The organism is Streptococcus sp. 32226D021BW (assembly GCF_053545015.1).
This window is the reverse complement of sequence record NZ_JBPPVC010000007.1, coordinates 1-114,822: the sequence shown is the minus strand read 5'-3', so window position 1 is coordinate 114,822 and position 114,822 is coordinate 1. Positions and strand designations below refer to the sequence as shown.

Sequence of the window (114,822 nt, the reverse complement as noted above, 5' to 3'; positions counted from 1 at the left end):
TATTTAATCAAATCAGGAGAAGACTCAAATGTTTTTCCATTGATACTCACAACAGTGTCGGCAATATTAAGAACTTTTTTAAAGGTCGAATCATCCGCCAAGGCAAGTACATAGACACCAAAGAAATCCATGCTAACTTCTTTACCTGCCAGGGTCAAACCTTGGTACTTGGCCATATTTTGCGAAGTTTCCATGTAGAACTGGGCAATGCGGAAGTATTCCTCGCTGTCTGCCCCACCTGTCATCTCCTCTGCTGAACTAACACTTGTGTAAGGATCAAACTGGGCTGCCAAGAGTTGCAAGGCCGTTGCCTGCTGGACTGAAACGTAGGTAAAATTGTAAGAACCAGTTTCCTTGTCTTCTTGGTCGTTGACCGTCAATACCTGACGAACATCCATGGCACCGCCCGGCTTTTCCAGATAATATGGTAGGGGGACAAAAACCGTAAACCAGATCAATAGGGTACCTAAAACAATAGAGCTAATCAGTAGTAATTTCTTATTTTTCTTCATTCTTTTTTATCTCCTTACTGACAACTTGGGGGACATAGGGGCTAATATCTTGCTGATAGTGAATCAATTCTCTGATTTGACTAGAAGATATATTCCGATACTCCGGTTTAGATATGAGATAAACCGTTTCAAGTTCCGGAGCTAGTTGGCGATTAAAATAGTCAAAATTTGCCTCATATTCCAGGTCAATTCCATTACGCAGACCTCGAACGATATGACTAACCCGTCGCTCACGGGCCACATTAACCACCAATTCCTGACCAGCTAAAAAGACCTCAATCTTCTCATTTCCCTCAAAAACTTTTTGTAGGAGGGCTAGACGCTCCTGCCCTGTAAACAAACCTATTTTATTGGGATTGAAAAAAATACCCACATATAGCTTATCAAACAGGCCACTTGCTCGCTCGATGATATCCAGATGCCCATTGGTAATGGGGTCAAAGGATCCTGTGAACATTCCTATCTTATCTGACATAAACGGTTACCTTACTAATTCCATAGATTTTTTCCTTCCAGATGCCCAGCTCTGCAATTTCCTCCGGAAGAGAAACTGCCTTATCTGTCTCGCAAACAACCATGACCTCTTGGGACAAAAGCTGGCGCTGACACAGCTCAGTGATATCTGCTACGATATCCTCGGCTGCATAGGGAGGGTCCAGAAAGACCAGGTCGAAGGATCCGCTCAAGTGAGCCAAAGCCTGCTTGGCTTCCATGGTCAAAAGCTGAAACTTGCTGTCCTCCTTGGTCATGCGGATATTGTCGCGGATAATGGCTTGCGCTCTCCGATCTCGCTCGACCAGAACTGCTGACTCCATGCCGCGAGAAACAGCCTCGATAGACAAACCGCCACTTCCTGCATAGAGGTCCAAGACTCGACCACCGTCAAAATACGGACCAATCATATTGAACATGGCCCCACGGACCTTGTCCGATGTGGGCCGAGTTGTCTTGCCTTCCAAAGTTTTTAGCGGACGTCCGCCATAAATTCCTGATACAATTCTCATAAAGAATATTATAACAAAAAAACGACTGGACGGCTCAATCAAACTAAAAAAGGAGATTGCTCTCCTTTAATCTATGGATTATCTGTAGATGATGTTGCTGGCGTTTCACTTGCAATTGGACTTTCTGCGCTAGTTTCAGTAGCAGTTGATGCTTCCGTCACTGGTGTTTCCGTAACGGGCGCTTCACTGACCTCGGACACAGGAGGTGTGCTTGTGTCTGCTTGGCTAGCAGGTGGAGTATAAGTCGTCGTAGCATTTGGGCTACTATAGGTATTTTGTGCCGGAGCTATATAGGTATTGGTTTCTGCCTGATAAGTCGTTTCTTCTTGATAGGTTGCTTCCTCTTGATAAACTTCCTCTTCAGATACCGTGCTTGTTGCTGTTTCAACCTCTTCTGTCACTTCACTGCTAGTCGAACTTGCAGAGGAACCATTCCTTTCAGCTTCTAATTTCTTAGCTGCCTCAGCCCTAATCAATTCAGCCTGTAATCGAGCTTTAGTCTGGGCATCCGTCAAATTATCTGCTGCAACCTTTACCTTATCAATTCTGGTCTGTAGCTCTTGCTTTTTAATAGCCGATTTCAATTTATCAACTGCAGCTTGAGCTACTTCTAATTTCTCCTTGCTAGGATTTCCTTCAAGCGCAATCACAGCATTTTCTGCCGCCTTATAGGTAGGATCTTCGCTAACAAGTTCTTGTCTAGCTACCGAAGTTTCCGTTTTTGTCTGAGTTCCTTTATACCAGCTTGCAACTAAACTAATCAGCAAGACAAGTACCATAAAGGCAACAATGCCCACTTCTGCTGGTGACAATTTTTCAAATTTTCTATTCATCATTCGTTCCTTATGCTATCTGATTGGTCAGAAAAATTAAGCTATTCTACCACTAAATGTGCTGTACTGACCTATTTGGCAGTCTTTACTTTTCCATTCCAGCCATTTAAACCGTAGCTTAAAATATAGATCTCCTTAAAACCTTGTTTCTTTAAGTAAAGAGCTGCTGGCGTAACCAACTGACCACGATCATTTTCATACATCAAAACAGGCTTGTCCTTGCGTAAAGCTGCTGTTGATTGGCGTAATTGCTGGTAGGGAATATTTCTAGCACCCAGAATATGCTTGCGACCGAACTCACTTGGATCACGCAAGTCAATCAACTGTCCACCATGAATTTTCTCTGCAAATTCTGCATTATCAATCACAGTCGCTGCACGACGCAATCTCCAGTAATTAAAGCCCATCCATGAACCTAAAATAATAACAAATACGAGAAATACCCACAAGGTTTCCACTATCTACTCTCCTTCAACTTCTGATACTCTAATTCCAAACGATGTTCCCGTCTCAAAACCAGCTCGGCTTCCATGTAGTCCAACCTATCCAGAAGACCTGCCTGATAGACACGATTTAGCTCTATCTGCATCATCTCAATGTCATACAAGCGATTGCCCATATAGATGATTATACCAAAACGTTTTAGCAACTGTTGCACATCGTATAGTCGTTTCATATATAAAATTTTAGCAGAATATCCGAAGATTTTCAATACAAAAACGCAATCGGTCTTGTCATTTTTTAAGCCAAAAAAGATTGGGTTCTTGCCCAATCTCATTCGTTATGCTATCCAGCCCTTTTCCTGTGCCACCTTAACAGCAGCGGTGCGGTTTTCAGCACCCAGCTTGGACAGGATAGAGGTCATGTAGTTGCGGACCGTTCCGTCAGATAGGTAGAGATGGCTGGCGATTTCCTTATTGGACAAACCATCTGCCACCAGCTTAAGTAGCTGACTTTCTTGGGCTGTCAAGGGACTGCGTTGGGTTAGGAGAATGTCCATCAACTCTGGCGAATATTCCTTCCGCCCCGCCAAGACCGTTTCAATGGTCCGCATGAGGTCTGCGATGGAGCGTTCCTTGAGCACATAGGCATCCACATCTGCCTTGACCGCCCGCTCAAAATAGCCCGGTCGCTTGAAGGTGGTCATGATAACAACCTTGACAGGCAAGGCTTGCCCCCGCACCCATTCCAAGACATCTAGGCCCGTCTTTTCAGGCATTTCTATATCTAGTAGCACCACATCTACTGGCTCTTTTTCCAAAAGAGCAATGGCCTGACTGCCGTTTTCTGCCTGTAAAACAGCCTCAACCGCATTTTGAAAGCCCAAGAGTTGACAGAGGGCGTCCCGCAGCATTGCTTGGTCTTCTGCGACTAAGATTCTCATTCTACCACCTCCTCAAACGGAATTCGGATGGACAGGCGGGTGGGCTTGGCTAGAGAAAGAAACTCCAAACTTCCTTTCACCGTCACCAACCTGTCTTTTATGGTATGCAATTCCTGGCCAGTCAACTGGGCAAAGCCCACTCCGTTGTCTTCGTAGTGCAAAACCAATTCTTTCTGATCTTTTTCAAAAACCAAACGACATTCGCTAGCCTGGCTATGTTTGAGCAGGTTATTAGCCAACTCTCTCAGCACCATAGCCAGCTTATTCTGGACGGGCAAGCTGAGCTGCTCTGCTATTTCCCCACCCAAGACAACTAAGTCCACTCCTGCCAAGTCCAACATCTGCTGTAAAATCTGAAGCTCCTCTGCCACAGTGTGCTGCTTGAGGGACTGGACAATCTGGCGGACCTCCTGCATGGAGTCCTTGGCCAAGGTCTGAAGGTCTGCCACCTCCTTCTTGGCCTGGTCGATCTGATCGTGGTCTAAAAGTGTCTGGACCAGCTCGGCCTTGACAGACAGCATGGCAAAGACATGACCCAGTGTGTCGTGCAAGTCCTGACCGATACGGTTGCGTTCATTCTCAGCCAGCAGGAGATTGATGGACGCATTCTGCTCCTGTAGGCGTTGCTGAAGAGCTTCCCGCTTGGTCTCAATCCAACTGAAAATCAGCAAGGCCAAGCCGAAAAAGTGAATAATAAGTGCAAAAGCTCGCATCTCAAAGGGGACAGGACCAAAGAGAGCCCATAGGATAATAGCCAGCAACAAAATCCCGTAAGACACCGTCCGATAGGTCGGTCGATTCTCTTTATAATACCAGCCCAACATATTGGATAGGTTGAAGATAAAGAGGGAAAATTGCAGATTGCCCCAAAAACTCATGACGGCGATATAGCCAATCAGGTAAAACCAAGCCAGCAGGGAATAGAGCTTGTGGTCGGTATAAAAGAGGGAGCAATAGACCAAGGCAAAGAGAATGGTCGCTAGGACAACTGCCGTCGGATTAGGACTATACTGGGCGTAATAAAAGGGAAAATAGAGAAAGACCATGCCCACGAAGAACATGAGTGGTACCTTTCTTTTTTCAAATATCATGGCTTACCTCACTGTTGCTCCGATTTTCTATTCAGAACTAGAGCAATTCCTAAGAAAATTATCGCATAGCCTAGGACAATTAGCAAGGATTTCCAGAGAAAATCTCCCTCTTGAGCGTAAGTGGTCACCAGCTGGTTGACATGGTAGCTGGGCAGGAGTTTGCAAATCCGCTGCACCCAGTCTGGAAAGAGGGAAACAGGCATCCAAGAGCCACCCATGATGGCCAGAACAAAGTAGAGCAAGTTTGCCACAACCGACATGGCCTGTTCAGACTGAATTTGCACCAAAAGCAAGCCAATGGCTAGAAATACGATAGAGGTTACAAGGAGTATGAGTGCGGACACGACCCATTCCTGAGCTGACAAGTCTACTCCCTTGACCAAGCCACCCACCGCAAAGACAATGGCAATGGAAGATACAAAGCAGAGCAAGACCCGCACTAGTTTGGACAGGTAATAGTGCCAGATTGGCAGGGGCGAATGCTGGATAAAGGTCAACCAGCTATTCTTTCTGTCCTCTGCCAGCATCATGGGAAAGGTGAAAAGGGCAAAGCCCGACATGGAAAAACCTGTCATAGTCAGCATATAGGACTGGATAAAGGCCTTTTGCATGACTGCATCATCAAACTGGACGGTTGATGAAAAGATCAGGAAAAAGATGACGGGCATACCGATAGACAGGAGAAATACTCCCAAACTTCTGGATAATTTTACCGCCTCTACTTGAACTAATGCTTTCATGATTCTTCCTCCCTTGTCTTGTCAAATAGGCTATTGAGCAGAGTTTTGTTCTGAACCTCTAGGTCTGAAATCCGACAACCTGCCTCCTGCAAACTAGCCCAAACCTGCTCAATAGCTCGGGTTTTGAAGCTGACCGTATCTTGTTTGTAGCTGATTTCATCAACCATAGCCAACCGCTCCACCGCCGCCGCAAAGGCAATCGGCAGAGTTACTTCCTTCTCCTGCTCCTCGCTCCGCATGGCAAATGGCGTGGTATCTCTTAGTAACCGCCCCTGGTGCAAGACCAAAATCCGCTCCGCCGTATGCTCCACTTCCTCGATATAGTGGCTGGTATAAAAAATAGTCACACCCTGAGCCTTAAGTTCCTGGACAATCTCCCAAAAACGCTGGCGGGTCGAAGTATCCATGCCCGCCGTCGGCTCGTCCAAGAAGAGCAGCTTGGGCTTGCCAATCAGGCAGATGACGAAAGCCAAGAGCCGCTTCTGACCGCCCGATAGCTTGCCGGCCAGTTGATTTTTTTGCTCTGGGGAAAAGCAGAGCAGGCTGTCGATTTCCACATCTGTCAAACTATCCTTGTAGATGGCTTGGAAAAAGCGGAGCAATTCCTTGACCTTCAGGTCTGTCGGGATAGCATTTTCTTGAGGTAAAACTGCTACTGTTTCTTTATTGGACCGAGCCTGTGGAGCCAGACCATCCAACAAAACCTGGCCTTTCGTCACCTTCCTATCTCCCAACAAACAGGACATGAGCGTTGTTTTCCCGGCCCCGTTTGGACCGATTAAAGCCACACATTCCCCAGACTTGATTTCAAAGGAAATATTGGACAAGATTGTCCGACCTTTGATGACTTTTTCTAGTGCTTGTACTTCTATCATTTTTCTACCTCCTACTTCTTGATCATCTTACATACATAGTATATCTCGAAAATGAAGCCCGCACTAGAAGCCTTTGTCATTAACTCATGTGACAAATGTCATTATCAGCAGACCATAATCCAAGCAAATTTCTTGCCTTTTGCTGGATTTTATCTTAGTATAGATATATCAACATGTTCTACATAGTAGAATAACTTGGTGGGCGACCACCCTTGACGCAGAAAAAAGAGGTTTCTTATGTCAGAAGATAAATTGAATGCAAAACTCGACCAATTGGCAGGTTCTGTCAAAGAAGGCTTGGGCAAATTAACAGGCGATAAAGGCCTTGAAGTCGAAGGACTTGTGGAAAAAGGTCTAGGTAAGGCTAAAGAATTAGTTGAAGATGCAAAAGATGGCATTGAAGGTGCTGTTGACGGTATCAAGAAAGCCTTTGATAAGGAATAAGCACAAGGCTATGGAAAAGCCTTGTGTCACTGAACCACACCCCAAAAGGTAGATAGAAAAATCTAACTTCTGGGGTGTTATTTTTGTTCAGTCGAAATCTATTTCGCTCACTATTTAATCATGATATATTCGCTTCAAGGCATGATCACTTTCAACTTGCTACACTATTCATTAGTGTCTTGCTTTACATGGGTTTTCCATCCCTGTTTAATTGCAAATTCATTCGACTATAGTCTATTCATCAAAAAAGGGTCCTTCTGGACCCTTCATCTATTTACAATTTCGGAGCTTGTCCTAGTTCTGCCTGCAGCATCCAAATATGTTTTTCAATACTAGCCTTAGCCACATTGAAAATGTCGTTGGTTACGCTGTCACCTTCTTCGTCACTGACATCAAATCCCTTTTGGAAAAGAGCAGCCAGATAACGGAACACCGCTACTACACGCGCCAATTGCTCTTCAATCGTTACAGTATAATCACCAGGAACTTCCCTGAGCTGACTATTTTCACTAAACTCTTTAAGGGTAGAAAATGGTGTCCCACCTAAGGTGATTAAACGTTCACTCATCTCATCCAAATAGCCATCAATTTCTTCCATATATTCATCCATCTTTGGATGCCAAATCATAAAGCCACGACCACGCATATACCAATGAACTTGATGGAGGATAGAATGGGCTACTGATAGATCTGCTACTGCCTGATTCAAAACTGCCTTGGTATCAGCCAATGCTACTGATTGACGTGGGCTGAAGGAAGCAATTTCTGCGGGTGTTTGGAAATACTTTTGTTTCATAGTGTTCACCTTTTTGTTTTTTATTTATAATTATTATAAATAAAAATATCATAAAAATCAAGAAATATACCTTATATTAGAAAAGTTCTAATTTTGTAACATATCTAAGAGAGTTACACCACATAAATGATATAATAAAAGAAAAAAGGAGTTCTATATGAAAAAAATCGTTTTTGTTTGCTTAGGCAATATCTGCCGTAGCCCCATGGCTGAATTTGTCATGAAAGATTTAACTGATAGCCTGCACATTGAAAGTCGGGCAACATCCAGTTGGGAACACGGCAATCCCATCTACCCAGGTACACAAAAGATTTTCAAGCAACACAATATTCCCTACGACCAAACCAAAACTTCTCAACAGATCTCGCAAATAGATTTTGAAGAATTTGATGTCATCATTGGAATGGATAGCAACAATGTCCGTGATTTACGAAAAATGGCCCCTGCCCATGCCCAAGATAAGATTTTCCAGTTCGCCGAAAAATCAGTCCCAGACCCTTGGTACACAGGTGATTTTGACGAAACCTATCGTCTAGTCAAACAGGGTTGTCAGGATTGGTTAGAAAAATTATAATATCTCCCGTGTAATATTTTTGTAATATTTGTAAGAAAATGGTAAACTATTTCTGACTGGATTGATACGCTTTTGTTTTATGCTAGAAAGAAGGGTTAAAAAAATCCAGTAGATTATTTCGAAAGGGTTTATCTATGAAAGAGTTAACAAACAAACGCTTAACATTGGAAGATGTTTCCCGTTTCTTCACACGTAGAAAAGTAGAAGTACTTTCTCTTCTACTGATTTTGATTTGTGCCTTATCTGTTTTTACAGGTCGGATTGGAAGCAAGCAGGCCTTGACCTTAGACAATGGTAAATTACAATACAATGGCTATGTGGTCGCTTCCAAAATGAATGGTCAGGGTCAACTGACTTTTGAAAATGGTGACAGCTACCAGGGACAATTCAAAAATGGCATTTTTCACGGTCAAGGAACCTATAAGTCTGCTAGTGGCTGGGTTTACGTTGGCGAATTCAAAAATGGTTATGCTGATGGCAAAGGTAAATTAACAACAGAAGGACAGGCCATTTACGAAGGCAGATTTAAACAGGGGATTTATCAAAATGAAAATTAAATGGTTATCTACAATTCGTGTCATCGGTCTATCTTTTGTTCTCCTCTACCATTTCTTCATCAAGATTTTTCCAGGTGGATTTGTTGGGGTGGACCTTTTCTTCACCCTATCTGGCTATCTAACGACAGCCCTCTTGATTGATGAGTTTTCAAAGCATAAAAAAATTGATCTTATCTCCTTTTTCCGAAGAAGATTGTATCGGATCCTACCACCTTTGGTTTTGACCGTTCTGTTGGTGCTACCTTTGGCCCTCCTTATTCGGAATGATTTCCTTGCCAACATTGGTGGTCAGGTCACTGCTGCTCTGGGCTTTATGACCAATTTCTTTGAAATCCTGTCTGGTGGTAGCTACGAAAATCAATTTACGCCACATCTATTTGTTCACACCTGGACACTGGCTATTGAAGTCCAATTCTACATCTTCTGGGCCGGATTGGTTTGGCTTCTAGCTCGGATATCCAAAAGTGTTGGGCAACTGCGTGGAACGATTTTCTTAACCTCCCTCAGCCTATTTGTCCTCACCTTCCTTGGAATGTTTATATCCAGTTTCTTCGTGGACAACTTCTCATCTATCTATTATTCGACTTTTACCCATACCTTCCCCTTCTTTTTGGGTGCTATCCTAGCAACTATAGCAGGTATTGGTCATACAACCGCTGCCTTCCAGCAAACTATTCAGACACTTAGCTTACAGAAGGTTCTCGGACTGTTTGTAGGCGGATTGGCAATCGAACTGATCCTACTGTTTACCCTGCAATTTAGTTCTATTTGGACCTACCTGATTGGTTTCCTCTTATCTAGCCTGGCAACTGTTGCCATGATTTTCGCGGCGCGTGTTCTTCATGAAAAAACAGAAAGCATTAAAGAACCTGGCTTCATTCAATTCTTAGCAGCAATTTCCTACGGTATTTATCTCTTCCATTGGCCACTATTGATTATCTTTACTCAACTAAGCAACGCTACGACTGCTGCTCTCTTGTCTTTTATCTTCTCCGTCATTCTAGCAACTATTTCAACCTATCTCCTCGAACCCTTTGTCGCAGGAAGAGTAGGGAAATTGTTTGGTCTTGCAATTGACCTCAAACCCTATAAAAAATGGTTGGTTGGTAGTTTCGGCTTCCTCACCGTACTTAGTCTAGCAATCTGCCTCTTTGCACCACGACTTGGAAGCTTTGAGCAAGAGAATATGATTAGTAGCCTCTACCAAGCCCAAACCCAGCTGGCAACCACTCGTTCAGCAGCTGAAAACTCAAAGGTATCTAGCTTCGATATTCAAAAGGGTGTAACCATGTTTGGAGATTCTGTTACTGTTCGAGCAAGTACGGCACTTCAAGAAGCTATCCCAGGAATCCAAATAGATGGAACAGTCAGTCGAAATCTAACAGAGATTGAAAAATTGATTAAGCTCTACCAACAGAATAATAGTTTGAAAGAAACGGTTATCGTCGCCCTGGGTACCAATACAAGCGATAATTACCAAGAGATTTTGGACAAATTAGTCAAGGACTTTCCTAAAGGACGTCGCCTCATTTTCGTGACACCATACGATGGTAACTTTAGTCCAAGTAATTCTATTTCTTACCAAACAGGTCAATATGAAAAAGAGTTGGCTGATACATACGATTATATTTCAATTGCAGATTGGTACCAGGCCTCTCTGGACAATCCACCCATTTGGTATAACTCCGACTTGGTTCATTTCAACATCGATAATAACGGTGCAGAAATTTTTGCCCAAACTATCAGTCAAGCTATCAAAGCTGTAGAAAATGGACCCATTAAAAACTAAAATAAAAAATTCTTCTGTAACTTTGGATTACAGGAGAATTTTTTATTGTTCGAGATAATCTAATACTCTAATCAATATCTTTGACTTTAAGGCACTATACAAACCATGCTAGACTTTTCCTACACCACTTCACAGAATAAAGGCCAATAGAGCAAAAATCCCCCATCCAGCGGATAGGGGATACATGGTACAGCTATTTCTGCTTACTTTGGAAACGCCATTCAAAGCGCTTCTGGTCATAAAATGGATACATGATTTGCAAGAGAGTAAGAGCTAAAAGCCAACCTCCGATAATATCCGTCGGATAATGGACACCTATATAGATACGAGAGAGAGCCACTAGAACCGCTAGGACAATCAAGCCAACTTGTAAACTAAGTTTGAAAACTCTTTGCTTCATACGTTGTTGGATAACAATCACTACTGCTCCTGCAATCATCATGGTTGAGGCAGTATGCCAGCTTGGGAATGAATAACCGATGGTATCGATGAGCCATTCGATGCTAGGTCGCGGGCGTTGATAGACATATTTCAGGGCTGTTGATGCCACCCCCATTGCCGCAAAACTAGCAAGTAAGAAATAGGCTTCTATCTTCCACCTTTTGTAATAATAGAAGATAGCAGACAAGAGCAGGGTAATCGCTAAAATAATAACGGTATTCCCTATGACAGTAATAGAAGTCCAAAACTGGGTCGCTCCACTAGGAAGATTTCCGCGAATGGCGGATTGGATAGCTGAGTCAAAACCAGTTAAGCTACTTGGGTAAAACTTGGCTACATAGCCTAAAAATACAAAGGCTAGAGCAAAGAATGACGCGTTTCGTAAATGGATTTGTTTATTTTTCATATAGGTAGTTTACCCCAAAAAGGTTAAACTTTCTTTAAAATAGGCTGAGCTGCCTTGTAGCAAATATAGAAAATAACGGAAAGGACAACTCCTTGCAAGAGATTAAATGGCAAGACCATAAAGAGTAGGTAATTGGTCAATCCTAAGATTTCCTTAATATCAAAGTTTGCAAAGGCCGCGTACAGTGGCACTGCATAGACATAGTTCAAGACAAGCATGGCAAGGGTTGAACCAAGTGTAGCTATCCCTGCTGTTTTTAGATAATTTTTCACAGTCTGGTCATTTTTCCATAAATAAGCTACTGCCAAGATAAAAACCGACATGGCTGCAATATTCATCGGCAGGCCAATAATGGTTGACGGTCCCTGGTTATTTAAAATCAATTTAAGAAGGGTCCGTAGAAAGAGAATAGCAAAGCTAGACTTTAGATCTAATATAAATAAACCAAACAATATCGGTACCAGTGAAAAATCTACTTCCAAGAAACTTGCCGTTGGAATCAAGGGAAATTTCAAGTACATGAGTAGAAATGAAAGGGTTGAAAGAATGGCGATAATCGTCATTTTTCGTGTGTTTGTCATAAAGGTTCCTCCAATTGTGAAAATTGAAGAAGCTTAGAAGGACAGTACAAACTGCACTTCGTCTTCTCCCATCCAGACTTTACTGTCGGTTGTGGAATCGCACCACATCAGCTTTCGCTCGCAGACTACCAACGGTCTATTTTGTTCTAATACTGCGTTAACTCATCTCGACATACATTCAGTATAGTATTCGATTCGCTGCCTAGTCTTAAAACAAAATAGCCACGTTTTACACTGCCGGTCGGGAATCTCACCCTGCCCTGAAGACTCTTTCATCATACCAAAAAAGCCCTGCAAGTGCAAGGCTTTGGTATTTGAAGACCGTGGGACTTGATAGTTAATACTCTACACCAAATAAAACAGATTGTCTTATCCAACAAATGAAGAAGGTATTGACTGGTACAACTACGATAGACTGAACATAACATTCTAAGGTTCTCTCCCTTAAGAATATACACAATCCAACCATACTTTATAACGATCTAATTTTTTACTTTACATCACTGATTTTAATAAAGGTTTTAATTTCTATATCTCAATCAATAGTCTCTAGTTGACACTGTTAATTGTTTAACCACCTATCTACAATAGAAAACACTGAACTTCCTACATTACCTTTCAGCTCTTTATTTGTTTGAGCATAAGCCATGTTATTTGCAAGACCAACTTCAAATTGGTCAATGAAGAAATGAGGATTATAGGATTTTTTTGAAAAATTCTCCCCCAGTTTCCCCATTTCTTCACGTAATAACCTCTCCGCCAAGGTTCTGTTTTCCTCTTTAGCATTTTCCAACAAATCGTCAAGACTAACTAAACTTAAGTCTGATAGATGCATTAACAGATAAACTTCAAAACAAGGATTGCTAATCCCCAGCTCAAACCCCTCCTTTTGGCAGAGTTTTATTAGTTGGTCATACTGCTGTTCTGTAAAGCTTTCCTTATCTCGATCCACAATCAAACAAATGGTATCTACTTCCTTGTCATATTTAGAAAGTGCAATAATGACAGATAATTGCTGAAGGGTATTCTCCTCTGGATTGATTAGCTTCTGTCCCTTGTATTTTTCAGAAATTTTGCTAATTCTTTTGTATATATCTGGAGCTGTTTGAAGAGGTGAATCATTTCGTAAACTTTTTTGATAGCCTTCAAGTAGTTTGAGATCACTCTCCTCAACCTGTTCAATAACTTGAAAAAAATCGCAAATACTTTGTCCTATTTGCAACGGATTTGACCTGCCTGTATCTTGCCTCAAACGATTCAAAAACATTACTTCACGATTTTTAATACGAGGGTGATTGTAAAAAGCCTCGAAGTAGATAGGTTCTGTCTCGGCTCCTTCGGCCAATACGAATACATAACTGTTCTCTTGTCGGGTATTTGATTTTCTAGGTGTATAACGTGGTGTACCTTCACCCATACGGAAAGAGGTCGTCTTATATCCCATATCCTACTTCCTTCCTTTATCCTCAATTGCCTTTTTCAACTTAGGGATAGCTCCATACCGTCCTCCCAAGTAGGCTCGCAAAATATCCCGATCCTTCCGCTCTTTAAATTCCTCCAAAGAATACAACTGACTACTACCTGTCTCATCCTTTTCCATGAACCAAATCTCATCTCGGCGTAGCAGGCTTTGATCTAATAAACGGTCTTCATGGGTTGTTGCTATAACCTGACTATTTTTAGGCTCTTTTGCCAAAAAGCGCTCAACAAAATCAAAAGCTAATATAGGGTGCAAACTTCGATCAATTTCATCAACAATATAGACCTTCTCTTCTTGGTTATGGATGATATTGAAAAGCTCAACTAGGCGACGTGTTCCATCGGATTCATCCTCAAGCGACATTGGATACTTTAATCCTTCATGCTGGAATCTTAATTCGTAAATATCTAACTGGTCCTGACCTTTTGGCAGTTCAAAGAGGTATATAGCTTGCTTCTGCTGAAACGGTAATTTAGCGATTTTTGTTTGTCTGTAATCTCTCAAATCCTCATCTTGGGATATATACGAGTTAGCTACATCATCCGAAATAGAAGTTAGCCTCTCTATCACACTACTAAATAAATCATGTCTATCGTTCAATAATTGTTCAATTCCGACCATTGCTTCATTCGAAATTCTCTCCGGCTGACCGTCAAGCTTGATTTTTTCAAGGTTTATGATTCCTGTTCCATTCTCATTTAGAAACTGAATAATTTCTTTCTGGTAGGATTCATGCACCCAGGAATTCTTGCCAAAGTACTCTGGAGGAACTGCATCATTAACAGAGACAATTTGCAAAGTATTGCGAAACCAAGAATAAACATCCGAAAAAACACTTGCTCCTGTATCCGAAATTAGCTTGTCCTTGTCATTAGACAGATAGTTAAGTAGTAACCGTGAGGGTAGCTTAGAGCCATCCTCAATATAGATGTCTAAACGCTTCTTATCCTCTTCTTTAAGGGACAAATAGTGCATGTTTACTTCAATTACATACTGTGGTCTAGAGTTGACAAGCTCTGAAATATTTTGATCTATAGACCATTCTGCTTCTTCCCCTTGCTTAAGCTGGCGAGAGTAAATAAGTTCCTCTTTTTTATCTGTGATGTCATATAGCCATTCCTCTGTAATTCTTCGTTTGCTTAATATCATTGCAAAACCATAGCTATACAACCTTTCACCGATCTTGATATCATACTCAAATCTAGTACGCCTCTCCTTATTTTTGATATTTCCTGCATGGGCAAAATTCTGGATACCTATAAATTCATCAATTCCAAAAATGATCATTTTCCAAGAACATTCAATTGCTTTAAATAAACCAGTTTTCCCCGAAGCATTGGCTCCGTAAATCGCAGTAAAACGTTGTAGATTAATGACATCATTTTCATAAATATTTTCTGGATGTTGACGACTAGTCCCTGTTTTCATTGTTAAACTGACTATTTTATCAAAGGTTAAAAAATTTTCAACCGAGAAATTGATAAGCATATTCATCCTCCTATAGTAAAATAAGTTACGATTTTTTCGTATTACTCTCCTGTATTATACCATTTTTCCCAGAATATTTACATCAAACCATGATTTATACGTGAAAAAATCGATTTTATCGACTTTCTTATAAGAATAAATTTGCAAAACAACAGTATATCCTTGCAAGTGATTATATATATTTCCAATACATTGCACCTTAAATAAAAATGGATCCCCTCTGAGTGTTCCATTAAAAAAGACACTTTAAAATATAAAATTGACGAAAGCCTATAATACAAATCTTTCTTCAATACTGTTTTATTATCTTTAGTTTTACCACTAATACTAATTATGGTTTCTGACGACTCTACTCTACAATTAGTAAATTAATCAGCTACTTGGAATACATCAGCAAAGCTCCCTCTAAAATATAAGCCAACCCCTGAAATCATCCAGGCCAACTTCCTTATATCCGTCTCATCACTTACTAGACTACATCTATATTAAGAGAGGTCGAAAGCAACCGATAGACAGGAACTACTAGCTCTTCAATTTATCCTCTTCATAGGTATGGACCAACTCCAAGCCCACAAAGTTTTGCTGACGAAGGGCTTCGTAGACAATCATACATACCGTATTTGAGACATTGAGACTACGAACATGCTCATCATTCATGGGGATGCGAATGGCTTTTTTGGGATGAATTCGCATAAATTCTTCCGGTAAGCCCTTATCTTCACGACCAAAGAGAAAAAAGTGAATACCATCTTGATAGCTTTCTTCCGAATAAATTTTATCCGCAAATTTTGACACCAAATGAACTTTTCCATGCTGACTTGCATAGTCCATAAATTCTGTCAAGTTTTCATAAAAACGGACATCCAATTTATCCCAATAATCCAAACCTGCACGCTTCATCTTACGGTCATCAATCGGAAACCCCATTGGCTTGATGATGTGGAGGGGGCTATTGGTCGCGGCACAGGTCCGAGCAATATTTCCAGTATTTTGCGGAATCTGCGGTTCAAACAGGACAATGTGATTTTTAGCAGTTTCTTCTTTGTAGTGTAATTCTTCAATATTCATAATCATCGTTTCCTCAAACTAGAGCCTTGGCTATTCAGACAAAAAAATAGCCACACTGCCCGGAGTCAAGCTCAGCAAACAGCATGGTGAATGATGATTCATTCACTTAACTCACAACAGGTTTGAGTTAAATCAATGAAATCGTATTTCTATTGTAACTTAAAAAAGGCTGAAAATCAAGACTTTTGCCTTATTTTTTTAAAAATAAGGCAAAAGTAACTCAAGCTTCCGTCCAATACAAAAATAGATCGACAGCTTTACTAATCCGCTCCCATCCCCTAATCAAGTCAAGAAAGTTTAAACTTCCTACCAGACTAGAAGAAAAAGCAGGTTGCCCTACTTTTCACGATTTCTCTTTAAACTAAATTTCTCTGACACAGGATCCAAGCCTCCATCTACAAAGGGATGACAGCGACCAATACGAGCCAAGCCCATCAAAAAGCCCTTGAGCCCATGTTTTTGCAAGGCCTCTATCATATAAGTGGAACAAGTCGGCTGGTAGCGACAGGAAGGTGGAAAGAGGGGAGAAATGCATTTCTGGTAAAACCTGACTAAGCCTATAAGGAGCTTGATCATTTTTTCTTCACCGGCTTAGTGACTGCCAAGGTATGCAGTTTACTGATGTCTTTCTTGTTTAGTTTGCGGTACTCTCCTGGACGCAAACCAGTCAGATCCAAATTCCCAAAGCGGGTACGAGAAAGTTTGTCCACCTGCAGACCAACGGCTTCAAACATCTTCTTAACCTGATGATTGCGCCCTTCATGGATGGTCAACTCGACCACAGAGCGATTTTCAACAGGGTCTACCTTGATAATCTCATAAACAGCTGGCTTGGTTTTCTTGCCATCAATGACGACACCTCGGGTCAAGGGACGGAGTACTTCCTTATTGGCAATACCCTTGACACGCGCCAAATAAACCTTGTCAATCTCATTTCGAGGGTGAATCATCTCATCCGTAAAATCACCGTCATTGGTCAAAATCAAGACCCCTGACGTATCCCAGTCCAAACGACCAACAGGATAAATCCGTTCTTTTACAGTCGGCAACAAGTCCACAACGGTCTTTCTGCCCTTGTCATCTGACACGCTGGAAATAACTCCACGTGGTTTATTAAGGAGGTAGTAAACCTTCTCTTCATTGTAGATTGGTTGCCCTTCTACTTCTACAATATCTCCAGACTTAATAGTCGTTGCCAACTCACGGACAACTTGACCATTGACAGTAACACGACCTTGCTTAATCAATTCTTCTGCCTTACGACGACTGGCTACACCAGCGTGGGCAATGTATTTGTTAATTCTCATCTTCTAACTCATTTCTTTCTAGGAATAGCTCGGTTTCTTGCTCCACCAAGTCAAGTTCTGATACATCAGGCAATTCTTCTAGACTGTTAATCCCCATATAATCCAGAAAATAATCCGTTGTCACATAGAGATTGGGCCTGCCAAGTACCTCTTTCTTCCCATTCTCACGAATGAGGTCAAAGGCCTGCAATTTACTGATGGCACCGCTGGAATTAACTCCGCGAATATCATCAACTTCAATCCGTGTGATGGGTTGCTTGTAGGCTACGATTGACAAAGTTTCTAAAAGGGCCCGTGACATGGTCTGATTGATTGGTGTTTTGGCATAAATCCGCAACAAGTCGGCATACTCCTTTTTCGTCACCAACTTGTAGCGGTTGGAAGATTCTAACAGAGCCAGGCCTGATTCATGGTCGGCCATGTATTTTTCACTGAGTTTCTCTAATTGCTGGCTGACAGCTGTGGGCTGCAATTCCAACATTTCAGCCAAATGGCGCAAACTCAAGCCATCCTCACCTGCCACAAAAAGCAGGACTTCGATTTCAGCTAAGCGATTCATCTTCACTCCTTACTAGATAAATATCTCCAAAGGTTTCCTTTTGTTCCAAGATAATCTCATGAACCTTGACCAACTCCAAGGTGGCAAGGAAAATGGTAATCACTTCATTGATGTCCTGGCTCTCCTGAAAAAGCTGACGCAGTTCAATACGGGGAGAAACTTGGAAACGACTACGGACAAGGTCCATCATGTCTTCAATTTTATACTCATCCCGAGCAATGGTTGCATGGGACTGACGGAGACTGGCCTGTTTTTCAGCCATGACCTTAGAAAAGGCAAGGAAAATATCGATGACAGTCTTATCTTTAGCCAGCTGGACATCCTCATAAATCAAATCTAATTTGGGTTTTGAAAAATAATTGGCCCTTTCATCATGCTGCTCCCCCAGTTTTTCGCTGAGTAGCTTGAACTTGCGGTATTCTTCCAATTGATCCAAGAGGTACATTTCTGGGTCGTCTTCTGGGGCTGTCTGTTCAACAACTTTTGGCAAGAGCCTCCGGCTTTTAATGACCATCAATTGACTGGCCATGACCATATACTCTCCTGCCACCTCCAAGCGCATGGCCTGTAAGGTCGCAATATAGGCCAGGTACTGTTCAATGACTTCCGTAATCGGAACCTCATAGATATCCATTTGGTACTTGGACACCAGATGCAGTAAGAGATCCAAGGGTCCTTCAAAATCTTTTAATTTTATATCCATTATCTAAATTTTTCCAAACTCATGCTTGTTTTTAGTCCCAACTGCTTGGCGATTTGGTCCAGGGATTTTCCTTCTCTGATTTGAGCTAGAATGTACTGCTCTCGTAATTTTTGGGCAGTCCAATCCGACTTCCCAATGGATTGAACAAATTCGGTCAAGCGATTGAAAAACCATTGGCGAGAATAGGTCAGGCCTTTCTTATCAAAGACATAGTGCCCTGTCAGATGTCCTTCAAGATAGCCAACTAATTCCTTGGGAATAGACAGAACACGCTTGGTCACACCTTTCTCTACTGTCAAGACTTGAAAATCCAAATTGACCTGCTGGCTAGTCAGCTCTGCTATTTCACTAGGCGTCAAGCCTAAATATGCTATCAAAAGTGCGATGAGCTGACCTTCTAGCCAAGGACTTTCTTGAAAGAGAGGGGACAAGTCTTCACTTTCCAACTTCTTTTTGACACGAGCCGGTCCTGTCATAGCCTGTAGCTTGTAAAACCTGTCCAAGTGACCTCTTTCATAAAGAAAATAGAGAAATTGATTGACCGCCGACAGCTTTCTTCTCTGAGCAGCAGGTTTCAAGTCTAGCAGGGACTGCTGATAGAGCAAGAGGGACTGCTGATCTATGTCGCCCTTGGTCAACTCCACAAATTGCTGTAGATCATAAGTATAGGATTTTTGACTGTTGATACTAACCTTTTTAGTCTGGATAAACTCTCCTATAGCCTGCTTCATTTCTTGCCTTCTTTTGATGCCAAGGGAAAATTATGCAAAAGCGCATTGATAGCTTTCAGAATAGATTTACGGGTAATAATACCAAGGAATTCCCTGTTTTCTCCAAGAACTGGCAGGAAGGACTGATCAACTAGCTTGCGCATGACCTCTGTCAAATCATAATCCAGACCTACCGTTTCTACATCCGTCTTTGCAATCAGGGAAATGTCCGTGTTCAATTCATCGTCTGACAACTCATGCTCAGCCTGGTATTTAATGATTTCCGTCAAGCCAATGGTTCCAAAGAATCGGCCGTCTTCTGTTACCACAGGCACACGAGAATAGGTCATGTGACTGAGCAACAATTTAGCATGATCAATATTATGGGTATCGATAATAACAGCCAATTTATCTGCTGGTGTCAAGAAGGTTTCTTCTTGGTCCAATAAAAAGGCCTCAAATTCTCGTGCAATCATCTTGAAATATCCTTTGTCAATGCTGGGTAAAGTTGGTGCTGTCGGTTGTAGTATTCCACATGGAAATGGTCTTCAGTGATGGTCACAAGGGCATAAAGGCACTCTCTGACCAAACCACGAGGTTGACTGACTGAACCAGGATTGAGAAAGAGGGTCTTGCCACGCACTTCGGCATCAGGTACATGCAGATGCCCATACAAACAAATATCCGCATCCACTTCCTGTGCCCAATAATCCAAGCGTTGCCAGCCGTAATTAATGCCATAAAGATGACCATGAGTCTGAGCGATAGTCACACCATCCAATTGAGTAATGAGCTGGTCAGGGTAACCACCAAAATAGTCGCAGTTGCCATTGACCACTTGAATACCATCCCACAGACTATCTTGACTGTCTAGCTCCGAATCACCATTGTGAAAGATAGCATCGACCTTGCCAAGATAGTGGTTTTTAATCTCTTCTACAATCTGTCTGTCCCCATGAGAATCACTCATGACTAGGATTGTTTTGCTTGCTCCTGCCATACTGGAAATGCCTCCACTAATTTTTCTAGTGCTTGTGCACGGTGGGAAATCTGATTTTTTTCTTCTAAGGTCAATTCTGCCGAGGTCTTACCTGTTTCACCTACGAGGAAGAGCGGGTCATAACCAAAACCATTTTCCCCACGGAGGTCCATACCGATAAAGCCTTCCCAGTCAGCTTCGACAACCAAACTATCACGATTTGGAGCAGCCATGACTAGGGTGCAATGGAACTGAGCAGAACGATTTTTCAAGTCGAAGACCATAGCTAACTCATGCAAAAGTTTGGCATTATTGAGCTCATCTGTAGAATCTGGGCCTGAAAAACGTGCAGACCAGACCCCTGGCAGGCCTCCTAAAGCATCAACCTTCAAACCTGAATCATCTGCCAAGACCATCTTGCCTGTCAGCTCTGCTATGGTTTCAGCCTTAAGCCGTGCATTTTCTTCAAAAGTCATCCCTGTTTCTGCCACATCTGGCAGGTCGGGGTAGTTGTTGAGGTTCTCAACTTGGTAACCAAATCGTTCAAAAAACTTACGGAATTCCTTGGTCTTGCCTTCATTTTTGGTGGCAATCAAGATGGTATCTCCCACGCTTGCCAATCCCTTGTCTTGACCAAAGAAATCTGCCATGCTAACTCCTGCTTGGGGCAGATGGACTAAGAGAAGTTTGTCATTCTCTGTTACCAGAATAGCACCTTGGTGTTGGAGAGCCTTGAACTGGCGATTGTTTAACTCATTCAAAGTATCACAGGCAAATTGGAAGAGGGCAAAGTCCGACTGGAGTTTGATCACTTCAATGTTGACACACTGGTTAAAATTCTCATCTTCAACATTTCCAGCAATCAGTTTGTCAAACAATTGACCAATCTGGTAAATTTCCTGCTCTCTCCCATTTTCACCAAATGAACCAAATAGATTGGCAAAGCTGGCTTTTCCGATAAACCAATTGTGTTCATCTCTGTATTCGTATATCTTGTCTGTCATAGTTCTACATGCTCCACATGAATATCAATGCCCATCCAACTTTCAGCTATTTCTTTAAAAGCTGCCGGACTGGCTGTTGTGTAAAATTGGTGCTGAATATCCTTTTCGGTCCGGCTGCGATTGATTTGAAAATAATTTAATAAAACAGAAATATCTCGCGCACATTCTGCCCCACTATCAATCAATTTGACATCCTTGCCCATGGCATTCTGGATGATGGGGCGAAGCAGAGGGTAATGGGTGCAGCCTAAAACCAAGGTGTCCACTTTTCCAACAAGTGGTCGAAGTGTCTCGTAAACAACTTTTTTGGCAAGACTGGATTGGTGGCTATTGGACTCAACTAGTGGTGCAAATTTGGGACAGGCTAGGCTGTCTACCTGCGTTTCTGGAGAAAGGGCCTGAATCTTTTGTCGATAAATATCTGATTGAATGGTCATAGCCGTTCCTAAGACACCAACCTTACCAGTTTGCGTTGCCTTAATAGCTGCCGAAGCACCTGGTAAAATAACACCCAAAACAGGAATATCCAACTTTTCCTTGACTTCTTCCCAGGCTACCGCTGTTGCCGTATTGCAGGCAAAGACAATCATTTTCACATTTTTTGTCAAAAGGAAATTGACCAGCTGCCAAGTATATTCTCTGATTTGTTCCGCTGGACGTGGTCCATAAGGTGCCCGTGCCGAATCTCCGATATAAACGATTTCTTCATGGGGAAGCTGGCGCATTAACTCACGCGCAACCGTTAATCCCCCAACACCTGAATCTAAAAAACCTATTGGTCGATTATCCATAACATTGAGAATAGCCAGAAAATCTGACTAGCCTTTCTTTTCTACTCAAAAAATGGGAGCTGGGAATGAATATCCCAGTCCCAGTTTGATTATTTTTTCTTGCTTGCCACTTTTTGCTGGCTCTTGATTTGGCGAAGTACTTGTTGTACTTTTGCCTCGCTTGGCTTTTGACCCATTTGGCTCATCATCAAACGCAAAGCATTTTCATCCAAAACTGGCTTGTCAGCAATGTAGTTTTCCACTTGTTTGCGTGACAAGTAAATCCCCAAGGCTACACCACCTGCAAATGCCACAAGCACCAAAACAATTACTAAACCGATACCTAATTGCATATCAATCTCCTCAAATCTTTATTTCTACATAACTACTTCTATTATACCAAATTCCCCAAGCTTTTCCAAGACTTACCTGTCAAATTCAAAACCGTAAATGGTTGCGAAATAATCCTCAGGAGTTTCAGCACGGCGAATCATACGAGCTGTGCCATCTTCCTGTAAAAGAATTTCAGAAGAACGCAAACGACCGTTGTAATTGTAACCCATGGAGAAGCCGTGAGCCCCACTGTCATGAATGACCATGGTGTCTCCTACTTCTGCCCGTGGTAATTCACGATTAACTGCAAACTTGTCGTTGTTTTCACAGAGGGAACCTGCCACATCCACCACTTCGATTGGCGCATCTGGGCGGGTGATGTTGGTGATATGGTGGTAGGCGCCATAGAAGGCAGGACGCATGAGGTTGGCAGCCGAAGCATCCACACCGATATAGGTTCGATAGGTTTCTTTACGATGAAGCACTTTGGTAATCAAGTGACCATGTGGTGCCAACATAAAGCGACCCAATTCTGTAAAGATTTTAATATGTCCCATACCAGCTGGCGTGAGAATTTCCTCATAAACCTTACGGACACCCTCACCAATGACAGCAATGTCGTTCGGTTCTTGCTCAGGACGGTAGTTGACTCCAATCCCACCTGATAGGTTGATGAAGTCCAAGGTCACACCTGTTTCCTCACGAATTTCCAAGGCCAATTCAAAGAGTTGACGAGCTAAGACAGGGTAGTAGTCATTTGTTACTGTATTCGAAGCCAGAAAGGCATGGATACCAAATTCCTTGACACCAAGTTCTTTTAACTCCTTGTAGCCCTTCATGAGCTGGTCCTTGGTCATCCCAAATTTAGACTCTTCTGGGTGGTCCATAATATCCGTTCCAAGCGAGAAGACTCCTCCAGGATTGTACCGGAGGCAGACCGTTTCTGGGATACCAGCAACACTTTTCAAAAACTCAATGTGTTCGTAAGCATCCAAGTTGATTGTTGCACCAACTTTACGAGCGTATACAAACTCTTGGGCTTGCGTATCATTGGATGTGAACATGATGTCCTTGAAACCCATTTTTTCACTCATGAGCACTTCTACATCTGTCGCACAGTCCACTCCACAACCTTCTTCTTTAAGAATTTTTAAAATAGCTGGAGTTGGAGTCGCCTTGACCGCAAAATATTCCTTAAAACCCTTATTCCACGCAAAAGCTGCATTCAAAGCACGAGCCTGGTCACGAATGCCTTTTTCATCGTACAAATGAAAAGGAGTCGGAAATTGCTCCGTAATGGTTTCTAAAACTTCTTTACTAACAAATGGTGTCTTGGTCATATCTCTACCTCATCAAATATTTTTCCTATTATACCACAGAACATCCTTTTCAGAAAATGAAAAAACCACTCTTACGAGTGGGTAATGACTAATCTCTATTCATCATTCCAAAAATGCGAAGCAAGTTGAGGAAGAGGTTAACAAAGTCAAGGTAGAGTTGAAGAGCCATAGACACTACCCAACCATTCTGGACATTGCCACCCGTCTGCTCAAAGACATTGCGGATACGTTGGTTGTCATAAGCAATCAAGCCTGAGAAAACAAGAACTGACACGATAGACATGGCAAAGCTAATACCTGAACTTCTAAGGAAGATATTTATCACGCTGGCAATTAGAATTCCCCAGAGGGCAGCACGCAAGGCTTGGGCCATACCTGAAAGGTTTTTCTTGGTCGTCATACCAATCACTGCCATAATGGCAAACATAAGAGCAGCAGATAGGAAGGCCAAGGCAACTGTTTCGGTCGTATAGAACATCAAGACCATGCTGATAGTCAAGCCATTGGTAACAGAATAAGCCAAAAACATTGGTAGAGCCATTGGACTATTTTTGGCAGCCATGGTAGAAGCTGCAACCACCAGGGCAATCTGTCCCAACATGACCAACACCATGACAATAGAGCCAGCACTAAGCAAACTATAAAGCAATTGCTGGAAGACGGTAACCGCCAAGAAGGAAACAAGGGCTGACAAGCCAATCCCCATAGCAACAACACCGTAAATTTTCCCAAAGAAACGGTTAAGAGCGGTGTTATCCACCTGATTGATAATAATTGATTCGTTATTCATATAGTTCTCCTTTTAGATCTTACTGAAAGCGCAGGACCTTTCGATTTTTCCATTTATATTGCAAGGGCAGGGTAAACTCACGAACTGCCCAATATTTATCCACACAGGTCACAATCCATGATTCCTTATAGCGGGGCGGAGCCAGGGTTGCACCAAACATATGCTTGACAATAATATCTTCTTCTACCTTGTTGAGCTTAGTTAATTTTTGGGCATTGCGCTTGGCAATCCGTGGATGAACCCAAGCATGACTCTTGTTAAATTTAGTGTCACGCCAGTCATAGAAGAAGAGATCATGCAGAAGCCCCCCTCGTGCAGTCGACTTGGCATCCCAGCCAAATTTCTTAGCGATTTTGTAACTGGTATAGGAAACATTGATAGAATGTTCCAAGCGGGTCGAATGATAATGGTGTGGAATATCTGCTAACTTTTGCACCTTTTTAGTGTCAATCAAGTGACCGACATAGGCCATATATTCTTTATCTTTTTTATAAGCACCCATAGATGTAAACCTCGTTTTGTTATTATAACACAGTTTAGACTTCTTGGCTTAAATAAAGCTAAAGACTAAAATACCAGCTGCAATAGCCACATTTAAACTCTCTGCCTGACCAGGCATGGTAATATGAACCAATTGATCTGCCTCTGCGGACACAAAATCAGAAATGCCCTGACCTTCATTGCCCATAACAAGCGCAAAGCAAGCTCCTGGCGAAACCTCCCTATAGTCCACAGACCTACTGGACAAGGTTGTCGCCAAGACTTCCACTTGATTATTTTTTAAAGTAGAGAAAACATCCTCAATTGGCATGCGATAAATAGGTAGATGAAAATGACTCCCTTGCATAGAACGAAGGACCTTCATATTGTAAATATCAGCCGACTTATCTGTCAAAAATACGCCATCAAAACCAGCCGCATCAGCCGTACGTATAATCGTGCCGACATTCCCCGGATCTTGCACATCTTCCAAGACCAGATATTTTCCTGCTAGCTGGTCAGATAGTTTCTGACTAGGAAGAGCCAACTGGGCGACTACTCCTTGCGGTGACTTAGAATCAGTCAAATCTTGCATGATTTCTGGACTGACCACTGTCACTTTTTCTAGCTGGGAAACCCTGTCCACATGCTCTTCCACGACCAAAACATGTTCAATACTTGCTCCTGCCTTCACAGCTTCTTCTAATAAATGCCAGCCCTCAATTAAGTAGGAAGACCTACGGTATTTTTTCTGTTGTAATTTCTTAATTTGTTTGACTAGATTATTGGATTTCGAACGGATAATTTCCATAGTTTCCTCATTTTCTTTCTTACCCAACAATGATATAATAAAGTAAAGTTCTTGTCAAAAGGAGAAGCTTATGAGAAAGGTTAAAATGATTGCATCTGGTCGGGTGCAAGGAGTTGGTTTTCGTTGGGCTGTCCAATTTTTAGCAGTGGAAATTGGTGATATTTACGGCAGGGTATGGAACAATGATGATGGAACAGTCACCATCTTGGCTCAGTCGGAAGATGCTGACAAGCTCAGCCATTTTATCCACGAAATCCGAAAAGGTCCTTCCCGTATGGCCAAAGTGAGCTATCTGGATGTGACCCTTGCAAATTTTGCAGATTTTCATGATTTTCAGGTCAGTCATGGATAAAACTTGAAGTTTAATAATAAAAAAAGTAAAATAGAATGTATCATGTAAAAAAGGAATGTAACAATTTGAAAAAGAATAAACGTCTACTCTTAGCCAGCATGGCTCTTGCCAGCCTTGTATTTTTGGCTGGATGTGTCAAAACTGATAAAAAAGGTGTTCCAACCGGTGAAGGCTGGGTTTATAACTATCTGGTAGAACCAATGGGAAACCTGATTACCTTCTTTGCTGAAAACCAAGGACTTGGTTTTGGTCTTGCCATTATCGTGGTAACCCTCATCGTTCGCTTCGTGATTATGCCGCTCGGTATCTATCAGTCTTGGAAAGCAACCTACCAATCGGAAAAGATGAACTACCTCAAGCCAATCTTGGGTCCTATCCAAGAGCGCATGAAAAATGCAAGCTCTCAAGAGGAACAATTAGCTGCCCAGCAAGAATTCTTTGCGGCTCAAAAGCAGTATGGAGTAAGTGTATTTGGCGGTATGGGCTGTCTTCCACTCCTTATCCAAATGCCTTTCTTCACGGCTCTCTTCTATGCAGCTCGTCACACACCAGGTATCTCTGAAGCCTCATTCTTAGGCATTCCTCTTGGTCAGCCAAGTATGATTCTGACTGCTGTAGCAGGTATTCTCTACTATGCCCAATCACTATTGATGCAGGTCGGCATGGATGAAGAACAGAAAAAGCAAATGCAAACCGTGACCTACATGAACCCCATCATGATTGTCATTTTCTCTTGGACTTCACCAGCTGGTGTCACTCTCTACTGGGTAGTCGGCGGTATTGTCGGGCTCATTCAACAAGCCTTAACCAACTTCATCCTCAAACCAAAAGTTCGCGCCAAGGTAGAGGAAGAATTTAAAAACAATCCACCAAAACCCTACAAATCTACCGTAAAAGATGTCACTCCCAAAGCATCTGCTATCATCGAAGAAAAGATTTCTAAAAAGTCAAATCGAAATGCAGGCAAGCAACGGTCTAGATAAAACATAACAAACAACCATCTCCTAGAATGGTTGTTTTCTTATGCAAAAAATGCTAGGCCCAAGCCCAGCATCTCCACATCTTATTTTGTTTTTTCTACTTTTAAGATTTTTACTTCGTAGCTTCCAGCAGGGGTTTCAATGATAGCAACATCTCCTGTTTTCTTACCAATCAAAGCATGACCGATTGGACTTTCATTAGAAATCTTACTTGCAAAAGCATCTGCGCCTGCAGCGCCAACGATATGGTAAACTTCTTCTTCCGTTTCGCCCACTTCTTGAACTGTAACAGTCTTACCAATTGCTACTTCATCTGCAGCTACTGCGTCGCTGTTGACAATCTCAGCATAACGAATTTTTGTTTCAATTGTTGAGATTTGACCTTCTACAAAGGCTTGTTCATCCTTTGCCGCCTCATACTCAGAGTTTTCTGAAAGGTCCCCGTAAGAGCGTGCAATCTTAATACGCTCTACAATTTCTGGACGACGGACTAGTTTTAACTCTTCCAATTCTCTTTCTAATTTTTCCTTCTCTTCCAAGGTCATTGGATAGGTTTTTTCTGCCATGATATTTCCTTTTCTTTCTATATTTTCATGAAAACAAAATTATGTGGAAAACCACATAATTTTGTTATAAATTACTAATTTACTCTAAGTGAGCATTGACATACTTGGCAACGTTTTGATCGTGTTCCTCAATAGTTTTAGCATAGTAAACCGTACCTGTTGTAACATCTGCTACAAAGTAGAGATAATCTGTTGTATTAGCATTGATGACGGCTTCAATCGCTGAAACACTTGGGCTATCCACTGGCCCAGGCATTAACCCTGGCGTCCAATAGATATTGTATGGTGACTCAATATTTGTATCAATTCCAGCATCCTCTGCCAAGGTTGTTTCTTGACCAAGCTTGCCTTGAGCATAAAGAATAGCGATATTAGACTGCAAAGGCATTCCGCTATTGATACGATTGAAGAATACACTTGCAATATTACGACGGTCCTCATCTGTAGAACCTTCTTTTTCAACAAGTGAAGCCAAGGTCAGTACTTCGTTAACCGTCAAGTTTTTGCTAGCAATCGTTTCATAGTATGGCTGCAAGCGAGCATCCATGGCTGCAATCATTTGTTCAACCAACTCTTCCATGGTGGTTTCTTCTGTATATTCATACACAGCTGGGAAGAGATAGCCTTCCAATTGGTAAATAACGCCACTATCTGTCGCTGGTAGGCTAGCAAATAATTGTGGATAAGCAGTAACCATACGATTGATGAAATCTGTATTGGTCACTGTAGCCATAAAGGCTTCCGATGTAAACGGAGTCTTGTCATTCTTATCTTCCGTCTGAGTATTGTTAGTGATTGCCTGAGAAATCTGAGTCAGTGTATAACCTTCTACAATGAGAATCTTACCTGCCGGTTCCTTTTGGGCAGTTGGAGTGCCACTCTCCTGAAGCGCCTTAGCAATATCATCTACTGACATGGTCTGCTTCAAATTATAAAAACCGCTTTGGAAGTTGTTATAACTCTTAATCTTAGAATAATAGTTAAAGACAGTTGCGTTTTTAATCAACTTATTCTCAACCAAAATCTTACCAATATCAAGGGTTGTTGAACCCTCAGGGATTTCGACCTGAACAGCTTCGGTCGCCTTTGTATCAACTGGGGCCAAGCTAGATTTAATCCAAACAAAGCCGGTAATCCCTGTAATCAATACAGCCAAGACAACAATAGACATGACGACTGAAACAATTCGTTTCGCAGCCTTATCTTGTTCCTGACGGCGTTGCTTGCTTGTTTTCTGGAGTGAAGTCTTTCTAGATTGGACAGGTTGTACACTCTCTTCCTCCCCAGCCTCAGCTGTAGTTGGCAGAGCCGCAGACACAAGAACTGCTTCATCCAATGTAAGAATTTCTGTATCCCCAGTTACTGCTGATACATCTTCTGTCGGAAAATCTAGGAAAGTATCTTCCAAAGAAGTTGCTTCTTCCGTTGAGAATTGTTCCTCCTGGACGGTCCTAGTTGTTTCTTCTTTGAAATCCACCGTGTTAGCTGCAACTAAGTTTCTCAGTTCTTCAAGATTACGTTCTACAGTATCTTGTGGAACGGTTGTAACAGTTTCTTCAACTTCTCCAACCAGGCTTGAAGTTACTTCCTCAACCTTTGTGTCCTCTTGCTGTTCAGTTTCTTCTACAAGATAGGAATTTGGAAAGACAACTCCACCAATCTTCACCGTTTCATGCTTATCATCCACGGTCTGACTATCTTGTACAAGAGTCTGAAGTTCCTCAACGACTTCTTCGTGCTTATCAAGCTCAACTTCTTCTGTTTGGGCTGCCAATCGCTTGGTCTTTAGCTCTTCGAGTTCCCGCAAAATCTGATCGCGAAAACTTGAAGACTGCGTGTTGTTTTCGTTCGTATCCTTTGTCACGCTATTGCTCCTTTCACACAGTTACTATACATTATATCTCAAAGAACTAGGAAATGCAAGAAATTCCCTTTATATCAAGCTTTCCAATACATGTCATACCACTCTTTTCCTCCAAACTGAGATTGGGAAGGGCCTGCATCCTCAAATTGATTGAGTTGGTAATACCTAATCAAACTCTCCTTACATGTCAGGGCAATCCCTTGATAGTTTCCTTGAGCAGCTACTTCTTTTAGACCTGCAAGCAAGAGGGTGCCTACTCCCTGTCCTTGATAACTGGGAGCTACCGACAAACTAGCGATGGCTAGATAGTTACCTTCAGGGACTACTGGCTCTTCCAGATAAAAGATATCATCTGTAACCCTATTGGCTAGCGACGGACAAGCTAATATAAAACCTGCCAGTTCACTTTCATTTTCCATCACTAAGCAAGTTTGTGAGAAATGCTGCACATACCTTTCCAAAACAGTTTTTGAAATCTGTTCATCTTCAGAAAAATTTGCCCTCTCAAGAGTAGCTACAGCCTCCAAATCTTCCTGCCTGATATTGCGAATTTCCATAATTTTCTCCCTATATAGCTGAAAAACAGGGGCCAGAGGCCTCCGTCTTTCTGCATTTATTGAACGTTATTTGTTAAATTAGATAGCAATCTCTCGAAGGAATATTCATAAGACTGAATATCTCCAGCACCCATAAATACATAGACTGCATTGTCGTGGTTCAAGAGCGGTGAAGTATTTTCAACTGTGACCAGACCACCTTTTTTGTTGATTTTAGCGGCCAAGTCTTCCACCTTAACCTGACCATTGTCTGTTTCACGCGCAGAACCATAAATTTGCGCCAAGTAAACGGCATCTGCTCCATTCAAGGCTTCCGCAAACTCATCCAAAAGGGCGATGGTACGCGTAAAGGTATGTGGTTGGAAAATAGCTACCAACTCCTTGCTTGGATACTTCTGACGAGCAGCATCAATCGTTGCAATGATTTCTGTTGGATGGTGGGCAAAATCGTCAATGATGACTGTATCGTTAACAACCTTCTCTGTAAAGCGGCGTTTGACACCTGCAAAAGTCTTCAAGTGTTCAGCAACCAAGCTCAAATCAAAGCCAGCAATGTAAAGATTTGCAATCACTGCCGTAGCATTCATGACATTGTGTTTACCAAATGTTGGAATTTGGAATTCTCCCAATTCTTGTTCCTTGTAGCGCACCTTAAACTGTGATCCAGTTGTCGATGGTTTCAAGTCATAGGCTACAAAGTCATTATCTGAACCTGTACCATAGTAGTAGATTGGGGCATTGGCCGTAATACGACGCAACTGCTCATCTTCACCATAGACGAAGAGGCCTTTTTTGACTTGTTTGGCATAATCATTGAAGGCGTTAAAAACATCTTCTAGGCTAGTAAAATAATCTGGGTGATCAAAGTCAATGTTGGTGATAATGCTGTACTCAGGATAATAAGGAGCAAAATGGCGCTCATACTCATCAGACTCAAAGACAAAATACTGGGCATTAGCTGAGCCACGACCTGTTCCATCCCCAATCAAGAAAGAGGTGTCTGTAATATTGCGCATCACATGAGCCAAAAGACCTGTCGTTGATGTCTTACCATGAGCTCCTGCTACACCAAGGCTAGTAAAACCTTTCATGAATTCACCCAAGAACTCATGGTAGCGTTTGTAACTAAACCCTTGTGCATCAGCAAATGCAATCTCCACATTATTATCTGGACGAAAAGCATTCCCTGCAATCAATTCCACATCAGCAGTAATATTTTTCTCATCGAAAGGCAAGATGTCAATACCAGCTTGCTCCAAGCCACGTTGGGTGAAGTAGTACTTCTCTACATCACTTCCTTGAACCTTATAGCCCATTTGGTGTAGCATGAGAGCCAATGCACTCATGCCTGACCCTTTAATTCCGATAAAATGATAGGTTTTTGTCATGTTATTCCTCTTCTATATTTGTTAAATTTAATTCCTGGGCAACCTGACGCTCTCGGTGTTGCTGGCGCTCAGGATAATTATAGACCTGACTTCTCTTCAAGAAGTCATACGAATTTTTCTTAATCGGTTGCTCTTGCTCCCTATCTTCTTTCTTCAAAGAATAGACAGCTGGAACGTCGGCCAAAATATAATCTGTCTGACGCAGTCTGTCGGCCAACCGCGTGAGATTTCCCACTTTTTCCTCAGGACTTGGCGTGACTGGCGGTTTGACAAAAACTTTGGCTGGTGCAGGCTTATCATCTCTCAGGTAAGGCGCTGTCCGTTTCTTCTTCAAATCCTCACGGGCCTGTTCACGAGCTACTTGACCCTGAGTTTTATGAGAAGAAGGTTTGGTTTGAGCCAGGTGTTGATGACGTTCTCTACGAGAATAAGAGCTAGATTTAGCCTCAAAGAGAGGAGGCAAGAGGTCGTCGTCCATCACTACACGGCCGGTCCCGCTTACCGCTTGCTGACTAGCAGATGCCCCAGCAAATTCTTTTTCTTTATACGGCCCCTTGATATTGCTAATCAAGTCACTTTCGTCATATAAACTCATAATTGGATTTTCTCCTACTAGTACCTCATTATCAGCTACTAGCGGAAATATTTTTTCTTGTCTAATCATAAGTCATCCTTTCGAACCCTTATTATACCATACTTGGCTTAGATTTGCCTAATACCACGCTAAGACCTTGTCTAGACTAACTATTCTATCCCCAAAATAGCACGAATATCTTCAACCGTCAAGTTTGCACGACTTTCACTACCGTCAAGAACCGTTTTAACCAGATTTTTCTTATTTTCCTGAAGGGCTTGGATTTTTTCTTCAATGGTCCCTCTGGTAATCAGGCGGTAGCATTCTACTTTTTCAGTCTGCCCCATTCGGTGGGCACGGCTAATGGCCTGGGCTTCCACCGCTGGATTCCACCAAAGGTCTACCAGGATAACCGTGTCTGCACCTGTCAAATTCAGACCAACCCCTCCTGCTTTCAAGGAAATGAGAAAGGCATCCCGACTACCCGCATTAAAGGCCTGGGTCATTTCCTGGCGTTGATTAGCAGGAGTCGACCCCGTCAAAGTATAGGAAGTCAACCCAAGCTCATTTAATTGGCCTTCGATTTGCTCCAGCATGTTTCTAAATTGGGAGAAAATCAAGACCCTGTGTTCTCCCTCTTTCAGTTGCTCCAAGAGTTCTTTCAGGCTATTGAGCTTGCCACTCTCTCCCCTGAAATCATCCATGAAGAGACTTGGTGTGTCACATATTTGGCGCAAACGAGTAATTCCAGACAGAATTTCAATCTTGCTTCGGTTGATTTGGGTATCGTCTACACCGATAATTTTGGACTGCATTTGCTGGAGCTGGGCCAGATAGATAGTCTTTTGCTCATCTGTCAGTTCATTGAGTACATTGACCTCTGACAAGTCAGGCAATTCCTGCAGAACATCTTCCTTATGCCGTCTGAGGACAAAAGGTTGGATAGTTCGAGCAATCTCTTTGGTACTTAACTTGCTAAAGGCTTGTTTTCCGGGCAATAAACCTGGGAGGACTATTTGAAAAATAGACCACAACTCTGTCAAATGATTTTCAATCGGTGTACCTGAAAGAGCGAAACAATTCCCAACCTCAAATTCTCTCAGTAGCTGAGCTATTTTAGATTGGGCATTTTTCATAACCTGAGCCTCATCTAAAATCAGGTAATCAAACTTTTCTTGTTTGTAGAGATCAATATCCTGCCTAAAGGATGGGTAGGAGGTCACCAAAATCTGACGTTTCTGACCAATCAAATCTACTCGCTGCTCCTTACTTCCGTGAACAACCCCTACGTCTAAATCCGGAGCAAAGCGCTGACATTCATCTGACCAGTTATAAATCAAACTTGAGGGAGCCAAAATCAAAACCCGGCTATCCTCGGTCATCCGACTGGATAGAAAGGCGATGGTTTGCAGGGTCTTTCCTAGTCCCATATCATCCGCCAAAATCCCACCAAAGCCATAATGGTCCAACATAGACAGCCATTTGATACCAGTTTGTTGGTAATCTCTCAATTCAGTTTTCACATCCACATCAGGCAAGGGAAAGCTGTCAGGCTTGGCAAGATAACCAGCCATTTCTTGAAAATCCTTTGAAAAACGAACCTGATCAAAGCCTGACAAGGACTGGGCTAATTGAAAACCTGCCAAGGCATGAACCTGCACCTGCCCACCTTTGCCATGCTTGGCTCTCAGTTGAAGCAGGGTCTGGCTAATTTTCTTAGTTTCCTCATCAAAGACTAGGACCTTACCACTCGGACTGGTATAGTGGTCTTCTTGATTGAGTAAGGCTTCCAGTGCCTGATCTATTTCGGATTGACCAATGCCTGTCAGATCAAATGAAATATCCAAAAGCGAGCCATTTCTGACAATTTCCAGCTGGGGTTTGGATTCAACTAAGAGAGATTGAAGGTTTTCAGATAAACGGACCTGCCCCATTCTCTCCAAAAGTGGCAACTGCTGGCTGAAAAAAGGATAGACTTCCTGTTGGCCTAGAGCAGGTCTATGCGCCAAATATTTTCCGCGAAAACCAGCCAGACCAATTGCCTGATAGACAGCTTCTAGATGCTGAAAATGATTGGCAAATGGAAGGAGACTCAATTCTTCCTCACTTCTGACCAAGCGACCATCAAAATCTAAAACCAACTGCAAGGACAGACTTCCATTTCCCTCCATCTCCATATGGAAATGAGGGATGAAATCGTGAATTTTAAAGCGTTTGGGTGCCTTGACCGTCCCAATGGTCTGCAGATCTAGCAAAGTCAGAGCCAAACGATCCTGGTCCTGAAAATCGACCTGAACCTTTCTCAGACCAGACTCAGTAGGCACTAGATTAGAAATATGTCCGATCAGCTGTTCCTGCATCCGATTGACGCCATAAATAACCCCATCAAGCAAGATATAACGACCTTGAAGTAGGGGACGAACAACTTTTTCATGAATAACCAGCTCAATCATATGCGTATGGACGGTCACATCAAAGTGATAAAGTCCAGTTTCCTCTGTCAAAGGCAGTACCATCAAAGATGAGTAGGAACGTTGTTCATAGGTAAAGACAAAATCATCCAGCTGGTTCAACAAGTCAAGCCCTTCTTCAAAATAGGCTTGAGGCAAACGGAAATGACGGCCAAAATGGATGAGAATATCCGAATCTAAACCTACCTTCTCCGGAATTAAGGTCCAAAGGAAATCCAAAAGAGCCTGGCTAACTTCATCAAAGTTTTCATAGGCCAGCTGCTCATAGTAATTTTTCCCGATTTGGTAATGCCCATTGGTCTTGAGTAAGCGCAAAAAAGCACCAATGTCCCTTACAATATAGGAACGGGTGTCTGGTAAACGGCTTATTTTCAAGGTCCAGTCTATCTGCCGATCATAAGGCAACAAGCTCCCCTCAACAGAGAGGCGATACTTGATGCCCATTTCTGGTTTGGGACGCAAAATCTCATCTAAAAAGAGGCCACCAAAATAAGTCCGCCGGACCGTTTCCTTATGCTGATCTCCCTCTTCTTTCCGAGACTGCTCCAGATTTTTACCAACCCCATCATTTTTTAAATAATACTCCGTAGCTGCCAAATGCTGACAGTAGCCCTTGCTTTGAAACAAGTAACAACTACACTGCAAATCACTGTCATCATCACTATAAACAAAACGTTCCCCAGCAATATCCAGCTCCAACTTCCCATTCTCGCTCTGAAGAACAGTCAGTTGCCCAGCCTCATACAAATCAATTCCTTCTTGGCGAACCCGCCCCGGCATCATGCGACCCATAGCAATACCTCTTTTGACCTAGCATAATCTCTAAAATATTATCTTTTCATTATAGCATATATCATGTGATAATTCTTTGCCTAGGCATCAAAAAAAACACCCGTCAATCAACTGATGTTCCTAGAAATCATTTTATAATATGTTGTCACTTGCCACATTTTCTTAACAAAACCAAGTGTTTTTAAGAGCCAAAATAGGAGAATTGGTATGAAAAGGATTACTAAAACGAGGTTAACCCAACCCTTTCCATCCAGAAACATTAGGAGAAATACTGTCGGTACAAATGTAAGCAGACCAAGCATCAAGAAATTGATTAGAAGCCACAACCAGCCCAGCCAGTAGCGAAGTCCAAAAGGAGGATACTTTCTTTCATCGAAATCTGCCAAACCCGCCAAAAATTCAAATACTAGTTCTCCTAAAAATTCCATACTAGCCGACCTTTCTGACCTGCCGGTAATACTTGGTTCGTCGGACGAGGGTTTTCATCGCATGTAGAGATAGGAAGCTTAGGCCAATTGCACATAACAAAAAGAAGATGAAAAGCAAAACCATAGGCTGTTCAAATCGATGATAGACCATGGTTGAACCACCTGTAAAAGCGATAAAATAGGATGCCAAGGTTAGCAAATTGAGCCAGATGCAAGCCACCAGCCCTAGCCAATACCGAAAGCAGAAAGGTTTATACTGACTGTCTTCATAAAATACAAGAAAAAATGATGAAAAAGAAAGCAATATCAAAAAAGAACGCCAAATCGGAACCGCTACCATACCAACACCTCCTAGTCCCATTCTAGCATATTTGTGAACGTCTGCAAAGAAAAAAGAGGTTTGACCTCTCTTTCTTATTTCCGTTTTCGTGCAATCAGATGAATCGGTGTTCCTTCGAAGACAAAGGCCTTGCGGATTTGATTTTCCAAGAAACGCATATAGGAGAAGTGCATGAGCTCTTCTTCGTTGACAAAGACCACAAATGTCGGTGGCTTGGTCGCAACCTGGGTCGCGTAGAAAATTTTCAAGCGTTTGCCCTTGTCGGTCGGTGTTGGGTTAATGGCAATGGCATCCATGATAACATCGTTGAGAACAGCCGACGGAATACGGGTATTCTGGCTCTCACTGATGGCCTTAATCATCTCAGGCAACTTGTGCAAGCGTTGCTTGGTCAAGGCTGATACAAAGATAATCGGTGCGTAAGACAAGTATTGGAACTGGTCGCGGATATCATCTTCCCATTTCTTCATGGTGTGGTTGTCTTTTTCAAGCGTGTCCCACTTGTTGACCACGATAATCATTCCCTTACCAGCTTCATGGGCAAAACCTGCAATGCGTTTGTCATACTCACGGATACCTTCTTCTGCATTGATAACCATCAATATGACATCTGAGCGTTCAATGGCACGCATGGCACGCATAACGGAGTATTTCTCCGTATTTTCATAAACCTTACCAGACTTGCGCATGCCTGCGGTATCAATCATGGTAAATTCTTGACCTTCTGGGTCTGTAAAGTGCGTATCGATGGCATCACGAGTCGTTCCAGCAACAGGCGACGCAATCACGCGCTCTTCACCCAAAATAGCGTTAATCAAACTTGATTTACCAACGTTTGGACGACCAATCAAGCTGAACTTGATAATATCTGGATTTTCTTCTGCTTCCTGAGCTGGTAGGTTTTCAATGATAGCGTCCAAGACATCCCCTGTTCCGATACCGTGTACAGAAGATACTGGATAAGGATCGCCAAGACCGAGTGAATAGAAATCGTAGATGTCATTACGCATTTCAGGGTTATCGACCTTGTTGACAACCAAAATAACTGGTTTGTTTGTCTTATAAAGGATACGCGATACATACTCGTCAGCATCCGTCACACCTTCCTTGCCTGATACGACAAAGACGATAACGTCCGCTTCATCCATGGCAATCTCAGCCTGGTGCTTGATTTGGTCCATGAAAGGTGCATCCACATCATCAATACCGCCTGTATCAATCAAGGAAAACTTGCGGTTGAGCCACTCACCAGTAGCATAAATACGGTCACGGGTCACACCTTCTACGTCTTCTACGATAGAAATGCGTTCCCCCGCAATACGGTTAAATAGTGTTGATTTACCAACGTTGGGACGGCCAACGATGGCGATAGTTGGTAGAGCCATAGCTCCTCCTCTTCTAGTTTACAATAATTTATTTTTTTCTAATACAGCCCTCGTTTCAGGCTGCTCTGGCTGACCAAACTGGGCAACCATACGCTCCGACCAGGTTTCTGTCTGACGGGCACCTGCATAGTCTGTCTGAACTTGGTCGTAGGCTTGGATTACTTCCACGCCTTGCTCCACATATTCTTCCTGAAAGACAATGGTTTCACTTGCCAAACGTGGTTTGACAGGATGGTTTTGGGCTGGTCGACCCAGGGCAATGCAGAAAATTGGATAGGTATAATCTGGCAAGTTGAACAGCTCTGCTATTGCCAAGGCCTTATGGCGAATCATACCGATAAAGACCCCACCGTAACCCAAGCTTTCCGCTGCCAAAAGGGCGTTTTGCCCTGCTAGGCTCGCATCAACAGAAGAAATCAGGAGATTCTCTGTTCCTTTGGCATCAAAGTCTGAACCATGGAGTTGAGCCGCCTTGCTGGCACGATTATGGTCGCCCACAAAAACCAGAATGGCCTGAGCCTGTAAAATAGCTGGCTGGGGCACCAAATCATAGAGAGCCTGTTTTTTCTCCTACGACTGCACCACAATGATGGAATAAGACTGGAAATTCTTCCAGCTAGACGCAGCTCGCCCAGCTGATACAATGGCTTGCAAATGTTCCGCCTCAATAGGCTCCTCCGTAAAACGACGGACGGAAGTATGGTTCAGCATCAAATCAATGGTTTCATTCATCGGCGGTTATTTCCTTTCAAATGCAAATCGCGAGCCAGATAGCGAATCCGCTCCATAACCCGTTTGGCCTGCCAGGTCTCATCACCAGACTTGCCAGAGGCGAAATGACGCTCCAAATCATCAAAGGAGAAATTGGAGGTAAAGAAGGTCGGCAGATTTTCCTGCATGCGGTATTGAAGAATGACTTGCAGGACATCGTCACGTACCCACGGACTGTGTTGCTCCGCTCCGATGTCATCTAGCACCAAGACCTGAGCCAGCTTGATTTCATCAATTCGCTCCTTGACAGCGCCATCTTTGATGGCATTTTTTATATCAACAACAAAGGTTGGATAATGGAGCATGGTGGTCGAGAGGTGGCGATTGGTTGATAAGCGATGGGCCATATAAGCCATCAAAAAACTCTTCCCAATTCCAAAATCACCGTATAGATACAAGCCTTTGCAGTATTCGCCCACCTGTTCTACAAATGCATCAATAGCCTCATAAACCTCAACACGATTGCTGTCTGTGAAATCCAAATCTGCAATAGTAACTTTTTTGAGTGCTTGGGGCATATTGATAAGCTGGATACGGTTCTTGATAGCTTCCAGACGACGGTATTCGACCAATTCCTCTGTTTCAAGATAAGAAACATCCGCATAGCCCTCATTCATGACCAAAACTGGTTGATAGCCCTTAGCAATATAGGCTTCATCCTGCTTGACAAAGAGGTCACGCTGACTGATATATTCCAAAAACTTAGAAATGGAGAGGGTGATTTCCTGCTGGGTCAAACCTTCTTTTTTGATAAAAGCAGCAACTTCAGTATCGCTGACAATCTCTTGAAAGAGTTGCTGATAAGATTTAGGGCTTGGGTTGGTTGCCTGCGACAACCTATCTTGAACTGATTTCATCAACTACCTCCCTTGCTTTCATTTTCTAACATTCGTTTTCTGAGCGCTTCCATTCTAGCCTGAGCTTCTGGGCTTGTGTCCATAACCACTTCTTCCTTACTCCAGTCAGGTACGTTGGTCTTAGGTGTTTGATTTGATTTGATAGGAGCCGAACCTGCCTTCAATTCTCTTAGGTAAAGAACAGCCGCCTCAGCACTACCAATTCCCTTGTAGGAAAAATCATTCCCCAGCTTCATGGCATATTTTTCATTTAGATTGGCCGAATCCACCTTGTTAAAAGCGTAGAGGACCAAGACATTGATAACTTCGTCAAGTAGGCCCAAGTTTGCCAAATCTTTCAAGCACTTCTTCTCTGCCGCAGTGACAACCGCCTTGAGGCGATCCTTGATAAACTGCAAATAATCCTTACTGGATATAGCCTTGGCTTCACGAACAATTGCCTCTTCCTGAGGAGTTAAATGACCTGAAGCTAATGGTCTTGCCTGGCGTGACTGCTGCAAGCGTTTAGTCGAGATGGTCTGTCCAATGGCTGTTGCTTTAGCCTGACGATAGGTTTCCAACCAGGTCCAGCCGGCCTGCTCTGCTATGTGACTAAGGGCAATAATATCCTCAGCTTCATCTTGAAAAAGAAGCTTGTCCTTAGCCATCAAGGCTTTAAAGGCCGACCAATCAAAATCATGCTTGGGTTCAAAAGCTACTGGAACTTGACCATCAATGGTAAAGACTTGGGAGAAGGTTTTGGATACCTTCTTCTCCTTATTTGGTCCAGATACTTGTAAACTTTCTACACTGGCTTCGCCAATTCTTTGGGCCAATAAATTCTTATAAAGCGGTTTGCCCAAAAATTGTTTGACCGTCAGTGGTGGCAACAAGACCAAGCCTGTCAACTCATCTGCCCGATAAACTTGTAGCAATTCCATGGCAGATAAGAGATCCAAGGCCTGCTCCAAGCGCTTCATACCGAAATCCATATGATTGAGGATTGTCGCCCACTTGTAACGCCCCTGGCCCTGATCCGAGAAACTATAGAGGTAGTAGTAAAGGGCTAAGGCATCAAAACTAATGATAGGTTGATAGCACTGGCTTAAACTGATAATGTCTGGTGTAAAAGGACTGGTCTTGATGTAGGTAAATAAATCACTTGGTTTCATTGGCAGCACCTGACTTTACTTTACTACCCTTAGAAATCATCTGCTTGAGCAGATTTTCCAACTCTTCCACATCCTTAAAAGAACGATAGACAGAGGCAAAACGCACATAGGTGATTTCATCCAACTCCACCAATTCATCCATGACAAAGTTACCAATGACATCACTTTCGACCTCGCCATCACTCTGAGAACGAACCTTCTGCTCAATCCGGTTAACAACTTCGTCTATATCACTAGTTGAAACTGGACGTTTTTGAGCTGAACGAATAATGCCATTGAAAATCTTTTCACGGGAAAATTGCTCCCTAGTCCCATCCTTCTTCACAACGACGAGGGTTTTTTCTTCAACACGTTCATAGGTGGTAAAACGTTGACCACATTGATCGCAAGAACGACGGCGACGGATGGTGTTGCCATCTTCAGCCTGACGACTATCAATAACACTTGATTTCAAACTTTGACACTTTGGACAACGCATACTCTCACTCCTACATAATCTTTATCACTTCAGTATAGCATAAAAACAGCAAAAATAAAAGAAAGCGAGAACACCCACTTTCTATTTTTACCATTGTTAACCGACTGTTGCATCCTCTTGCTTTTTCAATCGACTGGCAACCCATTCACGAACCAAGCGATAGACAACCGCAAAAATTGGGGTAAAGAAGACCATTCCAAGAAGTCCAAATAAATTTCCACCAATAAGAGCTGCAGCAAGGGTAAACAAGGTCGGAAGACCAACTGATTGACCAACCACGCGCGGGTAAATCACATTCCCCTCAATCAACTGGATAATCTGGAAGAGAGCAATAGACCAAAGTGCCAAGAGCGGATTTTGCACCGCCACAAACAAGGCACTAATCAGACAGGCGGTAAAGGGACCAATGTAAGGCACAAAGGATAGAACACCTGCCAAAATTCCTGCCATGCTGGCATAAGGAATTCCTGAGAGAGAATAACTCACAAATACGAGAGTACCGATAATACAGGCTTCTACGATTTGGCTCATTAGGAACTTATCGTATGTATCAATAATAACCTCTCCAATATAACTAATCACTCGAACAGTTTTTGTCGGCAATGTCGCTTGTAGGAATTTACCAGTCATAGATTGCAAGTGTTCCTTGCTTCCAAGTATTGCCAATGTAAAGAAGAAGGCCATAACAAGCGTCATAGTATTTGAAAAAATTCCTGTGACATTTGAAACTAAGCCCGATAGGACAGGCGTTACCAAATTTGAAATAAAGGTCAAATTTTTCAATTGGTCCAGCATTCCAGCAATTTGGTCACCCAACTGACCAGCCAAAAGTCCATTTTTTTCCAGGAAGCTTGTGAGGGCATTGACCGATTTAGGAATAGCTGTGCTGCTTACTGTCACTAATTGCGACACCGTTGACATCAAGGTAGGAAGAACAATCAACACCAACCCAGTAACAATTAAAGCAAAACCAATCAACACTCCAACAATAGCCAAGGAACGTTTAGATCTATTCAAAAAAGAAATCTTCTCTATCTGATCCTCTATTTTTTTCATAGGCACATTTAAAATAAAGGCAATGATACTCCCTATAAAGAGAGAATTCATGCTTCCCAACAAAATCTGAACTGCCTTGTATATCGTATCCCAATTCAATACAGCTAAGAGGGTAGCTCCAGCTAATAAAATCAATAAAGCTTTTTCTTTAAACGACGAATTCATAATATCTCCAATTTTGTATGATTAGCATTCAGTTTATCATAGGAAGCAAAAAAAAGAAAGAGTTTCCCCTTTCTTAATCTCGCATGGCATAGCCAACGCCACGAACAGTCTTGATGTAAGATGGTTTACCAGTAACATCTAATTTTCCACGTAAATAACGAATGTAGACATCTACTACATTAGTTTCCGATGTCGTTTCATATTTCCAAACTCGCTCTAGCAATTGTTCTCGGCTGACAGGTTCGGGGCTGTTCATCAGAGTTGCAAGCAAATCATATTCACGTCTGGTCAGGTTAATCAACTCATCCCCACGAGTAACGGTTCGATTTTGAAAATCGACCTTTAGGTCACGATAGGCTGCTTGCAAAGGAACGTGCTTACAATTCTTATCAATAAAATCTCGCCCACGGAAGATGGCTGCAATTTGCTCAACCAAATCACTGATGACAAAGGGCTTGACGACATAAGAAACAGCGTAAGAAAGTACTTCTTCTCCATGCTGTGCAACATCTGCTGAATCAATAGCAACAATAATAACACTTGCAGGCTTTATAGCCAGTAATTCCCTAGACAAAGCCTTGCTAGACATGTCCGAAAGCTGAAAACTCATTAATATTAAATCAAAATCTGTTTCATGAGCCAACTGCAAGGCTTCTTTCCCTGTTGAAGCGTAGTCTACCAAATACTCCTTCTTCTGTAATTCCATGGAAACAAAGTGCGATAGATTGCGCTCTCTTCCTGCAATCAAAATTTTCTTAGCCATTATCTCTTTCATTGTTCTCTCTATCAATCAAATCAGCTAGCGATAAATTAGAAAGAAGGGCGCTCACACGCCCATTCTTTTTATTTTGATTCGCTATACCAATCGTAGTGGAAGACACCTTCTTTGTCTTTACGGTTGTATGTGTGAGCACCGAAGTAGTCACGTTGGGCTTGGATCAAGTTAGCTGGCAAGTTTTCTGCACGGTAGCTGTCAAAGTAAGTAATGGCAGCTGAGAAGGTTGGCACGGGTACACCTGCTTGAACAGCCAAGGTTACCACATCACGAACAGCCTGTTGGTATTTAGCCGTTACATCAAGGAAATACTCATCCAAGAGCAAGTTTGCCAAATCTTCGTCACGTCCGTATGCATCTGTAATCTTTTGCAAGAAACGAGCACGGATGATACAACCTGCACGCCAGATTTTTGCGATTTCACCGAATGGCAAGTTCCAGTTGTTTTCTTTTGATGCTACGCGCAACTGTGCAAAACCTTGTGCATAAGACATAATTTTTGAAAAGTAGAGGGCTTGACGGATTTTTTCTACCAATTCAGCCTTGTCGCCTTCGTATGCAAACGGAGCTGGTTTTGGAAGAACCTTGCTTGCTGCCACACGCTCATCCTTATAAGTTGAAATGTAACGAGCAAAGACAGATTCTGTAATCAATGACAATGGCACACCCAAATCAAGTGATGATTGGCTAGTCCATTTACCAGTACCCTTGTTACCAGCAGCGTCCATGATATAGTCAACGATTGGACCATCTTGACCTTGGTCATCCTTACGCTTCAAGATGTCAGCTGTGATTTCAATCAAGTAGCTATCCAATTCGCCTTTGTTCCACTCAGTAAAGATGTCAGCCATTTCATCAACAGACAAGCCGAGCAAATGTTGCATGAGGTCATAAGACTCCGCAATCAATTGCATGTCGCCATACTCGATACCGTTGTGTACCATTTTTACGTAGTGACCAGCACCATCTGGACCGATGTAAGTCACACATGGAGCGCCGTCTTCTGGAGCTTTTGCTGAAATTTCTTCCAAGACATCTGCTACCAATTCATAGGCTTCTTTTTGACCACCAGGCATGATAGATGGACCTTCAAGGGCTCCTTTTTCACCACCAGATACACCTGTACCGATGAAGTTAATACCTGAGTTTGCCAATTCTTTTGAACGACGGATAGTGTCTTCGTAGAAAGTATTTCCACCGTCAATCAAGATGTCTCCTTCATCCAAGTGTGGCAAAAGGGCTTGAATAGTCGCATCTGTACCAGGACCAGCTTGAACCATAAGCATGATGCGACGTGGTTTTTCGATTGATGCCACAAAGCTTTCCACATCGTAACTTGGTACCAAGTTTTTATCTGGGTTGCTTGCAACAACGTCTTCTGTCTTATCAGCAGAGCGGTTGTAAATGGCTACTGAATAACCACGTGATTCAACGTTAAGTGCCAGGTTGCGGCCCATAACAGCCATCCCTACCACACCAAAATTTGCTTTTGTCATTTGTTTACTCCTCTAATTTGTATCCCTTTCATTATACACCGAAAGGGGAAAGTTGACAAGAATTTTCAGATAATTTAACCATCCAAACTATTCTTCACTATCAAACAAGCCCTGCAATTGAGCAAAAGGACTATTGGCTTCTTTTTTCTCCTGGACATCTTGCTGAAAGGCTTCTTCTGTCATCAAGGTCCAGGCTTGACCAGATGGTAGGTCGGTTCCTGCCTCTTCCTCAGGTGTCAAAACCTTGATAGGAATAGCTAGGAGAATATTATCCGCCACACTTTCTTCTAAGACGATGTGGTCATCTTCCACCACCAAGACCATATCCTCATCAATCAAATCTTGTTCTTTAAGAACTGCTTCATTGGCGACAAAGAGTTCATTGACGTCTTGCACTTCATGTAACAGGACAGGTTGCAAAGAACGGCTGGAAGCCAAGGTAATATCGTAAGTCATCTGATAGTCCAAGAAAAAGAAACCTGACTCAAAGCGAACATTTCCACTTACTTGTACAGGAGACAAGCCTAAAACTTCACTATTTCGAGCCTGCAATTCTTCCTGCAAGTCCAAGGTTTTCTCAAAGGAAATTCCATCTGGATTTTTCTGAATGTCGTAAATATGAAACATTGTATTCCCCTATTCAGCTAGTTCTGTGATGTAGTTATAGACTTCCTGACCAGCAACTGCCCCATTTCCAACAGCGGTCGCAATCTGACGCAGTTGGTTTTGGCGAATATCACCAATAGCGTAAATACCAGATTTGCTGGTTGCCATCTTTTCATCCGTGATAATCCAACCAGCCTCGTCCGTAATACCCAAATCGGCAACCGAATCCGTCATCGGATCCAAACCGACATAGATAAAGACACCACCGAAGTCCAGTTCACTAACTTCTTCCGTTTTCACATTTTTGATACGGACACTTTGAACCCGAAGATTATCACCCTTGATTTCTTCCACTACGCTATCCCAGATGAAGTTGATTTTTTCATTGGCAAAGGCACGGTCTTGGATGACTTTTTGGGCACGGAGCTGGTCACGTCGGTGAACGATAGTGACAGATTCCGCAAACTGTGTTAAGAAGAGGGCTTCTTCGACCGCAGAATCTCCACCACCGACAACCAAGAGTTTTTGTCCACGGAAGAAGGCACCGTCACAGACTGCACAATATGAGACACCACGGCTATTGTAAGCATCCTCACCTGGCACACCAAGCAAACGGTGTTTAGCCCCCATGGCTAAAATGACAGTTTTGGTTTCCAAAACACCATCTTCTGTAATGACTTTCTTGATTGGTCCATCTTCTTCGATACGCACCAAGGTGCCAAAAATGTGATCTACTCCGAATTTTTCCAGAGGTTCAAACATTTTCTCTGCCAAGGCTGGACCAGAAATATGGTCATAGCCTGGATAGTTTTCGATTTCAGCAGTATTGTTCATCTGGCCGCCGTAAATACCACGTTCCAGAAGAGCTACTTTTAAATTGCTTCGTCCTGCGTAGAGGGCAGCAGTCATCCCTGCAGGACCTGCTCCAACAACAATTGTATCGTACATATCTTTTCCTTCTATGCTTTAAACATTAACAAAATCCCCATGACCCCAAAAGCAAGAATTGGGATGGTCATGACGTTGATCATCAACAAATCAAATATAAAATCTTGGCGCTCTTGTGGCGTTCGATCAACTTTTTTACCTGCTCTTACAGCAAAATAAATCAAGCTAGATAGAATAGCCAGCAGGGCTGCGACCAAAAGCCCCTGCAAATAAAAACTGAGAATATTTTGTAACATGGTCTTTTCCACCCCTCCTAGAAGGTTTGGCGTTTGGCCTTGCGCTCTGCACGTCCCTTGGCACGCGCTTCCACACGTTTAGTCTTGCGACGTTTCTCATCAACAGCCCATTGGATTTTCTTCTTGTAGCCTGGCTTGACTTTTTTCTTTTTCTTCTTGACCAAGCCAATCATTTCCAAGTCCAGTTTTTCACGAGATTTTTCTCGGTTGACACGGCGGTCACGGTCGTAGGTATCGACAAACTCCCCATTCTTCATTTCTTTTGGCAAGAATTTGATATTGAGTTTTTCTAGCTCTCGAATATCTGCATCATCACTCGGCTGATAGAGGGTAATGGCAATACCCGACAAGCCATTTCGACCTGTCCGACCCACACGGTGGACAAAGAAAGAAAGGTCCTGTGGAATGGCATCGTTAATGACATGGCTGACACCTTCGATATCAATCCCACGCGCTGCCAAGTCTGTTGCTACGATGTACTGATAATCCAAGTTTTTCACCTGGTTCATGATTCGCTTGCGTTCACGAGGTGGAATGTCCCCATGAATTTTTGCAACCCGCAAACCATTAGCAGTTAAGTAACTGTGCAATTCATCTGCACGGGTCTTTGTATTCACAAAAATCATAGCCAAATATGGCTGCATGAGCTTGGTCGCTTCCAAAATCTGCGCATTGCGATCACGGCCCTTGGTTGAAATCAGCCAGTTTTCAATGGTATCTGAAATCACCGTCTGGGTCTTGATTTGTTCTATGACTGGATTGGACAAGTATTTTTTCAAAAACGGTTGCAGTTTCTGCGGAATGGTCGCTGAAAAGACCATAAATTGTAGGTCTTTTGGCAGACTTCCGGCAATCTTATCAACCGTTTCCAAAAAGCCCATGTCCAAGGTCATATCGGCCTCATCCACCACAAAGGTTTTGGCTTTATGAATAGCCAAGTCACCTGATTTAACTAAGTCATAAATACGACCTGGTGTCCCAACAACAATATGTGGCTGACCAGCTTGAAGCTTGTCAATCTGGCGGTTTTTATCCGTTCCACCGACATAGTTGGTCACACGAACTTCGATGTCCGAATGACTAGCCAACTGTCGAGCTGCTTGATAAATCTGGGTCGCCAATTCACGTGATGGAGCTGTAATAACAGCTTGAACCTGATCTGATTCCTCATTTAATTTTTGGAAAATCGGAATCAAAAATGTATGGGTCTTCCCTGAGCCTGTTTTTGACTCTCCAATCAAGTCACGACCAGACAAGACGATTGGGATTAGTTTTTCCTGAACCTCTGTCGGCTGAACAAAGTTAATTTCTTTCAAGGCCTCCTGAATATAAGGCTTGAGTTTCATATCTGTAAATTTCATAGTTTCCTCTTTAGAACCCGTATTCACAAGGCAAGTATAGTCTTTTAGTACTAGTCAACGAACCGCAGGCATAACTGGAGTTAGGCAAGGCGAGTTAAAAAGAAAAACTAAATGACGATACCAACAATGGATACTGGTTCTTCATTATACTGCCTTCTATTATAGCATGATTTAGGTTGACAAGCAAAAAGGACGGATGCCCGCCCTCATTAACTCTCACTTACTTCCGTAAATTCTGCCTCGATAATCCCTAGTTCTTTTTCCTCTGCCAAACTAGCCTTGAAGGCTTCGCTGAGTTCTAGTTCGCTATCGAAATCACCATTTAATTTTTTTACAAAGGTATCTGCCAACATCCCTCCCATGGGCTGGAAGGTAAAATAGGTCAAGCCACCTGAAATCAATCCCCCCAAAATAGGGACTGCATTGGCAATGGTCTTTTCAACAGTCTTTTTGGTAATCTTAACACCAATCACTGCAGCAACCTTTTTCACCAAGGGATACCAAGTCGTTTTGGTCAGAGCCTGCATAGCTACTTTCTTACCAACATTTGCCCCAACTGTTTTGGATACTTTATTTAGAAGCACTGCTGAACCACCTGCTCCAAACATGACACCGATGTAGGCAATAATACGGATTTGAACCTCTTCTGGAATTTCCTTTCCTTGACCAACAAACAACTCATCTTCTCCAAAAAGATAGGCAATTTGCTGCGATAAATTCAAGGCAAAGCCAAAATACTGAGCAATATCTGCTGTCCCAGCTGCTATGGCAGTAAAAGGATTGCCCGGCAAGCCTGCTGCAAAGGATAGAAGCGAGGTCTTGGTTGTCATATCATTGATGATTTTATCGGCCTCTTTGCGCAGGGCTTCGAGGCTATAGACAGCTGTTGGCCCATCCGCTAAAATCTTATCTATATAAGGACTATCCTTAAACCGAGTTTTCAAAAATTCTTCCCTGTTGACTTTAACCATCGGAAGCTGACTAGCTGCCGTCATGGTCTGGAGCACGACTCCATAAAGCTGTTCTTGGTTTAACTGTTCCATAATTATCCTCCGCCTATTCCACTTCTCTTTATTCTACATCTCATCGACCATTTTTGTCAAGGTAAAAATAAAACAGCATTTCTGCTGTTTCTGAAATTCTATAGATAAAGAATAGCCAGTGTAATCAGGCTCATGACAAGTCCGACTGACCAAAGGAAGAAGTCAACCTGCCACTCACTCCATTTTTCAGACTTGCCTGTCAAACCACCCAACTCCAAATGATGATGGAATGGTGTCATACGGAAGATACGACGACCTTCTCCAAAGCGTTTTTTAGTATATTTGAAATACGAAACTTGTAACATAACAGATGACGTTTCGATAACATAGACCAAACCGATTAGGAGGAGGGTCCATTCTTGACGGAGGGCAATGGAAATGGTTGCCAACATCCCACCGAGTGCCAGACTTCCCACATCTCCCATGAAAATCTTGGCTGGTTTACGATTATAAACGAAGAAGCCAAGCAAGCCACCAATCATGGTTACACAGACCAAAAGAATGTCAAACTTCTGTTCCTTGTAGGCAATGACAGAATAGGCAAGCAAACTAATAACAACCGAAATAGAGGCCAAGCCATCAATACCATCAGTCAGGTTGACCGCATTTGAAAAACCAACCAACCAGAATAGAACAAAGGGTAAATAGAGCATACCGAGATTGATGATATGACCAAATACATTGAGCTCTCCTCCGCCAGCACCATTCACATGGACAAAGTAGAATACCAGTCCACCCAAAATCTGCAAGGCTAATTTTTGTTTCGGATTTAGCCCTTCATTGATTTTTTTGAATATTTTTAAGAAATCATCCAAAAATCCGACCAAGCCATAGAGAGCCAGGATGAAAAGAATGGCCAAGACACCACCTGTTAGCATCTTCAAACTAGCCGCAAAGAGAAAGCTAACAATAATCGCTACCACCAGAAAGACCGTCCCACCCATGGTTGGGGTTCCTGCCTTAAACTGGTGTTGCTTGACATCCTCGTGCATCTGTTGCCCTTCGATGCGCTTGGCTTGATAAAAGGTAATAAATCGTGGTATCAGGATCACCGTTGCCAAAAAGGCTACCAGTCCCGATATGAGTGCAAACTGCATATTATTCTCCTAATGTAACTGTTAATTTCTTGATTTTATTCAATTTGGTCCCTACTTCAACATTTTGTTTGACTACTTTTGAGCCCGAACCTTCGTAGGTTACCTCAATACCTGTCCATTCGGCAAAGATATCCATATTTTCTTTTGTTATGGCATATAGGTCAGGCATATCTTCCAACTTATTGGTCAACAAGAGGACTTGTTGATTAGGGGCTACCAAACTATCTTTTTCTAAGGAAACTTCCTTAATCTCAGCACCATTGCCCAGAATAACTGGTTGGACCAGATAGCGGCGAAGTTCTTCCGCCGACTCACCCGGCGCTTTCCCTATCAAATCTGGTAACTTGTAGTCCGTTTCTTTTTCTACATAAGTCAAGGACGGAGCAGGTGCATCTAGATTGAGATTATCCTTCAATAACATCGCTTCTTTCAGAGTTGGACTGATAATAGTATCCCAAGAGAGAACACTCAAGACTTCTGGCTGACGAATGGTCACATACATAATGAACTCTGGATCCTCAGCAGGAATCATGGCGACAACCGAGTTGGTATAAGCGCCCTTGATATAACCCTGACCATCTTCGCTGGCAATTTCGGCTGATCCTGATTTCATGGCAATATCATAGCCTTCCACCTGAATGGCTGGACCTTGTACATCATGAGAGTAAAGAGTTCCAAATACAGGATCTGTTCCGACATTGATCATATAGCGAAGAGTATCGTCTGCCGCCTGTTCTGAAACAGGATTCCCCACCTCTTCCTTAGCAGAAATACGAGCTGAGTCTGTGTTGGGATCATAGAGGGCAGAAATAAATTTCGGCTCCAACATGACTCCATTGTTGGCAATAGAGGTAAAACTTCGAATCATCTGAGCCTGATTGGCAGATATACCTTGTCCGAAAGAAGACATGGCAATGGTTACGATATTGTCTTCAGGTACCAAACCAGGCGCCTCATCTCCCATACCGAAACGGGTTGGATAACCAAAACGGAACTTAGTCAGGTAATTCAACCATTTCTCATCCCCCATCTGCTGTTGGAGCAGGGTCATACCAACGTTACTTGACAGGGAGAAGCCTTGGGCGTAGTTCAAGGTCACGGCAGACATCCCATCATTGAGGGTCCAGTCATTGATTTTTGCATCGGCAATCACATACTCATTATTGGTATAGTAGGCATTTGGATCGAAAGTACCGTTATCAATAGCTGATGCGACCGTCAAGACCTTCATGGTAGAACCAGGTTCAAAGGCTTCTTGGTAAAGGAGCGAACGTTCTAGGAGTCCCTCTTGTCCCAAGCCTTCCTTAGTGTCTGAATCATAGCTGGGACGTTGCGTCGTTGCTAAAATTTCTCCTGTCTTAGCCGAGACTAGGGTAGCATTGGCATAGCGACCTCTGGCGGTATCAAAGAAAGTATTCATATTGGTTTCCAAGGACCGTTGCAGGTCTGCAGAAATCGTCGTATAAACATCCTGACCGTTAATGGTTTCTTTCTTAACTGTTTCTGTTCCCGGCAACACACGTCCCTGGCTATCTTTTTCGTAGACAACCTTACCATCCTGACCGGCCAGAATATCGTTGAGGTAGTACTCCATCCCACTCATCCCTTGCAAACTATGACTTCCATCCTTGTTTTCAATCAAATTGGCTAGTCCGACAAAGATGGAAGCAAAGTTTCCATTTGGATACATCCGACCTGGGCTGGCATTAAAGGCTATCCCTTCAATCCCCGCCGCCTTCATCTCCTCCTGGATAGTGGTCATGGTATTATAAGAAATATTTTTCCCTAAGGTTCCAAAATAAACCTGCTTCAGTTCTGGCTGTCTTAACTGTTGAAGAACGTAATCCGTTTCCATTCCAAGGTGGTTTTTGAATACATCTGCAACCTTACTAAATTGACTGTCCTGAACATAAAGAATTTTCTTCAATTCGGAAACATATTCCTTATCAATAATAGCATAAACGGTATAGGTGGTGGAATCTTCTGCAATAGGTATACCTGTTCGATCATAGATGGTTCCCCGTTTGGCCTGAACTGTCACTTCTTGCTGGTGGACAGCCTCTGCTCTCTCCGATAATTTCACACCTGCCTTGCTATCTGTACCAATAATGTAGGCAAAATTAAAGAGAAAGATAGAAAAGATTAAAATCGTCAAAAACAGCAGACCTTGGCCTACTCTTCGACGATTTTGGGACGGAAGATACCTTGTTTTCAGGACATACTGCAAGAGTTTATTGTTTCTTCTGGGCATTATTCAGCTACTCCAATATTGTCGTTATTAAATGTTAATCCAGCCTTCTCCGCTATCTCCATCAGACGTGCCGAACGTGTGAGCTCATTAACAGCCTGTTTGGCATCATTGATTTCAATCTGTTTTTGATTGATGTTTTGATTGACCTTGGCCATTTCAGACTGGACTTGGATCAAACGGGTCTGCAAGAAAATAATCCCTATCGCCAAGGCCAGACCGGATAGGATAATACTTGTATAAAAGGCTTTTTCTACACGGGTGAAGGTTTTAAACTTATCACCAATCACACGCATGGTAGCTTCTCTACGTTTTTCTTGTAACATAGATGTTTCTCCTACTTATGTACTTTCTTGGCTACGCGCAACTTGGCTGAATGGGCACGATTGTTGGCTTCCAATTCTTTTTGACTTGGCAAAATCGGCTTGCGGTTGACCAACTCCAGCGGTGCCTTTAAATCATCTGGAATAAACGGCAAGCCTTTTGGCACATCAATGGTACTCGCTTCTTTGAAGAGTTGTTTGGTCAAGCGGTCTTCTAAGGAATGAAAGGTGATAACGGAAATTCGTCCATCCAGAGCCAATAAGTCAATGGCCTGCTGAATAGACTCGTCTGCCGCTCCCAACTCATCGTTGACCTCAATCCGAATAGCCTGAAAAATCTGCTTGGCAGGGTGGCCTTTCTTCTTGAGTTCCTTGGCTGGCTTGGCAGACTTGATCAGCTCTGCCAACTCAGTCGTTGTTTCAATCGGTTTGACAGCACGCGCCTGTTCAATCTTACGAGCAATCTGCTTGGAAAACTTATCCTCTCCATATTTGAAGAAAATCCGCACCAAATCATGGTAGTCATAGGAATTGATCACATCATAGGCCGTCAACTGACCATCACGGTTCATCCGCATGTCAAGCGGTGCATCCTGTTTATAGGAAAAACCTCGCTCCCGCTCATCCAGCTGAGGACTGGACACACCTAGATCGTAACAAATCCCATCAATTTCTGTCACACCAAGTTCTGCCAAGCGGACCTTGAGGTTGCGGAAATTGTCCTTGATAAAGGTGACTTGTCCCTTTTCAATGTAGGCTGCCAAGCGGATTTGGGCATGATCAATAGCCGTCTGATCCTGGTCAAAGGCATAGAGATGCCCACCATCTGTCAACTGACTGAGCAGGTACTCACTATGCCCTGCTCCACCCAGCGTTGCATCTACATAAATTCCATTTGGTTTGATGTCTAACATATCGACTGTCTCATGCAAGAGAACAGTAGTGTGATTAAATTCCTTGCTCATATCTTATCTATTGTACCACAAAATAAATCAAAAAGATGTTGCAAACTTTTTACAAAAAATATGTCAAATATAGTTGACAAGATTTCTGGATAGGTATATAATAACATTACAGAAAGATGTCAGATATAGTTGACATAACCAGGGAGGCCTCCCACATTTTTTTACAGTTATATGTCGGATATAATTGACAACATTTTAAAGAGGCTGGGCTCAAGCCCCACTTCTCAAAGTTAGTGTCAACATCTCAGCGCAGTGGTTGATTGGCAGATTTGTTCGTGTTTTACACTCCAAATCTGACCTAATCAACTGTGCGGGGGTGGGAAGACGAACTCTTCTATGAATGGTCGAGTTCTTTCCCACTCCCTCATTTTTAGACAATTGTGTCAGATATAATTGACATAGAAAGGAGGGCACATGAACCGTGTCAAAGACTACCGCCTACTGCTAGGTATTTCCCAGCTGGATCTAGCCAAGGCCATCGGCGTATCCAGGCAAACCATCAACATGATTGAAAATAACAAATACAATCCCTCGCTAGACCTTTGTATCAACCTAGCCAAAGCTTTACAGACTGACCTCAACAGCCTCTTTTGGAATGAATAGAAAGGAATGAACACCATGAAAAAGAACACACGTAAAGCTCTCATCTCTACTCTCATTTTTATCCCGCTCTTTGTCCTCTTTCAGCTTTGGGGCAATAGCGGAGCTGACATCTTGCACATTATCAGCCAAGCCAAATTTTGGCTACAATTGCTGATTGCTGGGACCATCTACTTCTTAGGCTTTGTATACATCTTACCATTGTTCGATCAAAAATAAGGAGCTGCTTATGAAAAAAGAAACCTTTCAAGATAAATTAATCAAACGATTTTACGGTATCGCAGGGCCCTTGGATGAATATCGCAAACAAGAAGCCTTCCGACTGGGCAATTCCTGCTTTATCCTGCTCTTTTGGGGCACCATGGCTCTTACCCTACTGGCACTTGCCCTATCCAAACGCTACCCAGAAGTCGTTGCCTATGGCTACCCAACGGCTCTACTCCTATCCACTCTTTCCGCCAGTATGTATATGGCATCCAAGATGCGCCACAGCCAAGTGGACAGTTTAGATGTAGAAGAATTGACTAGCAAGGAACAGAAGCAGCTCAAGGGAGCAAGTTTCAAATTCACCCTCTATTTCACTGCCCTTATGTACATTTGGACTGTTGTTTTTGGTGCCTGGATGGAGGGACTCAATCCTCTCGACCACCTATTTGACCTCCGAAAATTCCTTGCAGCCTGTCTAGGTGGTATTTTCACAGGCATTGCTATCGAAATCATGTTACGCAAGCGCATGAAAAAAGCGGAACAACTAACTGTCAGCTCTGCTATTTCCAAAAAAGAACCTAAGTGGATTCAAAACATGATACGGCACGTTTATGGTATTCGCGGGCCTTTAGACGAGTACCGACGGACTAAGGCAGATGAGATTGGGGGAATAGCCTTTATCTACCACTTCTACTTCCTAGCTCTCGGAAATGCCATCGCCTACTTCCTAGCCTACCGCTATCCTCTGGAGGTGGCTACCTACTATCCAATGATCATTGCCTTCTTCAATATTATCCTCATTGGTATCGTTAATATGCGCACCCTCCATGCTGACCTGGCTCAATATGACGTGGACGAACTAAGCCCTGAGGAAAGACAAGGACAGACCCTCAATCCACTCATTTGGGGACTGGGAGTTGCCCTGCTATCTAGCCTCTTTGCTGGGCTGGCAGACCTCTTTAGCCTCCAGCTTCCCCTACTGGATTCCATCTTCCACGTAAAATCCCTCCTCTTCGGTGGCATGATGGGCCTCTTTGCCAGTCTAGCCCTGTCTGCCCTTGCCTATCTGCAAAAATTGGAAGCAGATTCTGCTAAGAAAAAATAAGGACCTAATACCATGAATAAACCCTTCTCCCCAAAACAAACCTGTCGCTTTTTTGTTCTATTTTATGGTTTATTTTCTGCCTTCTTCATCTACTCTTACATGGTCAATGAGCCGATTAGTGGTTCCTTCTTGCTCATGCTACCGACCATTCAGATTATCAAACCCTATCAAACAGCAGAGGAAAAACGCTACTATATCATCCAAGCCATCTTTGCCCTGTTTGCCATGACCTTGACCTATTCCGTGGGCATTTGGCTAGGACATGTCAAACCACGTGTTCTCATCCTTCCTGCTGGATTTGCTGTCGCTATTCTTTATCGATTGTATTTCAAAAAGGAGAAACCAGATGAACGTTAACAAACCGAAACTCATACTCACTTTGATTGTTCTCTCCTATACAACAATTTGTAGCCTGTATATACATAGCTACCTGACTGGGGACAATCCACCAATCTTTATCTTACCGTTCACTATACTTCCAATCTTGAATAGTGACTGGCAAACTACCAGTCCAGAATCAAATGCTGTCCAAGAAGCTATCCATCTTTATCGTAAACCACTGCTCTGGTTTCTCATTGCAGGTTTTGCCCTAACTTTCTCCATTGGATTTTTCGCTGGACAAATCAAACCACTCTTAGCTGGATTTTGGGGAATATTTGCTCTCTTGCTTTTTATTGGACAAGTAAAAAAGTAAGGATATATCAATTCTCTACGAATAGGTAACTTCCTAAAAAAATGAAAAGTCTGGATAATATAGGGTTGGCTCAAATCCATCCCTTTTTAGCTAGCAAATAATCTACTTTCTGGCTTACTTTTTTTCCTATTTATGCTACAATATGCTCATCTTTATTTTTTGAAAAGGTAGCTTTATGAAAGCATTTAAGATACACCTTACTCCCAGCCAACGAATTATTCTCAGCTTTCTGCTGGTCATTCTCCTTGGCTCCCTCTTACTTAGTCTGCCCATTTCACAAGTTCCTACATCTAATGCCCGTTACTGGGACCACCTCTTTACCTCTGTGTCCATGGTTTGCGTGACTGGATTGTTTACAAAAGCTGTTGCCGATACCTATTCTACAGTTGGTCAAATCATCTGTATGCTACTCATTCAGATTGGTGGACTGAGCCTGGTTGGTTTTATTGGCCTCTTTGCCCTACGAGGTGGTCGGAAAATCAATTTTATGAGTATGGCAACTCTCCAAGAAGCCCTCAATCGCTCTGACACAAAACATTTTAGAAATTTTCTCAAGTCTGTTTTCGGCTTCACCCTAGCCATTGAAACACTGGGAGCTATTCTCTTATCTCTGCACTTCGTACCAGAATTTGGTTGGGCTAGGGGGATATTTACTTCCATATTCCTATCCGTTTCAGCCTTCTGTAATGCTGGTTTTGATAATTTCGGCGCCACCAGTATTGTCCGCTATGTTGACAATCCCTTGATTAACCTAACCTTAGCCAGCCTAATCATCATGGGAGGACTGGGCTTCTCTGTCTGGTTTGATTTGCAAACCCAGCTTGGGCAAAAATTCCATCTTCGTAAACTAGGCTTTCATACCAAGGTAGTTCTAGGTTTGACTGCCACGATTTTGAGCTGTGGTACCCTATTAACCTTACTTACAGAGTGGAACAACCCTGCTACCATCGGTCATCTATCCTTTGGTCACAAACTACTAGCAAGTTTTTTCCAGACTGTGACCATGAGAACGGCGGGATTTGCTAGTATTGACTACACCACCGCAGCTCCTATCACCCTGCTGATCTATATCTTTCAGATGATGCTGGGGGGAGCACCAGGAGGAACGGCGGGAGGAATTAAAATTACTGCCTTTCTCACTCTGGTCCTCTATGCCCGTAGCGAGATTTTGGGACTGCCCCATACCAACTTCCTTGGTCGAACCATTGATAGCCTGACCATCCGCAAGGCTTTTGCGACCTTTTCTGTCTTTCTTTTGGTCTTTTTGACAGGCTTGTTTGCTTTAGTTATCACAGATAGGCAGCAACCCTTGCTCTTCTTGGTCTTTGAGGTCATGTCAGCCCTAGCAACCGTTGGAGTGACTGCCAACCTGACCCCATCACTCACCATGGCAGGACAGGCAGTTATCATGGCTCTCATGTTTTTCGGCCGCATAGGGCCTCTATCTATTCTAGCTAGCCTTTCCCTCCGTAAAGCATCTAAACAGGAAAGCCTACAATACGCCAAATCATCTATGCTTGTATAAAGGAGAAATCATGCCAAACTATACTATCGGAATACTAGGCTTAGGAGTATTCGGTACAACCATTGCCAAGACCCTACATAATTATGATTGCAACATCATTGCCATTGATAACCACGAACAACAAATTAACCATCTTGAACCCATTCTCACGCGAGGGATTGTTGGAGATATAACCGACCGTTCTATCCTACGTGCTGCTGGCATCGGGAACTGTGATGCTGTCGTGGTTGCTACTGGTGAGAATTTAGAATCTAGCGTTCTCGCTGTCATGCATACCAAGGTTCTCGGCGTTCCCATGGTTGTTGCTAAAGTAAAGGGAACAACCGCTAAAGAAGTTCTCCTTCGTGTCGGTGCAGATAAGGTCATCTCTCCAGAACGAGAAACAGGTATTTCACTGGCCAAGCAACTTCTTCACAAAGACACAACCAGCCTCCTGGAACTAGAAGGAAATGTTTCCATCGTTGAATTTCATCCGCCTGCAAAATGGATTGGTAAGACCTTGGGCGAGCTCAAGCTCCGTCAACGCTATAAGATGAACATCATCGGTTACCGTAGTGGAGAAAATCAGGAATTGAATATCCAACTAACTCCAGACTATGTTTTCAAAACTGAAGAACTCATCATGGCCATTACAGATCATAATACCGTTGACCACTTTGAAGACTTAGCTAACTAAAATATTGAAAAAGCCTACTAGAGGATAAAACTCCTAGTAGGCTTCTCGTCTGTTAACAAAGGAGAATGCATGAACGATTTAACAAAAGGGAAACCAATTATTGTCATCTTACAATTTGCCATCCCCTTACTGATTGGTTCTTTTTTCCAATTGGCCTATAACTTTGCCGATTCTATGATTGTGGGTCATACCCTGGGAAAAGAAGCCTTTGCCAGTGTCGGCTCAACTGCCAGCTTGATTTTTCTCATCATCGGTTTTGCACAAGGAGTGACCAATGGTCTGACCATCATTTCTGCCCAACGCTTTGGGGCAGGTGACTTTGATGAGCTGAAAAAATCCTTTGTCCATGGACTTTTCTACTCCTTCCTCATCAGTCTAGTATTGACACTCCTTGCCTTAGTCTTTTTGAAACCGATTTTAGTTTTGATGAGGACACCTACCAGCATTCTTCCACATTCTCATGCCTTTCTGACTGCCATGTTCGGAGGACTTACCTTTACCATTTTTTATAATTTCCTCTCTTCAGCCTTACGAAGTTTAGGGGATTCTAAGACACCTCTGATTGCCCTAATCATCGCTTGTTTTATCAATATCGGTTTGGACTTTTTCTTCATTCTAGTCATGAAATGGGGTGTTTTCGGAGCTGGTTTTGCTACCATTACAGCCCAAGCCTGTTCTGTTCTCTTTTTGATTTTTTACATTGCCCGTAAGGTTCCCCAATACCATATCGGCTTATCTGATATAAAATTAGACAAAGACAATCTCAAGAAACACGCACAACTAGCTTTTCCCATGGGCTTTCAAGCCAGTATTATCGCTATCGGAGCCATGACCCTACAATTCATGGTCAACCAACTGGGCACGGATGCTATTGCTGCCCAAGCTATTGCCCTCCGTACTGACCAGCTAGCTATGCTGCCCATGGTCAATCTTGGGCTAGCCATCGCAACCTTTACAGCCCAGAACTATGGGGCCAAGCTCTACGAACGGATCCGAGAAGGTGTCCGTCAGGCCTTGGTTCTAAACATCGCTTGGGCACTAGTATTTGCCCTCCTACTCATCCTGGGCAACCGCTTCTTCTCCGGCCTCTTTCTGCCAAATGCCAGTCAAACCGTATTGGATTTGGCCCTTATCTACTACATCATCAACGGGATTTGTTACTGGATTGTAGCCAGCCTCTTTATTCTTCGTAGCTTTATCCAGGGACTGGGCAAGGGTTTTATTCCAACTCTTGCAGGCTTTGGGGAATTGATTTTCCGAGCGGCTGTCGCCATCATCGGTATGCAGTATTGGGGCTTTTATGGAACAGCAGCTGCCAATCCCGCAGCCTGGATCGGTAGCATCATCGTTCTCATTCCAAGCTCCATCGTCTTAATGAAAAAGTTGAAAGCCGGACAAACAATATAGACAAAGAAAACGCATGAAACTCTCATGCGTTTTTAAAATAATACTTTCTAAGAAATTGGATATGCAAGATATTCCAAAACGCACCATAGCTAAGCCCGACCAAGAAAGCTAAGCCGACTTGCACATTGGATACTGGTAGCAGATGAACAAAAAGAACGAGTCCCAAAATAACCACCAATAAAATAACTGTCGTTGTCTTATCCCACTTAAAATAGGCTGAAAAGGGTTTCTCAGGACAAGCTTTCACTTCCTTGAATTGTTTGAAACTAACACCAAGATTGGCCCCGGCAGCCCCCATAATAGCACCAAAATAATAGTGCGGAAGGACATAGACCGACAAATAAGCAATTGCAACATAGGCAAGTACCAACAAGGTGTACATCAATTTTTTCATGACCAACCTCCCTATCTATTTGTTTCTGTACCTATTTTAACATAAATTTTATCGCAAATACAAGTCAAAATAATCTACTATGGCAATTGACTTTCTAACTCAACTTCTCTCAAGAGCTTGCTATAATAAATCTGTTCATCAGCCAAAAGCGGACTGTTTGGCAACATTTTTTTAGCCTGAGCCAGTGATTTCTTCAAGGCCTTGTTATCATGTGAAATTCGCTGATGGTAGAGAGCCGCGATGACTTGGTAATTTCCCATAGGGTACTTGAGCAGAGCCTTGACCTGTTTGTCCTGACCTAACTCCCTAGCTTCATCTTCCAACCCCTGCAAGATATAGACTTCCAACAAAATAAGTTTGCTTGCTTTGATGATGTAATCATTATCGGATGTGGCGATCAATTGTTCCAAACGCACTTGAGCTGGTCGATACTCTCCCTTAAAGATCATGACTTCTGTCCAGTTGAGGTAATGCGTTTGTGGTAAATGCCCTGGCAAGATTGGGAGATCCAAAACAAAGTCACTCAAGTTGGCAGCAGTCGGATCCACCATAACTTGAGCTGCATGACGAAGCCCACGATGGGTCAGTTGGCTATATTCGGGATGAGCACGCAACTCTTGTATCTTAGCACCATCCAAGAAACCAGAAGGGTTGGCATTGAGAATGAATAAAGATAGATTGAGAAGAATTTGCGATAATGGTAGCCCCCACTTCCCCGTCAAAATTCCCATCAAAGCAGAAAGCAAGACTAGAACAAGATGAACAATCAGGCCACCTGCAAACATCAAAATTGCCCGTGGGTCATTCTCGTCTCTTTTGACCCCGATATACTGAGCAGCTGCCCCTTGCACAATCACGGTTTTCTTCCATTTCCATCCTTGATCAGTCTTGACCAACAAGCGATTACCCAAGCCAAGCGCCACCAAGTCAAAACCTGTCAACCAACCAAAGAAGGCATGCCCCAATTCATGAAGAATGAGGGTCAGATAGAGTGTTCCCATAAACCAGATATAGCCTAGACCAACAATTAAAAAGATGCCCTCATCCGACTGAATAGGAAGCACTTCCTCCATACCAATGAAACAATAACATGCTCCAACAAAGCTTAATAGGATAGAAAGCCCAATCACAAACCAATTCCACACTTTTTTCATAGCAAACCTCCTTTTGATATAGTATAACAGAAAAAGACTAGGAAACCTAGTCTTTGCTTGTTTTTTTTAGCAACCTTATTCTTAGGAATTAGGGTCGTCCAAGCTACGTCCGTGCAAGCCTTTCTCACGTTGGACTTGGCGGAGTTTCTCAGGTGTCACATCATTGCCATCCTCATCGACGACCTTGATACCTTCGACATGGGCACGCACACTACGGCGGTAGCCCTCGATGTACTCCTCACGAAGAGCTGCCTGTTCCTGCAACTCCGCTTCTGTCAAGCCCTCCGCCTTTTTCTTGCGGGCCAATTCATTGATGCGATCGATTTTTGCTTGTTCCATGAATACCTCCTACTTACTATTCAAAAGATTGAAAACAGCTACTGCTGAAGCCTTATCTGCCAAGGCTTTCAGCACTGCCAAGCGGTTGGCTTTGACTGCTGCATCCTCTGCCATGACCATGGTATTGTCGAAGAAGGCTGCGATGACTGGGCTGAGAGCAAATAGCTTGTCCAAGTTGCCTGCCATGTCTTCCGTCAATTCCAAGCTAGATACTGCTGCAGCAAGTGCTTTCTCCTGCTCATTTTCAAAGAGTGCCTCGTCAATCGCAGTCGCCTCCGCCTTTTCAGCCAAGTTGAAGACCCGTGACAAGTTTTCCACGGCTTCCTTGTAGTCAGCCTCTTTTGATTTTTGGAAAATAGCAGAGCTGGCTGCCAGTTGCAGTCTGACCACAAAGGTTGAGCTAGCCAGTACAGCCTCGCGGATGTCTTTCGGAATCGCCTTATCCATCATCTTCTCTACACGAGCACGGATAAAGTCCATCACAGCTGGCTGGTTGTCATAGGTCAAGCTAGCAAAATTCAAGTTGTACAACTCCGCAATCAACTGATCCAATGGAATTTCCCAGCCAAAGGCTTCCAAGATTCGAACGATACCCTGTGTCGCACGACGAAGAGCGTAAGGGTCGTTTGAGCCAGAAGGAATCAAGCCAACTGAGAAGAAGGATAGGAGAGTGTCGAATTTATCAGCCAGTGCCAAGACCGCACCAACCTTGCTTTCAGGCAATTCGCCTTCTGCTGAGTTTGGCAGGTAGTGCTCACGGATTGCTGCTGCCACCGCAGGTTTTTCCCCTGCAAGAAGAGCGTATTTCTCACCCATAATCCCTTGCAATTCATCAAACTCGCCGACCATACCTGTCAAGAGGTCAAACTTGTAGATGTCCGACGCACGTGCCACATCTGCTTTTTCGTCCGCAGACAAGCCTGCCAAGTCAGCCAGTTTTTCTGCGATAACCTTTGTACGTTCCATGTGCTCGTAAAGTGAGCCGATTTTCTCATGGAAGGTCACGACTTTGAGGCGTTCCACCAAGTCAGCAATCTTGAGTTTTTGGTCTTCACGCCAGAAGAATTCGCCGTCTTCCAAACGTGCTACCAAGACTTTTTCATTCCCTTTGATGACATTGTCAAGGTACTGGTCATTCCCGTTACGGACGGAGATGAAGTTTGGCAAGAGTTTGCCAGCCTTATCACGCACCACGAAGTAACGTTGGTGGTTTTTCATGGAAGTGACCAAGACTTCTTCTGGCACTTCCAAATACTTGGTGTCAAAGGAACCCATGAAGGCAGTTGGATACTCGACCAAGTTGAGAACTTCATTGAGCAGGTCCTCATCTATCTCAACTGTCACATTGTATTTGTCCTCGATAGACTTGATTTGCTCGACGATCATATTTTTACGCTCTGCGGGGTCTGTAATGACAAACTGTGCACGCAAGTCAGCCTCGTAAGAATCTGCACTTGCAATCTCGGTTTCATTTCCAAGGAAACGATGACCACGACTGATACGAGCTGATGAAATGTCCAAGAAGTCCATAGCCAATGCTTCATCGTCCAAGAGAACGGTCAAGGTGTGAACAGGACGGATGTAAGCGAATTTGTTGGATGCCCAGTTCATGCTGACAGGGAAGGTCATAGCCTTCAAGACCTCTGGAATACCCGCCAAGACTGCCTTGGCTGGCTGACCCGCCTCATGCTTGGTCACATAGACATACTCTTCGCCCTTAATCTCGCGGAATTCGATGTCCGCTGTCGTCAAGCCTTTACCACGGACAAAACCTTCAGCCGCCTTGGTGAAGTTTCCGTCTGCGTCCAAGGCAATCTTCTTAGCAGGACCCTTGAAATCTTCTGTCAAATCAGTCTGCTGGTCCGCCAAACCACGGACACGAACAGCCAAACGGCGTGGTGTTGAAAAGACATCGATGCTGTCAAAAGCCAAGCGATTGTCTGTCAAAAAAGTCGCCATGCGGTCACGCAACTGGTACATGGCTGGGGTTACGATGTAGGCAGGAATTTCTTCCAAGCCAAGTTCAACAAGTAAATTTTTGGTCATAATCTTCCTCTGCAATTTCTATTTTTTCTACATTGAGCACATTCACTATTGTAGTCCCCTTAGTTATAGAGATAAATTTCTTAGTTTGTATATTTTGAAAAATTGTGTCAGAGTGATCAATGTTAATTTCGACAAAACCAAATAAAACCCTCCGACTATTGTCATTATCTAGTTGACATATAATACCATCTTCTAGACAATCAAGATTTAATTCCTCTTTCAACCATTTACGAATTGACTCACCAAGTTCTTGATTTGATACTTCTCCCTGGAATTCTTGTGTAAATTCCAGCCAGATTTTCAACACAATAGCCTTGTCATTGTCATTCTGTTCAGGTTCTACCGCCATTATTCTGCGTCCTCCTTCAACAATTCTGCTCGTGTTGCTTCATCCAAGAGTGGGAAGCCTAGTTTTTTCCGCTCTGCCACAAAGGTCTTGGCAACGACACGGGCAAGGTTACGGATACGAGCAATGTAGCCTGCACGCTCAGTTACAGACACAGCTCCACGGGCATCGAGCAGATTAAAGGTATGAGAGCATTTGAGTACATAGTCAAAGGCTGGGTGAACCAAGCCTTCTTCCAAAGCCCGCTCTGCTTCTTTTTCAAACTTAGTAAAGTTTTCAAGGAGCATATCTTGGTCTGATACTTCAAAGGAATATTTTGAATGCTCATACTCTGGCTGGATGAAGATTTCGCCATATTTAACGCCGTCTGCCCATTCGATATCGTAAACGGAATCAACTTCTTGGATGTAAGAAGCCAAACGCTCCAAACCATAGGTTACTTCGGCTGTGACTGGACCTGTCGCCAAGCCACCAACCTGTTGGAAATAGGTAAACTGCGTGATTTCCATACCGTCCAACCAAACTTCCCAACCCAGACCAGCTGATCCTGTTGACGGGTTTTCCCAGTTGTCCTCAACGAAACGAATGTCATGTTCCAAAGGATTGATGCCCAAACGCTCCAAAGATTCCAAGTAGAGTTCTTGGATGTTAGAAGGCGACGGCTTCATCACCACTTGGAATTGGTGGTGCTGATAGAGACGGTTTGGGTTTTCCCCATAGCGACCGTCCGCAGGACGACGAGACGGCTCCACATAAGCCGCATTCCATGGCTCAGGACCTATAGCACGCAAGAAAGTGTAGGGACTCATGGTACCCGCACCTTTTTCCGTATCATAAGCCTGCATGAGCAAGCAGCCCTGCTCATTCCAAAATTGTTGTAAGGTCAGGATAATTTCCTGAAAAGTAAATTTTTTAGACATAAGTTACTCCTGTTTCTTTTTAAATTTCTTTTTCTAATAATTCTTCCTGCACAAACCAGTTGAGTAGCGAAATGCTTTGGTCTAACTGCGCCCATTTATGATAGGTTTCAAAAAGTGCTTGGACCGAACCTACTTTCTCTACTAACTGGTCAATGGTGAGAAAACTTCGCCAGTACTCGTAAAAAATACTCGCGTAATCTCCTTCGTAAGTGGATTTTCCAAAAGCATCCAAGGAATGCCAGCCGTGTTTTTCTTGAAAGAGGTCAACCAAGAGCTGATTACAGAACCGCTCTTGAGCAAACTCTTCTTCCGTCAAAAAATACTGTCTGCTGATGTACTCGACCATGCCCTCTTCAAACCAGATGTTTGCATCATAGTCCGCAAAGTCATCCAGAAAAAGGTCTGACCAATGCGCCAGCTCATGACCGATAATTTGCAACAGATGATTTTCCGACAAACCTTTGTAGTGAGCACTCAATGTCTGCAAGTCTGGGCTGTTCTCGTAGCTATCTAGTTGATGCTGGTAAATCTTTTTCCAAACTGCTAAGTCTGGTGTCATGACCATGCGGATATCATTAGTGTAGGCTGGTACGGGACTTTGGCCAAGTAATTTTCTTGCGGCTTCTTCATTTGCCCAGATAAGGGCTTGGGGCAAATCACGAACTTGATATTCCTTCCTTAGAAAATGGATATAGTCATGCCATTTTGCCTCGTATTTTGAGACAAATTGCTGATAGTTAAACAGCTGTTCTTGGCTATCCACTAGATAAAAATTCTTCATATCCTCTCTTTCCTCTTTGGTAAAACAGAAAAAGAACCACATTCTCTTCCCCTGTCAACAGACATAGGGGCGTTGAGAACGCGGTTCCACCCTAATTTATTACTTCATTTGTATGATTCTGATGGAGTCGGACATGGTCACGACTGGGAAAGCGCCAATTATTTCAAGACTGGCTTGGCTTTCACTCTCCCAAGCTCGCTAGACAGGCTTTTGAAACAACCTTCTTTCATGCTTAGTATTGTAGCAGAAAAACCAGCATTTGTCTAGAAAGACCACTATATATCCGAACACAATCCCCGCTGACAAATCCTACAAGGCTATTGCAGGCCTATCGCAATCTAGTAGATATTTTTCTGGTACTACTCCCAAGAAGTTTTCTGCCTGTTGACTGATAAAATCTAGGGCATTTTCCAAATCTTCTACTCTATCAGAATTGACCAACTCCATGACCAAGAAGGCATTCTTTGTCTCATCCGTAATCATGGTTCGCTCACCATCGCGCCAATTGAAACAGCGACAAACGGCGCCTTTATCATCCTTATAGCAAACTTCACCTGGTAGAGTTGGATTATTGGTTTCATCACCAATCAGATAAAACTCATCCCCACCCTCAGTGACCGTTAGTTGGAGATTGCCTACAAATGTATCTAAATCTTCAGCACCACATGGAAGACCAAAACGTAAACTCGCCGCATTATAAATGTCCACTAATGGAGAAATTGTTGTGACTGGACGGTCACTAGTTGAACGTTTCAAAAGGGCTTCGATACTAGAACGCGCGCCTTTTTTTGTTTTAAATTTTTGATAGGCTTGACGATATGTACGAATGACCTCATTCTCACTAAAGGTATCTTCCGTAAGAAATTTCTGGGCAATTCCGTTGCTTTCTTCCAGTAATTTCACTAATTCATCAGGCGATTGCGCCGGCGTTTTATACCCCTTCAATAATAACACTCCGATTTTTGCATCTGGAAATAAATTCCAAAACGATGAATCTACAATAAATTGTGACATATTCTCACTCCTTTTATACAAAAACCAGCACTCTATGAACATCTTCTAAGACCTAACGATGTTCATAAAATGCTGTTGCATGACTACCCGGTGGTAGTGTTTATTTAATTAAATTTATTGTATAAAATCCCAGAGAGAATGTCAAGGACAAGCCAACAATTGAAAAAATGTTAGCCTATTATCTATGACTAATCTTTCTGGTCAAGAAATCACCAATGAATTGAATGGCAAAGATGATAACCAAAATCAAAAAGGTCGCAAGGAAGGTCACATCATCATTGTAGCGCAAGTAACCGTAGGATAGTGCAACCTGCCCCAAACCACCAGCACCGATAGCCCCAGCCATGGCTGTATAGCCTACCAAGGAAACCAGGGTCAAGGTTGTCACACGAATTAAGTCGGGCAGCCCCTCACGTAGATAGACAAAGACAATATCCCAGAAGGTCGCTCCTGAAGCCTGAGCAGCCTCAATGACACCGCGATCCAATTCTGACAAGACCACTTCAACCTGACGGGCAAAGAAGGGAAAGACTGACAGGGCTAGAGGCACCAAGGCTGCCTCTGTACCAATGGTTTTGCCAACAATAATTTTGGTTAAGGGAGAAATCGCCGCCAACAAGATAATGAAGGGAATGGCACGGAAAATCGAAGCCACCTTGTCCAAAATCCAGTAGGCAGTCTTATTAGCAATGACCCCACGTGGACCTGTCAGAACTAAGAACAAACCGGACACCAAGCCCATAAAACCACCAAAAGCAAAGGAAACAAAGGTCATATAGAGGGTTAAATTAAAATGCGTTAACCAGCCTGTCTGACCATCCCAGCCCAATTTATAAATATCTGGAAAATTCGTTTGAATCCATTCTAACATCTAGTTCGCTCCTTTCAAAATCGTCACTTCTACACGGGCCTCTGTCACAGCTTCTAAAGCACGGTGTAACTGTCCAGGTTCTCCTGAGAGAATGACTACCATTTCACCGACTGGCGTATGGTCCAATATCTCAATATTACCATAAAGAATATTGGCCGACACTTGATAGAATTTATATAAGTCATTGACAATCGCCGTATCCGTATTGGAACCAGCATACTTGAGTTGCACTAAAATGCTATTTTCAGGCAAATTCTGAACAATATCCTGCTGGTAAATTTTCACCAAGGCTTCATCAATTCCTGTTGCTGTTTTGATGAAATCCTGGGTCAATTCTTCTTTTGGATGAGAGAAGATTTCTAACACTGAACCTTCTTCAATCAAGCGACCATCCTGCATAACCGCCACACGGTTACAAATATCTTTTACAATCTGCATCTCATGGGTAATCATGACAATAGTCAAGCCCAATTTTTCATTCAACTCCTGCAAGAGTGCCAAAATCTGCTTAGTCGTTTTCGGATCCAAGGCAGAAGTAGACTCATCAGAAATCAAGATTTTAGGGTCATTTGCCAAGGCACGCGCAATGGCAACACGTTGCTTTTGACCACCGGACAACTGAGCTGGGTAGTTTTCAGCACGGTCAGAAAGCCCAACCAAGTCCAACAACTTAGCAACCTTTTCCTTCTTCTCTTCCTTGCTCAAACCCGAATGCTTAAGGGCAAAGGCCACGTTTTCTTCTGCTGTCATCTGCGCCATCAGATTGAAATGCTGGAAAATCATGCCAATCTCACGGCGTTTGCTCCGCAATTGAGCTGGGGTCAGAGTAACCTTGTCCCCCTCGTAAATCACATCCTCATCAATGGTAATCTTACCCGCAGACGGAACCTGCAATAAATTGATGACACGAACAAGGGTAGATTTACCAGCTCCAGAATAACCTACGATACCGTAAATATCCCTTTGATTGATATGAATGGTCACATCCTTGACCGCTTCAATGGTCCGTTTTTTCTGCTGAAAGGTTACATCAATATTATCTAGCTTAATCATTTCCTTACTCATAACTTGCTATTAACTCCTCTACTAATTCAACATGGCTATAGTAGTCAGCAATGCTGACATTCTCATCACCTGCATGGTCACGACTGTTGGCATTACCCAGACCAAAGCCCGCAATCGGCACTCCTAAAGCATGAAAGACGGTGTGCATGGGTCCAGTACCTGGCGAGGTAGGTAAAACTGCCACACCCTCTGGGGTCAACTTTTTAGCCAATTCAATCACATTGACAATGGCTGGAGCTGACATATCACTTCGATAACTCTTCTCACCCAAGGTAAAGATAACTTCTACCTGTTCAAAACCATGCTTAGCTAAATGCTGGCGAATTTTGTCCAAAACATCATGGGGGTCCAAACCCGGCACCAAACGAACTTCCATCTTAGCAGAAGCCTGGGCAGGAATGATGGTCTTGACACCTTGACCAAGATAGCCAGTTGACAAGCCTTCAATGGTAATCGATGGTTCAAAATACAAACGCTTGAGAAACTCGCGCCGATCTTCTACCAAGGTTGGAAGAGTCAAGCCATAAATCTCCTTCATAGACTGACTGGTCGCCAACGCAAATTCCTCAACCAAGGCTAGTTCACGTTCATTTGGTTCTTGAACCTGATCGTAAATGCCATCTACAAGGATTCGTCCATCTGCAGCCCGCATGGATTGAAGTGCTGATAATAAGTACCAGCTTGCCGAATCAATGACACCTCCATAGGAAGAATGAATATCCAAGTCAGCTGATTTGACCTGAAGATCGAAGGTCACAATTCCCTTATTTCCCCCAGCAATTTCTAGCTGATGGAGGCTATTGCGATGCCCCTGCTCCCAGACCAGCAAATCAGCACCAATCAAGTATTCTTTGTATTTTGAAAGATACTTATCCAAGTCGACAGAGGCTGACTCTTCTGCCCCCTCCATAATAAAGATGATATTAACAGGGAGCTGACCATTCTGTCTAGCCTGGTATTTTTTCAGGGCAGATAAACGGGCTGTGATATGGCCCTTGTCATCGTCCACCCCGCGACCATAAATATAGCCATCGGAAATGGTCAATTCAAAGGGTTTACCCTTCTCCCAGACCTGATCGGCATCAGCAGGAACAGTGTCATAGTGATTGTAAAAAATCAAGGTCTTAGCATTTGGAACACTTGCCTCAAACCTAGCCATGACAAATGGCGCTGCGTAGCTGTCATCTAAAACAACAGTTGCCCCAGCCTCTTCAAACAGTTCTTTCAAATAAGTGGCTACATCCAGTAAACCAATCTGTTGAGCAAAGATGGATTTCTTTGAAATCAAGACTTTTAATTTTTCAAAATAGGTCTGAATAATCGTATCCTGCTCAAAGGCTTGAATTTTCGCTTCTGACATATCTTCTCCTCTATACAATCTACTAACCAAAATCAAAAATATTATGGTATTTCTAACTTTAGTTAAGAGATTGTCTTATCTCTATAAAAACAGATAGAGGGCTGAACAATTCTGTCCAGTCCTCGACCTATTTGCATTTTACCAAACTGGCTCATCCATACCATCTGATGTTGTTTCAATGACTTCTTTCACTTCATCTGTGTGGTAGGCTTCGATAATTTTCTTAATCGCTGCTGCCTGTTCTGATTCTTCCCAATCGCTACGAGCGGCAATCAAGTTATACCATTGTGCTGAGTTTTCATCTTTTTGCTCCTTATAAAGGGCATTCTTGTAATCCAAGCCAGCTTCCAATACGAAGGTGTTGTTTACAACCGCTGCATCAACAGAGCTAAGTGAGCTTGCTGTTTGGCTTGCATCCAACTCAGTAATCTTCAAGTTTTTCTTGTTTTCAGTAATATCAGCAATCGTTGCCAATTCTGTACCAGATACACCAACCTTGATCAAACCTGCTGCTTGAAGAAGGTAAAGGGCGCGACTTTCGTTTGTTGGGTCGTTTGGAACCGCAATTTCAGCACCATCAGGAATTTCTTCCACTTTCGTGTACTTGTTCTTGCCATCAGCTGTACCTGAGTAAAGACGGATTGGTGAGATATAAGTATCCGCAATAGCGACCAAGTCTTCACCATTTTCTTCATTCCAGTTATTCAAGAAGTTATAGTGCTGGAATGCGTTGATGTCTACTTCGTTTTCAGCTACCGCCTTGTTTGGCTGTGAATAGTCTGTAAATTGAGTAAACTCCAATTTCACTTCATCACCAAGAATTTCTTGGATTTTGTTCCAACGTGCTTCTTCTGATTCGCTCAAGCTCATCACACCAACACGAACAGTTGTCGCTGAAGAATCAGATGAAGAGCTAGAAGACGAGCTACCACATGCAGCAAGAACACCTACTGATAAGGCAGCTGCTGCTAAACTAAACAATTTTTTTAATTTCATAAGAATATCTCCTTAATTTTTGAGCTGAATCTATCTTAACACAGAAAAGACTATCTGGCTAATTGGCTTTTTTTATAGAATGTTATAATTTTTACTTATAACAAATACTCTTGCAATTATAAGAATTGATAATAAAAAGAGGGAAGTCATTTCCCTCTTAAAACACATCCACCAAATACTGAAACAAATCTCTGTGTTGCTTGCAATCCTTGTATAAAAACTCTGGGTGCCATTGAATACCAAACAAGGCCTGTTTCCCCTTGCTTTCATAGACCTCAATGGTCCCATCTCGTGGATCTAGTCCAGTTGTCACTAAGCCTGGCGCCAAATCCTTGATCCGTTGATGATGAAAGGAATTGATTTGACTGCCCTGCGCGAACAATTGACTGACACGACTTTTAGGTTTAACCTGCAAACGATGCGAAGTTCCTTCTATATCCTCTTGCCAATGGTCAGCCACTTCCTGCTCTAAACTTCCACCTAGAGCAACATTGAGCAACTGCATCCCTCGGCAGACTGCAAAAATTGGTTTTCCTTGCCGAAGCGCTTCTTTAATCAAGGCCAATTCAAACTCATCCCGCTCCAAGAGGTAATCCTCACTATCTATCAAACGTTTTTGACCATACAAACTTGGATCCACATGCTGACCACCGGATAAAATCAACTTGTCAATCATATCGATATAATCCTTGGCTAAGTCCGGAGTTCCCATGGGAATAACCAGTGGCACACCACCAGCCTGACGGACACTATCTGCCAATTCACGCGCTACCGTTACATAAACGCGACCAGATTTTGTTGGAAATTCTTGCTCATTACCTGAAATACCAATAATCACCTTTCCCATAAAAAAACTCCTTTCTGTGATTTTCTACATTGTAACACGACCAGCTAAGTCTGTCTAATATAGAAGTTTTATAGACCGATTAGAAAATATTTATCAAGGATACATATAAATCATGATTTCAATTCCTCTCTACCATCTCATAGATAAAACCTATCGCTCACATAAGAAAAAACTATACCAGTTCCAAGACCAGAAAATACGATATGAATAAATAGCCGTATTTCAGGCTTTTATATAGAAGAAAGAGTGTCTAAACCCATCTCGCCCCAGTTTGTTATAGCCAAAACTTATAGCATCCTCTAATTTTTTACAATTATACAAGTGGTGTTTTTTCTGTTAGGATATGAGCATAGAAATATTTTGGAGGAAATCCTATGACAACAACTATTATCGGCTTCCCACGTATCGGCGAACACCGCGAATTAAAATTTATTACTGAAAAATACTTTAGAAATGAAATTCCACAAGAAGAACTCTTGACCGCAGCTAAAGACTTGCGTGCCAAGCACTGGAACATTGTCAAAGCAGCGGGCATTACTGAAATCCCAAGCAACGACTTCTCTCACTATGACAATGTTTTGGATACAGCTGTTCTCTTCAACATCGTACCCAAAGCTGTTCAGGACCTTGATTTGACAGATCTTGAAAAATACTTTGCCTTGGCGCGTGGCTACCAAGGAGATAAGGGTGACGTTCGTGCTAGACCCATGAAAAAATGGTTCAACACCAACTACCACTACATCGTTCCAGCCATTGAAAAAGATACTGAGATTAAACTAGCAGGTCATAAGATTTTCGATGAATTCCAAGAAGCAAAAGACTTGGGTATCACAACTCGTCCAGTTTTGATTGGCCCATTCACACTCTTGCAATTAACTGATTTTGAAGAAGGTTTAACTGCTTCTGATTTCGCTGACAGCTTAGTTGCTGCCTACGGACAAGTATTTGCAAAATTGGCTGAGCTTGGTGCTGAGAAAATCCAGTTAGACGAGCCTAGCTTGGTCAAAGACTTGACTGCAGAAGAAAAAGCCCTTTTCCAACGTATCTACCAAACTCTCTTAGCAAATAAGAAAGGCTTGCAAGTCCTTATCCAAACCTACTTCGGTGATGTTCGTGATATCTACACTGAATTGACAAACCTACCAGTCGATGCCATCGGTCTTGACTTTGTAGAAGGTAAGGAAACTGCTGCACTTGTTGCGACAGGCTTCCCAGCTGATAAAACACTCTACGCAGGTATCGTCAACGGTAAGAACATCTGGCGCAACAATTATGAAAAGAGCCTGGCTGTACTTGATGCTATCCCAGCTGAAAATCTTGTTTTGACAACGTCTTGCTCCCTACTTCATGTACCATTTACAACAGCCAATGAAGAATTTGAACCAGCTATCCTTAACCACTTCGCTTTTGCAGTTGAAAAATTGAGTGAATTGCGCGACTTGGATGCCATCCGTACAGGACAAGGTGATGCAGCTCTCACTGCTAACAAGGAACTCTTTGCCCTTGAGCGTGTTGGTCGTGATGCCGCCCTTGCAGACCGCTTGGCAGGTTTGACAGATGAAGACTACACTCGCCTGCCTGTTTTTGCAGAACGTGAGGCCATTCAACGCGAAAAATTGAACCTACCACTTCTTCCAACAACTACCATCGGTTCCTTCCCTCAAACCAAGGAAGTTCGTAGCACACGTTTGGCCTTCCGTAAAGGAAACATCTCGGAAGTAGAATACGATGCATTTGTCAAAGCTCAAACAGATGAATGGATTGCTTGGCAGGAAGAAGTTGACTTCGACGTGCTTGTACACGGTGAGTTCGAACGTAACGACATGGTAGAATACTTCGGTGAAAACCTGTCTGGCTACCTCTTCAGTAAAAACGGTTGGGTACAATCCTACGGTATGCGTGGAGTTAAACCACCAATCATCTGGGGTGATGTTACTCGCTTGAACCCTATTACTGTCAAATGGTCTAGCTATGCTCAAAGCCGTACCAACAAACCAGTCAAAGGGATGTTGACAGGTCCTGTAACCATCCTCAACTGGTCCTTCCCACGTGAAGATATCTCTATCAAAGAATCAACTCTTCAAATTGCCCTTGCTATCAAGGAAGAAGTTCTTGACCTTGAAGCAGCAGGTATCAAGATTATCCAAATTGATGAAGCAGCCCTTCGTGAAAAACTACCACTCCGTCGTAGCGACTGGTACAGCGAATATCTGGATTGGGCAATTCCAGCCTTCCGTTTGGTGCACTCAACTGTTGCGCCAGATACACAAATCCACACTCACATGTGCTATAGCGAATTTACAGACATCATTCCAGCCATCGACAACATGGATGCGGATGTTATCTCCTTTGAAGCTAGCCGTTCAAACCTTGTCATCCTGGACGAACTTAAGGCTAAGAACTTCCAAACTCAGGTAGGTCCTGGTGTCTATGACATCCACTCTCCACGTGTCCCTGCAGTTGCTGAAATTGCACACACTATCCAAGCCATCCTTGCAAAAGTACCGAAAGAAAAAGTTTGGATTAACCCAGACTGCGGTCTTAAAACGCGTGGCGAATCAGAAACAAAAGCTAGCCTTATCCACTTGACCCAAGCAGCTAAGGCAGCCAGAAAGGAACTCTAAAATATGATCGGTCAAACCCCAAGTCTATCATTTGAAATTTTTCCTCCAAAACCAGAAGTAGGCAATGAAAAGATTATCCAAACCCTTGATCAGATGCAGGGTTTGGCCCCTCATTTTATCAGTGTTACCTGTAGTAATAACAACCTCAATATTGAAGAAACCACTGTTCGCCTGGTCAACCATGTTCGCAACGAGTTGGGCATTCCTACCATTGCCCACCTACCAGCAGCATATTTGACCAAAGAAAAGGTCAAATCTGTCCTTCAATCACTTGATGAGGTCGGAGTGCATCAAATTTTAGCCCTGCGTGGAGATATTATCGATGGACTTCCACCCAAAGAGGACTTCCAATATGCAACGGATCTCGTTTCCTTCATCAAACAAGAGGCTCCCCACTTTGATATCATTGGAGCTTGTTATCCAGAAGTACACCCTGAGTCCCAAAACTCTGTAACTGACATCAAAAATTTGAAAAAGAAGGTTGATGCAGGCTGCTCAAGTTTGGTAACCCAGCTCTTCTTTGATAACGAGGCCTTCTATGAGTTTCAAGAGAAATGTTCGCTAGCGGACATCGAAGTGCCGATTATCGCAGGTATTATGCCTATCATCAACAGGAATCAGGCACTTCGTCTCTTGAAAACCTGTGAAAACATTCGCTTGCCACGCAAGTTCAAAGCTATCTTAGAAAAATATGAGCACAATCCTGAGTCACTTCGTGCAGCAGGCTTGGCTTACGCAGTTGATCAGATTGTCGACCTAGTGACCAACGATGTAGCTGGTGTCCACCTCTACACCATGAACAACGCGGAAACTGCCCGTTATGTCCACAAGGCTACACACTCTCTCTTTAACCACTACCAAGGAAATTTATCAAGCGTAACTGGTAGATAGAACACCAAAAAGACTTGAAAAGTGTTTTAGAAGACACCTTCCAAGTCTTTTTTCGATGGCAAGAAACCCAAATATGATTGAGATAAGTGATAGGCATTCGAATAAAATAGACAGGACAAATGCCATTTCCAGCAGTATCAGGAAGAAAAATTTGTCAACACTTCCTAACCCTTCTCACTCCCCAAAATATAGATAATGTTTTTGAGACCCTCCTCATCAAATTCCACTGACATAAACCAATTCTTTCATATTTATAGGTGAACTTGAAACAGCCCACTAAATGTCTTGAACAGCCTCTATTTGACAGAGTGCAACAAGGCAAGTTCAAAATTCGGTAGGATAAGTGTCCAAGGATTGATTTTACCCGAGCCAAAAACTCGCAAACAAGTTTAAGAGTTCGGAGTTATAGAAACAAAGTTGCAAACTCCAATCTGATATTGACAGGTGATAGAATACAAGAAGTATTATAGCAATAAATAGAAAACTAAAGAGCGATAACTTGTACTAAAGTCTACCTAATCGAGAACAGTAACTAGAAGAAATGACTACTTCTTCTCGTACAAATAATAAGCAAACACAAAAGCTGACCACTTAAAGCAGTCAGCTCAGATAAATAAATGTTAGTTGTTTATCTTCTTATAAGAAGGCAAGAATGATAAAGTTAAGAATGAAGAGGGCAGTTGCTCCCCAAAGGATTGGGTGAATTTCTTTTGTTTTACCAGTTGAAATTTTTACCAAGCAATAGAAGATGAAGGCTGCTGCAATACCGTATGAGATAGAGAAGCAGAGTGCCATGAAGAATGCTGCAAAGAAGGCTGGAAGCGCATCTTCAAAGTGGCTCCAATCAACATCAAGGAATGATGAAACCATCATAACACCGACGATAATCAAGGCTGGAGCTGTTGCAGCTGCTGGGACAATGCCGATAAATGGCAAGATAAGGATTGAAAGCAAGAATAGAACTGCTGTCGTAACAGCTGTCAAACCAGTACGACCACCCGCAGAGATACCTGCCGCAGACTCAACATAAGTCGTTGTATTAGATGTACCGAAAATAGCACCAATTGAAGTACCAATAGCATCAGCAAAGAGCGCTCTATCCATCTTAGAGTTAAATCCAGTACCATTTTCAAGAGCTTTCTCATCTTCTTCTGAGAAGATACCTGTCTTACGACCAGTACCGATAAAGGTACCGAGTGTATCAAAGGTATCTGACAAGCTGAAGGCAAAGATAGTCATCAAAACAAGTGGAAGACGGCTTGAATCAGCAAAGAGAGAAGACAAACCACCGAAGGCTGCTAGGAAAGTTGTACCCAATTCTGCAAAGGCAGTTCCAATATTGTTATTAGCCAAGTCAATTGTAGAAAGGTCTACAACACCTGCTGGAATACCTGCCAAGGTTGTCGCAAGGATACCAATCAAAATCGCACCACGAACATTTTTAATAACCAAGACAGCTGTCAAGAGAAGACCGAAAACAGTCAAGAGAACACTTGGATCAGTAAAAGTTGAAATACCAGGTACGACACCACCACCAGCAAAAACTGAGAAGACCCCATTTGCGAAAGTTTCTGCTGTAGCATCTGCAGGAGCAACTCCGTTAACAGTAATAATATCTGAACCAGAAGTCAAGAAGGTAATCAAGTTAGAGTTCTTGAAACCAAGGTAGGCAACGAATACACCGATACCACCACCGATAGCGTGTTGCAAGCTAATAGGAATAGCCTTAATGATGCTCTTACGGACCTTAGTAACTGTAATAAAGATATTGAATAAACCACAGAGGAAAACCATAGCCAAAGCTTCTTGCCAAGTAAAACCAAGACCGATAACAACTGTATAGGTAAAGAAAGCGTTCAAGCCCATCCCTGGTGCCAAGGCATAAGGAACATTGGCGAAGAGACCCATAACAAGCGTTGAAACCGCGCTGGCAATGATGGTTGCCAAGAATACTGCCTGAGTTGGCATACCAGCAACACTGAGGATGCTTGGGTTAACAAACAAAATATAGCTCATGGCGAAGAAAGTCGTAAGACCAGCCATAATTTCAGTAGAAACGGTCGTTCCATGTTCTTTTAGTTTAAAAAACTGTTCCATTTTTCAATTATTCTCCTTTTATTTACGAACGATATAGCTATTATATACAAATCACTTTTATACTTCAAGCAATTCATGTATGAAAACGTTATTTTCTAAAACAATGTTCGTTTTTCACGAATATTTCCTATTGATTTTACTTCACATCCTAAAAACGATTAGCTTTTTGCTTTTCTACAGGCATTTTGCTATACTGTAACTTATTAGTTTCAAAAAGGATAAGACAAGTATGAAGAAAAAAATTATTTCCATTGACCTAGATGGTACCTTACTAAATCAAGATAGTCAACTAAGTGACTACACAGTTTCTACTATTAAAAAGGTAAAAGAGGCTGGACATACCGTTTTGATTGCCACAGGTCGTCCCTATCGTATGGCAGAGCAATTTTACAACCAATTAGAGCTGGATACGCCCATGATTAACTTCAATGGTTCCCTCATTCACCTTCCCGGGAAAAAATGGGCATGGGAAAAGAATATTCTTATTGATAAAAAATACCTACTCGATTTTTTAAAGGAAGAGGAGCGGTTTGAAGCAGACTTTATCGCAGGAGAATACAAAAATAAATTCTTCATTACGCAAAAACATTTAGATAAAATCGACCCTTCCCTCATGGGAGTTGAGCAAATTACACCAGACACACTCATTAAACCTGAGCTGATTACCAGCGACCCCCACTCTATCCTCATGCAAACACGGGCTGCAGATAAGTATCAGCTTGCCAAGGAAATGAAGGCCTACTTCAATGATGAACTGGAAATCAATACTTGGGGAGGTCCCTTAAATATTCTAGAAACTTGTGCTAAAGGAGTTAATAAAGCTACCGCCCTTAGCTATGTCTTAAGCCTCTTCCAAGCCAGTCCGAGCGATCTAGTCGCTTTCGGAGATGAGCACAATGATGTCGAAATGCTGGAACTCGCTAGCATTAGCTATGCCATGAAAAACTGTAGTGATACCCTTCGTCCTCACGCAGACCGCTTGACTGAATTTACAAATAGCGAAGATGGTGTTGCCAAAGAACTAGAAAAATTATTCCTCTAAGAAAGAACTGCCTCTGCAGTTTTTTTCTTTTATTTTGCATAGCCAGCAACAGATTTCTGAAAATAGTATGTAAAAATTTCGGAAATTTTTTCTGTTTTTAACACAAATTAGCTTGACAAATTACATGAAAACGTTTTATAATATACAAGTTCAAGAAAATGTAAGCCCATTCATTAGTTTTACATTTCAAAGGAACTAGAAAAAATTTAGGGGGAACAATAATGAGTATTGGAATCATTATTGCAAGTCATGGTGAATTTGCAGCTGGCATTCATCAGTCTGGTCAAATGATTTTTGGCGAACAAGAAAAAGTTCAAGTTGTAACTTTTATGCCAAGTGAAGGACCAGATGATTTATATGCTAAGCTCAATGCAGCTGTTGACTCATTCGATGCTGATGATGAAGTGTTGGTATTGGCGGACCTTTGGAGTGGTTCTCCATTTAACCAAGCAAGTCGCGTTGCTGGCGAACGTCCAGACCGTAAATTTGCCATCATCACTGGACTTAACTTGCCAATGCTAATTCAAGCCTACACAGAGCGTCTAATGGATGCTTCTGCAGGGGTTGAAAAGGTTGCCGCAAACATTATCAAGGAAGCCAAAGATGGTATCAAGGTTCTTCCAGAAGAACTTCAACCAGCTGAGGCTGCTCCAGCTGCAAGTGCTGCTCAAGCACCTAAAGGAGCAATCCCTCCAGGGACTGTTATCGGAGATGGTAAGTTGAAAATCAACTTAGCTCGTATCGATACTCGTCTCTTGCATGGTCAGGTCGCTACTGCTTGGACTCCAGCTTCTAAGGCTGACCGTATCATCGTCGCTTCAGATACAGTTGCACAAGACGACCTTCGTAAGCAATTGATCAAGCAAGCGGCTCCAGGAAACGTTAAAGCAAACGTTGTTCCTATCAAGAAACTGATTGAGGTTTCTAAAGATCCTCGCTTCGGTAACACACACGCTTTGATTCTCTTTGAAACACCTCAAGAAGCTCTTGAAGCAATCGAAGGTGGCGTAGAAATCAAGGAATTGAACGTTGGTTCTATGGCTCACTCAACAGGTAAAACAATGGTGAACACTGTTCTTTCTATGGATAAGGACGATGTTGCAACCTTTGAACGCTTGCGTGAACTTGGTGTCAAATTCGATGTCCGTAAAGTTCCAAACGATTCACCAAAAGATTTGTTTGACTTGATTAACAAGGCAGATGTTAAATAATAATTGATTAACACTGTGTGATTATCAGAAATATGAAAGGATTATAACTATGTCAGATATTTCAATTATTTCTGCAATTTTGGTCGTTTTTGTGGCCTTTCTTGCAGGTATGGAAGGTGTCCTTGACCAATTCCAATTCCATCAACCAATCGTTGCATGTACTCTCATCGGTCTTGTTACCGGTAACCTTACAGCAGGTGTTATGCTTGGAGGAACTCTCCAACTTGTTGCCCTTGGCTGGTCAAACATCGGTGCTGCGATTGCACCAGATGCTGCCCTTGCTTCTGTTGCTGCCGCTATCATCTTGATTAAGGGTGGTGACTTCTCAGCAACTGCTATCTCAGTTGCTCAAGGTCTTGCTATCCCTCTTGCTGTTGCAGGTCTTTTCCTTACAATGCTTGTGCGTACTGCATCTGTTGCCCTTGTACACGGTGCTGATGCTGCTGCAGAACGTGGTGATTTCGGTGCACTTGAGCGCTACCACTTGATCGCTCTTTCTCTTCAAGGTCTTCGTATTGCTGTTCCTGCTGCCCTTCTTCTTGCTATCCCAACTGAGGCTGTTCAAGCTGCTCTTGAATCTATGCCAGCTTGGTTGTCAGGTGGTATGAACGTCGGTGGTGGTATGGTTGTTGCCGTAGGTTTCGCTATGGTTATCAACATGATGGCTACTCGTGAAGTATGGCCATTCTTCGCTATCGGTTTCGCTCTTGCTGCTGTTAGCCAATTGACACTTATCGCTCTTGGTGCTATCGGTGTATCTCTTGCCTTCATCTACCTTAACCTTTCTAAAAAAGGTGGAAACGGTGGCGGAGCTGGTTCTAACGATCCAATCGGCGACATCCTAGAAGACTACTAAGAAGAAAGGAAGAACACAATCATGACAGAAAAAATTCAACTTTCAGTAAAAGATCGTAAAGCGATTTGCTGGCGTTCAACCTTCCTTCAAGCATCATGGAACTTTGAGCGTATGCAAAACTTGGGTTGGGCTTACACAATGGTTCCAGCTATCAAAAAACTTTACACTAAGAAAGAAGATCAAATTGCGGCTCTTAAACGCCACATGGAATTCTTTAACACACACCCATACGTTGCTGCACCTATCGTCGGTGTAACACTTGCCCTTGAAGAAGAGCGTGCAAACGGTGCTGACATCGATGACGCTGCTATCCAAGGTGTGAAAATCGGTATGATGGGACCTCTCGCTGGTATCGGTGACCCAGTATTCTGGTTTACAGTACGTCCTATCCTCGGTGCCTTAGGTGCTTCACTTGCTGTGTCAGGTAACATCCTTGGCCCAATCCTCTTCTTCGGTCTTTGGAACGCTATCCGTATGAGCTTCCTATGGTACACTCAAGAGTTTGGTTACAAATCAGGTAAAGAAATCACTAAGGATATGTCAGGTGGTATCCTCCAAGACATCACTAAAGGGGCTTCTATCCTCGGTATGTTCATCCTTGCCGTACTTGCTCAACGTTGGGTATCTATCGGCTTCAACTTCACGGTTTCTGAAGTTCCGCTTTCAGAAGGTGCCTACATCGAGTGGGACAAATTGCCAGAAGGCTACGAAGGTATCCAAAAAGCCTTTGAATTGGTTGGTCAAGGTTTGTCACAAACTCCAACTAAAGTTACTACTTTCCAACAAAACTTGGACGGTCTTATCCCAGGCTTCATGCACTTGCTTCTTACCTTCCTATGTATGTGGTTGTTGAAGAAAAAAGTTTCTCCAATCACTATCATCGTTGGTTTGTTCGCATTCGGTATCGTAGCTCGCCTATTTGGAATTATGTAATCCATTAAGAAACCCCGCTCATGCGGGGTTTTATGGTATAATTAAACAAGAAATGAGGTAACTATGGCACAATCATTAAACAAACACGTCGAACTATCCACAACAGGCGTTTCCTATCTCAGTCTTGCAGGTGGAACGGTGGGCAAGTTCCTGCTAGGTGATCAAGCTCTGGAATTTTATGCTGATAACAACGTTGAAAATTATGTTCAAATCCCTTGGACATCTATCGATCAAATCGGTGCCAATGTTTCCAACAAGAAAATCAGTCGCCACTTCGAAGTTTATACTGATAGCGGCAAATTCCTTTTTGCTTCTAAAGATTCTGGTAAAATCCTAAAAATTGCCCGTGAGCATATCGGCAATGAAAAAGTTGTGAAATTACCAACTCTTATGCAAATTCTAGGACAGAAAATCTCAAATCTATTTGCAAAAAAATAAAAAATCAAGTATAATAAGACAAACGGATAAGTAGTATCAGGCGTTTTTCAGAAAGTCTGCGGTCGCTGTGAGCAGATAAACAAGAGATATGAAATTCTACCGTTATGAAATTACCAAAATACAATTAAGTGCACAGAATGTGAAGCTGGATGGAACCGCGGTAACTATCGCTCCAGCATCTTTCATTCTGTGTTTTTTATTCTAAAGGAGACATCTATGTTAGATATCAAACGTATTCGTACAGATTTTGACGGTGTGGCTGCCAAATTAGCTACTCGTGGTGTGGCTGCCGAAACCTTGGCAAACATCAAGGACTTGGATGCAAAGCGCCGTGAAATCTTGGTTACTGTAGAAGAATTAAAAGCAGAGCGCAACACCGTTTCTGCGGAGATTGCCCAAGCAAAACGCAACAAGGAAAATGCTGATGACAAGATTGCGGCTATGCAAAAATTGTCTGCCGATGTAAAAAACTTGGATGCTGAACTCTTGGAAATTGATGAAAAACTAAATGCCATCCTCGCAGTTCTTCCAAATACCCCACATGATTCTGTTCCTGTTGGTGCCGATGAAGAAGAAAACGTGGAAGTTCGCCGTTGGGGAACACCTCGTGAATTCACTTTCGAGCCAAAAGCTCACTGGGATTTGGGCGAAGACCTGGATATTCTGGACTGGGAACGTGGCGCAAAAGTAACTGGTGCCCGCTTCCTCTTCTACAAGAACTTGGGTGCTCGCTTAGAACGTGCCCTCTACAACTTCATGCTGGACGAGCATATCGCAGAAGGCTACCAAGAAATCATCACACCTTACATGGTCAACCATGACTCTATGTTCGGTACTGGTCAATATCCTAAATTCAAGGAAGATACTTTTGAGTTGGCAGATACCAACTTCGTCCTCATCCCAACTGCGGAAGTGCCATTGACCAACTACTACCGCAACGAGATTTTGGAAGAAAAAGACCTGCCAATCTACTTCACAGCCATGAGCCCATCTTTCCGTTCTGAAGCTGGTTCTGCTGGTCGTGACACCCGTGGTCTTATCCGCCTTCACCAATTCCACAAGGTCGAAATGGTCAAATTTGCCACACCAGAGCAGTCTTATGATGAATTGGAAAAAATGACAGCAAACGCAGAAAATATCCTTCAAAAATTAGGCTTGCCATACCGCGTTTTAGCCCTCTGTACAGGCGATATGGGCTTCTCAGCTGCTAAAACCTATGACTTGGAAGTCTGGATTCCTGCCCAAAATGCCTACCGTGAAATCTCAAGCTGTTCAAATACCGAGGATTTCCAAGCTCGTCGTGCCCAAATCCGCTACCGCGATGCTGCTGACGGTAAAGTCAAATTGCTCCACACCCTTAACGGATCTGGTCTAGCGGTTGGTCGTACTGTAGCTGCTATTCTTGAAAACTACCAAAACGAAGATGGTTCTGTCACCATTCCAGAAGTTCTCCGTCCATACATGGGTGGGGTAGAAGTGATTAAACCATAGCATCTGGAGATCAACAGTATGAAAAAGAAGTTATACAAAGATAAAAGCCGCAAGGAATTTGCTGGTGTCATTGCTGGGCTTTATGATTATTTTGACCTATATGAAAACTATGGTTGGAATTTAGAAAACGTACGCTTGGCTGTCGTTTTCTTGGCCATTGTCACCAACCTCCCCTTTCTAACTGCCTATATCATTCTGGCCATACTTTTACCAGACAAGTCTGAACTCAACTAAAGCACGCAAAAGACGACTCCAAACGGAATCGTCTTTTCTTTATGCTGATTGAAAATAGTAAAATGCCACCACCGCCCAGGCATTATTGATAAAATGCACTGCCATGGGATAGATGAGGTAATCTGTCTTGTAGTAGAGGTAAGCCATTAAAAATCCTGGGCTGGCATAAATGATCCATGAACCCAAATCTGTTGGTCCATGCAGGAAAGCAAATACCAAACCAGATACTACAATTCCCAGAATCTTGTGCTTTTCAAAAAACTTTTTGAACAGATAACCTCTGACAATAATCTCCTCGGTAATGGCTGCCTGACAGGCTACTCTTACAAAGGCTAACCAAAAAGGAATCGTTTGTAACAACTTTTCAATGCCAATCTGATTAGTTGTGTCTTCAATCCCTTGAAGGTCCATGATAAACTGTCCGAGATACTTGAATAACTGGGCCACACTATAGGTTAAAAAAACAATACTCAGACCCTTCCAAGTTAAGATTTTTCTATCCCAAATGGTGAGCCCTTTCCTTTCTGCCAACCAACACATAAAGACCATAATTCCAATAGAAGATAGACCTGCAGTCCATTGAGCGACTGGCGAGGTTGATTGTTCCAATATGGAAATTGGAATATGATCGAGTAGCAACAATAGAAAGGCCAGCAGTAAAATCCAGATTTTCCGACAAAGCCATTCCAATCGTTGACTGAATGTTTCTAGCATTTCTAACCTCCTATCTTATCCACTTCTCCATATAGACCATATCCATGCCTTCTTGTTCAGGCTCTGTTTTGATGGCCTTGTAGCCGAGCTTTTCGTAGAAAGAAACTAATTTAGACTCCTGCAAAACCGTGCAGAGCACCCAGCGTCTAACTGTCGGATAAAGGCTTTCCAATTCGAGCATTGCCTTGTGCCCATAGCCTTTTCCTCTGTGGTCTGGATCAATGCCAATCAGACCTAGCCAGCCCTGGTCAGCATCTTCAGCGACTGTTGTTCGTACTAGTCCGACTGTGTGCCCTTTCTCAACAATCTTATAGTAGGTGCAATTTGGTCGTGCAAAGCGTAATTGGAAATAGTCCATAGTTTCAATGGCTGGGTTGTACTGGTCCTGATAGGTTTCATAGAGGGATGCAAAGGCTCGGTGCTGAATGGGCAGTAATTCTTCTGCGTTTGATAAATCTGCTTTTACTAACATGGAAAACCTCCTGAAAATTATTTAATCCATTGTATCAAATCTAGCAAAAAAATACTAGGTCTTCCTAGTATTTTCTGAATCGTTTATAGCGGTTTTCGAGTAGTTGTTCAAGTGGTAAGGATTGTAAGAAAGCCAACTGGCTGACTAGGTTTTCCTTGATGTCAGCCAGCACTTCCTTGGTCGCTCTGCCATTTTCCAAAACAACCCGATCGACCACTTGGAGTTTCTCCAACTCATAAGAGGTGATCTTCATGAGTTCTGCCGCTTCCATAGCCCGACTGCCGTCTTTCCAGAGGATAGAGGCGAAACCTTCGGGGCTGAGGACGGCGTACATGGAGTTTTCCAGCATCCAGACCTGGTCTGCCACCGCTAGAGCAAGAGCCCCACCAGATCCTCCCTCACCTATGATGATGGCGATAATAGGCACCTTGAGGTCGCTCATCTCCATGAGGTTGCGGGCAATGGCCTCGCCCTGTCCACGCTCCTCGGCACCGACACCTGGATAGGCTCCAGCGGTATTGATAAAGGTGACAACGGGACGACCGAACTTCTCCGCCTGCTTCATAAGGCGAAGGGCCTTGCGGTAACCTTCAGGATGAGGCTGCCCAAAGTTGCGTTTGAGGTTGTCCTGGAGGTTCTTGCCTTTTTGTATTCCAATAACTGTCACAGGCTGACCTGCTAGAAAGCCGATACCACCGACCACAGCACCGTCATCGCGGAAGTTTCGGTCACCATGTAACTCAATAAAATCATCGAAGAGTTGTGTGGCATAGTCTAAGGTGGTCAGGCGAGCCTGGTCGCGTGCCAAACGGATCATACGTGCAATATCACTGGTCATCTCACACCTCCATGCATTCTCAGCAAGCGACTAATGGTCGCTGGTAAATCCTGGCGTTTGACAATGGCATCAACAAAGCCATGTTCTTGTAAAAATTCAGCCTTCTGGAAATCGTCTGGCAAATTTTCCCGTACTGTTGACTCAATCACGCGCCGCCCTGCGAATCCAACCAGGGTCTGTGGCTCAGCCAAGATAATATCACCTTCCATAGCAAAACTAGCCGTCACACCTCCTGTTGTAGGGTCAGTCAAGACCGTCAAGTAAAAGAGACCCGCATTAGAATGACGTTTTACTACAGCTGAAATTTTGGCCATTTGCATTAGACTCATAATGCCCTCCTGCATGCGAGCACCACCAGAAGCTGTAAAGAGGACAACTGGCAAACGCTCTTCAATCGCCAACTCAAAGAGGCGGGTGATTTTTTCACCGACCACCGTGCCCATAGAAGCCATGATAAAGTGCGAATCCATGATACCAAGGGCAACTGGTTGACCGCCGATGGTCGCCTTGCCTGTCAAAACAGCCTCGTCCAAACCTGTCTTTTGACGGGTGGCTGCCAATTTCTCTAGATAATTGGGGAAGTCCAGCGGATTAGTTGTTTCAATCCCTGTAAACAATTCCTCAAACGAACTGTCATCTACTGTCAATGCCAGGCGTTCCTGGGCTGTAATCCGAAAATTATAGGAACAGTGTTGACAGGTTTTCTCTAATCCCAAATCATTTTTGTAAAGGATGACCTTACAAGCAGGACATTTGGAAAAGAGTTCATCTGGCACCTCTGGCTTTGCTTGAGGTGCCGACTCTATCCGCGAACGATTGGGATTGATGCGGATATATTTGTCCTTTTTGCGAAACAAAGCCATTGCATTCTCCTAGTTTACTTTTTTATCGTCATTTAGTTTTTCTTTTATTACTTCGTTAACTCGCCTTGCCTAACTCCAGTTATGCCTGCGGCTCGTTGCCTAGTACTAAAAGTAAACTAAAAGACTATAATTCTGCTTGATAGCGAGGTAAAAATTCCTCCATGAGATAGGCAGTATCGTAGTCACCTGCCACCACACGCTTATCTGAAATCAAGTCCAGCTGGAAGTCTGTATTGGTCACCACTCCGTCAATTTCCAATTCATAGAGAGCCCGTTGCATCTTCATCAGGGCTTCAAAACGATTTTCCCCATGCACGATGACCTTGGCAATCATCGAATCATAGTAAGGCGGAATGGTATAGCCTGGGTAAACAGCTGAATCTACACGCAGACCGACTCCTCCGCTTGGCAGGTAGAGATTGGAAATCTTTCCTGGACTTGGGGCGAAGTTGAAGGCTGGATTTTCAGCATTGATCCGGCATTCAATGGCATGACCAGTAATCTTTACATCTTCTTGGCGGACACTGAGTTCCTGTCCAGCCGCAATCTTGATTTGCTCCTTGACAATATCTACACCGGTTACAAACTCAGTTACAGGATGTTCTACCTGCACCCGTGTGTTCATTTCCATGAAGTAAAATTCGCCCTTGGCTTCGTCCAAGAGGAACTCAATGGTTCCCGCATTTTCATAGCCAACAGACTGGGCTGCCCGCACCGCTGCTTGACCGATACGGTCCCGCATGGTCTGACCAATGGCGATGGAGGGAGCTTCTTCCAAGACCTTTTGATTGTTACGCTGAAGGGAACAATCCCGTTCTCCCAGATGGATGACATGGCCGTGTTGGTCCGCTAAAATCTGCACCTCGATATGCCGGGCTGGATAGACAACACGCTCCATATACATGGCTCCGTTGCCAAAGGCTGCCTTGGCTTCGCTGGAAGCTGATTCGAAGGCTGGAACTAGGTCTTCGGCTTTTTCAACCTTACGAATCCCCTTACCGCCACCACCTGCCGATGCCTTGAGCATGACGGGGTAACCAATCTTCTCAGCGATTGCAAGAGCTTCTTGGCTGGTTAAGACTTCACCGTCTGATCCTGGAATGACAGGGACTTGAGCCTTCATCATCTCTGCCCGTGCATTGATTTTGTCGCCCATGGTATCCATGACCGTACCAGAAGGTCCGATGAACTTGATACCAACCTCTTCACAGAGGGTGGCGAATTTGGAGTTTTCACTCAAAAATCCAAAGCCAGGATGAATGGCCTGGGCACCTGTCACAACAGCCGCCGAGATAACAGCCTGCATATTGAGATAGGAGTCTGTCGAACGAGCAGGTCCGATACAGACAGCCTCATCTGCCAACATGGTGTGGAGGGCTTCCTTGTCAGCCTCTGAATAGACAGCCACCGTCGCAATCCCCAACTCTCTGGCCGCACGAATAATCCGCACCGCAATCTCACCACGATTGGCAATCAAAATCTTCTCAAACATGATGAATCCTATCTCCTTTTTAACATAGAATAATTATTTATCACAAGCTCAGCCCTTAAAATAACGGACCGATTCATACTCAATGAAAATCAAAATCAGGCTAGCTCCAAAGGTTTGGGAAACCTTTGGAGGTTGGAGATAGAGCGAACGGAGTTCGTTTCTCCAAGAGCAGATATACTCCTGCTACTTTCTTATCTTAAGAAAGTAGCAGGCTGTCAAGCTCCACTGGAGCTTGACACTCATCAAATCAAGTCAACAACGGCTGAGTTTGATTTTCGAAGAGTATTATTTCCCAATAGCAAAAGTCAACGTCCCCGACGCAGCCAGTTTTCCGTCCACCTCTGCCTTTGCTTCAACGACCGCAATGGTTCCACGGCGTTTGACAAATTTAGCGGTCATGATCAACTGGTCACCAGGTACAACTTGCTTTTTAAATTTGACCTTGTCCATACCGGCATAAAATACCAGCTTGCCCTTGTTTTCTTCCTTGGACAACTCCAAGACACCTGCGGTTTGTGCCAAAGCCTCCATGATGAGAACGCCTGGCATGACAGGATAGTCTGGGAAATGCCCGTTGAAGAAGGGCTCGTTAATGGTCACATTTTTAAGGGCGACAATCTCATCTTCTGATACTTCAAGGACACGATCGACCAAGAGCATAGGATAGCGATGAGGAAGAGCCTCTTTAATTTTTACAATATCAATCATTTGATGCGTACCAATCCTTGTCCAAATTCTACAACGTCTTGGTTGGCCACCAAAATCTCTGTGACTATACCGTCACGGTCAGCTGGTACTTCGTTCATGACCTTCATGGCTTCGATAATCATGAGGGTCTGGCCTTTTTTGACCGTATCGCCGACTGCTACAAAGGCTGGCTTGTCAGGGGCTGGTGACAAATAGGCCACACCAACAAGCGGACTTTCCACTACCGCACCCTCTGCCACAGAGCTAACTTCTGCTGGAGTTGCCTCACTGGTTTCAACTGCTAGCACAGGGGCTGGGCTTGCTGCAACTACTGGAGCAAGCGGAGCTTCTACCGCTGGACTTGGTGCCACTGTTGCCTGCTGGTTTTTACTAAAATGCAAGGTTTCCCCAGCATTGCTATATGAAAATTCTCGTAAACTTGACTGGTCAAACTGACTCATCAAGTCCTTTATTTCTGTAATATTCACTTAGGCCTCCCAACGCTTGAAGGCAATCACCGAGTTGTGACCTCCAAAGCCAAATGTATTTGAAATGGCATGACGGATTTCCATGTCACGACCTTGACCGTAGATGACATCTGCCTCAATGTAGTCAGACAATTCTGTCGTACCAGCTGTCTTCGGTGCGTAAGAATGACGCATCGCCTCAATAACAGCTGCTGCTTCAACGGCACCTGCCGCCCCCAACAAGTGACCTGTGAAGGACTTGGTGGAAGAAACTGGCGTGTTCTTGCCAAAGACAGATACGATAGCTTGACTTTCCCCTTTTTCATTAGCCGGTGTCGAAGTTCCATGGGCATTGATGTAGTCAATATCAGCTGGCTCCAAACCTGCTTCTGAAATGGCCAACTTCATAGCCTTGATAGCACCCAAACCTTCTGGGTGTGGAGAGGTCATGTGGTGGGCATCGCAGGTATTTCCGTAACCAACAATTTCAGCCAAGATGGTTGCCCCACGTGCTTCTGCGTGCTCCAAACTTTCCAAGACCAAGACCGCAGCACCTTCTCCCATAACAAAACCATTGCGATCCTTGTCAAAGGGAATAGAAGCACGGCTCGGATCATCTGTTGTAGACATGGCCGTCAGGGCTTGGAAGCCACCGATTGCAAAAGGCGTAATAGCCGCTTCTGAACCACCTGCCAGCATAACATCTTGGAAGCCAAACTTGATTTCACGGAAGGCTTCACCCAAGGCATCGTTTGACGAAGCACAGGCTGTGATGACACACTTGCAGACACCATTGGCACCGACCTGCATGGCAATATTTCCAGCCGCCATATTGGGCAAAGCCTTCGGAAGAGCCATCGGGCGAATCCGTTTTGGTCCTTTTTCGTTCATGCGAGCAACCTGCTCTTCAATTTCCAAAATCCCACCGATACCAGTTGACAAGATAACACCGAAACGGTCGCTGTCAACCGCTTCTGTATCCAGACCAGCATTGGTTACTGCCTCACGAGCTGCATAGAGAGCATAGAGGGAGTAATTGTCATAGCGGTTGGTATCTTTTTTAACGAAGTATTTGTCAAAAGGAAAATCCTTGATTTCCGCTGCATTATGGACAGTATAGTCACTAGTGTCAAACTTGGTAATCTTTCCAATCCCAATCTTGTCATTGACCAAGCTATCCCAGAATTCTTCTGGTGTATTTCCAATTGGAGATGTCAGACCGTAGCCTGTAACTACTACACGATTTAATTTTGTCATTTTCAAACCTCTCTTATTGCATGGTCAAGCCGCCGTCAACCGCAATCACTTGTCCAGTTAGATATTCTTGCTTAGCCAAGAACACAGCTACATCCGCCACTTCTTCCGTTAAACCGAAACGTTTCATAGGAATTTGCCCCAACATGGCATCCTTGATTTTGTCAGACAGAACATCTGTCATATCTGACTGGATAAAGCCTGGTGCGATCGCATTGACACGAACATTGCGGCTTGCAACTTCACGAGCAATGGATTTTGTAAAGCCGATAACACCTGCCTTAGAAGCGGCATAGTTGGCCTGACCAGCATTCCCTGTCAAACCGACAACACTGGAAAGGTTGATAATAGCCCCTTCTCGTGCCTTGGTCATAGGCTTCAAAACAGCCTGGGTCATGTTAAAGGTCCCTGTTAGATTGATACTCAAAACGCTCTCGAAATCTTCTTCCGTCATTCGCAAGGTCATACCATCCTTGGTAATCCCTGCATTGTTGACCAAGATATCGACACTACCAAGAGACTCAACTGCCTCAGCCACCATTCGTTTGGCATCTTCCGAGCTGGAAATATCGCCTGAAATTGCCACTACTTTGACACCGTAGTCTGAAAAGCTATCCAGCAAGTCCTGCCCCAGCTGACCACGACCATTCAGCACCACATTGGCACCAAGGCTAGCAAACTTATGGGCAATGGCCAAGCCGATTCCACGACTTGAACCCGTCACAAACACATTTTTATTGGTAAGTTCCATGATTTCTCCTTATTGGCTAGTCAACAAGTCTGTTAGACTTGCCACATCTTCTACTGTCACAACCTCAGCTGTCTTATCAATTTTCTTGATAAATCCTGCCAAGACCTTACCCGGACCGATTTCGATAAACTTGGTCACACCTGCCGCCTGCATGGTTGTAATGGACTCGTAAAAGCGAACAGGCTCCATGACCTGACGGGTCAAGAGAGACTTGATATCCTCTTGTTTCATGACCTTGGCTTCCGTATTCCCAACCAAGTCTACTTGAAAGTCTGCGAACTCCACCTCTTCCAGAGCCTGAGCCAGTTGCTCCGAAGCTGGACGCAAGAGAGCCGTATGGAAAGGCCCCGACACATTGAGGGGAATCATGCGTTTGACACCCGCCGCTTTCAAGGCTTCCACTGCCTCATCCACAGCAGCCACCTCACCACCGATAACGATTTGGGCTGGTGTGTTGTAGTTGGCTGGGGAAACAATCCCAGAGGTAACTGATGAACAGACCTCTTCGATCAAGCTGACATCTGCATTGAGGACAGCGACCATCTTACCAGTCCCTGCTGGTGCAGCCGTCTCCATAAACTCACCTCGTTTGGCAATCAAGGAAATGGCATCTGCAAAGGCTAGAGCACCTGAGGCAACCAAGGCTGCATATTCTCCCAAGGATAAACCGGCTACCATATCTGGCTCAAGTCCCTTCTCTGCTAACAAACGATAGATAGCAAGAGAGGTGGTCAAAATCGCAGGCTGGGTATAGCGGGTCTGGTTGAGCTTGTCTTCCTGATGGTCAATCAAGTCACGCACATCATAGCCCAGAATCTGACTAGCCTGGTCGTAAGTTTCCTTGACAATGGGATAGGTGTCATAGAGGTCACGGGCCATACCGAGTGTCTGAGCCCCTTGACCTGCAAATAGAAAGGCTGTTTTTGTCATCTTATTCTCCAACGGAAGCCCAGCAACTCGCTTGTTCCTGAATCACCTTAGCAGCTCCAAAATATAAATCTTTCAAAATTTCTTCACAGGTTTCTTCCTTAGTCACCAAGCCAGCAATCTGACCTGCCATAACCGAACCATTGACCACATCACCATCTACAACGGCATTGCGAAGGGCACCTGCCCCCAGTTCTTCAATGGATTCTGCTGAAATTTTCCCAGCAAGGAAGTCTTTTTCCGCAGCCGCATAGGCTGTCGAAAGCTTGTTCTTAATCGCACGCACCGAGTGACCTACAACGGACGCCGATACTGTTGTGTCAATATCCTTGGCCTTGAGAACCTTTTCCTTGTAGGCTGGATGAGCATTTGACTCCTTGGCAACAACAAAACGTGTTCCAACTTGAATAGCTTCTGCTCCCAACATAAAGGCCGCAGCAGCACCAGCACCGTCTGCGATACCACCTGCTGCGATAACAGGAATGGATACAGCTTCAACAACCTGACGAACCAAGGTCATAGTTGTTAATTTACCGATGTGACCACCTGCTTCCATCCCTTCAGCGATGACGGCATCCACTCCCAATTTTTCCATACGTTTAGCAAGAGCAACACTCGGTACTACTGGAATAACCGTAATACCAGCTGCGTGCAAGCGTTCCATGTATTTTCCAGGGTTACCCGCACCTGTTGTCACCACCTTGACACCTTCTTCGATAACCAGGTCAACAATGTCATCTGCAAATGGAGACAAGAGCATGATATTGACACCGAAAGGCTTGTCTGTGATGGACTTGACTTTATCAATGTTTGCCTTAACGACCTCTTTGGGAGCATTGCCTCCGCCGATAATCCCTAGACCACCAGCATTTGAAACCGCACCAGCCAAGTCACCGTCAGCCACCCAGGCCATACCACCTTGAAAAATCGGATAATCAATGTTCAATAATTCTGTAATCTTTGTTTTCATAGTTCCCTCTTCATAAAATTGCTTACCTAATCCCTTGAACCTCAACAGATTAGATAAACAAGCGAATGCCTGAGCATTCACCTGTTTAGATACTTTGACACTTCAATGTTTTGAATATCAAAGTATTCACCCTAAGAAAAATGCTCACTGGCACTTTTCTACGGAAATGTTAGTTGGTTTTTCCTTCAACGTAGGCAACCAAATCACCTACAGTTGTCAAACCTTCTTCAGTATCGATTTGGATATCGAATGCATCTTCGATTTCAGAGATAACTTGGAAAAGATCCAATGAATCTGCGTCCAAATCTTCAAAAGTTGTTGTAAGGGTTACTTCTTCAGCATCCTTACCCAATTCTTCAACGATGATTTCTTGTACTTTTTCAAATACTGCCATGATAGTGCTCCTTTTGTATAAAAAATATTTTTAATCATTGCCAGAGGCAACGTATTAACTAAAGTTTCAGTAGTAGCGTACCCCAAGTCAGCCCGCCACCAAAGCCTGCCAGAACGACTGTCTGGCCACTGTCCAACCGCAGAGTGCCTGCCTCCACACACTCCGATAGGAGAATAGGAATGCTGGCCGCACTGGTATTGCCGTAGTGCATCATATTGGCTGGAAATTTCTCAATACCAAGGCACAGTTTGCGTGCCATCTTGTCTAGGATTCGACTGTTGGCCTGATGAAGCAAGAAATAGTCCACCTCATCACCAGTCAAACCCTGACTGTCTAGTAGCTCTGCAATGGCCTTGGTCACATCGCGAACAGCAAACTCGAAAATAGCTCTGCCGTCCATTTGCAAATAGGGCTGGTTGCCTCCCTCTTTCGAGAAAGGAGAATGCAGCCCCGTCTGGCCAGAGGTTAGACTAAGGCCACGACTGCCGTCCGTTCGGTTGATTTCTGCTAGAAAATGTTGCTCAGTACTAGCCTCCAGCAAGACACCGCCAGCCCCGTCCCCAAACAAAACAGAAGTGCTCCGATCCGACCAATCGACTGTCTTGGACAAAACCTCCGCTCCAATCACGATTCCCTTTTGGTAGATACCAGAGGAGATTAGTTTGTCTGCGGTGGATAGGGCGAAAACGAAGCCCGAACAAGCTGCGACTAGGTCATAGGCAAAAGCCTTTCTGGCACCTATAGCCGCCTGGACCCGAGCTGCCGTTGACGGCATAGCCGAATCCGGCGTAATGGTTGCGACGATAATAAAGTCTATCTCATCAGCAGTCACACCTGACTTGTCTAGCAGGTCTTGGGCAACCCGACTGGCCAAGTCACTGGTGTCCTCATCAAGAGAAATGCGTCTTTTTCGAATACCTGTCCGTGAAGCAATCCAGTCATCACTGGTATCCATAATTTGTGCTAAATCATCATTGCTCACGATTTGTTCCGGAACATAGTGGGCAACTTGACTGATTTTAGCAAAGGTTCTCATTTCAAATCCTCCAAGAAATTATAGAGTTTGTAGAGTCCTTTTTTCATCACTTGGTATTCTGCCTCGTCCATCCCGTCTGTAATCTGCTTGACCATTTCATTGTGGAAACGTTGGTGCAAGCGATAGACCAGACGGCCTTTCTTGGTCAGATAGAGGTGAACGACCCGTCTGTCCTTTGTGGAACGGATCCGCTCAACATAGCCTTTCCTCTCCAAGTTATTGAGACTGGTTGTCACTGTTCCAAGTGTCACCATCAAAGTACGAGCCACATCGCTCGGCGTCGCTCCATCAATTCCACCGATAACATCAATGGTATGCATTTCCTTTATAGAAATGTCATTAAAGCGACTGCCACGAAGACTTGTTTCCTCAATCACCAACACATTATTAAAAATAGCGGTCAGATAGTCATTGATTTTTGAATCTTCCAAAACAGGCCTCCTTTACTTTGATAGCAAAAGTATACTCCAGAAAAGTTTGATTGTCAAATATTTTTTCAGAAAATGCTGATTATTTTCCTGTGAAAGTAGGTCTTCTCCGCTCTGCATGGGCTCGAACGCCTTCCTTAAAGTCTTCTTTGAAGGCTAGACTTTCTTGCAGGTCTAATTCCAAGCGGCGATAGGATTCCCAGTCCTTGAACTGACTTTCCCAGACCAACTGTTTGATGGCAACATAAGAGTTGATTGAGCCTCGCATGAGTTTCTTAAGGACCTGTTGGACCGTTTTTTCCAACTTTTCTGATTCCACCAGTTTATAGACAATCCCGTACTCCAAAGCTTTCTCCGCCGACAGGCCTTCACCTGTCATGGCCAAGTGACTGGCACGATTGGCTCCAATAGCACGACTGAGTAGGAAAATCCCTCCAGCGTCTGGGGCCAAACCTACACCAACAAATGCTTGGATAAATTTTGTTTTAGTTGAAGCGATGGCAAAATCCGCTGCCACTGCCATATTGGCCGCCGCACCCGCTACTGCTCCATCGGTAACCATAAGGACAACTTTAGGAAGTTGCTTGAGGGCAAAAGAGATGTCATTGACCAGCTCTGCGATGCGTACCAAGGAAGGAATATCGTCCTCATCCACCGCTCGCTTCATCTCGACCAAATCTCCACCCACAGAGAAAATCGGACCTGCTGCTTCAATCTGCAAGAAATGAACCTGGTCATTTTTAGCCGTCTCTTCAATGGCCGCCAAGATTTCCTCGCACATGGGAATATTAAAACCATTGGCAACATCCGGACGGTTGAGGATCAGGGTCGCCAGCCTATCGGTTACCTGATACTGAATAGTTGTGTAGGACATTGATTTCTCCTTCTTGTCTGCAGTCAAAGCTTTGAATATCAAACTATAAAAGTAAATTTATCCTATTCTACCATACTTTTTTAATCAGTGTACTCTCCACTTGTAAAAAACTGTCACGTCCGAAAAAAAGAGCTCTAGGCTCTTTTAATTACAGTATGTAATTGGCTAAGATTAGCTATTTTTTCATCCGCCTGAGACTGATCCAGGCCTAATTGCTTGTCTTCGATAGCCCAGACAGTCAGTCCAGCCGCCTTTCCTGCCTCAATCCCCTTGGGGCTGTCTTCAATGACAAGTAGCTCTGCTTTTTCAAACCCTAAGGCCTGACTAGCTTTCTCATAGACTTCAGGGTCGGGCTTGCCCGCACGGCAGTCCATAGCTGAAAACACGTGGTCAAAATAGGTTCGCAATCCCGCTTCAGCCAGAGCCCGCTCAATCTCAGACTTATCCGTGTTGGAGGCCAAAGCCAAGCGAAGACCTGCCTGGGCCAGACTAGCTAAGGTAGTAGCTGCATCTGGAAAAACCAACTGCCCATAGGGAACCACATGGCTTTCCTTATAGGTCTTGTACTCAGCTTCCAACTGGGGAATATCCCACTGGTCATAGTCTTTCCCCAAGACCAATTGCCAGATTTGGCTGACCCGTCCGCCAACAAAAATAGCTGGATCCAGATGGGCCACCGACAGTCCCTTGGTAGCCAAGAAATCTGCTCTGCGTTGGTAATAAAAGTGCTCGGTGTCAAAGAGAACACCGTCCATATCAAAAATAATGCCTTTAAGTGCCATAACCCCTCCTCTGAACTTCTATTTTACCATAAGTCGAACAAAATCTACGCTTTAACCTGATACTACTGACAAGGTGAAGACTTTTTGTTATAATGTAAAAAAGTTTAAAAGGAGCTCTTATGAAAGTGATTAAATTCGGTGGAAGTTCTCTGGCTTCTGCTGCCCAATTAGAAAAAGTATTCAAGATTGTCCAGTCTGATCCTGAGCGTCGCTTTGTGGTTGTGTCTGCCCCTGGTAAACGGAACAGCCAAGATACCAAGGTGACAGACGCCCTTATCAAGTATTACAAGCAATACATCAATGGAAAAGATGTTACTGCAAGTCAAGAATGGATTATCAATCGCTATCAGGCTATGGTTGATGAGCTTGGATTTACAGCTAAAAGCATGAAAAAAATCGCTGAAAGCATCAAGTCATTAGCTAGCCTACCAATCGAAAACAACGATTTTCTCTATGATGCTTTCCTAGCTGCTGGTGAAGATAACAATGCAAAATTGATTGCCGAATACTTCACCTTTAAAGGCTTACCAGCTCGCTATGTTCATCCTAAAAAAGCTGGCATCATCGTCAGCTCTGAACCAGGTAACGCTCGAATTCTTCCATCAAGCTATGATAAAATTGAAGAGCTGCGTAACTCAGATGAAATCCTCATTATTCCTGGTTTCTTTGGCGTTACGATTGACAATCAAATTTGTACCTTCTCACGTGGAGGGTCAGACATCACTGGTTCTATCGTAGCAGCAGGGGTAAAGGCTGATCTTTACGAAAACTTTACTGATGTAGATGGTATCTTTGCTGCCCATCCTGGTATTATCAAAAATCCACATTCTATCAAGGAATTGACTTATCGTGAGATGCGCGAATTGGCTTATGCCGGCTTCTCCGTGCTCCATGATGAGGCTCTTCTCCCGGCCTATCGCGGTCGCATTCCATTGGTTATTAAAAATACGAATAACCCTGGTCATCCTGGCACTCGTATTGTTCACAAACACACTGAAGAAACCGTTCCTGTTGTTGGTATCGCAGCAGATGATGACTTCGTAAGTATCAATATGTCTAAGTACCTGATGAACCGTGAAGTTGGTTTTGGGCGCAAGGTTCTGCAAATTCTTGAAGATCTCAATATACGGTTTGAACATATGCCGACTGGTATTGATGACCTATCTATCGTTCTCCGCGAGCGTGAGTTAACGCCTATCAAGGAGGAAGAAATCCTTCGTCAACTCAAGACCAAACTAGAAGTTGATAAGGCAGAAATTGAACATGGGCTCTCTACCATCATGATTGTTGGTGAAAATATGAAGAGCCATGTCGGTGTAACTGCTACTGCAACGGCTGCACTTTCTCAACAAAATGTCAACCTGGCCATGATTTCGCAAGGTGCCAGCGAAGTTTCCGTTATGTTCGTTGTCAAAACAGAAGAAAAAGAGAAGGCTCTCAAGGCCCTCTATGATGCATTTTTTGAGGAGAAATAAGTAAAAACCATGCTAGATTACTTCCTAGCATGGTTTTTTTTATTCGAAAAAGCGTGGTAAACGGTCAGTTAATAGGCAGACAACCTCATAATTGATAGTACCAATATAGTCTGCCCAATCTTGAACGCTAATGCTATTTTTATTATCTTGCCCGATTAAGGTAACTCTTTCACCGATTGGATAGTAGTCTGGTAAGCGAATGGTAATTTGGTCCATAGAAATCCGCCCTACTATTTCACAAGGTTTGCCATCGACTAAAACATGAAAACCTTGCAAACTTCTTACCATTCCATCCGCATAGCCAATCGGAACGGTGGCAATCCACTCTGTTTCTGAGCTAGTATAAGTAGCTCCATAACCAATTACAGTTCCAGCCTGAACCTGCTTGACATGGACAATTTCCGAAACCAGGGACAAGGCTGGTTCCACCGAAAATGGTAATTCTAGGGTCCTCCCACTTGGGTTCATTCCGTAGAGAATATTGCCCAGACGAACCAGATTAAAGACAGTGTCTGTATGCCAAATGCTGGTCGCAGAATTGCTGGCATGAACCCAGCGTGGTAAACGTGGCAAGAGAGCCAAATGAGCTTTAAAGCTAGACAACTGTTCTTGGAATTGCCTTTCATCTACCTCGTCTGCTGTTGCAAAATGGGTAAAAATACCTTCTAGCTCAAACTCTAAAGCATCTAACAAATCCAGAGCCTGTTGCAATTCCTCTTCACTTCGAAAACCAATTCGCCCCATACCCGTATCGATTTTTAAATGAACCGCTAGTCCAGACAAATCCAAATCTAGCTTAGCTACTTGGGTCAGCCATTCTAAACTAGCAACTGTCACGCTAATATTTAACTGATGAGCTAGGTCTAAGAAGTTCGGAGGCACAATACCTAAAATCAAAATAGGATCTTCAATACCTGCCCTACGTAATTCTAAAGCCTCGTCCAAGTTAGATACGCAAAAACCAGTTACCTTACTGGATAATTTCCTTGCTACTGCAACTGCCCCATGGCCGTAAGCATTAGCCTTAACAACCGCGAAGGCAGCGGTCTTATTTGGCAAACCACCCATCACTTTTTCCAGATTAGCGACGATAGCATCTAAATGAATACCTACTTGCGTGGGGCGATGTTCACTCTCAATCATCTTTCTCCTCCAAAATAACACTAGCCTGGGCAAAATTTCCTGAATGACTAATGCTTAACCATACTTTCCCTGAAAAATGTCTAGAAACTAAGCAAGGGACACCGTTACTAGCATTTGAAATCTCAATATCTCGAAAAGTAACCTTGCCAATCCCAGTACCTAAAGCCTTAACGAAAGCTTCTTTAGCGGCCCAACGGCCCGCCAGATATTCCAGCTGGCGACGACCTTGTAACCCTTGATACCGTTCAAATTCTCTTTCTGTTAAAATCCGTTTGGGAAAATCACTATGTTTCTTTCTAGCACGCTCAATCGCCTCTATTTCTTGAAGGTCAATACCATGCCCAACTATCATTGAAACCTCGCCTCATTTTCACATTTCATCCTTTGGAACAATTGAAAAGGAACTGGACAGCCGTCCAGTCCCTTGTTCTTTGCTATTTACGGCCGTGACAATTTTTAAATTTCTTACCAGACTGACATGGGCATGGTGCATTTCGATCTACGCCTTCGAAAGATACTTGTTCTTTCACCATGGCAGACTGCGCCGGAATAATATTTTTCACTGCTGTTGTATGAGATTCTTGTCTTGCACGCTCACGCTCAATATTATCGTGGATTTGAGCCTTCATCATTAAACGAGTGACCTCAAACTCAATGGCACCAATCATATCATTAAACATGGTAAAAGCTTCTGATTGGTATTCAACAATTGGATTGTTTTGAGCATAACCACGCAAACTAACAGCATTACGCAACTGATCCAAGGAATCAATATGATCTGTCCATTTGCTATCTACTACACGGAGAATAAGGACCTTTTGGAACTCACGAACCCGCTCTTCATCACGTAATTTTTCAACCTGTGAAGCATAAACTGACAAGGCACGTTCATAGAGTTCATCAATAATTTCCTGCTTACTTAAATCCTCCAGATAAGCCAGACTTAAACTACCTTCCTCAACCAGATTAGCATGTGCAAATTGAGCAATCGCTACCACTGCTTCTTCTTTAGAACTCAAGAAATGACCTTCCACCTGGCGCTCAATGGTACGCTTGATCATGGCTTTAATTTCTGGAGCTAGATCTCGATCAGCTGTAATGACATCGTGACGTTGACTGTATATAATCTCACGTTGTTCACGCATGACATCATCGTATTGAAGAACTTGTTTACGGGAATCATAGTTATTTCCTTCAACACGTTTTTGGGCTGCTTCAACTTGTCTCGTCAACATCTTAGACTTAATAACAGATTCTTCCTCAGTCAAGTTCATACGTTCCATAAAGGCCTTAATTCGTTCCGAACCAAAACGCTTCATCAAATCGTCTTCCAATGAGAGATAGAATTGAGACTCACCCTTGTCCCCTTGACGTCCTGCACGTCCACGGAGCTGGTTATCAATACGTCGACTTTCATGTCGCTCTGTTCCGATAACACATAGACCACCCAAATCCAATACGCCAGGACCTAACTTGATATCTGTACCACGTCCCGCCATGTTGGTCGCAATGGTAACAGCTCCACGCTGACCGGCATTCATGATAATTTGAGCTTCACGGTAGTGGTTTTTGGCATTCAACACTTCGTGTGGCACACCTGCAGCAACCAATTTTTGCGAAATTAAATCAGAAGTCTCAACCGCAACTGTACCTACAAGCACTGGTTGACCTTTTTCATAACGACGTTTGACATCCGCAACCACCGCATTGAACTTATACTCCAAACTTGGGTAAAGTAAATCTTCGTGGTCAATACGTTGGATGGGACGGTTGGTTGGGATTGGAATAATGCGAATGTTATAAATTTCGCGGAATTCTTCCTCTTCAGTCTTACCAGTACCAGTCATACCCGAGAGCTTTTTATACATACGGAATAGGTTCTGGTAGGTAATGGAAGCACTGGTCTTGGATTCATTTTGAACCGGTACACCTTCCTTGGCTTCAATGGCTTGGTGAAGTCCATCAGAATAACGACGACCTTCCATGGTACGACCCGTAAACGGATCGATAATCATAACCTCTTGCTCTTCATTCACAAGATAATCTACATCGTAGGTCATGATGTAGTTGGCACGAAGGGCATTGTCCAAGAAGTGAGTAATAGCTACATTTTCTATATCATACAAGTTATCTAACTTGAAGAACTTTTCAGCCTTGTCAATCCCTGAGTCTGACAGACCAATCGTTTTAGATGGTACATCAATGATGTAGTCTTCGGTATTTAAGGATTTGACCAACTTATCTGCTAAGAAGTAAAGTTGATTGGTTTCTGAACCTTGAGGACCAGATACAATCAAAGGTGTACGCGCTTCATCAATCAGGATAGAATCGACCTCATCGACCAAGGCATAGTTGAGCGGACGTTGTACCATATCTTCCGCACGCACAACCATGTTATCACGAAGATAGTCAAAACCGATTTCAGAGTTGGTCGAATAGGTAATGTCACAGTTATAGGCTTCTCGTTTTTCAAAAGGTGACTTAGCCGCGAGGTTAATCCCCACAGACAAGCCTAGCCAAGAATAAAGCTCACCCATCTCTGTTGCATCACGAGTTGATAAGTATTCGTTTACCGTTACAACGTGTACTCCTTCGCCTGAAAGAGCATTGAGATAAACTGGCATGGTCGCAGTAAGGGTTTTTCCTTCACCTGTACGCATCTCTGGCACATCACCATTATGGAGAACAATTCCCCCCATAACCTGCACCTTATAGGGATAAAGCCCCAAGACACGTTTCGCAGCCTCTCGCACAACCGCATAGGCTTCATACAGTAAATCATCTAGTGACTCACCATTTGCATAACGTTCCTTAAATTCTATCGTCTTTGCTTGTAATTGCTCATCCGTTAAAGCGGCCATCTCGTCTGCATAAGAGAAAACCTTATCCGCCATTCTTTCAAGTTTTCTTTGTTCTCCCTTGTCATTTTCGATAAGAGAACGAAGTTTGTTTGCTAACATATATTTCATCCTATTTCAAGTTTTAATCAATAATCTATTGTAGCAAAAAAATAGTTAATTTTCAAGATTTCCCCTCTTGTATCCAAGAAAGGCGCACAAAAAAATCCGAACAAGTCGGATTTTTCATTATTTTTCAGATACTTGTTTGGCCAAGGCAAAGTTTCCAAGTGTAGCTGAACCATTTTCAGCAACTGCAGGGGTTACAATGTACTCTTTGACATCTGGTGTTGGAAGGTAATCATTCATCAAACCAACAAATTTCTCACGTACACGATTAAGCATGTGCTCTTGAGCCATAACTCCTCCACCAAATACAATGACTTGTGGACGGTATAGCAGAGTTGCCTGAACAGCTGCTTGAGCAATGTAGTAGGCTTGAACATCCCAGACATCTGAGTTAAGTTCGATCAATTCACCACGGATGCCAGTACGGCCTTCAAGTGAAGGACCTGCAGCCAAGCCTTCCAAACAGCCATTGTGGAAGGGACATACCCCGTTGAACTCGTGCTTGACATCATAAGGGTGCAGAGCAACATAAGTATGACCTGCTTCTGTATGACCTAAACCACCGATAAATTCACCGTTTTGGATAGCACCAGCACCGATACCTGTACCGATTGTATAGTAAACTAAGCTCTTTACCCCTTTACGAACCAAGGTTTCACCAAAAGCTGATGAGTTAACATCTGTCGTGAAGTAGAATGGAATATTGAATTCCTTAGCAATCAAACCAAGCAAATCAATGTTTGACCAGTGTGGTTTTGGAGTTGACGTGATGTAGCCATAGGTCTGTGAATTTTGATCGATATCAATCGGACCAAAAGAACCAATGGCAATACCTGCCAAACGATCCTCATAACGCTTGAAAAATTCAACTGTATGTTCAATAGTTTCATAAGGTGTTGTCGTTGGAAATTGTGTTTTTTCAATTACTTGAAAGTTCTCATCACCAACCGCACAAACAAACTTCGTTCCACCAGCTTCAAGGCTTCCGTATAATTTTGTCATGAATTTTCTCCCTTTTTGTTTTTTTCATTATACCATAGATAGAAATAGAAGAAAAAGGCTTACCGCCTTTTTCTCTTGATTTTTGAAACTATTTAACAACTTTCAAGAAGTCCGCTCCATGAGAGATTGTTCCCTCAGCAAGTGGTGATACTTCTGCAAAGTCAGCAGTGTTGGTCACGATGATCATAGTTGTATCATCAAGACCTGCTTCAGCAATCTTGGCTGCATCGAATTTAGCAAGTGGAGCTCCTGCTTTTACCTTATCGCCAGCTGCAACCAATTTTTCAAATCCGTTACCGTTCATTGATACTGTATCAATACCAATGTGAATCAAGATTTCTGCACCTGAAGCTGTTTTCAAACCATATGCATGACCTGTTTCAAAAGCAATTGTTACTTCTGCATCTGCTGGTGCATAAACAACACCTTCAGATGGTTTAACAGCCAATCCTTTACCCATAGCTCCTGATGAGAAGACTGGGTCATTAACATTTTCAAGGGCAACAACGTCACCTGAAAGTGGAGATACAAGAGTTTCTTCAGCTACAAGTCCTGTTTCTGCTTCTTCAAGCGTTTCAGCTGTTTCTTGTGCTGAAGCACTAGGCTTTTTTACATCTTTCTCCTCATCTTCATAACCGAAGAGGTAAGTAAGAGCAAAACCAAGAGCAAATGATACGGCAACCATAAGGATGTATGGAAGAATTTGACCATTACCTGCGTAAAGTGTCAAACCTGGGATGATAGTAACACCCATACCTGTACCGGCAAGACCAAGAAGAGATGCTACAGCACCACCGATGGCACCCGCAACCAATGAAAGAAGGAATGGTTTGCGGAAACGCAAGTTAACACCGAAGATAGCTGGCTCAGTAATACCAAGGAAGGCAGAAAGAGCTGCTGGGAAAGCAAGAGCTTTCAATTTAGGATTCTTCGTTTTCACACCAACCGCTACTGTAGCAGCACCTTGTGCTGTCATAGCTGCAGTGATGATAGCGTTGAATGGGTTAGCACCAGTGTTTGCTACCAATTGAGCTTCCAAGAAGTTGAAGATATGGTGAACACCTGATACAACGATAACTTGATGAACACCACCGATAAGTAGACCACCAAGACCCATTGGCAAGTTCAAGATAGCTTGGGTACCAGCCAAGATGTAGTTTTCAACCACGTGGAAGACTGGACCAATGACAAACAAGCCAAGGATAGACATTACGAATAAGGTAATAAATGGAGTTACCAAAAGATCAAGAACTTCTGGAACTACCTTGCGGACTGCTTTCTCAAATTTAGCACCAATCAAACCGATGATGAAGGCTGGCAATACTGAACCTTGCAAACCTACAACTGGGATGAAACCAAAGAAGATAGTTGGTTTCACATCGCCACCTGATGCTACAACCCAAGCGTTTGGTAATTGACCAGCAATAAGCATCATACCAAGTACAATACCGATTGTTTGGTTCCCACCAAATACGCGGAATGTTGACCATACCACCAAGGCTGGCAATACGATGAAGGCTGTATCAGTCAAGATTTGTGAGTAAACGTTCAAATCTTCTGGAAGAGTATAACCGAGTGCTCCAAGAAGTCCACGAAGACCCATGAAAAGACCAGTTGCTACGATCGCAGGGATGATTGGAACGAATACGTCACCGAAGGTACGGATAGCACGTTGGAAAGCATTGCCTTGCTTAGCAGCTTCTGCTTTCTGCTCACCAGTAGTCGCTGTTGGTAACCCAAGGGCAACGACTTCATCGTAGATCTTGTTTACTGTACCAGTACCAAAGATGATTTGGTATTGACCAGAGTTGAAGAAAGCACCTTGTACTTTTTCGATATTTTCGACTGTATCCTTGTCGATTTTCCCTTCATCAACGACCATGACACGAAGGCGAGTCGCACAGTGGGCAACACTGCGTACGTTCTCACGTCCGCCAAGGGCGTCAATGACTTTTTTTGCAATTTCAGTATTGTTCATCTTGCAAAAATCTCCTTAAATTATTTTTTGTTTTTTGAAAGTGTTTTCACACTTTCGATGGTTTTATTATATCACTTTTACAAAATATGTCAAACGTTTTGCAGAATTTTTTAAAAAATTCCAATAATCATTGTAAAAAGCTTGATTTTTCACAAGAAAACGTTTACTATAATAATTGAAATATTAGATAAAATTGGAGATAGTATGGCCTTTACTACTGAAGAACGTTACAGAGCTTATGCTGACTGGACGCCAGAATACATTGAAAAAATCAAAAAGAATACGGAGAGTTCCCCTTGGAGAACTAATTTCCACATTGAAACTCCACACGGTCTTTTGAATGACCCGAATGGATTTTCTTATTTTAATGGAAAATGGACCCTCTTTTACCAATACTTCCCATTTGGTGCAGCACATGGCTTAAAATCATGGGTTCATACAGAATCCACTGACCTTATTCACTTTGAAGAAACGGGTGCAGTCATGTATCCCGATACGCCACTGGATAGCCACGGTGCCTACTCTGGTTCTGCTATGGAATTCGGCGATAAACTCTTCTTATTCTATACAGGAAATGTCCGCGATGAAAATTGGGTCCGCCATCCTTATCAAATTGGTGCCTTGATGGACAAGGACGGCAAGATTGAAAAAATTGATAAGATTTTGATTGACCAACCAGAGGATACAACCGACCACTTCCGTGATCCACAAATCTTCAACTACAAGGGACAATATTACGCCATCGTTGGTGGACAAAACTTAGACAAGAAAGGTATTGTTAAACTCTATAAGGCTGAAAACAATGACTACCTCAACTGGACCTTGGTTGGTGACCTGGATTTTGCTAATGATATGACTGCCTACATGATGGAATGTCCAAATATCGCCTTTGTCGGTGAGCAACCAATTCTTCTTTATTGCCCTCAAGGTTTGGATAAAGAAGTCTTGGACTATGGTAACATCTATCCAAATATGTACAAGATTGGTCAGAGTTTCGATCCAGAAACAGCAACTATTGTAGAGCCTAGCGAACTCATCAATCTGGACTATGGTTTTGAGTGCTATGCAACCCAGGCCTTTAACGCTCCTGATGGTCGCACTTTATCAGTCAGCTGGTTGGCCCTTCCTGATGTAGAATACCCAACTGATGCTTATGATTATCAAGGTTGCTTGTCATTGGTCAAAGAATTGTCTATCAGGGACGGCAAACTTTACCAATACCCAGTTGAAGCTATTACCAGTCTTCGTCAAGAATCGCAGCCATTTTCAAACCAAAAAGAAACCAACAATGTTTATGAGCTGGAAATTGAATTTGCTGCTGGAAGCAAGCATGAAATCGTGCTATTTGCAAACCAAGACAATAAAGGTCTAGTCTTGACTGTTGATACAGAAAATGGACAGATTACATTGGATCGCGAACATTGTGGTCAGCCATTTGCTCTTGATTTTGGCACAAGTCGCGCTTGTGATATTGAGCCTGGAGCGCTTACTACCAATATTTTCATCGACAAGTCTGTCTTTGAAATTTTCATCAATAAAGGAGAAAAAGTATTTTCTGGACGCGTCTTCCCTCATGCAGACCAAAATGGAATTGCCATCACTGCCGGAAGCCCAGCTGGAACCTACTACCATTTAGATTATGGTCGCAAAACTAACTGATGTCGCCCAGTTAGCCGGAGTTAGTCCGACAACGGTTTCTCGTGTCATCAATAAAAAAGGCTACTTATCAAAAAAAACGGTCCGCAAGGTTGAGGAAGCTATGCGAGAATTAGGTTACAAGCCCAATAATTTAGCTCGTAGCTTACAAGGAAAGTCAGCTAAACTGGTTGGCTTGATTTTCCCTAACATTAGTAATGTCTTCTATGCCGAATTGATCAGTCATCTCGAAAGCCAGCTCTTTAATCGTGGTTACAAGACGATTATTTGCAATAGCCAACACGAATCTGAGAAGGAAAGAGAATATCTGGAAATGTTGGCAGCCAACCAGGTAGATGGCATTATCTCTGGTAGTCATAACCTGGGTATCAAGGATTATGATCGAGTGTCTGCTCCCATCATAGCCTTCGACCGCAATTTATCACCGTCGATCCCTGTCGTTTCATCTGACAACCATGCTGGCGGTGTACTTGCTGCCAAAACATTGAAAAAGGCTGGTTGCCAGCGACCTATTATGATTTCTGGTAATGACGATTCAAATTCCCCAACTGGGCTACGGCAATTAGGCTTCCTTTCCATCTTACCAGATACCATAGTCTACCACGTTTCCAGTGATTTCTCTCCCGTTAGAAAAGAAATGGAAATCCGTACGATTATTGAAAAACATCAACCAGATGGTATTTTCGTGTCTGGTGATGCTACTGCTATGTTGGTCTGGAATGTGGCACGTTCGCTCAACCTGTCCATTCCACAAGATCTTAAACTGATTGGCTATGATGGAACCCACTTTATTGAAAACTACTATCCTCAACTGACAACGATTAAGCAACCCTTAGATGATATCGCAAAACTAATGGTTGATTTATTGATTGAGAAAATTGAGGGTAAGGAATTAAGCAAACATAATTATATCTTGCCAGTTTCCCTACTTGCAGGGGCTAGTATATAAAATGAACTGTACCTGATATCAATCTGGTACAGTTTTTTGTTGGTCAAAAATAAAAAAAGAAACCACTTAGGCTTCTTCTTTTACAAATTTGCTCAAAACACCATTGATAAATTTGGCTGAGGATTCATCTGAGAATTCTTTGGCTAGTTCGATAGCCTCATTGACAGCTACACGGTCTGGTGTTTCTTGGAAATATTGAATTTCAAATAAGCCCAAACGCATGATATTTTTATCAATCAAGGTCAATCGGTCCAAAGTCCAACCTGCTTTTAATCGGCTAGACAATTCCTTGTCCAAGTCCTCACGATAATCCGCCACACCATTGACAAGATTTAAAAGGAAAAGCGGAATTTCAACACCTTCTTGCTCTTCTTCTTGGTCGTAAAGATAGGAGAATTGGGCTGCCTGTACAGGTTCCTGACCAAATTCCAGTGATACGATTGCCTGCAAAGCACACTTACGCAGGGCGTGTCTATTATTCTTCATCAAGGAAATCCTCTCCGAACAAATCTTTCAAGGCTGGTTTTGGTGTTTTATCTGGAACAATGCCATTGACATGAATATTGACAGCAGTCACTTCAACTTCTGCGTAGTTATAAATAGCTGTTTTAACTGCACGTTGAATATCCATAGATACAGCTGGAACATTGACACCGTATTCTAGGTAAACATAGATGTCTGCTGTTACTTTTCCTTCGTCATCAGTTTGAAGGTAAACACCTTTATTTAAGGAAGTTTTTGACCAAGTATCTGCCACACGTTTGTTGTGAAGAGAATGTACCCCTTCCACTTTGGCTGCCGCAATACCTGTAATCACTTCAAGAACGCGTGGTGCAATGACGATTTCACCTTGGTATTCTGTTGTCATAAGCTCTCCTTTCTAGGAGGAAACCCTTAAGCGCGTGATACGTAAGTTCCCTCTGCTGTGTTGATAACCAGTTTTTGACCTGCTTCGATGAAGTCTGGCACGTTAACCACCAAACCTGTTTCCATGGTAGCAGGCTTACCTGAACCAGTTACAGTTGCCCCTTTGATAGATGGCTGTGTTTCTGCTACAACCAATTCAACAGTCGTTGGTACAGTAACACCGATTACTTCCGTTCCGTAGAACTGGATTTTCACATCTGAGTTTTCCAAGATGTAAAGCAATTCTTCCTTGATAGTTGCTACTGGAATTTCATACTGGTCATAGGTTTCAGTATTCATGAAGAAAGCTGTATCTTCCATTTGATATAGGTATTGTGCTGGAACTGTTTCGATAATGGCTTGTTCAAATTTTTCATCTGGACGGTAAGTTGTATCGAAGGTTGAACCTGTACGTACATCACGCAATTTCATACGCATGATAGTGTTCCCCTTACCTGGCTTGTGGTGGCTAGCTTCCAAGACCTTAATCAATTTACCTTCAGCTTCGAAGGTCATACCTGCTCTAAGTTTACTTGCTTCAATCATTGTATTGAATACCTCTTCAAAATTTTATTTATTCGTCTTATTTTACCATAAACTGTCAAATTTCTCAAATGACAATCAATTCTTTTGGAGCTAAGGTTAAGACTTCGCAACCTGTTTCCGTAATCAAGAGGTCATCTTCGATACGGACACCATATTTGTCATCCAGATAGATGCCGGGCTCATCCGTCAAGACCATACCAACCTTGATTGGCTCGTCAGATTTTCCAAAGTAAGGATATTCATGAATGTCCAAACCAATCCCGTGCCCAATCCCGTGCGTGAAGTTGGCTCCATAACCAGCCGCATTGATAATCTCACGAGGAATAGCGTCAAACTCACGATAGGTAACACCTTCTTTGGCCTGGTCAATTAAAGCCTTGTTGGCACGCAAAACCACATCGTAAATCTCACGTTCTTGGTCTGTCACATGACCGATATGGATGGTCCGTGTCATATCGCTGACATAATGTTGGTAGTAGCAGCCAAAGTCTAAGGTCAGCGTTTCACCAGTCTGGATAAGCTTTTCTGAGGCTCTTCCATGGGGCATGGCAGAGCGGTAGCCAGATGCCACGATGAACTCAAATGATGCCCCTTCGGCACCGAGTTGACGCATGCGGTGGTCAAGGAAATGATTGACGTCCATTTCAGTCGTCTGACCTGGTTTGATAAAGTCAAGAACATCAATAAAAGCCTGATCCGAAATTTGACAAGCACGGCGAATGGTCGCAATTTCCTTCTCGTCCTTAATCATGCGCAAGTCTTCTATAAAATTGGACATAACAACCAACTGATACCCCTCAAAAATGCTGGTCAGATGTTGATAGAAACCATAGGTCACCTCGCTATCAAAACCAATGGTTTCAAGACCATCTTCCTTTATCACCTTTGAAATCTCTTCAAGGGCAAAACGGCTATCAATAATATCAAAGCCCTGCACTGTAGCCTTGGCAATCAAGGTATAGCGTGCATCGGTCACAAACAAGCGATGTTTGCCACTGATGAAAACAGTCGCCTCAGTTCCCCAAAAACCTGTTAGATAATAAATATTATTCTGTCCAGTCACCAAGATGCCGTCCACATCTGATTGGGCTAATTTTGCTTCAAATTTTTCCACACGCGCTTGCATAAGCTACCTCCAAAGATTTTGTAACTATTATAGCAGAAATGCACAGAATTACCAATAAACTTCCAATAAACAAGAAAAAGCCGCTTGGCGACTTTTCAAAACAGCATTAAGAGTTTCTTCTCATTTCCCTTTAAATTCACGAATCCGTTGAGGAATACCCTCTAAAAATTGATTCATTTTTTGTTGCCATTCATTTTCAAGAGCTTTCCTTTCTTGAGAATCTAGGTCGTCAATAGCCTTACTATTTAGGCCGATTTCGCTTAAAACTGGACTGACATTAGAGATTGTCTTTTTGCCAAAATGAATTTTACTTTCTTCCATCCATAAATTAAGTGAGGAGCTTAACTCAACTTGTTCCCAAGGGATTCTGACAAGTGCTGGTTTGCCGAATAATTTCTTCTTAAAGGTGTAGACAGCTTCCTCTGTAAAGATAAGATTTAAACTTAGAGTTCCTTCAAACATGGCAAAAATATGTTCTTCATGCAACTCCTTGTAGCTTGGATAATGATACCAAAATACTCTAGCCGAATAAAGACTTGCATACTCCTTTGGTAAAAGAATTGTATCTTGTTCTTGCAAGTTTTTTTCTGCAATCATCCATTCAAGATTATTCTCAATAAGGGGAGTCCAAAAAACGTAATCTGCAAGTTCGCTCAGGTACTGATAGCGTTCATAATCGATAAAAGTTGGGTCTATAGAGGTTCCTTCTAGGGAAGCAAGCAAATCATTTGAAGGCGCAGTAAGTCCTGGAATCTCACCCTTATAATCCACACGATTTTGCCTTGGTTTTAACTCTTTAACAATTTCTTCAGGTAAGAGGTTTTCTAACAATGCTGTCAAGTTGGTTAACTCATGATTTCCCCAAAAAGTACCATAAGAAAAGACATTCGTCGGTGCAATACAAAAAGAATAAACATCTACCACATATTCCTCAACGCTTGTAATCGTTTCTGAGCTAGGAACAAACTGAAGTAATTTTCCCAGTACACAAGATGCTAGGTATTGTTCCCAAGTCTGATAACTATTTTTGATACGCTCTGTTTGCTTGGTAAACAGTTCCTCAAATTCTTCTTTAGTAATCAAGCGAGCAGCATACGATTTCGTCAAGACATCAATTATTCGGCAGTCATCAAACCCTTGAATGGTTCGAGAACCTGTTAGTGAATTTAAAGAGAGGTAAAAGTCTTTTACATCAGGAGTGCCTATTCCATCAATAAAAGACGAAACATCTTCTAAAGCATGATAACGACCATCTTCCAGTTTATCAATTTCTTCTTTTAAACTTGAATAATCTGTAATGCCATAGTTTGTTTCTAACATGGTTCGCAACAGACCTCTGGTCATCATATTGACACCTGGCATGACGACACTCATTAGTTCTTTTTCGATAAATTGTCTATTGACTGAATTGGCAAAAACTAAACTGTATCTGTATGGACTGCACAATAAAACGTATTCCGATTGCATGGAGGTCTCCTTGTTAAGAATCTTATTTTTTACATTATATCTGATTTGTACTAGCTTATCAAGCGTAGAAAAAATCGGTGTAAGCTCCAAAAAAAAGAGCCAACGACTCTTTTTAAAATGCTTATTTCAACTTAGTTTTCAAATACTGGCCTGTAAAGCTGGCTGGGTTAGCTGCTACTTCTTCTGGTGTTCCTGTTGCAACAACGGTACCGCCACCGATACCGCCTTCTGGCCCCATGTCGATAATGTGGTCAGCTGTCTTGATAACATCCAGATTGTGTTCGATGACTAGCACGGTATTGCCATCATCAACAAAGCGAGCCAAGACCTTGAGCAACTGGGCAATGTCCTCCGTATGCAAGCCTGTCGTCGGCTCATCCAAGATATACAAGGATTTCCCAGTCGACCGCTTGTGGAGTTCAGAAGCCAACTTCATCCGCTGGGCTTCCCCACCTGATAGAGTGGTTGCAGGTTGTCCCAAAGTCACATAGCCCAAGCCTACATCTTGAATGGTACGAAGTTTCCGCTCAATCTTTGGAATATGTTTGAAGAACTCGACCGCATCATTGACTGTCATGTCAAGGACCTGGGCGATATTTTTCTCCTTGTAATGTACTTCCAAGGTTTCAGAGTTGTAGCGGTGACCATGGCAGACTTCGCAAGGAACAAAGACATCTGGCAGGAAATGCATTTCAATCTTGATAATCCCGTCACCAGAACAAGCTTCACACCGTCCACCTTTGACGTTAAAGGAGAAACGTCCCTTCTTGTAGCCACGGATTTTAGCTTCATTGGTCTGGGCAAAGAGGTCACGAATATCGTCAAAGACACCTGTGTAGGTGGCTGGATTGGAACGCGGTGTCCGTCCAATCGGACTTTGGTCAATGTCAATCAGGCGGTCCAAGTGTTCAATTCCTGAAATGGACTTGAACTTACCTGGCTTGTCCGAATTACGATTGAGTTTCTGGGCGATAGCTTTTTTCAAAATGGAGTTGACCAGGGTTGATTTGCCTGAGCCAGACACCCCTGTCACCGCTACAAATTTTCCAAGCGGGAATCGAACAGTCACATCTTGCAGGTTGTTTTCCTTGGCGCCTGTCACCTCTAAGAATCGACCGTTGCCAACACGGCGTTCCAAAGGAACTGGAATTTCACGTTTGCCAGACAGGTACTGGCCTGTAATAGATTTTTTATTTTTAGCTACTTGGGCAGGCGTTCCAGAAGCCACGATTTCTCCGCCAAAGACACCCGCACCTGGACCAATGTCAATCAACCAGTCGGCCTCACGCATGGTGTCCTCATCGTGCTCCACCACAATCAAGGTATTGCCCAAATCACGCATCTTTTTGAGACTGGCAATCAGGCGGTCATTGTCCCGCTGGTGCAGACCAATCGACGGCTCGTCCAGAATATAGAGGACACCTGACAGGTTGGAGCCAATCTGGGTCGCCAAACGAATTCGCTGGCTCTCACCACCAGACAATGTCCCCGCTGCTCGTGACAAGGTTAGGTAATTTAGACCAACGTTATTGAGGAAGCTTAGACGATCCTTGATTTCCTTGACAATCGGTGTCGCAATGGTTGCTTCATTTTCAGACAAGGTCAGATGTTCAATGACTTCCAGATGATCCGCTACGGACAAGTCTGATAATTGTCCGATATGCAGTCCCTTTTCGCCACCGACTTTGACAGATAAGGCTTGGTCATTGAGGCGATAGCCGTGGCAGGTTCCACAGGTCAACTCATTCATGTAAGTCTTCATGACCGTCCGCGTATAGTCACTATTGGTTTCACGGTAGCGGCGGTTGATATTGGTAATCAAACCTTCAAATGGAATGTCGATATCACGCACCCCACCGAACTCATTTTCATAATGGAAATGGAATTCTTTGCCGTCAGAACCGTTGAAAATCAGATTCTTTTCCTCGTCCGTCATTTCCTCAAAAGGCTTATCCATGTCCACACCAAAGTGGTTCATGGCCTGTTCCAACATCTGTGGATAGTAGTTGGATGAGATTGGATTCCACGGAGCCAAGGCACCGTCACGCAAGGTCTTGCTGGCATCTGGGACAATCAAATCCGTATCCACTTCCAGCTTCATGCCCAAACCATCACAATCGCTACAAGACCCAAAAGGAGCATTGAAAGAGAAAAGACGAGGCTCCAACTCGGGCACTGTAAAGCCACAAACTGGGCAGGCATAGTACTCAGAGAAAAGCAGTTCCTTCTCGTCCATGGTGTCAATGATGACGTAGCCGTCCGCAATCCGCAAAGCTGCTTCGATAGAATCGAAAAGTCGCGAGCGAATGCCTTCTTTGATGACAATCCGATCGACCACAACTTCAATATTATGAGCCTTGCTCTTGGACAACTCAGGCACTTCCGACACATCATAGACATCCCCATTGACCCGCACCCGAACGTAGCCGTCCTTCTGGATTTTCTCAAAAATAGTCTTGTGTTGCCCCTTTTTCTTCCGTACAATCGGTGCTAAAATCTGCAGTCGCTGACGCTCTGGCAATTCCAAAACTTCATCAACAATCTGCTCCACGGAAGAAGCCGAAATCGCCCCGTGGCCATTGATACAGTAAGGCACCCCAACTCGAGCATAGAGCAAACGGAGATAGTCATTGATTTCCGTCGCCGTACCAACTGTCGAACGCGGATTCCGCGAGGTCGTTTTTTGGTCTATGGAAATAGCAGGGCTGAGACCCTCTATAGAATCCACATCTGGCTTGTCCATGTTGCCCAAGAACTGACGAGCATAGGCAGACAAAGATTCCACATAGCGACGTTGGCCTTCGGCATACAAGGTATCAAAAGCCAAACTCGACTTACCAGACCCCGACAAACCAGTCACCACTACCAACTTCTCACGCGGAATGGTCACATCAATATTTTTCAAATTATGGGCACGAGCCCCATGAATCACAATATTTTCTTGCATAATTTAAGATACAGAGCCCGTAAAACGCACAGTGAAAATAGGCGGTAAGTCCGAAATCTGTGATTTCGAAGTCGCACCCCCGTCAAGACAACTAGTGCTTTCACAGGTCAAAAACCGAAGAAAGCACAGATGTCTACGACGCAGAAGCCAGTTCCACACGCTTAAACATGAAGAAACCAGCAATTTTTCACACAGCGTTTAGGGCGTGTTCAATTCCTTTCTAAGATATAAAGAGCGTCAAATGCACAGTCAAAATAGGCGGTAAGTCCGAAATCTGTGATTTCGAAGGCGCACCCCCGTCAAGACAACTAGTACTTTCACAGGTCGAAAACCGAAGAAAGCACAGATATCTACGACGCAGAAGCCAGTTCCACACGCTTAAACATGAAGAAACCAGCAATTTTTCACACAGCGTTTAGGGCGTGT

Annotated in this window: 121 protein-coding genes, 1 pseudogene and 1 riboswitch (1 of these 123 only partly in view); of the genes and pseudogenes, 26 read left to right on the top strand and 96 right to left on the bottom strand. The window is 43.2% G+C overall.

Going from position 1 to position 114,822, the window contains the following annotated elements; genetic code table 11:
* The 10 genes from ACEE44_RS06225 to ACEE44_RS06180 all read right to left on the bottom strand — a co-directional run.
* Positions 1–512 carry the 5' end (the start) of a SepM family pheromone-processing serine protease gene (locus ACEE44_RS06225; RefSeq protein WP_449171645.1) on the bottom strand. Its footprint begins 538 nt before the window's first position, so only the first 512 of its 1,050 coding nucleotides appear in the window; it begins with the start codon at positions 510–512; its stop codon lies off the left edge, out of view.
* A complete protein-coding gene (gene coaD / locus ACEE44_RS06220) occupies positions 499–987 on the bottom strand; it encodes a pantetheine-phosphate adenylyltransferase (protein ID WP_449171644.1) in 489 nt (162 codons plus the stop codon). The genes ACEE44_RS06225 and coaD overlap by 14 nt, the downstream gene beginning before the upstream one ends.
* Positions 977–1,516 (bottom strand): 16S rRNA (guanine(966)-N(2))-methyltransferase RsmD, encoded by a 540-nt coding sequence (gene rsmD, locus ACEE44_RS06215; RefSeq protein ID WP_449171643.1) that lies wholly within the window; start codon positions 1,514–1,516, stop codon positions 977–979. Before rsmD ends, coaD begins: the two co-directional genes overlap by 11 nt.
* A 71-nt stretch (positions 1,517–1,587) precedes the next feature.
* Complete coding sequence (locus tag ACEE44_RS06210; RefSeq protein ID WP_449171642.1) at positions 1,588–2,349, bottom strand: serine protease; 762 nt, start codon at positions 2,347–2,349, stop codon at positions 1,588–1,590.
* A gap of 71 nt (positions 2,350–2,420) precedes the next feature.
* Entirely contained in the window at positions 2,421–2,807 is a 387-nt protein-coding gene (locus tag ACEE44_RS06205) for a rhodanese-like domain-containing protein (RefSeq protein ID WP_449171641.1), read from the bottom strand.
* Entirely contained in the window at positions 2,807–3,025 is a 219-nt protein-coding gene (locus tag ACEE44_RS06200) for a YqgQ family protein (protein WP_332411129.1), read from the bottom strand. The genes ACEE44_RS06205 and ACEE44_RS06200 overlap by 1 nt, the downstream gene beginning before the upstream one ends.
* 105 nt (positions 3,026–3,130) lie before the next feature.
* Positions 3,131–3,733 carry a response regulator gene (locus ACEE44_RS06195; protein WP_449171640.1) on the bottom strand — a complete coding sequence of 201 codons (603 nt, stop codon included), beginning with the start codon at positions 3,731–3,733 and terminating at the stop codon, positions 3,131–3,133.
* On the bottom strand, positions 3,730–4,824 hold the full coding sequence (locus ACEE44_RS06190; protein ID WP_449171639.1) for a sensor histidine kinase: 1,095 nt from the start codon (positions 4,822–4,824) through the stop codon (positions 3,730–3,732). The genes ACEE44_RS06195 and ACEE44_RS06190 overlap by 4 nt, the downstream gene beginning before the upstream one ends.
* 8 nt (positions 4,825–4,832) lie before the next feature.
* Complete coding sequence (locus tag ACEE44_RS06185) at positions 4,833–5,564, bottom strand: ABC transporter permease (protein ID WP_449171638.1); 732 nt, start codon at positions 5,562–5,564, stop codon at positions 4,833–4,835.
* Positions 5,561–6,439: an ABC transporter ATP-binding protein gene (locus ACEE44_RS06180; protein WP_449171637.1), complete on the bottom strand. Its 879-nt coding sequence runs from the start codon at positions 6,437–6,439 to the stop codon at positions 5,561–5,563. The genes ACEE44_RS06185 and ACEE44_RS06180 overlap by 4 nt, the downstream gene beginning before the upstream one ends.
* Positions 6,440–6,676: 237 nt before the next feature.
* On the opposite strand from ACEE44_RS06180, the gene ACEE44_RS06175 reads away from it, so the two are divergent.
* Entirely contained in the window at positions 6,677–6,883 is a 207-nt protein-coding gene (locus ACEE44_RS06175; RefSeq protein ID WP_172003207.1) for a CsbD family protein, read from the top strand.
* Positions 6,884–7,157: 274 nt separating this feature from the next.
* On the opposite strand, the gene ACEE44_RS06170 is transcribed toward ACEE44_RS06175, so the two are convergent.
* The gene (locus ACEE44_RS06170) at positions 7,158–7,679 is read right to left on the bottom strand and encodes a Dps family protein (protein WP_449171636.1); all 522 of its coding nucleotides are present in this window, start codon (positions 7,677–7,679) and stop codon (positions 7,158–7,160) included.
* A 157-nt stretch (positions 7,680–7,836) separates the two neighbouring features.
* On the opposite strand from ACEE44_RS06170, the gene ACEE44_RS06165 reads away from it, so the two are divergent.
* The 3 genes from ACEE44_RS06165 to ACEE44_RS06155 all read left to right on the top strand — a co-directional run bounded on the left by ACEE44_RS06165 (position 7,837) and on the right by ACEE44_RS06155 (position 10,599).
* Positions 7,837–8,253, top strand: coding sequence for a low molecular weight protein-tyrosine-phosphatase (locus tag ACEE44_RS06165; RefSeq protein ID WP_449171635.1), 417 nt, complete (start codon positions 7,837–7,839; stop codon positions 8,251–8,253).
* Positions 8,254–8,387: 134 nt separating this feature from the next.
* A complete protein-coding gene (locus ACEE44_RS06160; RefSeq protein ID WP_449171634.1) occupies positions 8,388–8,810 on the top strand; it encodes a hypothetical protein in 423 nt (140 codons plus the stop codon).
* The gene (locus ACEE44_RS06155) at positions 8,800–10,599 is read left to right on the top strand and encodes an acyltransferase family protein (RefSeq protein ID WP_449171633.1); all 1,800 of its coding nucleotides are present in this window, start codon (positions 8,800–8,802) and stop codon (positions 10,597–10,599) included. The genes ACEE44_RS06160 and ACEE44_RS06155 overlap by 11 nt, the downstream gene beginning before the upstream one ends.
* A 193-nt stretch (positions 10,600–10,792) precedes the next feature.
* On the opposite strand, the gene ACEE44_RS06150 is transcribed toward ACEE44_RS06155, so the two are convergent.
* From ACEE44_RS06150 to ACEE44_RS06060, 19 genes are all read right to left on the bottom strand, one after another.
* Positions 10,793–11,446, bottom strand: coding sequence for a phosphatase PAP2 family protein (locus ACEE44_RS06150; protein ID WP_449171632.1), 654 nt, complete (start codon positions 11,444–11,446; stop codon positions 10,793–10,795).
* A gap of 23 nt (positions 11,447–11,469) precedes the next feature.
* A complete protein-coding gene (locus ACEE44_RS06145; RefSeq protein ID WP_449171631.1) occupies positions 11,470–12,027 on the bottom strand; it encodes an ECF transporter S component in 558 nt (185 codons plus the stop codon).
* Between the two features lie 56 nt (positions 12,028–12,083).
* Positions 12,084–12,299: riboswitch (FMN riboswitch) on the bottom strand.
* 290 nt (positions 12,300–12,589) lie between these two features.
* Positions 12,590–13,471: an RloB family protein gene (locus ACEE44_RS06140; RefSeq protein WP_449171630.1), complete on the bottom strand. Its 882-nt coding sequence runs from the start codon at positions 13,469–13,471 to the stop codon at positions 12,590–12,592.
* A gap of 3 nt (positions 13,472–13,474) precedes the next feature.
* Entirely contained in the window at positions 13,475–14,995 is a 1,521-nt protein-coding gene (locus tag ACEE44_RS06135) for an AAA family ATPase (protein ID WP_449171629.1), read from the bottom strand.
* A 522-nt stretch (positions 14,996–15,517) separates the two neighbouring features.
* On the bottom strand, positions 15,518–16,063 hold the full coding sequence (locus tag ACEE44_RS06130; protein ID WP_449171628.1) for a tRNA (cytidine(34)-2'-O)-methyltransferase: 546 nt from the start codon (positions 16,061–16,063) through the stop codon (positions 15,518–15,520).
* A gap of 336 nt (positions 16,064–16,399) precedes the next feature.
* A complete protein-coding gene (gene yidD, locus ACEE44_RS06125; protein WP_449171627.1) occupies positions 16,400–16,639 on the bottom strand; it encodes a membrane protein insertion efficiency factor YidD in 240 nt (79 codons plus the stop codon).
* Positions 16,636–17,370 (bottom strand): pseudouridine synthase, encoded by a 735-nt coding sequence (locus ACEE44_RS06120; RefSeq protein WP_449171626.1) that lies wholly within the window; start codon positions 17,368–17,370, stop codon positions 16,636–16,638. The genes yidD and ACEE44_RS06120 overlap by 4 nt, the downstream gene beginning before the upstream one ends.
* Positions 17,360–17,929 carry an SMC-Scp complex subunit ScpB gene (gene scpB, locus ACEE44_RS06115; protein WP_449171625.1) on the bottom strand — a complete coding sequence of 190 codons (570 nt, stop codon included), beginning with the start codon at positions 17,927–17,929 and terminating at the stop codon, positions 17,360–17,362. The genes ACEE44_RS06120 and scpB overlap by 11 nt, the downstream gene beginning before the upstream one ends.
* A complete protein-coding gene (locus tag ACEE44_RS06110) occupies positions 17,913–18,632 on the bottom strand; it encodes a segregation/condensation protein A (RefSeq protein WP_449171624.1) in 720 nt (239 codons plus the stop codon). The genes scpB and ACEE44_RS06110 overlap by 17 nt, the downstream gene beginning before the upstream one ends.
* On the bottom strand, positions 18,632–19,363 hold the full coding sequence (xerD, locus tag ACEE44_RS06105; protein ID WP_449171623.1) for a site-specific tyrosine recombinase XerD: 732 nt from the start codon (positions 19,361–19,363) through the stop codon (positions 18,632–18,634). The genes ACEE44_RS06110 and xerD overlap by 1 nt, the downstream gene beginning before the upstream one ends.
* A complete protein-coding gene (gene cbpB / locus ACEE44_RS06100) occupies positions 19,360–19,818 on the bottom strand; it encodes a cyclic-di-AMP-binding protein CbpB (RefSeq protein WP_105109820.1) in 459 nt (152 codons plus the stop codon). The genes xerD and cbpB overlap by 4 nt, the downstream gene beginning before the upstream one ends.
* On the bottom strand, positions 19,815–20,342 hold the full coding sequence (locus tag ACEE44_RS06095) for a metallophosphoesterase (protein WP_449171622.1): 528 nt from the start codon (positions 20,340–20,342) through the stop codon (positions 19,815–19,817). The genes cbpB and ACEE44_RS06095 overlap by 4 nt, the downstream gene beginning before the upstream one ends.
* Positions 20,315–21,325, bottom strand: coding sequence for a nucleoside-triphosphate diphosphatase (locus tag ACEE44_RS06090; RefSeq protein WP_449171621.1), 1,011 nt, complete (start codon positions 21,323–21,325; stop codon positions 20,315–20,317). The genes ACEE44_RS06095 and ACEE44_RS06090 overlap by 28 nt, the downstream gene beginning before the upstream one ends.
* Positions 21,322–22,116: a glutamate racemase gene (racE, locus tag ACEE44_RS06085; protein WP_024399639.1), complete on the bottom strand. Its 795-nt coding sequence runs from the start codon at positions 22,114–22,116 to the stop codon at positions 21,322–21,324. Before racE ends, ACEE44_RS06090 begins: the two co-directional genes overlap by 4 nt.
* A gap of 89 nt (positions 22,117–22,205) precedes the next feature.
* The gene (locus ACEE44_RS06080; protein WP_024375830.1) at positions 22,206–22,448 is read right to left on the bottom strand and encodes a YneF family protein; all 243 of its coding nucleotides are present in this window, start codon (positions 22,446–22,448) and stop codon (positions 22,206–22,208) included.
* A 72-nt stretch (positions 22,449–22,520) separates the two neighbouring features.
* A complete protein-coding gene (locus ACEE44_RS06075; protein ID WP_449171620.1) occupies positions 22,521–23,768 on the bottom strand; it encodes a diaminopimelate decarboxylase in 1,248 nt (415 codons plus the stop codon).
* An 88-nt stretch (positions 23,769–23,856) separates the two neighbouring features.
* The gene (locus ACEE44_RS06070; RefSeq protein WP_449171619.1) at positions 23,857–24,558 is read right to left on the bottom strand and encodes a Bax inhibitor-1/YccA family protein; all 702 of its coding nucleotides are present in this window, start codon (positions 24,556–24,558) and stop codon (positions 23,857–23,859) included.
* Between the two features lie 19 nt (positions 24,559–24,577).
* Positions 24,578–25,060: an HD domain-containing protein gene (locus ACEE44_RS06065; protein WP_172028247.1), complete on the bottom strand. Its 483-nt coding sequence runs from the start codon at positions 25,058–25,060 to the stop codon at positions 24,578–24,580.
* A gap of 48 nt (positions 25,061–25,108) precedes the next feature.
* The gene (locus ACEE44_RS06060; RefSeq protein ID WP_449171618.1) at positions 25,109–25,849 is read right to left on the bottom strand and encodes a TrmH family RNA methyltransferase; all 741 of its coding nucleotides are present in this window, start codon (positions 25,847–25,849) and stop codon (positions 25,109–25,111) included.
* 70 nt (positions 25,850–25,919) lie between these two features.
* Here ACEE44_RS06060 and ACEE44_RS06055 point away from each other — a divergent pair, with 70 nt between their 5' ends.
* Together ACEE44_RS06055 and yidC are read left to right on the top strand one after the other, a co-directional pair.
* Positions 25,920–26,201: an acylphosphatase gene (locus tag ACEE44_RS06055; RefSeq protein WP_449171617.1), complete on the top strand. Its 282-nt coding sequence runs from the start codon at positions 25,920–25,922 to the stop codon at positions 26,199–26,201.
* Between the two features lie 65 nt (positions 26,202–26,266).
* The gene (gene yidC, locus ACEE44_RS06050) at positions 26,267–27,184 is read left to right on the top strand and encodes a membrane protein insertase YidC (protein ID WP_449171616.1); all 918 of its coding nucleotides are present in this window, start codon (positions 26,267–26,269) and stop codon (positions 27,182–27,184) included.
* An 80-nt stretch (positions 27,185–27,264) separates the two neighbouring features.
* On the opposite strand, the gene greA is transcribed toward yidC, so the two are convergent.
* From greA to rsmH, 25 genes and pseudogenes are all read right to left on the bottom strand, one after another.
* A complete protein-coding gene (greA, locus tag ACEE44_RS06045; RefSeq protein ID WP_248043843.1) occupies positions 27,265–27,747 on the bottom strand; it encodes a transcription elongation factor GreA in 483 nt (160 codons plus the stop codon).
* A gap of 79 nt (positions 27,748–27,826) precedes the next feature.
* Positions 27,827–29,611, bottom strand: a complete 1,785-nt coding sequence (gene mltG / locus ACEE44_RS06040; RefSeq protein ID WP_449171615.1) for an endolytic transglycosylase MltG — start codon at positions 29,609–29,611, stop codon at positions 27,827–27,829.
* 74 nt (positions 29,612–29,685) lie between these two features.
* Positions 29,686–30,168, bottom strand: a complete 483-nt coding sequence (locus ACEE44_RS06035) for a GNAT family N-acetyltransferase (RefSeq protein WP_449171614.1) — start codon at positions 30,166–30,168, stop codon at positions 29,686–29,688.
* 56 nt (positions 30,169–30,224) lie between these two features.
* Complete coding sequence (gene murC / locus ACEE44_RS06030) at positions 30,225–31,556, bottom strand: UDP-N-acetylmuramate--L-alanine ligase (protein WP_449171613.1); 1,332 nt, start codon at positions 31,554–31,556, stop codon at positions 30,225–30,227.
* A 1-nt stretch (position 31,557) separates the two neighbouring features.
* Positions 31,558–32,220, bottom strand: coding sequence for a hypothetical protein (locus ACEE44_RS06025; RefSeq protein WP_449171612.1), 663 nt, complete (start codon positions 32,218–32,220; stop codon positions 31,558–31,560).
* A gap of 80 nt (positions 32,221–32,300) precedes the next feature.
* Positions 32,301–35,393 (bottom strand): DEAD/DEAH box helicase, encoded by a 3,093-nt coding sequence (locus ACEE44_RS06020; RefSeq protein WP_449171611.1) that lies wholly within the window; start codon positions 35,391–35,393, stop codon positions 32,301–32,303.
* A gap of 107 nt (positions 35,394–35,500) precedes the next feature.
* Entirely contained in the window at positions 35,501–35,821 is a 321-nt protein-coding gene (locus tag ACEE44_RS06015) for a hypothetical protein (protein WP_449171610.1), read from the bottom strand.
* Between the two features lies 1 nt (position 35,822).
* Positions 35,823–36,161 (bottom strand): MFS transporter, encoded by a 339-nt coding sequence (locus ACEE44_RS06010; protein WP_449171609.1) that lies wholly within the window; start codon positions 36,159–36,161, stop codon positions 35,823–35,825.
* 74 nt (positions 36,162–36,235) lie between these two features.
* Positions 36,236–37,546, bottom strand: coding sequence for a ribosome biogenesis GTPase Der (gene der, locus ACEE44_RS06005; protein ID WP_449171608.1), 1,311 nt, complete (start codon positions 37,544–37,546; stop codon positions 36,236–36,238).
* 18 nt (positions 37,547–37,564) lie between these two features.
* Positions 37,565–38,278: pseudogene (locus ACEE44_RS06000) on the bottom strand (NADPH-dependent oxidoreductase).
* The gene (gene dnaI, locus ACEE44_RS05995) at positions 38,275–39,174 is read right to left on the bottom strand and encodes a primosomal protein DnaI (protein ID WP_449171607.1); all 900 of its coding nucleotides are present in this window, start codon (positions 39,172–39,174) and stop codon (positions 38,275–38,277) included. The pseudogene ACEE44_RS06000 and the gene dnaI overlap by 4 nt, the downstream one beginning before the upstream one ends.
* Positions 39,174–40,325: a replication initiation/membrane attachment protein gene (locus ACEE44_RS05990; protein ID WP_449171606.1), complete on the bottom strand. Its 1,152-nt coding sequence runs from the start codon at positions 40,323–40,325 to the stop codon at positions 39,174–39,176. The genes dnaI and ACEE44_RS05990 overlap by 1 nt, the downstream gene beginning before the upstream one ends.
* Positions 40,312–40,803, bottom strand: a complete 492-nt coding sequence (nrdR, locus tag ACEE44_RS05985; RefSeq protein WP_105117716.1) for a transcriptional regulator NrdR — start codon at positions 40,801–40,803, stop codon at positions 40,312–40,314. The genes ACEE44_RS05990 and nrdR overlap by 14 nt, the downstream gene beginning before the upstream one ends.
* A 96-nt stretch (positions 40,804–40,899) precedes the next feature.
* Positions 40,900–42,024, bottom strand: a complete 1,125-nt coding sequence (locus ACEE44_RS05980; protein ID WP_449171605.1) for an AI-2E family transporter — start codon at positions 42,022–42,024, stop codon at positions 40,900–40,902.
* Between the two features lie 73 nt (positions 42,025–42,097).
* Positions 42,098–42,787: a winged helix-turn-helix domain-containing protein gene (locus ACEE44_RS05975; protein WP_449171647.1), complete on the bottom strand. Its 690-nt coding sequence runs from the start codon at positions 42,785–42,787 to the stop codon at positions 42,098–42,100.
* A gap of 80 nt (positions 42,788–42,867) precedes the next feature.
* Positions 42,868–44,295: an NADP-dependent phosphogluconate dehydrogenase gene (gene gndA, locus ACEE44_RS05970; RefSeq protein ID WP_449171604.1), complete on the bottom strand. Its 1,428-nt coding sequence runs from the start codon at positions 44,293–44,295 to the stop codon at positions 42,868–42,870.
* Positions 44,296–44,382: 87 nt separating this feature from the next.
* Positions 44,383–44,922, bottom strand: a complete 540-nt coding sequence (locus ACEE44_RS05965) for a YceD family protein (RefSeq protein WP_332411968.1) — start codon at positions 44,920–44,922, stop codon at positions 44,383–44,385.
* 9 nt (positions 44,923–44,931) lie between these two features.
* Positions 44,932–45,849, bottom strand: a complete 918-nt coding sequence (gene trxB, locus ACEE44_RS05960) for a thioredoxin-disulfide reductase (protein ID WP_449171603.1) — start codon at positions 45,847–45,849, stop codon at positions 44,932–44,934.
* 11 nt (positions 45,850–45,860) lie between these two features.
* Positions 45,861–46,085, bottom strand: a complete 225-nt coding sequence (locus ACEE44_RS05955) for a DUF4059 family protein (RefSeq protein WP_172028263.1) — start codon at positions 46,083–46,085, stop codon at positions 45,861–45,863.
* A gap of 17 nt (positions 46,086–46,102) precedes the next feature.
* The gene (locus tag ACEE44_RS05950) at positions 46,103–47,446 is read right to left on the bottom strand and encodes a DEAD/DEAH box helicase (RefSeq protein ID WP_449171602.1); all 1,344 of its coding nucleotides are present in this window, start codon (positions 47,444–47,446) and stop codon (positions 46,103–46,105) included.
* Between the two features lie 209 nt (positions 47,447–47,655).
* Entirely contained in the window at positions 47,656–48,489 is an 834-nt protein-coding gene (locus ACEE44_RS05945) for a hypothetical protein (protein ID WP_449171601.1), read from the bottom strand.
* A 98-nt stretch (positions 48,490–48,587) separates the two neighbouring features.
* Complete coding sequence (gene mraY / locus ACEE44_RS05940; protein ID WP_332411961.1) at positions 48,588–49,586, bottom strand: phospho-N-acetylmuramoyl-pentapeptide-transferase; 999 nt, start codon at positions 49,584–49,586, stop codon at positions 48,588–48,590.
* Between the two features lies 1 nt (position 49,587).
* The gene (pbp2x, locus tag ACEE44_RS05935) at positions 49,588–51,837 is read right to left on the bottom strand and encodes a penicillin-binding protein PBP2X (protein ID WP_449171600.1); all 2,250 of its coding nucleotides are present in this window, start codon (positions 51,835–51,837) and stop codon (positions 49,588–49,590) included.
* Complete coding sequence (ftsL, locus tag ACEE44_RS05930; RefSeq protein ID WP_024412194.1) at positions 51,837–52,160, bottom strand: cell division protein FtsL; 324 nt, start codon at positions 52,158–52,160, stop codon at positions 51,837–51,839. The genes pbp2x and ftsL overlap by 1 nt, the downstream gene beginning before the upstream one ends.
* An 11-nt stretch (positions 52,161–52,171) precedes the next feature.
* Entirely contained in the window at positions 52,172–53,122 is a 951-nt protein-coding gene (rsmH, locus tag ACEE44_RS05925; protein ID WP_449171599.1) for a 16S rRNA (cytosine(1402)-N(4))-methyltransferase RsmH, read from the bottom strand.
* 414 nt (positions 53,123–53,536) lie between these two features.
* On the opposite strand from rsmH, the gene ACEE44_RS05920 reads away from it, so the two are divergent.
* The 8 genes from ACEE44_RS05920 (at position 53,537) to ACEE44_RS05885 (ending at position 59,336) form a co-directional block, all read left to right on the top strand.
* On the top strand, positions 53,537–53,725 hold the full coding sequence (locus ACEE44_RS05920) for a helix-turn-helix transcriptional regulator (protein WP_002942681.1): 189 nt from the start codon (positions 53,537–53,539) through the stop codon (positions 53,723–53,725).
* Positions 53,726–53,740: 15 nt separating this feature from the next.
* A complete protein-coding gene (locus ACEE44_RS05915) occupies positions 53,741–53,941 on the top strand; it encodes a hypothetical protein (RefSeq protein ID WP_172021306.1) in 201 nt (66 codons plus the stop codon).
* Positions 53,942–53,951: 10 nt separating this feature from the next.
* Positions 53,952–55,034, top strand: coding sequence for a DUF3278 domain-containing protein (locus ACEE44_RS05910; protein WP_449171598.1), 1,083 nt, complete (start codon positions 53,952–53,954; stop codon positions 55,032–55,034).
* Between the two features lie 12 nt (positions 55,035–55,046).
* Positions 55,047–55,391 (top strand): MFS transporter, encoded by a 345-nt coding sequence (locus ACEE44_RS05905; RefSeq protein WP_449171597.1) that lies wholly within the window; start codon positions 55,047–55,049, stop codon positions 55,389–55,391.
* Positions 55,381–55,728: a hypothetical protein gene (locus ACEE44_RS05900; protein WP_449171596.1), complete on the top strand. Its 348-nt coding sequence runs from the start codon at positions 55,381–55,383 to the stop codon at positions 55,726–55,728. Before ACEE44_RS05905 ends, ACEE44_RS05900 begins: the two co-directional genes overlap by 11 nt.
* Positions 55,729–55,903: 175 nt before the next feature.
* Positions 55,904–57,253, top strand: a complete 1,350-nt coding sequence (locus ACEE44_RS05895) for a TrkH family potassium uptake protein (RefSeq protein ID WP_449171595.1) — start codon at positions 55,904–55,906, stop codon at positions 57,251–57,253.
* Positions 57,254–57,263: 10 nt separating this feature from the next.
* Positions 57,264–57,929: a potassium channel family protein gene (locus tag ACEE44_RS05890; RefSeq protein ID WP_172082613.1), complete on the top strand. Its 666-nt coding sequence runs from the start codon at positions 57,264–57,266 to the stop codon at positions 57,927–57,929.
* A gap of 69 nt (positions 57,930–57,998) precedes the next feature.
* On the top strand, positions 57,999–59,336 hold the full coding sequence (locus ACEE44_RS05885; protein WP_449171594.1) for an MATE family efflux transporter: 1,338 nt from the start codon (positions 57,999–58,001) through the stop codon (positions 59,334–59,336).
* 22 nt (positions 59,337–59,358) lie between these two features.
* On the opposite strand, the gene ACEE44_RS05880 is transcribed toward ACEE44_RS05885, so the two are convergent.
* The 13 genes from ACEE44_RS05880 to ACEE44_RS05820 form a co-directional block, all read right to left on the bottom strand.
* Positions 59,359–59,730 (bottom strand): hypothetical protein, encoded by a 372-nt coding sequence (locus tag ACEE44_RS05880; RefSeq protein WP_449171593.1) that lies wholly within the window; start codon positions 59,728–59,730, stop codon positions 59,359–59,361.
* A gap of 77 nt (positions 59,731–59,807) precedes the next feature.
* The gene (locus ACEE44_RS05875; protein ID WP_449171592.1) at positions 59,808–60,884 is read right to left on the bottom strand and encodes a site-2 protease family protein; all 1,077 of its coding nucleotides are present in this window, start codon (positions 60,882–60,884) and stop codon (positions 59,808–59,810) included.
* An 81-nt stretch (positions 60,885–60,965) separates the two neighbouring features.
* Complete coding sequence (locus tag ACEE44_RS05870) at positions 60,966–61,223, bottom strand: DUF896 family protein (protein WP_099833091.1); 258 nt, start codon at positions 61,221–61,223, stop codon at positions 60,966–60,968.
* 9 nt (positions 61,224–61,232) lie between these two features.
* Entirely contained in the window at positions 61,233–63,269 is a 2,037-nt protein-coding gene (gene glyS, locus ACEE44_RS05865) for a glycine--tRNA ligase subunit beta (protein ID WP_449171591.1), read from the bottom strand.
* Positions 63,247–63,618, bottom strand: a complete 372-nt coding sequence (locus ACEE44_RS05860) for a hypothetical protein (RefSeq protein WP_449171590.1) — start codon at positions 63,616–63,618, stop codon at positions 63,247–63,249. Before ACEE44_RS05860 ends, glyS begins: the two co-directional genes overlap by 23 nt.
* Complete coding sequence (gene glyQ, locus ACEE44_RS05855; protein ID WP_449171589.1) at positions 63,618–64,535, bottom strand: glycine--tRNA ligase subunit alpha; 918 nt, start codon at positions 64,533–64,535, stop codon at positions 63,618–63,620. Before glyQ ends, ACEE44_RS05860 begins: the two co-directional genes overlap by 1 nt.
* 19 nt (positions 64,536–64,554) lie before the next feature.
* Positions 64,555–65,316, bottom strand: coding sequence for an elongation factor Tu (locus tag ACEE44_RS05850; RefSeq protein ID WP_105112097.1), 762 nt, complete (start codon positions 65,314–65,316; stop codon positions 64,555–64,557).
* Positions 65,317–65,625: 309 nt separating this feature from the next.
* Complete coding sequence (locus tag ACEE44_RS05845) at positions 65,626–66,330, bottom strand: B3/B4 domain-containing protein (protein ID WP_449171588.1); 705 nt, start codon at positions 66,328–66,330, stop codon at positions 65,626–65,628.
* Between the two features lie 178 nt (positions 66,331–66,508).
* Positions 66,509–67,201, bottom strand: a complete 693-nt coding sequence (locus ACEE44_RS05840; RefSeq protein ID WP_172023888.1) for an ABC transporter permease subunit — start codon at positions 67,199–67,201, stop codon at positions 66,509–66,511.
* Positions 67,202–68,266, bottom strand: a complete 1,065-nt coding sequence (locus ACEE44_RS05835) for a methionine ABC transporter ATP-binding protein (RefSeq protein WP_449171587.1) — start codon at positions 68,264–68,266, stop codon at positions 67,202–67,204.
* On the bottom strand, positions 68,259–69,626 hold the full coding sequence (locus tag ACEE44_RS05830; protein WP_449171586.1) for a M20/M25/M40 family metallo-hydrolase: 1,368 nt from the start codon (positions 69,624–69,626) through the stop codon (positions 68,259–68,261). The genes ACEE44_RS05835 and ACEE44_RS05830 overlap by 8 nt, the downstream gene beginning before the upstream one ends.
* 138 nt (positions 69,627–69,764) lie before the next feature.
* Positions 69,765–70,622: a MetQ/NlpA family ABC transporter substrate-binding protein gene (locus tag ACEE44_RS05825; protein WP_449171585.1), complete on the bottom strand. Its 858-nt coding sequence runs from the start codon at positions 70,620–70,622 to the stop codon at positions 69,765–69,767.
* Positions 70,623–70,779: 157 nt separating this feature from the next.
* Entirely contained in the window at positions 70,780–71,469 is a 690-nt protein-coding gene (locus ACEE44_RS05820; RefSeq protein ID WP_449171584.1) for a gamma-glutamyl-gamma-aminobutyrate hydrolase family protein, read from the bottom strand.
* A gap of 374 nt (positions 71,470–71,843) precedes the next feature.
* Here ACEE44_RS05820 and metE point away from each other — a divergent pair, with 374 nt between their 5' ends.
* Complete coding sequence (metE, locus tag ACEE44_RS05815; protein WP_449171583.1) at positions 71,844–74,093, top strand: 5-methyltetrahydropteroyltriglutamate--homocysteine S-methyltransferase; 2,250 nt, start codon at positions 71,844–71,846, stop codon at positions 74,091–74,093.
* A gap of 3 nt (positions 74,094–74,096) precedes the next feature.
* A complete protein-coding gene (metF, locus tag ACEE44_RS05810; RefSeq protein ID WP_105144982.1) occupies positions 74,097–74,984 on the top strand; it encodes a methylenetetrahydrofolate reductase [NAD(P)H] in 888 nt (295 codons plus the stop codon).
* 636 nt (positions 74,985–75,620) lie between these two features.
* Here the strand turns inward: metF and ACEE44_RS05805 are convergent.
* Positions 75,621–77,081, bottom strand: coding sequence for an NCS2 family permease (locus ACEE44_RS05805; RefSeq protein WP_105118521.1), 1,461 nt, complete (start codon positions 77,079–77,081; stop codon positions 75,621–75,623).
* A gap of 229 nt (positions 77,082–77,310) precedes the next feature.
* Here ACEE44_RS05805 and ACEE44_RS05800 point away from each other — a divergent pair, with 229 nt between their 5' ends.
* From ACEE44_RS05800 to ACEE44_RS05770, 7 genes are all read left to right on the top strand, one after another.
* Positions 77,311–78,123 carry a Cof-type HAD-IIB family hydrolase gene (locus ACEE44_RS05800; RefSeq protein ID WP_449171582.1) on the top strand — a complete coding sequence of 271 codons (813 nt, stop codon included), beginning with the start codon at positions 77,311–77,313 and terminating at the stop codon, positions 78,121–78,123.
* A gap of 221 nt (positions 78,124–78,344) precedes the next feature.
* Positions 78,345–79,334 (top strand): PTS sugar transporter subunit IIB, encoded by a 990-nt coding sequence (locus tag ACEE44_RS05795; protein WP_105118522.1) that lies wholly within the window; start codon positions 78,345–78,347, stop codon positions 79,332–79,334.
* A gap of 49 nt (positions 79,335–79,383) precedes the next feature.
* Positions 79,384–80,190 carry a PTS mannose/fructose/sorbose transporter subunit IIC gene (locus tag ACEE44_RS05790; RefSeq protein WP_105118523.1) on the top strand — a complete coding sequence of 269 codons (807 nt, stop codon included), beginning with the start codon at positions 79,384–79,386 and terminating at the stop codon, positions 80,188–80,190.
* A gap of 21 nt (positions 80,191–80,211) precedes the next feature.
* Entirely contained in the window at positions 80,212–81,123 is a 912-nt protein-coding gene (locus ACEE44_RS05785; RefSeq protein WP_099868573.1) for a PTS system mannose/fructose/sorbose family transporter subunit IID, read from the top strand.
* Between the two features lie 63 nt (positions 81,124–81,186).
* Positions 81,187–81,561 carry a DUF956 family protein gene (locus tag ACEE44_RS05780; RefSeq protein WP_105144978.1) on the top strand — a complete coding sequence of 125 codons (375 nt, stop codon included), beginning with the start codon at positions 81,187–81,189 and terminating at the stop codon, positions 81,559–81,561.
* Positions 81,562–81,777: 216 nt separating this feature from the next.
* Positions 81,778–83,052, top strand: coding sequence for a serine--tRNA ligase (serS, locus tag ACEE44_RS05775; RefSeq protein ID WP_449171581.1), 1,275 nt, complete (start codon positions 81,778–81,780; stop codon positions 83,050–83,052).
* Positions 83,053–83,070: 18 nt separating this feature from the next.
* The gene (locus ACEE44_RS05770) at positions 83,071–83,286 is read left to right on the top strand and encodes a PspC domain-containing protein (protein ID WP_332411899.1); all 216 of its coding nucleotides are present in this window, start codon (positions 83,071–83,073) and stop codon (positions 83,284–83,286) included.
* Between the two features lie 39 nt (positions 83,287–83,325).
* Here the strand turns inward: ACEE44_RS05770 and ACEE44_RS05765 are convergent, their stop codons facing one another.
* From ACEE44_RS05765 to ACEE44_RS05690, 16 genes are all read right to left on the bottom strand, one after another.
* Entirely contained in the window at positions 83,326–84,000 is a 675-nt protein-coding gene (locus ACEE44_RS05765; RefSeq protein ID WP_449171580.1) for a CPBP family intramembrane glutamic endopeptidase, read from the bottom strand.
* Between the two features lie 10 nt (positions 84,001–84,010).
* The gene (locus tag ACEE44_RS05760; protein ID WP_449171579.1) at positions 84,011–84,472 is read right to left on the bottom strand and encodes a GNAT family N-acetyltransferase; all 462 of its coding nucleotides are present in this window, start codon (positions 84,470–84,472) and stop codon (positions 84,011–84,013) included.
* A 64-nt stretch (positions 84,473–84,536) separates the two neighbouring features.
* A complete protein-coding gene (locus ACEE44_RS05755; RefSeq protein ID WP_449171578.1) occupies positions 84,537–85,310 on the bottom strand; it encodes an acetyl-CoA carboxylase carboxyl transferase subunit alpha in 774 nt (257 codons plus the stop codon).
* Complete coding sequence (gene accD / locus ACEE44_RS05750) at positions 85,307–86,173, bottom strand: acetyl-CoA carboxylase, carboxyltransferase subunit beta (protein WP_449171577.1); 867 nt, start codon at positions 86,171–86,173, stop codon at positions 85,307–85,309. The genes ACEE44_RS05755 and accD overlap by 4 nt, the downstream gene beginning before the upstream one ends.
* A gap of 124 nt (positions 86,174–86,297) precedes the next feature.
* Positions 86,298–87,665 (bottom strand): acetyl-CoA carboxylase biotin carboxylase subunit, encoded by a 1,368-nt coding sequence (locus tag ACEE44_RS05745; RefSeq protein ID WP_449171576.1) that lies wholly within the window; start codon positions 87,663–87,665, stop codon positions 86,298–86,300.
* A gap of 285 nt (positions 87,666–87,950) precedes the next feature.
* Complete coding sequence (gene fabZ / locus ACEE44_RS05740) at positions 87,951–88,373, bottom strand: 3-hydroxyacyl-ACP dehydratase FabZ (RefSeq protein ID WP_172004448.1); 423 nt, start codon at positions 88,371–88,373, stop codon at positions 87,951–87,953.
* On the bottom strand, positions 88,370–88,840 hold the full coding sequence (gene accB, locus ACEE44_RS05735) for an acetyl-CoA carboxylase biotin carboxyl carrier protein (RefSeq protein ID WP_449171575.1): 471 nt from the start codon (positions 88,838–88,840) through the stop codon (positions 88,370–88,372). The genes fabZ and accB overlap by 4 nt, the downstream gene beginning before the upstream one ends.
* Positions 88,841–90,076, bottom strand: a complete 1,236-nt coding sequence (gene fabF, locus ACEE44_RS05730; RefSeq protein WP_449171574.1) for a beta-ketoacyl-ACP synthase II — start codon at positions 90,074–90,076, stop codon at positions 88,841–88,843.
* A 13-nt stretch (positions 90,077–90,089) separates the two neighbouring features.
* Positions 90,090–90,824: a 3-oxoacyl-[acyl-carrier-protein] reductase gene (gene fabG, locus ACEE44_RS05725; protein WP_449171573.1), complete on the bottom strand. Its 735-nt coding sequence runs from the start codon at positions 90,822–90,824 to the stop codon at positions 90,090–90,092.
* Positions 90,825–90,833: 9 nt separating this feature from the next.
* On the bottom strand, positions 90,834–91,754 hold the full coding sequence (gene fabD / locus ACEE44_RS05720; protein WP_449171572.1) for an ACP S-malonyltransferase: 921 nt from the start codon (positions 91,752–91,754) through the stop codon (positions 90,834–90,836).
* 1 nt (position 91,755) lies between these two features.
* On the bottom strand, positions 91,756–92,721 hold the full coding sequence (gene fabK, locus ACEE44_RS05715) for an enoyl-[acyl-carrier-protein] reductase FabK (RefSeq protein ID WP_449171571.1): 966 nt from the start codon (positions 92,719–92,721) through the stop codon (positions 91,756–91,758).
* 169 nt (positions 92,722–92,890) lie between these two features.
* Positions 92,891–93,115 (bottom strand): acyl carrier protein, encoded by a 225-nt coding sequence (locus ACEE44_RS05710; RefSeq protein ID WP_053863745.1) that lies wholly within the window; start codon positions 93,113–93,115, stop codon positions 92,891–92,893.
* A 58-nt stretch (positions 93,116–93,173) separates the two neighbouring features.
* Positions 93,174–94,151: a beta-ketoacyl-ACP synthase III gene (locus ACEE44_RS05705; RefSeq protein WP_449171570.1), complete on the bottom strand. Its 978-nt coding sequence runs from the start codon at positions 94,149–94,151 to the stop codon at positions 93,174–93,176.
* Positions 94,148–94,582, bottom strand: a complete 435-nt coding sequence (gene fabT / locus ACEE44_RS05700) for a fatty acid biosynthesis transcriptional regulator FabT (RefSeq protein ID WP_449171569.1) — start codon at positions 94,580–94,582, stop codon at positions 94,148–94,150. The genes ACEE44_RS05705 and fabT overlap by 4 nt, the downstream gene beginning before the upstream one ends.
* A 79-nt stretch (positions 94,583–94,661) precedes the next feature.
* Positions 94,662–95,453, bottom strand: a complete 792-nt coding sequence (locus ACEE44_RS05695; protein ID WP_449171568.1) for an enoyl-CoA hydratase — start codon at positions 95,451–95,453, stop codon at positions 94,662–94,664.
* Positions 95,454–95,587: 134 nt separating this feature from the next.
* Complete coding sequence (locus tag ACEE44_RS05690; RefSeq protein WP_449171567.1) at positions 95,588–96,235, bottom strand: HAD family hydrolase; 648 nt, start codon at positions 96,233–96,235, stop codon at positions 95,588–95,590.
* Between the two features lie 119 nt (positions 96,236–96,354).
* Between ACEE44_RS05690 and ACEE44_RS05685 the strand changes: the two genes are divergently transcribed.
* Positions 96,355–97,710: an aspartate kinase gene (locus ACEE44_RS05685; RefSeq protein ID WP_449171566.1), complete on the top strand. Its 1,356-nt coding sequence runs from the start codon at positions 96,355–96,357 to the stop codon at positions 97,708–97,710.
* Positions 97,711–97,749: 39 nt separating this feature from the next.
* On the opposite strand, the gene alr is transcribed toward ACEE44_RS05685, so the two are convergent.
* From alr to ACEE44_RS05660, 5 genes are all read right to left on the bottom strand, one after another.
* Positions 97,750–98,853: an alanine racemase gene (alr, locus tag ACEE44_RS05680; RefSeq protein WP_449171565.1), complete on the bottom strand. Its 1,104-nt coding sequence runs from the start codon at positions 98,851–98,853 to the stop codon at positions 97,750–97,752.
* Positions 98,846–99,205 (bottom strand): holo-ACP synthase, encoded by a 360-nt coding sequence (acpS, locus tag ACEE44_RS05675; RefSeq protein WP_332410691.1) that lies wholly within the window; start codon positions 99,203–99,205, stop codon positions 98,846–98,848. Before acpS ends, alr begins: the two co-directional genes overlap by 8 nt.
* An 82-nt stretch (positions 99,206–99,287) precedes the next feature.
* On the bottom strand, positions 99,288–101,813 hold the full coding sequence (secA, locus tag ACEE44_RS05670; RefSeq protein ID WP_449171564.1) for a preprotein translocase subunit SecA: 2,526 nt from the start codon (positions 101,811–101,813) through the stop codon (positions 99,288–99,290).
* Positions 101,814–101,939: 126 nt separating this feature from the next.
* Positions 101,940–102,821, bottom strand: coding sequence for a fructokinase ScrK (scrK, locus tag ACEE44_RS05665; protein WP_449171563.1), 882 nt, complete (start codon positions 102,819–102,821; stop codon positions 101,940–101,942).
* Between the two features lie 88 nt (positions 102,822–102,909).
* Entirely contained in the window at positions 102,910–104,799 is a 1,890-nt protein-coding gene (locus ACEE44_RS05660) for a sucrose-specific PTS transporter subunit IIBC (RefSeq protein WP_449171562.1), read from the bottom strand.
* A 204-nt stretch (positions 104,800–105,003) separates the two neighbouring features.
* On the opposite strand from ACEE44_RS05660, the gene ACEE44_RS05655 reads away from it, so the two are divergent.
* Positions 105,004–106,458: a sucrose-6-phosphate hydrolase gene (locus tag ACEE44_RS05655; RefSeq protein ID WP_449171561.1), complete on the top strand. Its 1,455-nt coding sequence runs from the start codon at positions 105,004–105,006 to the stop codon at positions 106,456–106,458.
* Entirely contained in the window at positions 106,439–107,404 is a 966-nt protein-coding gene (locus ACEE44_RS05650; protein WP_449171560.1) for a LacI family DNA-binding transcriptional regulator, read from the top strand. Before ACEE44_RS05655 ends, ACEE44_RS05650 begins: the two co-directional genes overlap by 20 nt.
* A gap of 66 nt (positions 107,405–107,470) precedes the next feature.
* Here the strand turns inward: ACEE44_RS05650 and nusB are convergent, their stop codons facing one another.
* The 6 genes from nusB to uvrA form a co-directional block, all read right to left on the bottom strand.
* On the bottom strand, positions 107,471–107,890 hold the full coding sequence (nusB, locus tag ACEE44_RS05645) for a transcription antitermination factor NusB (RefSeq protein WP_449171559.1): 420 nt from the start codon (positions 107,888–107,890) through the stop codon (positions 107,471–107,473).
* Positions 107,880–108,272 carry an Asp23/Gls24 family envelope stress response protein gene (locus ACEE44_RS05640; protein ID WP_449171558.1) on the bottom strand — a complete coding sequence of 131 codons (393 nt, stop codon included), beginning with the start codon at positions 108,270–108,272 and terminating at the stop codon, positions 107,880–107,882. Before ACEE44_RS05640 ends, nusB begins: the two co-directional genes overlap by 11 nt.
* Positions 108,273–108,298: 26 nt before the next feature.
* Positions 108,299–108,856, bottom strand: coding sequence for an elongation factor P (efp, locus tag ACEE44_RS05635; protein ID WP_332410704.1), 558 nt, complete (start codon positions 108,854–108,856; stop codon positions 108,299–108,301).
* A 64-nt stretch (positions 108,857–108,920) separates the two neighbouring features.
* Positions 108,921–109,982: a M24 family metallopeptidase gene (locus ACEE44_RS05630; RefSeq protein WP_449171557.1), complete on the bottom strand. Its 1,062-nt coding sequence runs from the start codon at positions 109,980–109,982 to the stop codon at positions 108,921–108,923.
* 120 nt (positions 109,983–110,102) lie between these two features.
* Positions 110,103–111,449: a DUF1266 domain-containing protein gene (locus tag ACEE44_RS05625; RefSeq protein ID WP_332410706.1), complete on the bottom strand. Its 1,347-nt coding sequence runs from the start codon at positions 111,447–111,449 to the stop codon at positions 110,103–110,105.
* Positions 111,450–111,570: 121 nt separating this feature from the next.
* Positions 111,571–114,396 carry an excinuclease ABC subunit UvrA gene (gene uvrA / locus ACEE44_RS05620; protein WP_449171556.1) on the bottom strand — a complete coding sequence of 942 codons (2,826 nt, stop codon included), beginning with the start codon at positions 114,394–114,396 and terminating at the stop codon, positions 111,571–111,573.
* Positions 114,397–114,822 lie beyond the last annotated feature (426 nt).

Excerpts from the sequence above, each read along its gene's own strand:
- coaD (WP_449171644.1), bottom strand. The coding sequence starts at position 987 with ATGTCAGATAAGATAGGAATGTTCACAGGATCCTTTGACCCCATTACC.
- rsmD (WP_449171643.1), bottom strand. The coding sequence starts at position 1,516 with ATGAGAATTGTATCAGGAATTTATGGCGGACGTCCGCTAAAAACTTTG.
- ACEE44_RS06210 (WP_449171642.1), bottom strand. The coding sequence starts at position 2,349 with ATGAATAGAAAATTTGAAAAATTGTCACCAGCAGAAGTGGGCATTGTT.
- ACEE44_RS06200 (WP_332411129.1), bottom strand. The coding sequence starts at position 3,025 with ATGAAACGACTATACGATGTGCAACAGTTGCTAAAACGTTTTGGTATA.
- ACEE44_RS06195 (WP_449171640.1), bottom strand. The coding sequence starts at position 3,733 with ATGAGAATCTTAGTCGCAGAAGACCAAGCAATGCTGCGGGACGCCCTC.
- ACEE44_RS06190 (WP_449171639.1), bottom strand. The coding sequence starts at position 4,824 with ATGATATTTGAAAAAAGAAAGGTACCACTCATGTTCTTCGTGGGCATG.
- ACEE44_RS06185 (WP_449171638.1), bottom strand. The coding sequence starts at position 5,564 with ATGAAAGCATTAGTTCAAGTAGAGGCGGTAAAATTATCCAGAAGTTTG.
- ACEE44_RS06180 (WP_449171637.1), bottom strand. The coding sequence starts at position 6,439 with ATGATAGAAGTACAAGCACTAGAAAAAGTCATCAAAGGTCGGACAATC.
- ACEE44_RS06175 (WP_172003207.1), top strand. The coding sequence starts at position 6,677 with ATGTCAGAAGATAAATTGAATGCAAAACTCGACCAATTGGCAGGTTCT.
- ACEE44_RS06170 (WP_449171636.1), bottom strand. The coding sequence starts at position 7,679 with ATGAAACAAAAGTATTTCCAAACACCCGCAGAAATTGCTTCCTTCAGC.
- ACEE44_RS06165 (WP_449171635.1), top strand. The coding sequence starts at position 7,837 with ATGAAAAAAATCGTTTTTGTTTGCTTAGGCAATATCTGCCGTAGCCCC.
- ACEE44_RS06160 (WP_449171634.1), top strand. The coding sequence starts at position 8,388 with ATGAAAGAGTTAACAAACAAACGCTTAACATTGGAAGATGTTTCCCGT.
- ACEE44_RS06155 (WP_449171633.1), top strand. The coding sequence starts at position 8,800 with ATGAAAATTAAATGGTTATCTACAATTCGTGTCATCGGTCTATCTTTT.
- ACEE44_RS06150 (WP_449171632.1), bottom strand. The coding sequence starts at position 11,446 with ATGAAAAATAAACAAATCCATTTACGAAACGCGTCATTCTTTGCTCTA.
- ACEE44_RS06145 (WP_449171631.1), bottom strand. The coding sequence starts at position 12,027 with ATGACAAACACACGAAAAATGACGATTATCGCCATTCTTTCAACCCTT.
- ACEE44_RS06140 (WP_449171630.1), bottom strand. The coding sequence starts at position 13,471 with ATGGGATATAAGACGACCTCTTTCCGTATGGGTGAAGGTACACCACGT.
- ACEE44_RS06135 (WP_449171629.1), bottom strand. The coding sequence starts at position 14,995 with ATGCTTATCAATTTCTCGGTTGAAAATTTTTTAACCTTTGATAAAATA.
- ACEE44_RS06130 (WP_449171628.1), bottom strand. The coding sequence starts at position 16,063 with ATGAATATTGAAGAATTACACTACAAAGAAGAAACTGCTAAAAATCAC.
- yidD (WP_449171627.1), bottom strand. The coding sequence starts at position 16,639 with ATGATCAAGCTCCTTATAGGCTTAGTCAGGTTTTACCAGAAATGCATT.
- ACEE44_RS06120 (WP_449171626.1), bottom strand. The coding sequence starts at position 17,370 with ATGAGAATTAACAAATACATTGCCCACGCTGGTGTAGCCAGTCGTCGT.
- scpB (WP_449171625.1), bottom strand. The coding sequence starts at position 17,929 with ATGAATCGCTTAGCTGAAATCGAAGTCCTGCTTTTTGTGGCAGGTGAG.
- ACEE44_RS06110 (WP_449171624.1), bottom strand. The coding sequence starts at position 18,632 with ATGGATATAAAATTAAAAGATTTTGAAGGACCCTTGGATCTCTTACTG.
- xerD (WP_449171623.1), bottom strand. The coding sequence starts at position 19,363 with ATGAAGCAGGCTATAGGAGAGTTTATCCAGACTAAAAAGGTTAGTATC.
- cbpB (WP_105109820.1), bottom strand. The coding sequence starts at position 19,818 with ATGATTGCACGAGAATTTGAGGCCTTTTTATTGGACCAAGAAGAAACC.
- ACEE44_RS06095 (WP_449171622.1), bottom strand. The coding sequence starts at position 20,342 with ATGGCAGGAGCAAGCAAAACAATCCTAGTCATGAGTGATTCTCATGGG.
- ACEE44_RS06090 (WP_449171621.1), bottom strand. The coding sequence starts at position 21,325 with ATGACAGACAAGATATACGAATACAGAGATGAACACAATTGGTTTATC.
- racE (WP_024399639.1), bottom strand. The coding sequence starts at position 22,116 with ATGGATAATCGACCAATAGGTTTTTTAGATTCAGGTGTTGGGGGATTA.
- ACEE44_RS06080 (WP_024375830.1), bottom strand. The coding sequence starts at position 22,448 with ATGCAATTAGGTATCGGTTTAGTAATTGTTTTGGTGCTTGTGGCATTT.
- ACEE44_RS06075 (WP_449171620.1), bottom strand. The coding sequence starts at position 23,768 with ATGACCAAGACACCATTTGTTAGTAAAGAAGTTTTAGAAACCATTACG.
- ACEE44_RS06070 (WP_449171619.1), bottom strand. The coding sequence starts at position 24,558 with ATGAATAACGAATCAATTATTATCAATCAGGTGGATAACACCGCTCTT.
- ACEE44_RS06065 (WP_172028247.1), bottom strand. The coding sequence starts at position 25,060 with ATGGGTGCTTATAAAAAAGATAAAGAATATATGGCCTATGTCGGTCAC.
- ACEE44_RS06060 (WP_449171618.1), bottom strand. The coding sequence starts at position 25,849 with ATGGAAATTATCCGTTCGAAATCCAATAATCTAGTCAAACAAATTAAG.
- ACEE44_RS06055 (WP_449171617.1), top strand. The coding sequence starts at position 25,920 with ATGAGAAAGGTTAAAATGATTGCATCTGGTCGGGTGCAAGGAGTTGGT.
- greA (WP_248043843.1), bottom strand. The coding sequence starts at position 27,747 with ATGGCAGAAAAAACCTATCCAATGACCTTGGAAGAGAAGGAAAAATTA.
- ACEE44_RS06035 (WP_449171614.1), bottom strand. The coding sequence starts at position 30,168 with ATGGAAATTCGCAATATCAGGCAGGAAGATTTGGAGGCTGTAGCTACT.
- murC (WP_449171613.1), bottom strand. The coding sequence starts at position 31,556 with ATGACAAAAACCTATCATTTTATCGGAATTAAAGGGTCAGGCATGAGT.
- ACEE44_RS06025 (WP_449171612.1), bottom strand. The coding sequence starts at position 32,220 with ATGATTAGACAAGAAAAAATATTTCCGCTAGTAGCTGATAATGAGGTA.
- ACEE44_RS06020 (WP_449171611.1), bottom strand. The coding sequence starts at position 35,393 with ATGGGTCGCATGATGCCGGGGCGGGTTCGCCAAGAAGGAATTGATTTG.
- ACEE44_RS06015 (WP_449171610.1), bottom strand. The coding sequence starts at position 35,821 with ATGGAATTTTTAGGAGAACTAGTATTTGAATTTTTGGCGGGTTTGGCA.
- ACEE44_RS06010 (WP_449171609.1), bottom strand. The coding sequence starts at position 36,161 with ATGGTAGCGGTTCCGATTTGGCGTTCTTTTTTGATATTGCTTTCTTTT.
- der (WP_449171608.1), bottom strand. The coding sequence starts at position 37,546 with ATGGCTCTACCAACTATCGCCATCGTTGGCCGTCCCAACGTTGGTAAA.
- dnaI (WP_449171607.1), bottom strand. The coding sequence starts at position 39,174 with ATGAAATCAGTTCAAGATAGGTTGTCGCAGGCAACCAACCCAAGCCCT.
- ACEE44_RS05990 (WP_449171606.1), bottom strand. The coding sequence starts at position 40,325 with ATGAAACCAAGTGATTTATTTACCTACATCAAGACCAGTCCTTTTACA.
- nrdR (WP_105117716.1), bottom strand. The coding sequence starts at position 40,803 with ATGCGTTGTCCAAAGTGTCAAAGTTTGAAATCAAGTGTTATTGATAGT.
- ACEE44_RS05980 (WP_449171605.1), bottom strand. The coding sequence starts at position 42,024 with ATGAATTCGTCGTTTAAAGAAAAAGCTTTATTGATTTTATTAGCTGGA.
- ACEE44_RS05975 (WP_449171647.1), bottom strand. The coding sequence starts at position 42,787 with ATGGCTAAGAAAATTTTGATTGCAGGAAGAGAGCGCAATCTATCGCAC.
- gndA (WP_449171604.1), bottom strand. The coding sequence starts at position 44,295 with ATGACAAAAGCAAATTTTGGTGTGGTAGGGATGGCTGTTATGGGCCGC.
- ACEE44_RS05965 (WP_332411968.1), bottom strand. The coding sequence starts at position 44,922 with ATGTTTCATATTTACGACATTCAGAAAAATCCAGATGGAATTTCCTTT.
- trxB (WP_449171603.1), bottom strand. The coding sequence starts at position 45,849 with ATGTACGATACAATTGTTGTTGGAGCAGGTCCTGCAGGGATGACTGCT.
- ACEE44_RS05955 (WP_172028263.1), bottom strand. The coding sequence starts at position 46,085 with ATGTTACAAAATATTCTCAGTTTTTATTTGCAGGGGCTTTTGGTCGCA.
- ACEE44_RS05950 (WP_449171602.1), bottom strand. The coding sequence starts at position 47,446 with ATGAAATTTACAGATATGAAACTCAAGCCTTATATTCAGGAGGCCTTG.
- ACEE44_RS05945 (WP_449171601.1), bottom strand. The coding sequence starts at position 48,489 with ATGGAACAGTTAAACCAAGAACAGCTTTATGGAGTCGTGCTCCAGACC.
- mraY (WP_332411961.1), bottom strand. The coding sequence starts at position 49,586 with ATGCAGTTTGCACTCATATCGGGACTGGTAGCCTTTTTGGCAACGGTG.
- pbp2x (WP_449171600.1), bottom strand. The coding sequence starts at position 51,837 with ATGCCCAGAAGAAACAATAAACTCTTGCAGTATGTCCTGAAAACAAGG.
- ftsL (WP_024412194.1), bottom strand. The coding sequence starts at position 52,160 with ATGTTACAAGAAAAACGTAGAGAAGCTACCATGCGTGTGATTGGTGAT.
- rsmH (WP_449171599.1), bottom strand. The coding sequence starts at position 53,122 with ATGAGCAAGGAATTTAATCACACTACTGTTCTCTTGCATGAGACAGTC.
- ACEE44_RS05920 (WP_002942681.1), top strand. The coding sequence starts at position 53,537 with ATGAACCGTGTCAAAGACTACCGCCTACTGCTAGGTATTTCCCAGCTG.
- ACEE44_RS05915 (WP_172021306.1), top strand. The coding sequence starts at position 53,741 with ATGAAAAAGAACACACGTAAAGCTCTCATCTCTACTCTCATTTTTATC.
- ACEE44_RS05910 (WP_449171598.1), top strand. The coding sequence starts at position 53,952 with ATGAAAAAAGAAACCTTTCAAGATAAATTAATCAAACGATTTTACGGT.
- ACEE44_RS05905 (WP_449171597.1), top strand. The coding sequence starts at position 55,047 with ATGAATAAACCCTTCTCCCCAAAACAAACCTGTCGCTTTTTTGTTCTA.
- ACEE44_RS05900 (WP_449171596.1), top strand. The coding sequence starts at position 55,381 with ATGAACGTTAACAAACCGAAACTCATACTCACTTTGATTGTTCTCTCC.
- ACEE44_RS05895 (WP_449171595.1), top strand. The coding sequence starts at position 55,904 with ATGAAAGCATTTAAGATACACCTTACTCCCAGCCAACGAATTATTCTC.
- ACEE44_RS05890 (WP_172082613.1), top strand. The coding sequence starts at position 57,264 with ATGCCAAACTATACTATCGGAATACTAGGCTTAGGAGTATTCGGTACA.
- ACEE44_RS05885 (WP_449171594.1), top strand. The coding sequence starts at position 57,999 with ATGAACGATTTAACAAAAGGGAAACCAATTATTGTCATCTTACAATTT.
- ACEE44_RS05880 (WP_449171593.1), bottom strand. The coding sequence starts at position 59,730 with ATGAAAAAATTGATGTACACCTTGTTGGTACTTGCCTATGTTGCAATT.
- ACEE44_RS05875 (WP_449171592.1), bottom strand. The coding sequence starts at position 60,884 with ATGAAAAAAGTGTGGAATTGGTTTGTGATTGGGCTTTCTATCCTATTA.
- ACEE44_RS05870 (WP_099833091.1), bottom strand. The coding sequence starts at position 61,223 with ATGGAACAAGCAAAAATCGATCGCATCAATGAATTGGCCCGCAAGAAA.
- glyS (WP_449171591.1), bottom strand. The coding sequence starts at position 63,269 with ATGACCAAAAATTTACTTGTTGAACTTGGCTTGGAAGAAATTCCTGCC.
- ACEE44_RS05860 (WP_449171590.1), bottom strand. The coding sequence starts at position 63,618 with ATGGCGGTAGAACCTGAACAGAATGACAATGACAAGGCTATTGTGTTG.
- glyQ (WP_449171589.1), bottom strand. The coding sequence starts at position 64,535 with ATGTCTAAAAAATTTACTTTTCAGGAAATTATCCTGACCTTACAACAA.
- ACEE44_RS05850 (WP_105112097.1), bottom strand. The coding sequence starts at position 65,316 with ATGAAGAATTTTTATCTAGTGGATAGCCAAGAACAGCTGTTTAACTAT.
- ACEE44_RS05845 (WP_449171588.1), bottom strand. The coding sequence starts at position 66,330 with ATGTCACAATTTATTGTAGATTCATCGTTTTGGAATTTATTTCCAGAT.
- ACEE44_RS05840 (WP_172023888.1), bottom strand. The coding sequence starts at position 67,201 with ATGTTAGAATGGATTCAAACGAATTTTCCAGATATTTATAAATTGGGC.
- ACEE44_RS05835 (WP_449171587.1), bottom strand. The coding sequence starts at position 68,266 with ATGAGTAAGGAAATGATTAAGCTAGATAATATTGATGTAACCTTTCAG.
- ACEE44_RS05830 (WP_449171586.1), bottom strand. The coding sequence starts at position 69,626 with ATGTCAGAAGCGAAAATTCAAGCCTTTGAGCAGGATACGATTATTCAG.
- ACEE44_RS05825 (WP_449171585.1), bottom strand. The coding sequence starts at position 70,622 with ATGAAATTAAAAAAATTGTTTAGTTTAGCAGCAGCTGCCTTATCAGTA.
- ACEE44_RS05820 (WP_449171584.1), bottom strand. The coding sequence starts at position 71,469 with ATGGGAAAGGTGATTATTGGTATTTCAGGTAATGAGCAAGAATTTCCA.
- metE (WP_449171583.1), top strand. The coding sequence starts at position 71,844 with ATGACAACAACTATTATCGGCTTCCCACGTATCGGCGAACACCGCGAA.
- metF (WP_105144982.1), top strand. The coding sequence starts at position 74,097 with ATGATCGGTCAAACCCCAAGTCTATCATTTGAAATTTTTCCTCCAAAA.
- ACEE44_RS05805 (WP_105118521.1), bottom strand. The coding sequence starts at position 77,081 with ATGGAACAGTTTTTTAAACTAAAAGAACATGGAACGACCGTTTCTACT.
- ACEE44_RS05800 (WP_449171582.1), top strand. The coding sequence starts at position 77,311 with ATGAAGAAAAAAATTATTTCCATTGACCTAGATGGTACCTTACTAAAT.
- ACEE44_RS05795 (WP_105118522.1), top strand. The coding sequence starts at position 78,345 with ATGAGTATTGGAATCATTATTGCAAGTCATGGTGAATTTGCAGCTGGC.
- ACEE44_RS05790 (WP_105118523.1), top strand. The coding sequence starts at position 79,384 with ATGTCAGATATTTCAATTATTTCTGCAATTTTGGTCGTTTTTGTGGCC.
- ACEE44_RS05785 (WP_099868573.1), top strand. The coding sequence starts at position 80,212 with ATGACAGAAAAAATTCAACTTTCAGTAAAAGATCGTAAAGCGATTTGC.
- ACEE44_RS05780 (WP_105144978.1), top strand. The coding sequence starts at position 81,187 with ATGGCACAATCATTAAACAAACACGTCGAACTATCCACAACAGGCGTT.
- serS (WP_449171581.1), top strand. The coding sequence starts at position 81,778 with ATGTTAGATATCAAACGTATTCGTACAGATTTTGACGGTGTGGCTGCC.
- ACEE44_RS05770 (WP_332411899.1), top strand. The coding sequence starts at position 83,071 with ATGAAAAAGAAGTTATACAAAGATAAAAGCCGCAAGGAATTTGCTGGT.
- ACEE44_RS05765 (WP_449171580.1), bottom strand. The coding sequence starts at position 84,000 with ATGCTAGAAACATTCAGTCAACGATTGGAATGGCTTTGTCGGAAAATC.
- ACEE44_RS05760 (WP_449171579.1), bottom strand. The coding sequence starts at position 84,472 with ATGTTAGTAAAAGCAGATTTATCAAACGCAGAAGAATTACTGCCCATT.
- ACEE44_RS05755 (WP_449171578.1), bottom strand. The coding sequence starts at position 85,310 with ATGACCAGTGATATTGCACGTATGATCCGTTTGGCACGCGACCAGGCT.
- accD (WP_449171577.1), bottom strand. The coding sequence starts at position 86,173 with ATGGCTTTGTTTCGCAAAAAGGACAAATATATCCGCATCAATCCCAAT.
- ACEE44_RS05745 (WP_449171576.1), bottom strand. The coding sequence starts at position 87,665 with ATGTTTGAGAAGATTTTGATTGCCAATCGTGGTGAGATTGCGGTGCGG.
- fabZ (WP_172004448.1), bottom strand. The coding sequence starts at position 88,373 with ATGATTGATATTGTAAAAATTAAAGAGGCTCTTCCTCATCGCTATCCT.
- fabF (WP_449171574.1), bottom strand. The coding sequence starts at position 90,076 with ATGACAAAATTAAATCGTGTAGTAGTTACAGGCTACGGTCTGACATCT.
- fabG (WP_449171573.1), bottom strand. The coding sequence starts at position 90,824 with ATGGAACTTACCAATAAAAATGTGTTTGTGACGGGTTCAAGTCGTGGA.
- fabD (WP_449171572.1), bottom strand. The coding sequence starts at position 91,754 with ATGACAAAAACAGCCTTTCTATTTGCAGGTCAAGGGGCTCAGACACTC.
- fabK (WP_449171571.1), bottom strand. The coding sequence starts at position 92,721 with ATGAAAACAAAGATTACAGAATTATTGAACATTGATTATCCGATTTTT.
- ACEE44_RS05710 (WP_053863745.1), bottom strand. The coding sequence starts at position 93,115 with ATGGCAGTATTTGAAAAAGTACAAGAAATCATCGTTGAAGAATTGGGT.
- ACEE44_RS05705 (WP_449171570.1), bottom strand. The coding sequence starts at position 94,151 with ATGAGAACCTTTGCTAAAATCAGTCAAGTTGCCCACTATGTTCCGGAA.
- ACEE44_RS05695 (WP_449171568.1), bottom strand. The coding sequence starts at position 95,453 with ATGTCCTACACAACTATTCAGTATCAGGTAACCGATAGGCTGGCGACC.
- ACEE44_RS05690 (WP_449171567.1), bottom strand. The coding sequence starts at position 96,235 with ATGGCACTTAAAGGCATTATTTTTGATATGGACGGTGTTCTCTTTGAC.
- ACEE44_RS05685 (WP_449171566.1), top strand. The coding sequence starts at position 96,355 with ATGAAAGTGATTAAATTCGGTGGAAGTTCTCTGGCTTCTGCTGCCCAA.
- alr (WP_449171565.1), bottom strand. The coding sequence starts at position 98,853 with ATGATTGAGAGTGAACATCGCCCCACGCAAGTAGGTATTCATTTAGAT.
- acpS (WP_332410691.1), bottom strand. The coding sequence starts at position 99,205 with ATGATAGTTGGGCATGGTATTGACCTTCAAGAAATAGAGGCGATTGAG.
- secA (WP_449171564.1), bottom strand. The coding sequence starts at position 101,813 with ATGTTAGCAAACAAACTTCGTTCTCTTATCGAAAATGACAAGGGAGAA.
- scrK (WP_449171563.1), bottom strand. The coding sequence starts at position 102,821 with ATGACAAAATTATACGGAAGCCTTGAAGCTGGTGGAACGAAGTTTGTT.
- ACEE44_RS05660 (WP_449171562.1), bottom strand. The coding sequence starts at position 104,799 with ATGAACAATACTGAAATTGCAAAAAAAGTCATTGACGCCCTTGGCGGA.
- ACEE44_RS05655 (WP_449171561.1), top strand. The coding sequence starts at position 105,004 with ATGGCCTTTACTACTGAAGAACGTTACAGAGCTTATGCTGACTGGACG.
- ACEE44_RS05650 (WP_449171560.1), top strand. The coding sequence starts at position 106,439 with ATGGTCGCAAAACTAACTGATGTCGCCCAGTTAGCCGGAGTTAGTCCG.
- nusB (WP_449171559.1), bottom strand. The coding sequence starts at position 107,890 with ATGAAGAATAATAGACACGCCCTGCGTAAGTGTGCTTTGCAGGCAATC.
- ACEE44_RS05640 (WP_449171558.1), bottom strand. The coding sequence starts at position 108,272 with ATGACAACAGAATACCAAGGTGAAATCGTCATTGCACCACGCGTTCTT.
- efp (WP_332410704.1), bottom strand. The coding sequence starts at position 108,856 with ATGATTGAAGCAAGTAAACTTAGAGCAGGTATGACCTTCGAAGCTGAA.
- ACEE44_RS05630 (WP_449171557.1), bottom strand. The coding sequence starts at position 109,982 with ATGCAAGCGCGTGTGGAAAAATTTGAAGCAAAATTAGCCCAATCAGAT.
- ACEE44_RS05625 (WP_332410706.1), bottom strand. The coding sequence starts at position 111,449 with ATGCAATCGGAATACGTTTTATTGTGCAGTCCATACAGATACAGTTTA.
- uvrA (WP_449171556.1), bottom strand. The coding sequence starts at position 114,396 with ATGCAAGAAAATATTGTGATTCATGGGGCTCGTGCCCATAATTTGAAA.